This is a genomic window from Acinetobacter sp. 1566109, from assembly GCF_000582255.1.
Lineage (GTDB): Bacteria > Pseudomonadota > Gammaproteobacteria > Pseudomonadales > Moraxellaceae > Acinetobacter > Acinetobacter nosocomialis.
Window position 1 is genome coordinate 1 of sequence record NZ_JEYB01000005.1, and the last position, 111,640, is coordinate 111,640.

Annotated in this window: 92 protein-coding genes, 1 tRNA gene and 2 pseudogenes; 41 read left to right on the forward strand and 54 right to left on the reverse strand. The window is 38.1% G+C overall.

From position 1 onward, the window contains the following. The 7 genes from J582_RS07975 to efp all read right to left on the reverse strand — a co-directional run. Positions 1 to 159: TetR/AcrR family transcriptional regulator (locus J582_RS07975; RefSeq protein ID WP_032047704.1), on the reverse strand; the 159-nt coding region annotated here is incomplete at its 3' end. An 833-nt stretch (positions 160 to 992) separates the two neighbouring features. Beyond that, complete coding sequence (locus tag J582_RS07980) at positions 993 to 1,277, reverse strand: hypothetical protein (protein WP_031981801.1); 285 nt, start codon at positions 1,275 to 1,277, stop codon at positions 993 to 995. A 334-nt stretch (positions 1,278 to 1,611) separates the two neighbouring features. Beyond that, positions 1,612 to 3,492 carry a potassium transporter Kup gene (locus tag J582_RS07985; protein WP_050674828.1) on the reverse strand — a complete coding sequence of 627 codons (1,881 nt, stop codon included), beginning with the start codon at positions 3,490 to 3,492 and terminating at the stop codon, positions 1,612 to 1,614. Positions 3,493 to 3,789: 297 nt separating this feature from the next. Then, positions 3,790 to 3,866, reverse strand: a tRNA-Val gene (locus J582_RS07990). 168 nt (positions 3,867 to 4,034) lie between these two features. Continuing rightward, complete coding sequence (locus J582_RS07995; protein ID WP_002052430.1) at positions 4,035 to 4,337, reverse strand: YbdD/YjiX family protein; 303 nt, start codon at positions 4,335 to 4,337, stop codon at positions 4,035 to 4,037. A gap of 2 nt (positions 4,338 to 4,339) precedes the next feature. After that, entirely contained in the window at positions 4,340 to 6,436 is a 2,097-nt protein-coding gene (locus J582_RS08000; protein ID WP_032047705.1) for a carbon starvation CstA family protein, read from the reverse strand. 164 nt (positions 6,437 to 6,600) lie between these two features. Then, a complete protein-coding gene (gene efp, locus J582_RS08005) occupies positions 6,601 to 7,170 on the reverse strand; it encodes an elongation factor P (RefSeq protein ID WP_002052936.1) in 570 nt (189 codons plus the stop codon). A 73-nt stretch (positions 7,171 to 7,243) separates the two neighbouring features. Here efp and epmB point away from each other — a divergent pair, with 73 nt between their 5' ends. Genes epmB through J582_RS08020 form a run of 3 tightly spaced genes read left to right on the forward strand, consistent with a single transcriptional unit; the run spans position 7,244 to position 12,126 of the window. Further along, on the forward strand, positions 7,244 to 8,260 hold the full coding sequence (epmB, locus tag J582_RS08010) for an EF-P beta-lysylation protein EpmB (RefSeq protein WP_002052728.1): 1,017 nt from the start codon (positions 7,244 to 7,246) through the stop codon (positions 8,258 to 8,260). Positions 8,261 to 8,275: 15 nt separating this feature from the next. Then, positions 8,276 to 10,021, forward strand: a complete 1,746-nt coding sequence (locus J582_RS08015; protein ID WP_004707685.1) for a hypothetical protein — start codon at positions 8,276 to 8,278, stop codon at positions 10,019 to 10,021. After that, entirely contained in the window at positions 10,018 to 12,126 is a 2,109-nt protein-coding gene (locus J582_RS08020; RefSeq protein WP_081404839.1) for an EAL domain-containing protein, read from the forward strand. Before J582_RS08015 ends, J582_RS08020 begins: the two co-directional genes overlap by 4 nt. 62 nt (positions 12,127 to 12,188) lie before the next feature. Here the strand turns inward: J582_RS08020 and rpmE are convergent, their stop codons facing one another. The 4 genes from rpmE to J582_RS08040 all read right to left on the reverse strand — a co-directional run bounded on the left by rpmE (position 12,189) and on the right by J582_RS08040 (position 16,305). After that, the gene (rpmE, locus tag J582_RS08025; RefSeq protein ID WP_001200845.1) at positions 12,189 to 12,413 is read right to left on the reverse strand and encodes a 50S ribosomal protein L31; all 225 of its coding nucleotides are present in this window, start codon (positions 12,411 to 12,413) and stop codon (positions 12,189 to 12,191) included. Between the two features lie 193 nt (positions 12,414 to 12,606). Next, entirely contained in the window at positions 12,607 to 13,578 is a 972-nt protein-coding gene (locus J582_RS08030) for a bile acid:sodium symporter family protein (protein WP_086223797.1), read from the reverse strand. Positions 13,579 to 13,711: 133 nt separating this feature from the next. Continuing rightward, the gene (gloA, locus tag J582_RS08035; RefSeq protein WP_002052709.1) at positions 13,712 to 14,113 is read right to left on the reverse strand and encodes a lactoylglutathione lyase; all 402 of its coding nucleotides are present in this window, start codon (positions 14,111 to 14,113) and stop codon (positions 13,712 to 13,714) included. Between the two features lie 2 nt (positions 14,114 to 14,115). Then, positions 14,116 to 16,305: an AmpG family muropeptide MFS transporter gene (locus J582_RS08040; protein WP_081404833.1), complete on the reverse strand. Its 2,190-nt coding sequence runs from the start codon at positions 16,303 to 16,305 to the stop codon at positions 14,116 to 14,118. A 166-nt stretch (positions 16,306 to 16,471) separates the two neighbouring features. On the opposite strand from J582_RS08040, the gene J582_RS08045 reads away from it, so the two are divergent. After that, a complete protein-coding gene (locus J582_RS08045; RefSeq protein WP_031995408.1) occupies positions 16,472 to 19,090 on the forward strand; it encodes a Lon protease family protein in 2,619 nt (872 codons plus the stop codon). Positions 19,091 to 19,145: 55 nt separating this feature from the next. Here the strand turns inward: J582_RS08045 and J582_RS08050 are convergent, their stop codons facing one another. The 3 genes from J582_RS08050 to surE all read right to left on the reverse strand — a co-directional run bounded on the left by J582_RS08050 (position 19,146) and on the right by surE (position 21,898). Beyond that, entirely contained in the window at positions 19,146 to 20,075 is a 930-nt protein-coding gene (locus tag J582_RS08050) for a LysR family transcriptional regulator (protein ID WP_031981793.1), read from the reverse strand. Between the two features lie 101 nt (positions 20,076 to 20,176). After that, positions 20,177 to 21,016, reverse strand: coding sequence for a peptidoglycan DD-metalloendopeptidase family protein (locus J582_RS08055; protein WP_016804676.1), 840 nt, complete (start codon positions 21,014 to 21,016; stop codon positions 20,177 to 20,179). A 111-nt stretch (positions 21,017 to 21,127) separates the two neighbouring features. Beyond that, on the reverse strand, positions 21,128 to 21,898 hold the full coding sequence (surE, locus tag J582_RS08060; RefSeq protein WP_002052561.1) for a 5'/3'-nucleotidase SurE: 771 nt from the start codon (positions 21,896 to 21,898) through the stop codon (positions 21,128 to 21,130). 102 nt (positions 21,899 to 22,000) lie between these two features. On the opposite strand from surE, the gene J582_RS08065 reads away from it, so the two are divergent. The 8 genes from J582_RS08065 to purB all read left to right on the forward strand — a co-directional run bounded on the left by J582_RS08065 (position 22,001) and on the right by purB (position 28,789). After that, positions 22,001 to 22,372: an MCR_0457 family protein gene (locus tag J582_RS08065; RefSeq protein WP_004886002.1), complete on the forward strand. Its 372-nt coding sequence runs from the start codon at positions 22,001 to 22,003 to the stop codon at positions 22,370 to 22,372. A gap of 147 nt (positions 22,373 to 22,519) precedes the next feature. After that, positions 22,520 to 22,942: an MCR_0457 family protein gene (locus tag J582_RS08070; RefSeq protein WP_002052886.1), complete on the forward strand. Its 423-nt coding sequence runs from the start codon at positions 22,520 to 22,522 to the stop codon at positions 22,940 to 22,942. Positions 22,943 to 23,068: 126 nt separating this feature from the next. Next, on the forward strand, positions 23,069 to 24,217 hold the full coding sequence (gene dacC / locus J582_RS08075; protein WP_031981791.1) for a D-alanyl-D-alanine carboxypeptidase PBP5/6: 1,149 nt from the start codon (positions 23,069 to 23,071) through the stop codon (positions 24,215 to 24,217). An 89-nt stretch (positions 24,218 to 24,306) separates the two neighbouring features. Continuing rightward, positions 24,307 to 24,852, forward strand: a complete 546-nt coding sequence (locus J582_RS08080) for a gamma carbonic anhydrase family protein (RefSeq protein ID WP_004707665.1) — start codon at positions 24,307 to 24,309, stop codon at positions 24,850 to 24,852. 119 nt (positions 24,853 to 24,971) lie between these two features. Continuing rightward, positions 24,972 to 25,460, forward strand: coding sequence for an NUDIX hydrolase (locus tag J582_RS08085; RefSeq protein WP_031981790.1), 489 nt, complete (start codon positions 24,972 to 24,974; stop codon positions 25,458 to 25,460). Between the two features lie 4 nt (positions 25,461 to 25,464). Beyond that, positions 25,465 to 26,598: a tRNA 2-thiouridine(34) synthase MnmA gene (gene mnmA / locus J582_RS08090; protein WP_031981789.1), complete on the forward strand. Its 1,134-nt coding sequence runs from the start codon at positions 25,465 to 25,467 to the stop codon at positions 26,596 to 26,598. 13 nt (positions 26,599 to 26,611) lie between these two features. Further along, on the forward strand, positions 26,612 to 27,346 hold the full coding sequence (gene hflD / locus J582_RS08095) for a high frequency lysogenization protein HflD (protein WP_031981787.1): 735 nt from the start codon (positions 26,612 to 26,614) through the stop codon (positions 27,344 to 27,346). A 54-nt stretch (positions 27,347 to 27,400) separates the two neighbouring features. After that, on the forward strand, positions 27,401 to 28,789 hold the full coding sequence (gene purB / locus J582_RS08100; RefSeq protein ID WP_002052704.1) for an adenylosuccinate lyase: 1,389 nt from the start codon (positions 27,401 to 27,403) through the stop codon (positions 28,787 to 28,789). Between the two features lie 278 nt (positions 28,790 to 29,067). Here purB and sohB read toward each other — a convergent pair whose 3' ends face one another. The 7 genes from sohB to J582_RS08135 all read right to left on the reverse strand — a co-directional run bounded on the left by sohB (position 29,068) and on the right by J582_RS08135 (position 38,695). Beyond that, positions 29,068 to 30,030: a protease SohB gene (gene sohB, locus J582_RS08105; protein ID WP_031981781.1), complete on the reverse strand. Its 963-nt coding sequence runs from the start codon at positions 30,028 to 30,030 to the stop codon at positions 29,068 to 29,070. Between the two features lie 147 nt (positions 30,031 to 30,177). After that, complete coding sequence (gene pstB / locus J582_RS08110; RefSeq protein ID WP_002052705.1) at positions 30,178 to 31,080, reverse strand: phosphate ABC transporter ATP-binding protein PstB; 903 nt, start codon at positions 31,078 to 31,080, stop codon at positions 30,178 to 30,180. Between the two features lie 13 nt (positions 31,081 to 31,093). After that, positions 31,094 to 32,491, reverse strand: coding sequence for a phosphate ABC transporter permease PstA (gene pstA / locus J582_RS08115; protein WP_032047707.1), 1,398 nt, complete (start codon positions 32,489 to 32,491; stop codon positions 31,094 to 31,096). Further along, positions 32,488 to 33,867, reverse strand: coding sequence for a phosphate ABC transporter permease subunit PstC (gene pstC / locus J582_RS08120; RefSeq protein WP_004707651.1), 1,380 nt, complete (start codon positions 33,865 to 33,867; stop codon positions 32,488 to 32,490). The genes pstA and pstC overlap by 4 nt, the downstream gene beginning before the upstream one ends. A gap of 100 nt (positions 33,868 to 33,967) precedes the next feature. Then, entirely contained in the window at positions 33,968 to 34,999 is a 1,032-nt protein-coding gene (locus tag J582_RS08125; RefSeq protein ID WP_004707648.1) for a substrate-binding domain-containing protein, read from the reverse strand. Between the two features lie 455 nt (positions 35,000 to 35,454). After that, positions 35,455 to 36,834, reverse strand: a complete 1,380-nt coding sequence (locus J582_RS08130) for an amino acid permease (RefSeq protein WP_002052892.1) — start codon at positions 36,832 to 36,834, stop codon at positions 35,455 to 35,457. A gap of 139 nt (positions 36,835 to 36,973) precedes the next feature. Further along, a complete protein-coding gene (locus tag J582_RS08135; RefSeq protein WP_031981779.1) occupies positions 36,974 to 38,695 on the reverse strand; it encodes an alpha-keto acid decarboxylase family protein in 1,722 nt (573 codons plus the stop codon). Between the two features lie 134 nt (positions 38,696 to 38,829). Here J582_RS08135 and J582_RS08140 point away from each other — a divergent pair, with 134 nt between their 5' ends. After that, entirely contained in the window at positions 38,830 to 39,315 is a 486-nt protein-coding gene (locus J582_RS08140) for an Lrp/AsnC family transcriptional regulator (RefSeq protein WP_004885973.1), read from the forward strand. Positions 39,316 to 39,386: 71 nt separating this feature from the next. Here J582_RS08140 and J582_RS08145 read toward each other — a convergent pair whose 3' ends face one another. The 3 genes from J582_RS08145 to J582_RS08155 all read right to left on the reverse strand — a co-directional run bounded on the left by J582_RS08145 (position 39,387) and on the right by J582_RS08155 (position 44,011). Beyond that, on the reverse strand, positions 39,387 to 40,817 hold the full coding sequence (locus J582_RS08145; protein ID WP_032047708.1) for an aldehyde dehydrogenase family protein: 1,431 nt from the start codon (positions 40,815 to 40,817) through the stop codon (positions 39,387 to 39,389). Positions 40,818 to 41,102: 285 nt separating this feature from the next. Beyond that, positions 41,103 to 42,635 carry a pyridoxal phosphate-dependent decarboxylase family protein gene (locus tag J582_RS08150; RefSeq protein WP_004707641.1) on the reverse strand — a complete coding sequence of 511 codons (1,533 nt, stop codon included), beginning with the start codon at positions 42,633 to 42,635 and terminating at the stop codon, positions 41,103 to 41,105. Between the two features lie 2 nt (positions 42,636 to 42,637). After that, positions 42,638 to 44,011: a diaminobutyrate--2-oxoglutarate transaminase gene (locus J582_RS08155; RefSeq protein ID WP_031981775.1), complete on the reverse strand. Its 1,374-nt coding sequence runs from the start codon at positions 44,009 to 44,011 to the stop codon at positions 42,638 to 42,640. Between the two features lie 467 nt (positions 44,012 to 44,478). Between J582_RS08155 and J582_RS08160 the strand changes: the two genes are divergently transcribed. Beyond that, positions 44,479 to 45,183, forward strand: coding sequence for an SIMPL domain-containing protein (locus J582_RS08160; RefSeq protein ID WP_002052708.1), 705 nt, complete (start codon positions 44,479 to 44,481; stop codon positions 45,181 to 45,183). Positions 45,184 to 45,237: 54 nt separating this feature from the next. On the opposite strand, the pseudogene J582_RS0104435 reads toward J582_RS08160, so the two are convergent. Then, positions 45,238 to 45,870: pseudogene (locus tag J582_RS0104435) on the reverse strand (TetR/AcrR family transcriptional regulator). A 119-nt stretch (positions 45,871 to 45,989) separates the two neighbouring features. Here J582_RS0104435 and J582_RS08165 point away from each other — a divergent pair. Then, the gene (locus J582_RS08165; RefSeq protein WP_031981772.1) at positions 45,990 to 46,454 is read left to right on the forward strand and encodes a hotdog fold domain-containing protein; all 465 of its coding nucleotides are present in this window, start codon (positions 45,990 to 45,992) and stop codon (positions 46,452 to 46,454) included. A 32-nt stretch (positions 46,455 to 46,486) separates the two neighbouring features. On the opposite strand, the gene J582_RS08170 is transcribed toward J582_RS08165, so the two are convergent. Continuing rightward, positions 46,487 to 47,581, reverse strand: coding sequence for a fatty acid desaturase family protein (locus J582_RS08170; RefSeq protein WP_002052591.1), 1,095 nt, complete (start codon positions 47,579 to 47,581; stop codon positions 46,487 to 46,489). 12 nt (positions 47,582 to 47,593) lie between these two features. Then, positions 47,594 to 48,664, reverse strand: coding sequence for a ferredoxin reductase (locus J582_RS08175; RefSeq protein WP_031981771.1), 1,071 nt, complete (start codon positions 48,662 to 48,664; stop codon positions 47,594 to 47,596). A gap of 140 nt (positions 48,665 to 48,804) precedes the next feature. Between J582_RS08175 and fabR the strand changes: the two genes are divergently transcribed. Then, positions 48,805 to 49,500: an HTH-type transcriptional repressor FabR gene (gene fabR, locus J582_RS08180; RefSeq protein ID WP_004707630.1), complete on the forward strand. Its 696-nt coding sequence runs from the start codon at positions 48,805 to 48,807 to the stop codon at positions 49,498 to 49,500. Positions 49,501 to 49,668: 168 nt separating this feature from the next. Beyond that, positions 49,669 to 50,685: an AI-2E family transporter gene (locus J582_RS08185; protein ID WP_002052593.1), complete on the forward strand. Its 1,017-nt coding sequence runs from the start codon at positions 49,669 to 49,671 to the stop codon at positions 50,683 to 50,685. 55 nt (positions 50,686 to 50,740) lie between these two features. Here J582_RS08185 and rapA read toward each other — a convergent pair whose 3' ends face one another. The 6 genes from rapA to J582_RS08215 all read right to left on the reverse strand — a co-directional run bounded on the left by rapA (position 50,741) and on the right by J582_RS08215 (position 57,710). Next, a complete protein-coding gene (gene rapA / locus J582_RS08190; protein ID WP_031981770.1) occupies positions 50,741 to 53,578 on the reverse strand; it encodes an RNA polymerase-associated protein RapA in 2,838 nt (945 codons plus the stop codon). Between the two features lie 144 nt (positions 53,579 to 53,722). Further along, positions 53,723 to 54,361 (reverse strand): RluA family pseudouridine synthase, encoded by a 639-nt coding sequence (locus tag J582_RS08195; RefSeq protein WP_031981768.1) that lies wholly within the window; start codon positions 54,359 to 54,361, stop codon positions 53,723 to 53,725. Between the two features lie 132 nt (positions 54,362 to 54,493). Beyond that, the gene (locus J582_RS08200) at positions 54,494 to 55,198 is read right to left on the reverse strand and encodes an isochorismatase (protein WP_032047710.1); all 705 of its coding nucleotides are present in this window, start codon (positions 55,196 to 55,198) and stop codon (positions 54,494 to 54,496) included. 62 nt (positions 55,199 to 55,260) lie between these two features. After that, on the reverse strand, positions 55,261 to 56,559 hold the full coding sequence (gene hemL, locus J582_RS08205) for a glutamate-1-semialdehyde 2,1-aminomutase (protein WP_002052888.1): 1,299 nt from the start codon (positions 56,557 to 56,559) through the stop codon (positions 55,261 to 55,263). 41 nt (positions 56,560 to 56,600) lie between these two features. Beyond that, a complete protein-coding gene (thiE, locus tag J582_RS08210; protein WP_031981765.1) occupies positions 56,601 to 57,212 on the reverse strand; it encodes a thiamine phosphate synthase in 612 nt (203 codons plus the stop codon). 114 nt (positions 57,213 to 57,326) lie between these two features. Further along, positions 57,327 to 57,710, reverse strand: coding sequence for a DUF962 domain-containing protein (locus J582_RS08215; RefSeq protein ID WP_022575306.1), 384 nt, complete (start codon positions 57,708 to 57,710; stop codon positions 57,327 to 57,329). 165 nt (positions 57,711 to 57,875) lie between these two features. Here J582_RS08215 and J582_RS08220 point away from each other — a divergent pair, with 165 nt between their 5' ends. Beyond that, positions 57,876 to 59,339, forward strand: coding sequence for a CYTH and CHAD domain-containing protein (locus tag J582_RS08220; protein ID WP_031981763.1), 1,464 nt, complete (start codon positions 57,876 to 57,878; stop codon positions 59,337 to 59,339). 35 nt (positions 59,340 to 59,374) lie between these two features. On the opposite strand, the gene J582_RS08225 is transcribed toward J582_RS08220, so the two are convergent. Beyond that, complete coding sequence (locus tag J582_RS08225; RefSeq protein WP_004885938.1) at positions 59,375 to 60,007, reverse strand: hypothetical protein; 633 nt, start codon at positions 60,005 to 60,007, stop codon at positions 59,375 to 59,377. Between the two features lie 103 nt (positions 60,008 to 60,110). On the opposite strand from J582_RS08225, the gene J582_RS08230 reads away from it, so the two are divergent. Then, a complete protein-coding gene (locus J582_RS08230) occupies positions 60,111 to 60,500 on the forward strand; it encodes a DUF3144 domain-containing protein (protein WP_002052603.1) in 390 nt (129 codons plus the stop codon). A gap of 59 nt (positions 60,501 to 60,559) precedes the next feature. On the opposite strand, the gene J582_RS08235 is transcribed toward J582_RS08230, so the two are convergent. The 4 genes from J582_RS08235 to J582_RS08250 all read right to left on the reverse strand — a co-directional run bounded on the left by J582_RS08235 (position 60,560) and on the right by J582_RS08250 (position 66,884). Continuing rightward, the gene (locus J582_RS08235; protein WP_031981761.1) at positions 60,560 to 63,322 is read right to left on the reverse strand and encodes a M16 family metallopeptidase; all 2,763 of its coding nucleotides are present in this window, start codon (positions 63,320 to 63,322) and stop codon (positions 60,560 to 60,562) included. A 122-nt stretch (positions 63,323 to 63,444) separates the two neighbouring features. Further along, positions 63,445 to 64,260 (reverse strand): PhzF family phenazine biosynthesis protein, encoded by an 816-nt coding sequence (locus J582_RS08240; protein WP_032047711.1) that lies wholly within the window; start codon positions 64,258 to 64,260, stop codon positions 63,445 to 63,447. A 150-nt stretch (positions 64,261 to 64,410) separates the two neighbouring features. Continuing rightward, positions 64,411 to 65,805 (reverse strand): L-cystine transporter, encoded by a 1,395-nt coding sequence (locus tag J582_RS08245; protein ID WP_002052703.1) that lies wholly within the window; start codon positions 65,803 to 65,805, stop codon positions 64,411 to 64,413. 197 nt (positions 65,806 to 66,002) lie between these two features. Beyond that, a complete protein-coding gene (locus J582_RS08250; protein ID WP_032047713.1) occupies positions 66,003 to 66,884 on the reverse strand; it encodes a LysR family transcriptional regulator in 882 nt (293 codons plus the stop codon). 96 nt (positions 66,885 to 66,980) lie between these two features. Between J582_RS08250 and J582_RS08255 the strand changes: the two genes are divergently transcribed. From J582_RS08255 to J582_RS25830, 4 genes are all read left to right on the forward strand, one after another. After that, positions 66,981 to 68,159: a YbfB/YjiJ family MFS transporter gene (locus J582_RS08255; RefSeq protein WP_031225122.1), complete on the forward strand. Its 1,179-nt coding sequence runs from the start codon at positions 66,981 to 66,983 to the stop codon at positions 68,157 to 68,159. Further along, entirely contained in the window at positions 68,156 to 68,281 is a 126-nt protein-coding gene (locus tag J582_RS25825) for a hypothetical protein (protein WP_004885924.1), read from the forward strand. Before J582_RS08255 ends, J582_RS25825 begins: the two co-directional genes overlap by 4 nt. A gap of 168 nt (positions 68,282 to 68,449) precedes the next feature. Further along, the gene (locus J582_RS08260) at positions 68,450 to 68,860 is read left to right on the forward strand and encodes a hypothetical protein (protein WP_005123164.1); all 411 of its coding nucleotides are present in this window, start codon (positions 68,450 to 68,452) and stop codon (positions 68,858 to 68,860) included. After that, positions 68,861 to 69,352, forward strand: coding sequence for a hypothetical protein (locus J582_RS25830; RefSeq protein ID WP_079270480.1), 492 nt, complete (start codon positions 68,861 to 68,863; stop codon positions 69,350 to 69,352). A gap of 79 nt (positions 69,353 to 69,431) precedes the next feature. Here the strand turns inward: J582_RS25830 and icd are convergent, their stop codons facing one another. After that, the gene (gene icd / locus J582_RS08265; RefSeq protein ID WP_031981754.1) at positions 69,432 to 70,688 is read right to left on the reverse strand and encodes an NADP-dependent isocitrate dehydrogenase; all 1,257 of its coding nucleotides are present in this window, start codon (positions 70,686 to 70,688) and stop codon (positions 69,432 to 69,434) included. Positions 70,689 to 70,888: 200 nt separating this feature from the next. Between icd and J582_RS08270 the strand changes: the two genes are divergently transcribed. Further along, positions 70,889 to 71,677 carry an rRNA large subunit pseudouridine synthase E gene (locus J582_RS08270; protein WP_004707608.1) on the forward strand — a complete coding sequence of 263 codons (789 nt, stop codon included), beginning with the start codon at positions 70,889 to 70,891 and terminating at the stop codon, positions 71,675 to 71,677. Between the two features lie 118 nt (positions 71,678 to 71,795). Here the strand turns inward: J582_RS08270 and J582_RS08275 are convergent, their stop codons facing one another. Together J582_RS08275 and J582_RS08280 are read right to left on the reverse strand one after the other, a co-directional pair. Continuing rightward, positions 71,796 to 74,033 carry an NADP-dependent isocitrate dehydrogenase gene (locus tag J582_RS08275; RefSeq protein WP_031981752.1) on the reverse strand — a complete coding sequence of 746 codons (2,238 nt, stop codon included), beginning with the start codon at positions 74,031 to 74,033 and terminating at the stop codon, positions 71,796 to 71,798. 401 nt (positions 74,034 to 74,434) lie between these two features. After that, on the reverse strand, positions 74,435 to 76,138 hold the full coding sequence (locus J582_RS08280; RefSeq protein ID WP_031981750.1) for a M61 family metallopeptidase: 1,704 nt from the start codon (positions 76,136 to 76,138) through the stop codon (positions 74,435 to 74,437). A 171-nt stretch (positions 76,139 to 76,309) separates the two neighbouring features. Between J582_RS08280 and J582_RS08285 the strand changes: the two genes are divergently transcribed. From J582_RS08285 to J582_RS08325, 9 genes are all read left to right on the forward strand, one after another. Further along, the gene (locus J582_RS08285; protein ID WP_031981749.1) at positions 76,310 to 77,629 is read left to right on the forward strand and encodes a D-alanyl-D-alanine carboxypeptidase PBP6B; all 1,320 of its coding nucleotides are present in this window, start codon (positions 76,310 to 76,312) and stop codon (positions 77,627 to 77,629) included. Between the two features lie 98 nt (positions 77,630 to 77,727). Then, complete coding sequence (locus J582_RS08290) at positions 77,728 to 79,014, forward strand: NAD(P)/FAD-dependent oxidoreductase (protein ID WP_002052684.1); 1,287 nt, start codon at positions 77,728 to 77,730, stop codon at positions 79,012 to 79,014. A 135-nt stretch (positions 79,015 to 79,149) separates the two neighbouring features. Then, entirely contained in the window at positions 79,150 to 79,632 is a 483-nt protein-coding gene (gene slyD / locus J582_RS08295; RefSeq protein ID WP_031981748.1) for a peptidylprolyl isomerase, read from the forward strand. 102 nt (positions 79,633 to 79,734) lie between these two features. Continuing rightward, positions 79,735 to 81,177 (forward strand): deoxyribodipyrimidine photo-lyase, encoded by a 1,443-nt coding sequence (gene phrB / locus J582_RS08300; protein ID WP_031981746.1) that lies wholly within the window; start codon positions 79,735 to 79,737, stop codon positions 81,175 to 81,177. 194 nt (positions 81,178 to 81,371) lie between these two features. Further along, complete coding sequence (locus J582_RS08305; RefSeq protein WP_002052464.1) at positions 81,372 to 82,112, forward strand: hypothetical protein; 741 nt, start codon at positions 81,372 to 81,374, stop codon at positions 82,110 to 82,112. Further along, positions 82,112 to 83,008: a hypothetical protein gene (locus J582_RS08310; RefSeq protein WP_031981744.1), complete on the forward strand. Its 897-nt coding sequence runs from the start codon at positions 82,112 to 82,114 to the stop codon at positions 83,006 to 83,008. Before J582_RS08305 ends, J582_RS08310 begins: the two co-directional genes overlap by 1 nt. Beyond that, positions 82,995 to 84,245 carry a glycosyltransferase family 2 protein gene (locus J582_RS08315; protein WP_000035254.1) on the forward strand — a complete coding sequence of 417 codons (1,251 nt, stop codon included), beginning with the start codon at positions 82,995 to 82,997 and terminating at the stop codon, positions 84,243 to 84,245. The genes J582_RS08310 and J582_RS08315 overlap by 14 nt, the downstream gene beginning before the upstream one ends. Then, positions 84,246 to 86,090, forward strand: a complete 1,845-nt coding sequence (locus J582_RS08320) for a hypothetical protein (protein ID WP_032047714.1) — start codon at positions 84,246 to 84,248, stop codon at positions 86,088 to 86,090. Next, positions 86,068 to 86,976, forward strand: a complete 909-nt coding sequence (locus J582_RS08325; RefSeq protein WP_031953051.1) for a hypothetical protein — start codon at positions 86,068 to 86,070, stop codon at positions 86,974 to 86,976. The genes J582_RS08320 and J582_RS08325 overlap by 23 nt, the downstream gene beginning before the upstream one ends. A 3-nt stretch (positions 86,977 to 86,979) precedes the next feature. Here J582_RS08325 and wecB read toward each other — a convergent pair whose 3' ends face one another. Further along, positions 86,980 to 88,116 carry a non-hydrolyzing UDP-N-acetylglucosamine 2-epimerase gene (wecB, locus tag J582_RS08330; protein WP_032047715.1) on the reverse strand — a complete coding sequence of 379 codons (1,137 nt, stop codon included), beginning with the start codon at positions 88,114 to 88,116 and terminating at the stop codon, positions 86,980 to 86,982. Between the two features lie 2 nt (positions 88,117 to 88,118). Then, positions 88,119 to 89,339, reverse strand: coding sequence for a tetratricopeptide repeat protein (locus tag J582_RS08335; RefSeq protein ID WP_200003943.1), 1,221 nt, complete (start codon positions 89,337 to 89,339; stop codon positions 88,119 to 88,121). Between the two features lie 251 nt (positions 89,340 to 89,590). Between J582_RS08335 and J582_RS08340 the strand changes: the two genes are divergently transcribed. Next, complete coding sequence (locus J582_RS08340; protein WP_002052483.1) at positions 89,591 to 90,292, forward strand: VIT1/CCC1 transporter family protein; 702 nt, start codon at positions 89,591 to 89,593, stop codon at positions 90,290 to 90,292. A gap of 111 nt (positions 90,293 to 90,403) precedes the next feature. Further along, positions 90,404 to 91,450: an NAD(P)H-dependent flavin oxidoreductase gene (locus J582_RS08345; protein WP_017398140.1), complete on the forward strand. Its 1,047-nt coding sequence runs from the start codon at positions 90,404 to 90,406 to the stop codon at positions 91,448 to 91,450. A gap of 43 nt (positions 91,451 to 91,493) precedes the next feature. On the opposite strand, the gene dusB is transcribed toward J582_RS08345, so the two are convergent. Then, the gene (dusB, locus tag J582_RS08350; protein ID WP_031983466.1) at positions 91,494 to 92,519 is read right to left on the reverse strand and encodes a tRNA dihydrouridine synthase DusB; all 1,026 of its coding nucleotides are present in this window, start codon (positions 92,517 to 92,519) and stop codon (positions 91,494 to 91,496) included. 82 nt (positions 92,520 to 92,601) lie between these two features. Here dusB and J582_RS08355 point away from each other — a divergent pair, with 82 nt between their 5' ends. Next, a complete protein-coding gene (locus J582_RS08355; protein ID WP_002052526.1) occupies positions 92,602 to 93,810 on the forward strand; it encodes a DUF1615 domain-containing protein in 1,209 nt (402 codons plus the stop codon). Beyond that, positions 93,777 to 94,433, forward strand: a complete 657-nt coding sequence (locus J582_RS0104445; protein ID WP_004885875.1) for an HAD-IB family hydrolase — start codon at positions 93,777 to 93,779, stop codon at positions 94,431 to 94,433. Before J582_RS08355 ends, J582_RS0104445 begins: the two co-directional genes overlap by 34 nt. A gap of 26 nt (positions 94,434 to 94,459) precedes the next feature. Here J582_RS0104445 and proB read toward each other — a convergent pair whose 3' ends face one another. The 8 genes and pseudogenes from proB to uvrB all read right to left on the reverse strand — a co-directional run bounded on the left by proB (position 94,460) and on the right by uvrB (position 103,995). Next, the gene (gene proB / locus J582_RS08360; RefSeq protein WP_002052602.1) at positions 94,460 to 95,593 is read right to left on the reverse strand and encodes a glutamate 5-kinase; all 1,134 of its coding nucleotides are present in this window, start codon (positions 95,591 to 95,593) and stop codon (positions 94,460 to 94,462) included. 15 nt (positions 95,594 to 95,608) lie between these two features. Beyond that, entirely contained in the window at positions 95,609 to 96,829 is a 1,221-nt protein-coding gene (gene cgtA / locus J582_RS08365; RefSeq protein ID WP_002052725.1) for an Obg family GTPase CgtA, read from the reverse strand. A gap of 164 nt (positions 96,830 to 96,993) precedes the next feature. Next, entirely contained in the window at positions 96,994 to 97,668 is a 675-nt protein-coding gene (locus J582_RS08370; protein ID WP_002052875.1) for a hypothetical protein, read from the reverse strand. Between the two features lie 11 nt (positions 97,669 to 97,679). Then, positions 97,680 to 98,414, reverse strand: coding sequence for a hypothetical protein (locus tag J582_RS08375; RefSeq protein ID WP_004885863.1), 735 nt, complete (start codon positions 98,412 to 98,414; stop codon positions 97,680 to 97,682). Positions 98,415 to 98,562: 148 nt separating this feature from the next. Continuing rightward, positions 98,563 to 100,020 (reverse strand): glyceraldehyde-3-phosphate dehydrogenase, encoded by a 1,458-nt coding sequence (locus tag J582_RS08380; RefSeq protein WP_002052743.1) that lies wholly within the window; start codon positions 100,018 to 100,020, stop codon positions 98,563 to 98,565. Positions 100,021 to 100,236: 216 nt separating this feature from the next. Beyond that, positions 100,237 to 101,183, reverse strand: a pseudogene (rarD, locus tag J582_RS0104450) (EamA family transporter RarD). Between the two features lie 108 nt (positions 101,184 to 101,291). Then, complete coding sequence (locus tag J582_RS08385; protein ID WP_031983465.1) at positions 101,292 to 101,879, reverse strand: lipocalin family protein; 588 nt, start codon at positions 101,877 to 101,879, stop codon at positions 101,292 to 101,294. Between the two features lie 94 nt (positions 101,880 to 101,973). After that, a complete protein-coding gene (gene uvrB, locus J582_RS08390; RefSeq protein WP_004707569.1) occupies positions 101,974 to 103,995 on the reverse strand; it encodes an excinuclease ABC subunit UvrB in 2,022 nt (673 codons plus the stop codon). 179 nt (positions 103,996 to 104,174) lie between these two features. On the opposite strand from uvrB, the gene J582_RS08395 reads away from it, so the two are divergent. Both J582_RS08395 and J582_RS08400 read left to right on the forward strand, forming a co-directional pair. Beyond that, positions 104,175 to 104,966, forward strand: a complete 792-nt coding sequence (locus J582_RS08395) for a hypothetical protein (protein WP_002052788.1) — start codon at positions 104,175 to 104,177, stop codon at positions 104,964 to 104,966. Positions 104,967 to 105,110: 144 nt separating this feature from the next. Next, the gene (locus tag J582_RS08400) at positions 105,111 to 106,547 is read left to right on the forward strand and encodes a diguanylate cyclase domain-containing protein (protein WP_031983461.1); all 1,437 of its coding nucleotides are present in this window, start codon (positions 105,111 to 105,113) and stop codon (positions 106,545 to 106,547) included. Positions 106,548 to 106,576: 29 nt separating this feature from the next. Here J582_RS08400 and J582_RS08405 read toward each other — a convergent pair whose 3' ends face one another. Further along, positions 106,577 to 106,756 carry a hypothetical protein gene (locus J582_RS08405; RefSeq protein ID WP_000139632.1) on the reverse strand — a complete coding sequence of 60 codons (180 nt, stop codon included), beginning with the start codon at positions 106,754 to 106,756 and terminating at the stop codon, positions 106,577 to 106,579. 208 nt (positions 106,757 to 106,964) lie between these two features. Between J582_RS08405 and J582_RS08410 the strand changes: the two genes are divergently transcribed. Further along, positions 106,965 to 108,200: a pyridoxal phosphate-dependent aminotransferase gene (locus J582_RS08410; RefSeq protein ID WP_019457670.1), complete on the forward strand. Its 1,236-nt coding sequence runs from the start codon at positions 106,965 to 106,967 to the stop codon at positions 108,198 to 108,200. A gap of 218 nt (positions 108,201 to 108,418) precedes the next feature. After that, complete coding sequence (locus J582_RS08415) at positions 108,419 to 110,380, forward strand: hypothetical protein (protein ID WP_032047718.1); 1,962 nt, start codon at positions 108,419 to 108,421, stop codon at positions 110,378 to 110,380. 51 nt (positions 110,381 to 110,431) lie between these two features. Here the strand turns inward: J582_RS08415 and J582_RS08420 are convergent. Continuing rightward, positions 110,432 to 111,640: Hsp70 family protein (locus J582_RS08420; protein WP_050674829.1), on the reverse strand; the 1,209-nt coding region annotated here is incomplete at its 5' end.

A 111,640-nucleotide genomic window follows, 5' to 3' on the forward strand; every position in this document is an offset into this window, starting at 1 on the left:
TTCTTTAGAGTGAAAATAATTATAAAACGTCATTTTATTCACTTCGGTTTCTTTCACAATTTTGTCGACACCGACCATGTGAAATCCACCGTGATGGAACAGATTTATTCCTTTTTTTACAACTTCTAAAGCACGTGTTGGGAGAATAAAATTTGACATAGTTTTACCGTTATAAAAATAAATTTTTTTTGTATATAAAAGAGATATAAAAAGCCTGTGCCCTTTTTGGGAGAAAAAAAGGCACAGCAAAGCCTATAAAGACTGTGCTTGGCACATCTCAAGTTTTATTGGTGATGCAAGTTTTTTGAGCCGTAATGACTGAAAGCCTGAAAACCTTAAAGGTGATCAAGCTGCTTTAAATTTTTAAGTGGTGTCGTTATAGCTTTTGGCAACGGCTGCCAAGAAATAATGGATGTGCAAAGCCAACTCCTTTTTATTGGGAGTTCTGCCAGACATTTATAGAATTATGGTGGCAGAACGGAAGAAGGTTGACAGACTAGTAATAACTCAAACTAGCACACCCGAAGGTGTCCCTCTCCCGTCCTACCGCTACGGGAGGGAACGAGTGGTCCACCACACACAAAACTATTCCTCAGAAGGAAAAGCTCTGATGCGGGAGTTATTATTCAGCCTGTCAAAGCCGGCTGGCAATGTGGCCAGCAGGCAAAGAATAGTGCCCAACCCTGTTACAGTCAAGCACACAAAATGACATTTGTTTTAAATTAGATCATTAAAAAGTAAGAATAAATAATGGATAAGTGATTGTTTAAGTGGGGTTTATAAAATTATAGCTTCAAGGGTATAACCTTCTAAAAATTAGGAAAATTTACAGGCGCGTCTGACACTCAGCACGAGACAAACCTTGGATATATGACCCAATATTTACTAATAAATTTAAGGTCAACGTCCACGCTTAGTTGCCATAAGTTTTCTTCAGATAAAAAAACCGCCTATAAAGGCGGCATTTCATAAACACTTAAATTTTAAAATATCTATAGATCTTTTTCGATGCTATAAAATCCATAAAATGGTAATCCAGTTTTATTTTGCTTTAATTCACAAGACCAAACACCTTGCGTTCTTTTCATACCATTAAATCTTCCAGCAACTTTTGTGTCATTCATTAATTCAACAACAGGAGTTCGGCCAGCTTTCAACTTTACATCTGCTAAACAGGCTTCCATTGATGCAAAACCTCCTTCAAAAACATCATGAGGCTTATCTTTAGAACATCCCAAAAGAGTTAAAAACAAACTTACAACTAGAATTTTTTTCATTTCTTCACCATTTGTTATAAAGCTCACACAATCTAACAAAGCAGATAAAAAATGTCACACAAAAAAGCATACTTAGAGGGCTTGTTATTTTTATGCTGCTTCATTGCTTCTTCAAAAGTAGTTACTACCTCATCTTTAACCTAACTACTTACTCATAGTAAGTAGTTATTATTTAAATAAAAAATAGAATAATATAAAAGAAGATGAGCAACTTGAAATAGAGTAAATTTCTCAAAAAGTTCTCGAATCATGAAAATAAAAAGCTTAAACCTTCTAAATTTAAGCCTTTAAAAAGCCTCTTATTTTCGCATACATAAAATCAATCAAGGCATCCCTAAATCTCTACTTGGCTCCCCATTTCCACCACTCGGTTAGCTGGTATCTGGAAGAAATCACTAGCAGGACTCGTATTAAGTTGCATTGAAATGAACAGTTTTTCACGCCATGAAACAATACCATCACCTACGTTATGGATTACACGTTCACGTGATACAAAAAAGCTTGTGTCCATAATGTTATATGGTTGATTCAACTTAGTTAAAGCTTGTTCTAATGCTTGAGGTACATTTGGCTGCTCTTTAAATCCATAATAAGCAGTGACTCGTAAAAAGTGCTTATCTAATACTTCGACATCAATACGTTCTGATTCATCTACATATGGAATGTCACGAGTATTTATGGTGATCAAAATATTACGTTCATGAAGTATTTTGTTATGTTTTAAATTATGTAATAAAGCATGAGGAACAACTTTTGGACTACTTGTCATAAATACAGCCGTTCCACTCACCATATAAGCACTAGACTCCAAGCTCTTAATAAATAAATCTAATGGCATAGTGTCACTTTGCAACTTGTTCAGTAGTAATTCACGTCCACGGCGCCATGTTGTCATAATTATAAAAGTGATCGCACCCATCATTAATGGGAACCAGCCGCCATCTACAATTTTTAGTGAAGTTGAAGCAATAAAGAGGAGATCTGGTATTATCAAAGGTATCGCAATTAACAACATGACCCACGAAGGCCATTTCCATAAGTGATACATGATGAAAGCAACTAAAATCGTATCGCAAAACATAGTCAAAGTTACTGCAATACCATAAGCTGAAGCTAGATTAGCGCTAGATTGAAACATAAGCACTAAACTAATAATCATTCCAAGCAACATCCAGTTCAATGCTGGTATATAAATCTGACCAATTTCAGATTCAGAGGTATGGTCAATCGCAAAACGTGGTAAATAACCTAATTGCATAGCTTGACGTGCCATAGAAAACACACCTGAAATAACTGCCTGAGAGGCAATTACTGTCGCAGCAGTTGCTAAAGCAATCATAGGATATAGTGCTATTTTAGGTACCATCATGAAAAAAGTATTATCGATGGCCTGCGGGTTTTGCAGAATCAACGCACCTTGTCCTGCATAGTTTAATACCAAGCATGGTAACGCAACAAAAAACCAAGCCAATTGAATTGGCTTACGACCAAAATGGCCCATGTCCGCATATAATGCCTCTCCACCTGTAATCGTCAATACAACTGCTCCCATAACTACAAATGCAGTCACAGGGTTATTTTCAATGAAAGGAAAAGCCCAATACGGATTAAGCATATTCAAGATAAAAGGGTTCTTGATAATGTGAGATAGGCCAATAAAACCTATTGAGAAAAACCACAGTAGCATGATAGGTCCAAAAAAACGGCCTACGGATCCAGTTCCCTTTTTCTGGATCATAAATAATCCAATTAGAATCACAATCGTAATTGGTATCACATACGGTGTAAAAATAGGGGTTGCTACCGACAATCCCTCTACTGCTGACAATACTGAAATAGCGGGGGTAATAATGCCATCACCAAAAAACAATGAAGCACCAAATAAACCAATTGTAATTAACCCAAAGCGCACTTTAGGCCCAATTTGCTTATTGTGCATGTTAAGAGCTAATAATGCTAAGATGCCCCCCTCTCCATGATTATCAGCACGCATAATTAACATACTAAATTTCAAGGACACCACGATCATCAGTGCCCAAAAAATCAATGATAAAATGCCTAGAACATTCGCTTCATTTATAGGAACATTATGTGATGTATGAAAACATTGGGTAAAAGCGTAAAGTGGACTAGTACCAATATCCCCAAAAACCACACCTAAAGCACCCAATGTCATTGCTGACATTTTTTGACGTCCAATCTCATGTGAACTCATCCATATCTCCTTGATATGAAATTATTATTCTTATATAGAAGTACTAATACCTATAATCCACTATCATTGATCAAAATATAAAAATCAATAGCATTAATAATTAATAAGATATTACTCCCTATAATAAGGAGACTATAAACACAAAATTAGTCTACTCTCATAGTATTTGAATTCTAAACTTGACTAATTTTCGTACTTATCCACATTAAGGCGTGAATTAATTCCCCGAAAATACCCCGAAAATAAAAAACCGCCATTTAAGGCGGTTTTTTAAATTGCTGATTTAACAGCGAATCTTGGTAGGTATATCCAGACTCGAACTGGAGACCTCTACGATGTCAACGTAGCGCTCTAACCAACTGAGCTATACACCTAGAATGGAAAGCATCATATTCATTTTTCAAAAGCAAAACAAGAGATTTGCCATTGAAAAAAATACAAATGAGCAGACTTTGAGCAAACTCTTTTTCATTTCCCAAAAAGTAAAACGGTACATGGTTCAACCACATACCGTCTTTGGTTAGCCAAATATCAAGCTCAACTTAACATGGGCATTTCTTCAAAGTACCACCTGCCGATGGATAACGCACATCAACACAATGTCGATAGAAAGTCTTTGCATCCATAGGTGTTAAATCTGGATGATGGGCTTTCATATGCTCCAAATATGTTTGATAGTCCGGCACACCAACCATCAGTCGGAAGCTTTGCTGTAAACGTTGCCACAAGGTTGCTATACGCGACCAGTTCTTTGGAGAAAGTAATAGCTCTTTTTGCGAGAGCACTGTCATTTTGATGATTTTCGCAATAATGACAGTTCCATTTTTTGCAAATTTAAAATTCATCTTTATTCTCCTCGAGTGGTAACCACTTCAGGATCGGCATATACCGCAGGCGCTTCATTTACAGTCGGTTTCGGACTCGCTAAAGCACGGCGAACAATACCAATTGAGGCAATAATCATGACAATCGAAACAATCATAAAGAAGCCACAAAGCGCAGCATTAATCTGATTCGACATCACAATGTTTTGCATCTCAGCAATAGTTTTGGCTGGTTTAATAATTTCACCACGAGCAATCGCGTTAGAGAACTTATGCGCTTGCGCCAAGAAACCAATTTTTGGGTTTTCGTGGAAAATCTTTTGCCAACCCGCAGTCATACAAGTCACGAACAAGAAAATAGTCGGAATAATCGTTACCCATACATATTTTTCTTTTTTCATTTTAAACAGAATGACTGTACCTAAAATGAGTGCCATAGAAGCCAGCATTTGGTTACCAACACCAAATAAAGGCCATAATGAGTTAACGCCACCTAATGGGTCAATCACACCTTGATAGACGAAGAAGCCCCATCCACCTACCGCAACAGCCGTACCGACTAAGTTACCGAAGAATGAACCTGATGCTTTAACCGCAGGAATAACAATACCTACCGTGTCTTGCACCATGAAACGACAAGCACGAGTACCAGCATCGACAGCAGTTAAAATAAACAATGCTTCAAACAAAATGGCAAAGTGATACCAAAATGCCATCATTTGGCGGCTATTAAAAATTTCAGAAATGATATGAGCCATACCAATAGCGAAGGTAGGTGCACCACCTGTACGTGAAAGAATCGAGCTTTCACCTACTTCTTGAGCCAACACGGTCAGCATTTCTGGGGTAACAACAAAACCTAAGTTACGTACAGCTTCTGCCGCAGTTTCTACAGTTGTACCGAGTACTGCCGCTGGCGCATTAATCGCAAAGTACACACCCGGGTCTAACACTGTCGCACAGATCATTGCCATGATCCCGACAAAAGACTCCATAAGCATACCGCCATAGCCAATCATGCGCATGTCAGCTTCGTTATCGACGAGTTTTGGTGTTGTACCACTAGAAACAAGCGCATGGAAACCAGAGATGGCACCACAAGCAATAGTAATAAATAGGAATGGGAATAAGCTACCTGAGAAAACTGGACCTGTACCATCAATGAAGTGGGTTACAGCCGGCATTTTCAATTCAGGTAATGCAATGATAATACCCACCGCCAAACCAAGAATCACCCCGATTTTGAGGAAGGTAGATAAATAATCACGCGGTGCTAATAACAACCAAACTGGCAATACCGATGCGATAAAACCATAAATGATGAGACACCAAGTGAGCTGTGTACCTGTTAAAGTGAAGAACTCACCCCAGTATGGGTCTGCTGCAACATGTCCACCATAGACAATTGCCAGCATCATTAAAACAAAGCCAATAATTGAAACTTCTGCAATACGTCCCGGACGGATAAAGCGCATATAAACGCCCATGAACAATGCAATTGGAATGGTTGCTGCAATACTAAAGACACCCCATGGACTATGTGCAAGTGCTTTAACAACCACTAACGCCAGTACGGCAAGGATAATAATCATTACCCCGAGTGCACCGAGCATCACCACAACACCAGCAAAAGAACCAAGTTCCTGCTTTGCCATTTCACCAAGTGATCGGCCATCACGACGTGTTGAGATAAATAAGACTAAAAAGTCTTGTACTGCACCCGCCAACACAACACCAACCAATAACCAGATCGTTCCTGGTAAAAAGCCCATTTGTGCAGCCAGAATTGGTCCAACTAACGGTCCTGCCCCAGCAATTGCAGCAAAGTGGTGACCGAAAAGCACATATTTATTGGTGGGTACATAATCCAGACCATCGGCTAAACGATGAGCTGGGGTTAAACGTCTTGGGTTTAATTCAAATACTTTAGTTGCAATAAATAGACTATAAAATCGATATGCGATGCTATATACACATGCTGCAGCCAGTACAAGCCAAACCGCGTTAACATGTTCACCACGACTGAGTGCCAGCATCCCAAAAGAAATTGCACCTATAATTGCCACTAGGCTCCAGACCAGCTTGGAGGGAAGCGTAGATTTCGCTTGCATTGTGTCCATTCTTAACCTCTCAATAAATAACTACAGCATTTTTATATTGTTATGTACTGTTTCTCTTAATCCCTGTGACTCTACTCCTCCTTTTTCTTTTTTCCTCTTATACTTTCGCATAAAAAAAGGGATGATTTACATCATCCCTTCGATAATAGTTTATTTTTTAACTATTATGCACGCTCTAAATACTCACCAGTACGAGTATCTACACGAACGCTTTCTTCTTGCTGAACAAATAACGGAACACGAACAACCGCACCTGTTTCAAGCTTAGCTGGTTTACCGCCACCGCCAGATGTATCACCACGTACGCCCGGATCAGTTTCAACGATTTTTAATACAACGAAGTTCGGTGGGTTTACAGTTAAAGGTACACCGTTGAACAACATAATTGTACATTTTTCATTTGAATCGTCTTTTAACCATTTAGCAGCATCGCCCATTGCAGTTTTGTCTGCAGCGATTTGCTCAAAAGTTACAGGATCCATGAAGTTCCACATTTCACCATCGTTGTATAAGTAATCCATTTCAACTTCAACGATGTCAGCCGCTTCTAAAGAGTCACCTGATTTGAAAGTTTTTTCTAATACTTTGCCAGTTTTAAGGTTACGTAATTTTACACGGTTGAACGCTTGACCTTTACCTGGTTTTACATATTCGTTTTCCATGATAGAACATGGGTTACCATCAAGCATAACCTTAAGGCCAGCTTTGAAATCATTTGTAGAATAATAGGCCATGAAAGGCACACTCCAAACTTAACAAGTCAACTATGCGATATAATGCGTTGTTGCATTATCTTAATCGTGTCAAATGATAAACTATTTATACCAAGAGCAAAACTGGCAATCACAACTCAGTGACCTTATTACTGATCCTTCTGAACTGCTAAGCCTACTCGAGTTATCCTCAGATCAGCTATTATCAGGTGCGATTCTGGCTTCTGAAAAGTTTAAATTGCGTGTTCCTCGTGCGTTCGTCGGAAAAATGAACGCTAAAAACCCGCTTGACCCGCTTTTACTACAAGTATTACCTCATCATTTAGAGCTTGAAGAGCATCCTGAGTTTGTAACCGACCCTTTAGGTGAAGAAGCAGCCAATCAGTTACCGGGTGTTTTACATAAATATAAATCTCGTTTTTTACTGACCTTAACAGGCGCATGTGCTGTGCATTGTCGTTACTGTTTCCGCCGTCACTTTCCCTATCAGGAAAATCTGCCAAAAAATGATGATTGGCTCAATATTAAAAATTATATCGAAGCTAATCCCGATATTAATGAAGTGATTTTAAGTGGAGGTGACCCCCTTACACTTTCTAATCGTAAGCTTGCACTTTGGCTAGAACGCTTATCATCTCTCAAACAAGTTAAGATTTTGCGAATTCATTCACGAGTTCCAATTGTCATTCCAAATCGAATCGACGAAGAGCTTATTTCTTTATTAAAAAACAGTAGGCTGCGTATTATTCTGGTGGTACACTCAAACCATGCTTCTGAACTCGATGACTTTACTTGTTCAAAGTTGATGGAGTTATCTTCGCACCACATTACTGTACTAAATCAGGCTGTATTGCTAAAAGGTGTCAATGATTCTGCTCAAACTTTAACTGATTTAAGTTATCGTCTATTTGAAGCTCGCGTTATGCCATATTACTTACACGTATTAGATAAAGTAAAAGGCGCACAACATTTTGATTTAATGCCATCTGAAATAGATGCGATATATCAAGACGTGTTAGCGAGCCTACCTGGATATCTGGTTCCTAAACTCGTCAGGGAAATTGCGGGCGAAAAGAATAAAACACCGCTTTTTGGGGCTACAACTTTTTGAGTTATATAATAAGTGATGATGAATAATGCACTTTCGGACATTTTTCACAATCAAACCTCACGTACCCGTGAACGGTTAAGCTTTTGTGAAGCCAACATTAAAGATCTTAATGAATGGGTCACTACCCTTTCTATTATGCAATTGGGTGATACTTCAAAAGCGCTATTTACCGCAATTTTGGAGTTAAATGAATTAAATTGCAGTGAAACGCTCCGCTTTGACTTAATTCAAACGCTTCACCCAACTATTAATAATGTTTTGGCAAGCTTAGAAAAAAACTTCTTTAACCAAGGGGTGATTAGTACCGACCGTAACGAGCATATTATTGAGTTGGCAATGCTGCTGCGTTGTTATTTTGCCAGCATTTATTTAAATATTGCACAGACCAGCCACGAGCAGCTACAAAGACAAAAGTTCTCTTTATTTTCTTTTAAACAAAAGAAAAACTTACAAACCGCGCGTATTTTGGCGACATTCCATGCATTGCAGCAACTCACCAACCTTTTATACCAACAGCATATGCTCTACAGCGAACCTGTAAAAGGTCAATGGTTAATTGCTCACCAGCTTTATGAAACAGCCGTTCAGTATAAATATCATTTAACCAATATTAATCATATTCAAGGTGTACAGCACCCTTTAGCAAATATTACACAGGCATATGCTCAGCTGATTTTATTAGATATTTTTAATACCAATCAGATTCGTCAATCAGAAATTCAAGCTTTGTTTCAATGTAGTTTTGACTGGGCACGCATGATTCAAATCTTGCCTAAAGACTCTGCTTTAACTAAATATGTAGTCGATCCGACTAAAGACCATCCGCCTGTATATAACAAAAAGCAAAGCTCAAATTTCAACCCAAGCATTTTCATTAGTACACAAGCCTTGCTTGAGCATGTGACTGCCACCATGCATAAAAATGCTCAATACATGTCTAAAAATGAAAAGATTTATTTGAGTCCAGCACTAAAATTCCACGTTCAAACCATTTTGGGTACCACAGCACAGCGCCGTCATGAACGTTATGAATACAATGCTGCATTGCAAATCTGTTTTGGCTTAAGTACTGCTCATTTTTATTTATCTAAAGCAAAAAACTTTGAAGAAACGCTACAGCTTAACAATAACTATAATCTACAAAGTGAATCGAAAGTCTTATCAAACTTAGAAAAAAAAGAGCAACAGACCAGCTCGTATCAGCGCTTGAGTCGTGAGAGCAAGACGATTTACCAAACTACAGTGCTTGATATTAGTGTTAATGGCTACCGTATTAAATGGTCTGGTGAAGCCCCTAAAAATTTAAGAACTGGCGAATATATTTTAGTCAAAGAAACGCTGCATGGTCAGTGGCGTGGCGGTGTGATTCGCTGGATTAAACAATCGACTGAAAAAAGTCTGGAGCTGGGTTTAGAAATTCTTTCACAAGCCATGTTCCCTTGTGCCGTACATATTCAGGCCGAGCGCCATACTCGTAATTACCACCCTGCACTATTACTACAAACTCAAAACCTAGAAGAAATACAAAACACGCTTATTTTACCGGGGTCTCAAATTTTTAGAGAGCAACAAACAATTCATTTACGATTGGGGACAGAAGAAATCAAAGTGTATCTACTCAAAGCACAACTCATTACTCAAAGTTTTATTCAATTTCAATTTGAACTTTTGAATGAGCAACAACAACATCTGCTTGATCAGTTCATGCTGAAAAAGAATAGTAACGCGAATAACCAAGATTTATGGGAAGCATTAAAGTGAGAAACTCTTTACTATCTAAAAAGTTAAAACGTACTGAAATACGTTTACTCATTATTGATGATAACCAGTTACGTTATAACCAAATTTTAACTTTATTATCGGGGAATGATTATCAAGTTAATGCCTTATTACTTGATGATTTAAAAAGTTTTGAAAAGCAGTTAAATACATCGTGGGATGTCATTATTTTTGGTCGTGCGTATGATTTGAAAATTGAACAAACTCTCTCCCTTGTTCAAGCCTCAGAACAGCCACAGCTTCCAATTTTACTTTTACAACCAGATGACTACCAATCATCGCAATATCAAAACTATATTCAAAAAGGTATTTATGATGTAGTTCCATTAGAACCTTTGGACTATTTCTATATTACGCTTGTTCGAGCGCTGTCATATAGCCGCCTTTTACAGAAAGAACAGCGCCTTTTGGCTGAGCTTGATACCATTCATACACATACGCAAACACTGGTCGATAGCAGCCATAAAGCGGTCGCTATTTTTCAAGAAGGTATACATATTAAGGCAAATACCGAATATTTGAATCTTTTTGGTTTCCAGCAAGAAGAAGATATTATTGGTTTGCCGATTTTAGATGTCTTACAACCTAACGATTTAAATATTTTTAAACAACGTTTTAAGAAAATTTCTTTAGGCCAGTTTGATCAAGCACGTTTCGAAATTCAAAGTCAGCATCAAGCTATTTCTGGTAATAATGCTTTAAAACTGGAATTTATTCCGAGCCAAGAAGAAGATGCTGTACAACTGACCATCGACTATCAAGTTGATTTAAAAACACCAGCAAATACAGCGCTAACCGAGAAAACGGCTGGATTAAGTGCAGCTTGGCCACAGATTAATCGTCATTTATCGACCCACCCTGCCCAAGCAAATGCTCTGGTTCTATTTAGACTTGCACAGTGTCCAGAACGACTTTTTCAACAAGGTTGGCAAACTTTAGGACTTTATTTCAATCAGCTACATGGTTTTTTAAAAGACCATGCTCAGATGCCGATTTTCCAAGTCGACTTGGGCAGTTATGTCGGGATTTTACAAGCTGAAAATAGTACGGTTTTAAATTCTCAGTTGACGAGTTTACAAACTTTGCAGAAAGAACACTTGTTAAAAGTGAATGAGCAAAACTTTTCGGTACAGTTAAAACTTGGCTATGCTCCGCTTAACCAACCATTAACTGAAACTACATTTAGCTCATTACTTAATGAAGCTGAAAAGCAGAACCTACCTCAAGTTACTCCTCAGCTTGAAATAACACCTATTGTAGAAAAACCAGTTTCGCCGAGCATTGAAGCTATTCCTCTTGATTTAACGATTGAGCACTTTGAGATGACTTCACAGTCTTCTTTGCTACAGCAGTTGAAACAAAAATTAGCTAAAGGTGAGATACATCTTAAGTATCAGCAAATTTACGATAAACATGATGAAGAAACTCATAACTATGAAGTGACGAGTGGCTTTATTGCAGATGAACAATGGCATGATTTAAATGACTTAGCTGAATTAAAAGAAGATGCTGAACTATCAATTCAACTAGATCGCTGGATATTAGTAGAAGCCTGTAAACAGCTTCATAATTTCATTGCTCAGTATCCTAAAGCAAGGCTCATTATTAACCTTAATATTGATATTTTGCTGAAAGATAAAACCTTCCCTGAGCTGATTTCCAAACTGCTTACTATCATTGGTAGTAAACTTGAATGTCCTTTGATTTTGCAATTTTCGGAACAAGCTCTTCAGCACTACCTTCCAACAGTTCAACCGCTGATTGGTCGTTTACGTCAACATGGTGCAGAAGTTTCAATCCGAGACTTTGCTTCTTCTATGTATAGCGATTCAATTTTACAGCAGCTTGATATCCAGCTTGTAAAACTGCAGTCTAGCAAAACTGATCTATTAAGCTCAGACCAAGGACTCAATAGCTTGCAAGAAAAAATATTGAACTATTTGACTGTAAAACCAATTGGAATTTTATTAGCTAACTTAAATGACATGAATCTGTTTGCTAATGCATGGAATGTGGAAGCACGTTTCTTACAAGGTGATTATTTTCAGAAAAAGCTTGATCGCTTAACAGATGTGCAAGACCAATAATGGTCTTGTACGCTAAAAACAAAAAACGGGCATAAGCCCGTTTTTTGTTTCGTTTTGAAGTATTAACGCTTGATAGAGCGAGACATACCAGCAAAACGTTGTTTGAATTTGTCGATACGACCACCAGTGTCTACATTCTTTTGTTTACCAGTGTAGAAAGGGTGGCAAGCTGAACATACGTCAAGGTAAATAGTTTCTTTACCTAAAGCAGAACGAGTTTCGATTACGTTACCGCATGAGCAAGTTGCAACTAATTTTTCATATTTTGGGTGAATATCGGCGCGCATCGTCGATTACTCCTAATTGAAGAAAGGCTTAAGCTGTCATCGCAATTGATCACTCTCAATTAAATTGAGGAAAGCTTTTACAAGCAGATCAACACCACAACAGACCATTCTTTTGGCCCACCGAAACCTCTAGGGTTAGAGCTAAGCACAACAAGTGGACAGTATTATACGCCATATAATTTTTTTTTGCGAATTAATCTTGGGATTTAGCCCAGTAATTTGCGATTACTCCACACACCATTAACTGTATTTGGTGAAATATCATAATTGGCAATACAATCATTCCTAAAGGCTGACCAATAAATAAGATTTGTGCCATTGGTACACCACTTGCCAAGGTCTTTTTTGAACCGCAAAAGAAAACAGTAATCTGATCGGCACGACTAAAACCAAAAGCACGCGGTAAATACAGGGCAAGCAACATAATAATAGTCAGTAATACAGAGCAAGCCAGCGCCAAAAGAAGTAAAGTTTTCCAGTTTACTTGATGCCAAAGTCCAGCAACCACCGCCCCACTAAATGCACCATACACCACCATCAAAATTGAGCCTTGATCGAACGCTTTTACAATACTTGGTACTTTTGCCATATATGGAAAAATATAAGGACGAAGCAATTGCCCTAAAACAAATGGTACCAATAACAACAGCGTAATTTCTACAATAGATGATGTTGGATCAAAGCCATGCTGACTTTGTCCTAAAATAAAGAAACTCACTAAAACTGGTGTAATGAACATGCCAACCAAGTTTGAAAAAGATGCACTACATACCGCCCCTGCTACATTTCCTTTTGCCACTGAAGTAAATGCAATAGAGGACTGAACAGTAGAGGGCAAGAAGCACATAAACAAAAAGCCCCAATAGAGCTGCTGTCCTAATAAGGGCAAAAGAATAGGTTTAGCCAATAAACCAAGGGCAGGAAAAATAAAGAACGTAATTGCAAATACCAGCAAGTGCATTTTCCAATGCAAAATACCTTCAATGACTGCCTCACGAGATAACTTAGCACCGTGCAGGAAAAATAAAATTGCAATCGCGACTGTAGTTAGTGTATTGAAATACTGCGCAGCTTGACCACTGACTGGAAAAAATGTTGCTAGTAACACCATACCAACTAACAAAATTGTAAATCGATCAAGTGCCAAGAACTTCAGCATGTTCACATCCTATGATTATTTTAGACAAATAAAAACCCAGTTGATAAATTGACCATTTGGTCAAGCCTTCATCATACTGGGCTATAAAAATAAAGCTAGGCTTTTAAGACCTAAATCTTAAAGCGCCTGAGTCAATTACTTAATTATTTCTAGCGTTTGCATCTTGCTGAATGAGTTCGATTTTGTAGCCATCTGGATCTTCAACAAAAGCAATCACCGTTACACCACCCTTCATTGGGCCTGCTTCACGCACAACTTTACCACCACGTGCTTTAATTTCTTCACATGCTTTGTAAGCGTCTTCGACACCAATTGCGATGTGACCATAGGCATTGCCTAAATCATAACTTGAGGTATCCCAGTTATGCGTAAGTTCAAGCACGGTATTATTTTCTTCATCGCCATAACCAACAAATGCTAGTGTAAAACGACCTTCTTCATAATCACGTTTACGAAGTAACTTCATCCCTAATACTTCGGTATAGAACTTTAAAGATTGTTCTAAATTGCCTACTCGCAACATTGTATGAAGCATTCGCATGTTTATTCACCTGCCTTTTCTGTTTCATGTGTTTGATGATCTTTGAGTAGTTTTCCAACCCAAACCACTAAAATTAAGATTGGAATCCCGATCAATGTGGTCATCAAAAAGAAGTTTGGATACCCAATATTACTCACTATGGTACCTGAATATCCACCTAAAAGTTTTGGTGTAAGGGTCATGAGTGAACTAAAGATCGCATATTGAACAGCGGTAAATGACACACTGGTTAGGCTCGAAAGGAATGCAATAAATGCTGCACCCGCGAGGCCCGAAGCCATATTATCCACAACAATTGCAAAGTAGAGCCACAGCGAACTATAAGGCTTAATGACTTTACCGCTAATCTCGACCTCTTTACCTGACTGAGTATCAATATATGGTAAAGGGTCAATATTTACATCTAATTCAGCTTTGGGTAGAGAATTTGAAGCAACATTATAATGATGGGAAACTGATAATACTTTTTGGTTTCCTTCGACAACTGACGCAGTAATTTGTTTGCTTGGTGATGACAGTAATTTCTGCATATCAATTGCAGCGTTAAATACACCTTTTTGATCTGTCATTTTTGCATCAAAATTCTGTCCATCCAGATTCAACACAATCTTTTGGTTAGGCGATAAAGCTTTACCAAAATACTGACCACGAACAACCACACTGCCTTCAGAAGATTTAGCAGTGATTTGGTCACTTCCCATTAAAGGTAAAATCTGTAGGGGTACATGTTCAGCATGCGTTGTTACTAAAGGTTGAACTCGGACTATGGTCTCTGCTTGTTGACCTTGCAAAGCATAGCCAGCTTTTACATCAACTTGTTTTGTTCCATCAAAATTGGAACTCGGGACTTTAATCTTCCAATAACCGACTTCATCCGGCTGAGCTTTATAATGTTTGTCTCCCACTTGAACATCTACCATATCAAGGGGTTTGCCAGATTTCACTAAACCAATGAAAATGAGGTTAGTAGAGCTTGCCAATACAGCACCAACAAACATCAGTTTCATGATGTTCATACGCTGTGCTAATAAGCCTCCTAAGAAGCCTCCAACCAAGCTAAAGATCACACCATAAACTTTTACAGCTTCAGCAATTTGTTCTTTGCTAAAGTTTAGATCTTGATAAAAGACATTTGAGATCACACCGGCAATGATGTCTGAAATACGGAAGAAACCAATCAAAAATAGAAGCACTAACGCGAGTTTGACACCATAACGTTTAAAGAAATCCAGAATTGGAGCAATCCAAGTTTCTTTTGCCATTTGCTGGTTGACCACCCCCATCTTAACTAGCACATAACCAACTAAAATGGCAGAACCTGTTGCTGTTAAGAATCTTAAAGCCTCTAAACCAAATAAAGCTGCACTATCTTGAATATTGCCAGCTTTGGAAATTGCCTCGGTAATTTGACCTGAGTAAATATAAGTTATGACAAACGAAATGACCGCTATAAAGAAGACTAAAACCAGACGGTAATAATCAGTAGTTTTATAGTTTTTATATACGCGATTAACCTTAGGTTCACGGACAAGCAAGGTTGTAACAATACCGACCAACATGACTACTGCCATGGTTAAATAGGTCGTTTTCCACGCCTCGTAAATATAGTTGCCTTTAGCTGTTCCTAAATGTGCTGCTAAAAATAATGCACCAGCCCCAGCTACAATCATACCAATACGGTAGCCAGCATTATAAGTCGACGCCAACACCGTCTGCATTTCAGTTTCAGCTAATTCGATACGATAAGCATCAATTACGATATCTTGCGTTGCTGCCGAGAAGCCAAGTAATACTGCACCGGCTGCCATTTGAACCAAATAGCTATGGCCTAAAGCTGGGTCGGCAAAAGCCATGGTGCAAATCGCAAGCACAATTAAACACTGAGCAATAAGCAGCCAAGCACGTCTTCGACCTAAAGCCTTGGTCAAGACCGGTACTGGCAATTCATCAATGAGAGGTGCCCAAACAAACTTAAAGGAATATCCCAAAGCTGCCCAACTGAAAAAAGTGACTGCGCTTTTATCAATGCCCGCTTCACCTAGCCATAAAGAAAGACTAGAGAAAATTAGTAAAATAGGTATTCCGGCAGAAAAACCCAGAAATAGCATAATTAATGCACGACGGTCTAAAAATGCTTTAAACGCCGAGACCCAACCAGAGGTTTGTGTGGTCATTCGTTTTTTATTTTCCATAAATTATAAATGCGTCTATTCAATCGCTTCTTACAATTGCTTTCAAGATTCTTTCTGCAATCAAGTTTTGTTTTGGTGATAAAAGCAGCAAGTTTGCTTGATATTTTATGCTAAACCTGTATACCTTTAATCTTCAACCTTCGTTTTCTTTTGCTGGATATCAACAGTGACACAAAAACTTGATCAAGTGACAACTTCAACTTTATCACTCGCTAAAACAAACACCACAAACGTCACAATAAATGCATTTCCTTCAGCTTTTGAGCAACCTGATATAAAAATGACTTTGGATAAAACAGCCTTAAAACCCGAGCAACTTACACATATTCCAGATTTTGAAAATATTCCAGCCTCAACAAAACGTATAAAACCGCTTAATAACTTTTTAGGACAAGATCGTGCCAAAGCTTCTGTAGAAGCCGGCATTTCTTTACCCTACTCTGGTTATAACATTTTTGCAGTAGGAACGGCAGGTTTGGGTAAACGCACCATGATTAAGCGTTTACTCCAACAACATGCGAAAACAATGCCTACTCCAGATGATTGGGTATATGTTTATAACTTTAAGCAAGCGCGTCAGCCAATTGCGCTACGCTTCCCTGCTGGGCAAGGAACCAAGTTTCAACATACTCTTCATCAAACTTGGCAAATTATTTTAAAACAGCTTGAACGCCGCTTTAGTGCCGAGACTTATCATAACCGTATTGAGCGAATTCGTCAGGAAACTGGAGATGAGCAGCAAGAAGCGCTTGTTGAGTTAACAAAAGAAGGCGAAGAGCTCGATTTAAAATTAATTTCTCGAAATGAGAAGCATGGTTTTGTGCCTGTCCAAGTAAAAAATGATCAGGTTCAAGAACTGACCCAAGCAGAAATTGATGCTTTAAATAGTAAACAGCGTGCTGAAATCGCGGCGAATATTCGCTATATGGATAAAAAGCTTGAGCGTCTTGGTTTGCATTTAGGCGATTTAGAAGACGATGCACGAGACAAAGTCTCTGTTTTAAATCGAGACATCGCGACTCAAGTGGTCATGCCACGAATAGATTTAATTTTAAATAAGTATGGTCAAGTTAAAGGGCTTGAAGATTATTTAAAACAATATGCACAAGATGTAATTGACAATGTTGAGCTCATTTTAGAGCAAGAAGAAGATGACTTTGCTCCTGCTATGTTCAATCGTGTACCAGCACGTTATCAAGCAAATGTAATTGTTTCAAATAAACCAAACAGCGGTGCACCGGTTATTTTTGAAGATTTCCCAACTCACTACAACTTGCTTGGTCATGTAGAACAGCTTACGCACAACGGTACAATTACCACAGATTTCACACTCATTCGCCCAGGTGCTCTACATCAAGCGAATGGTGGTTTTTTAATGCTTGAAGCCGAGCAATTACTCGAACAGCCTTATGCATGGCAGGGTTTAAAGCGTGCTTTAAAATCAGGCCAGCTCAAGCTTTCTTCTCTTGAACACATGTTGACGTTAACAGGCTCTATCTCGATAGAACCTGCTGCAGTTCCACTTGATATTAAAGTGGTTCTTATGGCAGAACCTGAGATTTATTATGAAATCTTAGAAGTAGAACCAGAGCTTGGTAGTGTATTTAAAATTCGTGCAGATTTTACCGATACATTACAACGTAATGACGAAAATGAACAAGCTTACATGCAGCTAATTGCTGACTATGTACAAGCAGATAAACTACTTCCATTTGATCGTAGTGCTTTAGCAGCTTTACTTACCGACTCAAGCCGTCAGGCGGAAGACCAAAGTTCACTATCATTACATGCTTCAACTTTGGGTGATCTCATTCGCGAAGCACATCATCATGCATTTAAAGCCAATGAAAAGATTGTAACTGACCAACACATTAATCTTGCATTACAACATAGACAATATCGCTTAGGCTATTTAAGAGAACTTTACTGGCAGGATCTATCGCGTGGAACTCAGTTAATCGAAACTTCGGGCCACCGTTTAGGTCAAATCAATGCCCTCTCCGTTATTCACTATGCAGATGTTGAGTTTGGTTTACCTTCACGTTTGACTGCCTCAGTTTATCAAGGTGGCGGTGATATTCTTGATATTGAACGTAGTGTAGAACTTGGTGGTTCACTCCATGCCAAAGGCGTGTTGCTCATGTCTAGCTTCTTGAAAGCTCACTTCGGCCGTGAACAGATTTTACACTTCTCTGCTGCGCTTGCATTTGAACAAAGCTATGGGCAAGTCGACGGTGACAGTGCAACGGTTGCCGAGCTTTCTGCACTAATTTCTGCAATTAGCCAAATACCAATTGATCAATCATGGGCAATTACCGGTTCTATGAATCAGTTAGGCCAAGTTCAACCAATTGGTGGTGTAAATGCAAAAATTGAAGGCTTCTATGATGCTTGTAAATTACAAGGTTTAACTGGCAAACAGGGTGTCATTATCCCACGTCAAAACATGCAACATTTGATGTTACGCCAAGATGTAATTGATGCAGTAAAAGTTGGTCAGTTCCATATTCATGCGATTGATACGATTGACCAAGCACTTGAAATTTTAATGGCTCCTCCCGTCGGGACACTCGATAAAAAAGGCAAGTACAGTAAGCACTCTATTTATGCGGCTGTAATGGAACAACTTGAATATTGGCAAGCCATTGAAGATGGTGCAGAAATTGAAGAGGAACCAAAGAAGAAAAAGAAAAACAAGAAAAAAATCAAAAAGCATGAAGAGCTCACAGCTGATGATCTTCCACAAGAGACTCAAGAAGAAGTTGCGACTCTGAAGCAGAAATAGCACTAAGTAAAAAAGGGCTTGTAATCACAAGCCCTTTTTTATGAATAAGGTAAAATTAGCGAACAATTTGCATGGCCCTTCCGCCAGCCAATTGACTAAAATACTGTTTAAGCGCTTCAACACAACGCTGAATCTTCATTGGCTGTTGATCGTGTTTGGCGATCTCTGCATATAAAGTGAAAGCCGGGAGTTTCCAATCTGGAAGAATTTCAATTAAAGAACCAGCCTTCAACTCTTTTTGAGCATCTAAATATAAAATTCTAGCAATACCATGTCCTTGCTGACATAAGGCTTTAGCAACTTGCAAATTATTACTTTGCAAACGGCTTACCATCTCAATATTTAATTTTTCACCTGTTTTAGCATGCTGGAAGTTAAAAGTGCGTGATTCGTTCATTGCATTGATAGAAAGCAACTCATGGTTGTTTAAATCGTTGGGATGCAAAATCGGGCTTGATTGATTGAGATAGCTGGGAGAGGCTACCAAAATCTGATCGACAAAAGCCATAGGAACTACAGAACTACTCTCTTCTACTGGCTTAGAGCTCATACGTACTGCAATATCAATTCGCTCTTCAATTAAGTCGATATAACGATGCCCCACTTCAAAATGAACAGATAAACCGCGATGGGCAGACATCCAATGAGATAAAGCAGGAATAATGTGCTGAACTGCTAAGTCTGGGGTTGTTGCAATACGCAAATCACCAATCAAGTCATCTCGCAATTCATTGATTCTGATTTTGCCTCTTTCTGCTGCTGCCAACATTTCTTGGCAACTTGAGAAAAAAGCCTGTCCAGCCTCTGTCAAACTAAGTTTTCGAGTAGAACGGTGTAATAAAATTACATCCATTTCATTTTCAAGAGAACGTATTTGCTGACTGACAGCACTTGTTGTAATGCCTAATTCACGTGCCGCACCACTAAATGAACTTTTTTCAACCACACAAGCAAAAACACCCATCGCACGAAGCTGATCTAACATAGGTTTCCTCAAATCTAATTCTAAATTTATAAAAAATGCTTATTGTTGTAATGAAAGCAACCAATTACATTATACGAGGAAACCTATATTTATTGCATTAGCTAATTTGGTAAAAGATTTGCCGGATTGATTGGTTTACCGTCAAGGCGAATTTGGAACTCAAGCATGACACGAGAAGCCCCTGAAGATCCCATTTCAGCAATCTTTTGGCCTGCGGTTACATTGTCTCCACTCTTCACCATCATCTTGCTATTGTGGGCATACGCACTGATATAGCCATCAATATGTTTGATTAAAACGAGATTACCGTATTCTTTTAAACCATCGGCTGCGTATACAACTTGACCGTCAGCTGCCGCATAAATAGGATCACCTTGGTTACCACCGTAACGAATTCCTTTGACATTATTCGCCAAATTAAATCCTTGGATAACCGGACCATTATTTGGTTTCACCCAACGCAAGCTTGAACTTGGAATTGAAGCCCCTACGCTAGTATTGGTTGTTGGTGCAACTGTTCTTGGCGGCGGTGTAGTAACCGTTGTTGTTGGCGGAGTTGTGGTTGTCGGTAATGCAATTGTTTGGCGCTTAATTGGCTCTTGTTGCGCCATGACTTGTGTCGACACGGTTTTTGGTGAAGAAGATTTTTTCAATCGTAATGATTGATTAACATAAATACGATATGGCGGAGCAATATCATTCATCTCTGCAATACTGAGATAGTCCAAACCATAACGCATTGCAATGCCACTTAAAGTATCACCTGAACGAACGGTGTAATAGTTAGGAGCCATTGAATAGCGAGAACTATTATTAATTTGTGGTTTAGAAGCACATCCTGCCATTGCAACAGTAAAACCTACAGCTACAGACAACATCATAATTTTCATTATATTGTCTCTTTGAATATGCGATCTGCTTTGTTGCCCAGTTAAATGCATCGATCTCCCTCACTAAATGCTACAAATCATTTCGGCTAAGAGTACCAAAAAAGTAAGAGGAAACATGTTCCTCTTTTTCTATATTCACAAAGTTATAACATTCGGGCCAAATTATTGACCCAAGCTTGCCTGCAAATCCTCTAAAACCGCATAGTTTGTTGCATCCATCTGAATTGGGGTCACACTCACAAAACCGTTTGCAACCGCAAAAAAGTCAGATTGAATCTGGCTAGCAATACGCTGCGGGTCCGTAACTGCTTCACCTGCCAGACCAATCCAGTAGACCTGTCTTCCTCTTGGGTCGACATGACTTGTGATGGGTTTAGACTGAGCACGGCGTCCTTGATAGGTAATTTGTGTACCTTTCAACTGAGGTACATCCGGAATATTAATATTAAAAATATGTCGAGGTGGTAGCGCAGGTAAACCTTTGGCAATAAAGTCATGTACCCATTTGGCTGCTTGCGCATAATCATCTTTATGGTTGTATGAACGCACATCAGAACCCGCTAAAGAAACCGCAATTGCAGGCTGTTTCATTAAGCGTCCTTCAAATGCAGCGCCGACTGTTCCCGAATACAGAACATCATCACCTAAGTTTGCACCACTGTTGATTCCACTAACCACCAAGTCAAATTCGAAATCAAACAATCCATTCATAGATAAATAGACGCAATCGGCTGGCGTTCCATTTACAGCCCATACATCTTCAGCAATTTGAATAGGACGTAAAGGGCGATCTAACGTTAACGCGCTCGAAAATCCACTTCTTTCACTTTCTGGAGCAACTACTACAACACGGCCTAATGGTTTTAACGCTTCAGCTAAAGCCTGTATACCTGGTGCAAATACACCGTCATCATTCGCAATTAGAATATTCACAAAAAATCTTTCTCGACAAATAAACCCGAAGGTTTTCTCAATTGAATTATTTGTTGAATTATATATATTTATGCCTCCATAGCATTATAAAATTGTGAAAAAATGAAAACTTTCGCTCCTTTTTTTCAAGTATTGGGGATCAGTATCACATTGTGTACGCAAACGGTTTTTGCTGATGAGGGTATCTCGACACAAGAAGCTGATAGCTTAATTAAAGATGACATTGCATCTACTCAAGTTTTACAAGAAATTTGCCCTAGTTTTGTTGGCGCAAATAAAAATCTTGAAACGAATACTAAAAAGATTATTGCAATGTACCTTGGTGGTTATTCCAATAAGTCAATTACCTTTTCTGCCCTACAAAATGATGCAGAATACAAGACACTTTTAAGTGAAGCTCGCCAAGCGGCAAAAGAAATGGATCACCATGAGCAACACGAACTTTGTCAGGAAGTGGTAAATTACAAAGATTAAGCTTATTTGACTCAATACGCTTTTCTTTGAAGGGTTTTCTGTTTATGTAAAGCAGAAAACCTACATAACAATACATTTTTTCCATTTTTTTAGCGTTTAAATTGTTTAAGCTATCGGCATATTTCAAATTTTTGTTTCAGGTTATCCATGTTTATGAAAAAAAGCTTAGTTCAATCACTTTCTGTTGTTTTACTCATGACAATGGCAACAGTGGGTTATGCTGCTGACAAGAAAAAAACAGCTGAAAAGAAAACTGAAAATGAAAATGTTGTTGAAGTTACGCCGACCAAAGGGACTACACCCGAAGAATTAGCAGCAATTCAAGTACTTTCTGAAATTTGTCCAAGTTTAATTGGCAAAAAAGATGCTGAATTTGCCCAAGGTTATGAGCGCCTTGTGAAAGATTATTTACCAAATGAAGCAGACCCAGTTGCAGCTTTAGAAAAACGTAGCAAAGACAAAAGTTTCAAGAAAGTCTTAAAAGAAGCACGTAATGATGCAAAAGCTGCTGGTAACGAGCAAAACAAGTTAGTTTGTCAAGACGTAAAAGCTTATCAATCGCAAAACTAAATTAGTTAAAAACTCTCTAGTTACAATACTGTTTGAAAAAGCCGACTTCCCCCATAGAAGTCGGCTTTGCTTTGTCCTAAAATGCTAGGCTCTTCTGCTTCACACAAGATATTGGAATTACCTAGAATGACTCGAAAAAGCGCTATTGCTGCACTCCTCCTCTCACCAAGTTTTTCTTATGCAGCAACTGTCTTATCAGCTCCGCCAGAATTAAATAATAAGTCTTATGTATTAATGGATTACGAGACAGGACAGATTCTCGCTTCTAAAAATGAAAATGAAAAGCTTGCGCCTGCTTCTATGACTAAAATGATGACAAGCTACATCATTGAACAAAAACTATTAAAAGGTGAGCTTACCGAGAATGAAAAGGTTCGTATGAACGAATCTGCTTGGTGTAAAGGAAGCAGCGCTGAATCATGTATGTATGTACCATTAAATGGCACTGCAACAGTTTTAGAAATGCTTCGAGGTATTATCATTCAGTCTGGTAATGATGCGTCAAAAGCAATGGCTGAACATATTGCAGGAAATGAAGGTACTTTTGCTCACCTCATGAACCAGGAAGCAAAACGTATTGGTATGACAAATACCCAGTTTATGAACTCTACGGGCTTACCTGCAGAAGGTCATTATTCAACTGCAAAAGATATGGCTGTTCTAGCTCAACATATTATTAAAGACAGCTCAAGATACTATCCAATTTACTCTGAGAAAGAATTTACATTTAACGGTATCAAGCAAGGTAACCGTAATGCGTTACTTTATACCGACCCAAGTGTTGACGGTTTAAAAACAGGCCATACAGATGAAGCTGGTTACTGCTTAACAACTTCAAGTAAACGTGGCCCAATGCGCTTAATCTCAGTTATTTTTGGTACTGACAGCGTTAATGAACGTGCTAACCAAACACGCGCGTTGTTGTCTTGGGGCTTTGCGAACTTTGAAACTGCAAATGTTCAACCTGCAAACCAAGTTCTTGCAAAAGCTAAAGTATGGTTCGGTAAAGAAAATGAAGTTCAAATTGGTTTAGCAGAGAACTTCAATGTCACTATGCCTAAAGGCAAAGCAGGTGGTATAAAAACTCAATTGGTTGTTCAACCAAATTTAAATGCCCCTCTTCAAAAAGGCCAAGTGGTGGGTAAACTTGTTGCAAGTTTAGATGGCAAGGTCATTGCTGAAAAACCTCTTGTTGCATTAAAACCAGTTGAAGAAGCAGGCTTCTTTGCACGCATGATCGACCATATCAAACAATTCTTTAGTAACTTATTCTAATTTTAGAATAGTTCAATTAAGCACTCATGCTATTAGCTTGAGTGCTTTTTTATTTTATACTTCTATTAAATTTTATTTTGATGCTTCTCATGACAAAAAACATCCGTCCTTATTTAGATCATCATCCACAAATTGATCCAAGTTGTTACATTGATGAAATGTCCGTGGTTGTCGGTGATGTTAAATTGGCCGAAAATGTTTCGGTATGGCCTTTTGCAGTCATTCGCGGAGATGTAAATAGTATTCAAATTGGTAAAAATAGTAATGTACAAGACCATTGTATGTTACATGTCAGCCATAAAAATGATGCCAAGCCTAATGGTTCACCTCTTATTATTGGTGAAGATGTGACGGTGGGTCATCATGTGACTTTACATGGCTGTACAATTGGCAACCGCGTACTAGTCGGGATCAATACCGTCATTTTAGATGATGTCGTTATTGAAGATGATGTAATGATTGGTGCGGGAAGTTTAGTTCCACCTCGTAAAGTCTTAAAAAGTGGTTATCTCTACGTTGGAAGTCCAGTACAGCAAGTACGTCCTCTAACTGAAAAAGAATTGGCATTTTTACCTTACTCAGCAAGACATTATGTAAAAGTGCAAAATAACCATAAAGATAACCAAACCAATTAGTACATACTCAATTTTTCAAACGATAGAGCTTTTATAGTTCTCTATCGTTTGTAAGATCACCGTAGCCAAAAACCCCTAAATTTCGTATCATACGACTTTTAAATTCATGGTGCTTTTTTATGGCCGCATGGACTCCTCATGTCACTGTCGCTACAGTCGTAGAAAAAGATGGACGTTATCTTTTTGTCGAAGAACATAGCGAAGGTTTTGTACACACTGTGTTTAATCAACCTGCTGGTCATGTGGAATGTGGTGAAACGCTAATAGAAGCGGCTATTCGTGAAACACTTGAAGAAACGGGTCATCATGTTGATATAGATGCCTTACTTGGTATTTATACATATACCCCACCTATGTTTCCGGACCGTACTTACTATCGCTTCTGCTTTTTAGCACATGTCACTCATGTCGAAAGCGACCCAAAACTTGATACAGGTATTGTTTCTGCTGTCTGGATGACTCTAGATGAGCTTCAAGAATCTGCCCGCGCTCGTAGTCCTCTGGTCATTAAAGCGATTGAAGATGCCATAAAAGGTCTCCATTATCCTTTAGCTCTTATTTATGAGCACCCTTTCTCTCCCTCATTAACTTCTCATTTGGATGCCTAGTCCTATGCAACAACGTGTCATCGTCGGTATGTCTGGTGGCGTAGATTCATCTGTTTCTGCGGCACTCTTACTTCAACAGGGTTATCAAGTTGAAGGTCTCTTCATGAAAAACTGGGAGGAAGATGACGGCACGGAATACTGTACAGCAATGGAAGATTTAGCCGATGCTCAAGCAGTAGCAGATAAAATCGGTATTAAACTTCACACTGCAAACTTTGCGATGGAATATTGGGATCGTGTATTCGAACACTTCTTGGCTGAATATGCAGCTGGTCGTACCCCAAACCCAGACATCTTATGTAATAAAGAAATTAAGTTCCGCGCATTTTTAGACCATGCCATGACTTTAGGTGCTGACTTTATTGCAACAGGTCACTATGCTCGTCGTGCTGAAACTGCATATAACTCTAAAGGTGAAGCATATGCACCTTTATTACGTGGTTTAGATAATAATAAAGATCAAACTTATTTCTTGCATGCAGTGCATGGCCGTGAAATTAATAAAACGCTCTTCCCTGTTGGCGAAATTGAAAAACCGGAAGTTCGTAGAATTGCCGAAGAGCTGGACTTAGCAACTGCGAAGAAAAAAGATTCAACTGGTATATGTTTTATCGGTGAACGCCGTTTTAATGACTTCCTTAAACAATATTTACCCGCTCAACCAGGTAAAATTGTGCTGGATAATGGTAAAGAAGTTGGTGAACATCACGGTCTGATGTACTATACGCTCGGTCAGCGTGGTGGTATTGGTCTGGGCGGTATGAAAGGTGCAGCTGAAGGTGCATGGTTTGTACTTCATAAAGACGTTGCCAATAACCGTTTAGTTGTAGGCCAAGGACATGAACACCCACTGATGCAAAGTACACAGCTTTGGAGTGAGTCCATTGACTGGGTAGCAGGTGAACAACATATTCCAGCTGAAGGATTACGTTGTACCGCTAAAACACGCTACCGCCAGCCTGATCAGGCTTGCACAGTGTTTATTGATGAAAATAGTGAACACGGTATTCGTGTTGAGTTTGATGAACCTCAACGCGCAGTTACACCGGGTCAAAGTGTTGTATTTTATTCAGATGAAGTTTGCCTAGGCGGGGGTGTGATTCACCATACAAATGCCCCTACACCAAATTTTATTTAAGGGAATGAGTGGCATGGTGGAGTTACCCTTTCAACAATCACAAGCCTTGAATGTTCGCCAAAACCGTGCCCTTGCTTTAGCTGGGGTATTCCAAGCGACCCAGCTTACACATATGACTGCTATGACAGGTCAGCAAAGTATTGGTGAAAGTGGTAACTTCTATTTTGAGTTATTAATAAAGGCGAGTTTAAATATTCGCCCGACAACAAATAATAATAACGTTCAGACTTTAGATTTTTTTAATCAACTGGCTGATATTTCGTTAGGTCTTAAAACACTCGAAAATTGTATTACCCAGCCTTTTACCAATGCGCCTAAGTCTCGTTTACCTAAAATGCGTAGTGCAAAGCTTCCTATGTCTTACGCAATGTCACTTTTGCAATTAGAAAAGAAGGTCTATAGCAATCCTGAATATGTGGCGATTATTGAAAAAGCGCAGCAGAAGATTTTAAAACAGCTTTCTTTTTTCGATAATAACTATTTACACCCCAGCATTTTAGCCAATTTGGCACAAACCTATGTTGATACTGCCGGGCAAATTAATCCACGCATTCTTGTTCGTGGTAATGCTGAGGCATTTAAAGATACCAACCATACCAACCGTATTCGTGCTTGTCTGTTTACAGGGCTACAAATGGCTCATTTATGGCGACAACTCGGCGGTAGTTCATGGAATATGATTTTTAGCAAACGTAAATTGCTACAGGATATTCAAGCACTTGCTCGCTTACAGTACCAAGTTATCTAAGTCTGTAACGAGATTATTTTTGTTTTATGTTTATTCCAGCATTAAGGAATCGTTATGAACGCTTTAACCGCACTATCACCATTAGATGGACGTTATGCCAGCAAATGTGATGCGCTACGCCCTTTTCTTTCTGAGTTTGGTTTAATTCATGCTCGTGTCACTGTAGAAGTGCGTTGGTTACAAGCGCTTTCTAATCGTCCAGAAATTATTGAAGTTGCTCCTTTCTCAGCTGAAACAAATGCAGCTCTAGATGCAATCGTGAGCAACTTCTCTGAAGAAGATGCGAATCGCATTAAAGAAATTGAACGTACAACTAACCATGACGTAAAAGCAGTTGAATATTTCTTGAAAGAGAAAATTGCTGGTATTGCTGAATTACAAAATGCGGGTGAGTTCATTCACTTCGCTTGTACATCAGAAGACATCAATAACTTGTCTCATGCGCTTATGCTTAAAAACGGTCGTGAAGTTTTAGTATCAAGCATGAAGCAAATTTTAAATGCAATTTCTGCTTTAGCAACGACTCATGCTGAACAACCGATGTTGTCTCGTACACATGGTCAAACTGCTAGCCCAACAACTTTGGGTAAAGAAATGGCGAACGTTGCATATCGTTTAGCTCGCCAAATCAAGCAATTTGAAAATGTTGAGTTACTCGGCAAAATCAATGGTGCAGTAGGTAACTACAATGCTCACCTTTCTGCTTACCCAGATGTTGATTGGCCAGCGCACTCACAAGCTTTTGTTGAATCTTTAGGTTTAACATTTAACCCATACACAACTCAAATTGAGCCACATGACTACATGGCTGAATTATTTGATGCGTTACGTCGTTACAATACAATTTTGATCGACTTTAACCGTGACGTATGGGGTTATATCTCTTTAGGTTACTTCAAACAAAAACTTAAAGAAGGTGAAGTTGGTTCTTCAACTATGCCGCACAAAGTTAACCCGATTGACTTTGAAAACTCTGAAGGTAACTTAGGCATTGCAAATGCTGTGTTGGCTCACTTAGGCGAAAAATTACCAATTTCTCGCTGGCAGCGTGACTTAACTGACTCAACTGTACTTCGTAACATGGGTGTTGGTTTTGCTCAAAGCTTAATTGCTTTTGATGCTTGCTTAAAAGGTATTGGCAAACTTGAATTGAATGCAAACCGCTTGAATGAAGATCTTGACCAAGCTCAAGAAGTTCTTGCAGAGCCAATTCAAACAGTTATGCGTCGTTATAACGTTGAAAAACCATATGAGAAGTTAAAAGCTTTAACTCGTGGCCAAGCAATGACTCGCGACATGATGGTTGATTTCGTAAATGGTAATGAACTTGCTCAAGTACCAAGCGAAGAGCGTGCTCGTTTAGCTGAGCTTACACCTGCAACTTATACAGGTAATGCAGCTGAACAAGCAAAACAAATTAACGATTTAATTAGCAAAATCTAATTAAAAAAGTTGATAAAAGCGAAGCTTAGGCTTCGCTTTTTTATTACACTCTCTCCTGTAAAATAAGCACCAACAAACGCAACCATAATAATGATGTGCAAGATTCTTATAAGAATATCAATATGAGATAAAGTTTTTGACATCACAAGACTCAAAAATTTAAAAATAACCACAACTTTGGCAATTGAAACTTAAACAAATATTAATCAAATTGGTTTAATGGCTCCCATAAAAAAAGAGCACCTATAAAGGTACTCTTTCGTTAAAAAATATTTTAATTAAAATTTCGTATCGCGCATTTGCACCAAAGTTGAATTCGCTTTTGCCAATGTATCTGCAACTTTATTCATTACCGCTGGAATCAAACTATCCGCCATTTGGGCCGCTTGTAGACCTAACTTTTCACCCAAAGTTGCCTTTTTACGTGTATTAATCACATAGACATCATGCTGAGGTAACAACGCTAATAGATACTCATCAGAAGTTTCTAGTTTATCTACAAGGTTTAAATCAAGTGCATCTTGTCCATACCAATGCTCACCTGTAGCAACTTTGTCTACATTAAGCTGTGGACGATACTTCTCTACAAAGTGCTTAAACAAGATATGTGTTTGTTGTAGCTCTTCTTCAAACTTCGCCTTACCTTCAGGTGTATTTTCACCGAACATAGTCACAGTACGCTTATATTGCCCTGCTGTGTAAAGTTCGAAGTCAACGTTATGCTCTTTTAAAAGACGATTGAAATTTGGAACCTGAGCAACGACACCAATCGAACCAACAACAGCAAATGGTGCAGAAATAATTTCATTTGCAATACAAGCCATCATATAACCACCACTTGCAGCGACTTTGTCGACAGAGATCGTTAAATGAAAACCTGCATCACGCAAACGAACTAACTGAGCTGCTGCCAGTCCATAACCATGAACCATACCACCCGGACTTTCAAGACGTACCACTACGCGGTCACGTCCAGCTTTAGCTGTAGCTAAAATAAGTGTGATTTCTTCACGAAGGTTTTCAACCGCAGATGCTTGAATGTCACCTTTAAAATCTAAAACAAAAATCTTCTGATTGTTCTTACGGCGGATTTTAGCTTCTTTTGCAAGTTGTTGAGCCAATTGTAAAAGCTCTAAACGGCTTGCTGTCGTTTGTGCAATTTTTTTTCTCTGTTCATTTACACGTGCATTTAAATGACTAACACGTATTTCCGCAGGGAGTTTAGGCAAATGGAATAACATAAAATTCTATGCTCATAAGTTTGTCTTTATAGCCTTAAGATGTGGTTCTTTTGAATAAAATTCAATAGCGATTTTGCAAAATAGATTCATTTTCATTTATTAAATAAAAAAAAGAGCACAAGGCTCTTTTTCTTTTACAGCTAGAAATTAACCGAAACGGCCAGTAATGTACGCTTCTGTCAATTGATGGTCAGGTTGCGTAAATACTTTTTCTGTAGAGTTTACTTCGATCAAATCACCTAAATGGAAGTAAGCTGTACGGTCTGAAACACGTGCTGCTTGTTGCATTGAGTGCGTTACAATCACAATCGTATATTGATCAGAAAGTTCTGAAATAAGCTCTTCCACTTTTGCTGTTGCAATTGGGTCAAGTGCAGAACATGGTTCATCCATCAAAATGACTTCAGGACTTACCGCAATCGTACGTGCAATACATAAACGTTGTTGCTGACCACCAGATAAGCCTGTACCCGGCTGATTCAAACGGTCTTTCACTTCTTCCCATAAGCCCGCTTTACGCAAGCTATTTTCAACAATTTCTTCTAGGTCATATTTGTCACGTGCTAAACCATGTAGCTTTGGTCCATATGCAACGTTATCAAAAATAGACTTAGGAAACGGGTTTGGCTTTTGGAATACCATACCCACCTGAGCACGTAGCAATACAACGTCCAGATTCGGATCATAGATATTTTTGTCATCTAAAGTGATCTTACCTGTTACACGACAACCATCAATTGTGTCATTCATACGGTTTAAGGTACGTAGGAAAGTCGATTTACCACAACCTGATGGTCCGATAAATGCAATCACTTCATTTTGATAGATATCTAAATCAATGCCTTTAATCGCTTCGAAGTCACCATAATAAACATGGGCATCTTGTGCACTGATCTTGATTTCGGTTGAGTTTGGCTTTTTTGAAGTATGTGGCTCAAAATGCGAAACATACGAAGTGCCATGATGCAGTTGTGTATCTGTAAGTGGAGATTGTTCAGTATTCACTAACTTATCCTTTTCTAAGGAATTCGTAATATCGATAGTATTCATTATTTATCCTCTATTACCAACGCACTTCGAACTTTTTACGTAACCAAATTGCAAGGCTGTTTAAACCAATCATTAATGCAAGGAGTACGATAATCGCAGCAGCTGTACGGCCTTCGAAGAAGTTACGCAACTCATTACCTTGCCATAAGTAAACTTGAACAGGTAAAGCAGTTGCTTGATCAAATGGAGTTGATGGAATACTTGCAACGAATGCACTCATTCCGATTAAAAGTAACGGTGCAGTTTCACCAAGCGCATGTGCCACACCAATAATTGAACCTGTCATGATGCCCGGCATAGCCAAAGGTAAAACATGGTGGAAAACAGTTTGTACTTTAGATGCCCCTAAACCAAGAGCAGCTTGTCGAATTGATGGAGGTACAGCTTTTAAAGAAGCACGTGTTGTAATAATGACTGTCGGTAATGTCATTAAACTTAATACCAAACCACCGACAAATGGAGCTGATAATGGTAAATGCATCCAACCAATGAAAATTGCAGCACCAAGTAAACCGAATACAATTGAAGGAACAGCAGCAAGGTTATTAATGTTGACCTCAATGATGTCGGTAATAAAATTCTTTGGAGCAAACTCTTCAAGATAGATAGCGCTGGCAACACCAATTGGGATCGAGATAATGATCACAATCAACATCATGAACAATGAACCCATGAATGCACCTGCAAGACCACTAATTGCTGGTGAGCTACGAGAATCCGGATTCTTAAATAAGTTAGTATTAAATGTATTTTCAAGAATACCTTTTGCTTTCAAATCATCTGCGAGCTTACGGATTTCCGGATCGAGCTGCTGCTGGTCATCTGGTAATGAACGGTCAATGTTACCTTTTAACCAGACATCTACGTTAGCATCACCCAAGAAAGTAAGATTCTCTTTTTTACCAATAAGTGATGGGTCAGCAAATACCATGTCACGTAAACGATAAGCTTCCGAGCTTGCGTAAAGGCTACGTAAAGAATCACGTTGTGACTCAAGTGAAGGGTCTTTAGCAACTATTCCATTTACGATGAGGCTGTCCCAATCCACCATACCCATTTTTGTTTGCCAATCGACATAACGTTCTTGGTAATGAGCAGGTGTTTCACCTTGTGCACGTACTGGCAATGGACCGGCATCAATCACTTTAGGATCGAAGTAAACTGGTACATTTATACTGGTTTGCCAAAAAGCAGGTAAACCTTTTGCCAAAATACTACCAAACAGTAGCGCTACGAATGCAAGGCCAATAACCACTGCTGATAAACCAGCAATACGGAAAGCTTTTTCTTTACGGTGACGTTTAGCCAATGACTTTTCAATGACTTTTTTACGGCGATCACGTGCCTGAGCAGCAGCTTGTGGATCAAATACGTTCTGATCCATAGGAGACGATGTATTTGATGTACTCATTCGTATTGCTCACGGTATTTACGCACAATGTACAGTGCAACAATGTTTAATCCCAAGGTGATTACAAAGAGTGTTAAACCCAATGCAAATGCCACCAAGGCCTGTGGGCTTGCAAAATCGGTATCGCCAGTTAACTGTTTTACGATGGTTACGGTAACTGTCGAAACAGCTTCAAACGGATTTGCATGTAGAAGTGGACTGTTCCCCGCTGCCAAAACCACAATCATGGTTTCCCCCACGGCACGCGATACAGCCAATAAAAATGCCCCTGTAATGCCCGGTAAAGCTGCTGGTAAAACCACTTGGCGAATTGTTTCTGATTTAGTTGCGCCAAGTCCAAGTGAACCATCACGAAGTGCACGAGGTACTTGAGTAATAATGTCATCAGATAAAGATGAAACGAACGGGATAATCATGATTCCCATTACGAAACCAGCAGTCAAAGCACTGGTTGCATTAATTTCAATACCGACATGAGCACCAACAGCTTTAAAAAATGGACCAATAATCATCATGGCAAAAACACCATACACAATTGTTGGAATACCCGCTAAAACTTCAATCGTTGGTTTTGCCCATGAGCGCAACCATGGTGACGCATATTCAGCTAAATAAATGGCAATCATTAAGCCAACCGGTACTGCAACCAATAAGGCAATACCACTGACCATGAGCGTACCCCATAGCAATGGTAATAACCCATAGCTACCTTCGGCATTGCCTGAAGTGCTAAAGCCGGGGTTCCACTCTGTACCAAAGAAAAAGTCGATTGGACTTACAAAATGGAAAAAGTGCATTGCTTCGCCAAACATCGACATTACAATGCCGATTGTGGTCAAAATTGCCACGCCAGAACACAAGATCAAACCAACATTAATCGCACGTTCCACTTGGTTACGTGCACGATATTCTTGGCTAATTTTTTTCTTTGCCCAGACTAGACCTAATAATGCAGCACAAACAACAACAGCAAATTTGGCAAAAGAGCCAATGGTTTGAAATTTTGCATATTGCTGAGCAGCAGCCAACTCATAAGCAGCTGGATGATCACTTACCCCAAAACCAGAAGCAATCGCTTGAACTCGATCAACAAGTACACTTCTTGCTGCTTCATCAAGAGAAGCTGACACAGAAGCTGGAATATTATTAAAGATAATATGATTTAAAATATTTGGTTCAACCAAGTTCCAAATTATCAAAATTAAAAAAGCAGGGATACCGCACCAAAGTCCAACCAGTGCGCCATAATAACCAGGACGAGAATGTAATGTCGCTGAGTTGCTTCCCTTACCTGCTAGGTTACGGCTTTTTCTCAGCCCAAGTTGATATGCAATTGCCACAAGGGCTAACAACACACCGATAAGTAGCAGATTCATGTATTCTCCACTGTTTTCTCAATTGTCATAATTTGGGAAAAACGTGTTAGACAAAAAGGCTGATGATCACTTGGGATCACCAGCCCCTATTCAAAACAAATTATTTAACAGTTTTACCTGCTTTAAAGTCAGCTAGGACTTTAGCGCGCTCTGCATCAGACATCGCGATTAAGCCATCACGCTCAGCTTTAGAACCTTTACCAGTCGCTTTTTTGCTTAGGAAGTATTCTACATACTGTGGTAAACCTTTAACTGATTTTAAGTGTTCGCCTTTCACATAGAAGAATAATGGGCGAGATACAGGATATGTACCATTTAACACAGTTTTCTCAGAAGGAAGTACGTTGTTTACTGATGCTACACGTAACTTGTCACGGTTCATGTCATAGAAACTTAAACCAAACACGCCTACTGCACTTGGAGAAGTTTTTAAGCGAGCTAAAGTTTCTGTATAGTCACCAGCAATTTCAATTACACGACCATCTTTACGGAAAGTCGAACATGCTTTCTTCTGAGCATCTTTATCTAAGTTTTTGAAGTATTCGTATGATTCACAACCAGCATCAACCATTTTCTCTTGGAAAACTTCACGCGTACCGTGGTTAGACGCAGGAATTACAAGTGTAATAGGTTCATTAGGAAGTGATTTGTCGATTTGATTCCAGTTTGTATATGGGTTTGGAACCAATTTACCTTTTGAAGGCAACTGTGCAGCTAAAGCAGCAAACACATGGTAAGGTTTTAATTTATAAGCTGCTTTATGTGAGCTAGACGCGAATACAATACCGTCATAACCAATTTTGATTTCTTGAATTTGTTTTACACCAGCTTTGTTACAAGCTTCAATTTCAGTGCTTTTAATTTTACGAGAAGCGTTTGCAACGTCGATCGTGTTGTCACCAACGCCTTGACAGAACTGTTTTAAACCAGCAGAAGAACCACCAGAACCTACAACAGGAGTTTTAAATTGAGGGAATGTATTACCAAACTCTTCAGCTACAACACTGGCAAACGGTAATACAGTTGAAGAACCAGCAATTTGAATCGTATCACGAGCTGCATTTGCAGTCGTTGTTACAGCGGCCCCAGTTACTGCTAACGCAATTGCGATTTGACGTGGATTTAAGCGCATTCTGTTCTCTCTCATTAATGCAATAGGTTGTACGTCACTTTTTGTTTAGTGCTTGTACGCTCTTCGATAGCTGCATTGTGAATAGAAAATATGACAAATAAGTTACAGTATTATGACGCTTTAATGATTTTTATAATGTTCATTGTCACATTTTTAATTTTATTTTATATCAAGCATTTAAACTTATTTTATAAGGCTTAGAGAACCTAATTTTTATATTAAATATGACAATCATCCCAATTACCAAATTTACAATTATTCTTAAATTATAAAAACTTAAAGAATTTAATAAATTGTTATTACAAATTTAATTTTTGACACATTTCTCAAATTTTTAGATGACATATTTGTTTTTAAAAAATTATTTCGTTCAAAGATGAAAATATTATGACAAAAAGATAAACGGTTACATGCTTTTTGTCAGATAACCGCAATATCACCGTAAATTAAGCTTATCAGTTTGATTGTACTTCTGGCATTGGGACCATTTTTTTACGGTACTTCAAGAAATACATAATGGCTAAAACAGCAAGCCAGATCGGCCCCAAAATCACAGCCAGTCTCATATCTGGCGTCATCGCCATAATAATAAGAATGAAACATACAAAGCTAATGGTTAAATAGTTACTCCATGGGCTCATGATGCTTTGAAACTTAGTTTGACGACGTTGTAATTTCATTGCTTTAGTAAATTTCAAATGCGTGACAGAAATCATGAGCCAGTTAATGACAAGCGCTGCAACAACCAACATCATAAAGAGCTGAAAAGCTTGGCCAGGAATTAAATAGTTCACCACCACACAGACTGCTGTGATTGATGCAGACACCACTGCTGCCGGAACTGGAATACCACGGCTATTTACTTTTTTCAAAATTGCTGGCGCATTACCCTGCTCTGCTAAACCATGCAACATACGGCTATTACAATAAATACAACTGTTATAAACCGAAATAGCAGCAATCAAGACCACAAAGTTCAGAACATTGGCAACGCCATTACTATTGAGTGACTGGAAAATTAAGACAAATGGACTACCGCCTTCTGCCACCATATTCCAAGGATAAAGACATAAAAGAATACCAATTGCACCGATATAAAAAATCAAGATGCGGTACACAATCTGGTTCACTGCTTTTGGAATTGTTGTTTCAGGTTTTTTGGTTTCTGCAGCTGCAATACCAATAAGCTCTAAACCACCAAATGCAAACATAATCACAGCCAAAGCCATAATAAAGCCATGAATACCATGCGGAAAGAAACCACCGTGTTGCCATAAATTTGCAACACCTGCTTGCGGACCTGCTGAGCCTGAAAGTAAAAGATAAGCACCGAAGCCAATCATACTTAAAATCGCAACAATTTTAATGCAGGAAAATAAGAACTCGGATTCCCCAAAAAAGCGGACATTTACCAAGTTAATGCCGTTAATTAAAATAAAGAAAAATAATGCAGTCATCCATGTTGGAATTTCAGGCCACCAGAACTGTATAAACGTGCCAATTGCACTCAGTTCGGCCATACTTACCAGTACATACAACACCCAGTAGTTCCAACCAGACATAAAGCCAGCCATTTTGCCCCAGTATTTGTTCGCAAAATAACTAAAAGAACCACTTACCGGTTCTTCAACAACCATTTCACCTAAATGACGCATAATTAAAAAGGCAATCACTCCTGCAATTGCATATCCTAATAAAATTGAAGGACCAGCCAATTTAATTGTTTGAGAAAGACCTAAAAATAACCCAGTTCCGATCGCCCCTCCGAGTGCGATGAGTTGAATATGCCGATTGGATAAGCCTTGTTTTAACTCGTGCTTATTATTTGCATCCATAACATTATCTCCAATGTTGGTGTCACTTCCTGTACACCTTTATTCAGCACCACATCCGAAGATCAGAAACCGACCTTCGGACATAAATTGCTTTAATATGAGTCCATTTAATTTTGAGAAGACGTGTCCTATCTTCTATTTAAAACGAGCTTGCATCCTTACATTTAATAGGTTGGGAACGCTCCTTTAAAATTTCGTAGCCACGATCGCCGTAATCAAAACGTGCAATCACAGAAGCAAATTTTTTCAAACTCACCGGGGCATCCATTGCTGGTAGTTTTAATTCAATAAAAGTTAACTGGTCATTTTGCTGAACGTTGTCTAGAACACTCTTTAACTGCCCTGCGGTTTCAACCACATAAGTTGTATGGCCTTTCTTACCGTTAAATACCGCTGGAATTTCAGTGTATTTCCAGTTTTGCACGTCGTTATAGGCAGCGTTTTCACCCATAATTAAGCGCTCAATGGTATAGCCGCCATTGTTCAGCAAGAAAATAATTGGTTTTAAACCATGACGGATAATTGTAGAAAGCTCTTGTACCGTAAGCTGGAACGAACCGTCACCAATAAATAGAATTTGACGGCGTTCAGGGGCAGCCAACAAACTACCAAGCAAAGCCGGTAAGGTGTAACCAATAGACCCCCAAAGCGGCTGTGCAATATATTTAGCTGTAGCAGGCAGCTTTATACCTGACAAAGCAGAGTTTGATGTCCCGACTTCACCAATAATCACATCATCTTCTTTTAAGAAACCCGAAATGTAATTCCAAAGCACATCTTGGCTAAGCTTCTGTTGTGCTGGAGCTTCAACTACTTTCTGAGGTTGTTTTTCAAGAAGGGGGACTGACGATTTACGTGGCGCAACTTTTTTATTTAGCTCAACAAGTAATTGTCCAATTTCAATACCCGGAAAATCCTGCCCAAAAATATTTAAGCCATAAGATTTAATTTCGATGTAGTTCTTGGTCTCAATTTGATGAGTAAATACAGCTGAGCCTACATCGGTAAAGCGCGCGCCAATACCAATTAAACAGTCAGATTGTTCAATGATATTTTTCACATGCGGTTGGCTTGCCCCACCAACATAAGTACCAATGTAGCGTGGTGAGCCTTCATCCATAATATTTTTTGCAGTATTCATGCCTGCAAATGGAATTGAGCATTTTTGAGACAAATCATTTAAAAGTGAAGTTACACCAAACACTGAAGCTTCATTATCAACTAAAAGCGCTGGACTTTGAGCATTCTCAATAATGTCACAAAGTTTGCTTACCACACTTTGCAATAATTCAGGTTCAACTGCTGGATAGCTTAGGTCGAGTGGACGCTCAGACACTTCAATTTTAACGTGGGTAATATCACCAGGTAGTTGGATGTGTACAGGACGGCGTTCAAGGAAACACTGACGTAAAACACGATCAATTTCAGAAGCTGCATTTGCAGGAGTTAAACGAGTTTGGGCAACTGTGAACTCTTTCATACAGTTCATAATATTGTCATAGTTACCATCGACAAGCGTGTGGTGAATTAAAGTGCCCTTTTGAACTGCATGTAAAGGTGGAATACCTGAGATATGAATAAGAGGTACATTTTCTGCATAGGCACCTGCAATACCATTAATGGCACTTAAGTCACCTACACCATAAGTCGTAGCCAAGGCAGAAAAACCGTTAATTCGTGCATATCCGTCTGCTGCATAGGCAGCATTTAATTCATTACAATTTCCAATAAATTCGAGTTGTGGGTCTGCTTCAACTTGTTCTAGATATGAGAGGTTAAAATCACCAGGTACACCAAAAAGATGTTGGATACCCATTTGTTTTAGACGAAGATTTAAAAATTCACCAATTTCTATGAACATTGCTCTATATCCTTTGAGACCAATTTTTATTCCATAGAAAAATAATATTTCATCTATCTTTTAGATTTCGTGCATAATAAAAACGCATTTTAATAAAAATACATGATTTGTGTATCATAAAAGGATTTTATGCAATGGATAAGTTCGACTGGCAAATCATTCAGGCACTACAAAAGAATGGACGACTCACCAATCAGGAAATTGGAGATTTAATCGGTTTATCTGCTTCTCAATGTTCAAGACGACGTCAATTGCTTGAGCAAAAAGGCGTGATTCTTGGCTACACGGCACGCATCCAGCAACAGGCGTTAGGGCTTGAAGTTACAGCAATGATTCACATTAATTTAAGGACACACGAAGCCAAATCACAACAAGCTTTTCAAGAGCTGATTGAAGCTGAAGATAACATTCAGGATGCTTTTTCAATTAGTGGCGATGCAGATTTTATTTTAAAAGTTGTTGCTGAAAACTTAGAACAGCTTTCTCAATTTGTGACTGAAAGATTGCTTTCTTATAATTTTATAGGTCACATAAAATCTTACATTGTTCTGAAAAAAATTAAAGAACAGAATCATTTTTTAATTAAACCTAAAAGCCTGAGCTATCATCACTCCCAATAAATAAGCGAAGTCTTTCTACCATATCGGTGAAAATAAAAAGGCGGATACTAGATCCGCCTTAAAATTAATATTTAGACTTTACTGATGTGAACCGTTTGTCCAATCGTATTTTCAAGCAAACCTTCTAAACCAAACTCAGCGCCTAAGCCAGACATTTTCCAGCCACCAAAAGGTGCATGAGGTAGCACTTCTGCATGGGTATTAATCCAAACCGTTCCGCATTGAAGCTGCGTAGCATAGGTCTGTGCGGCTTTAAGATCAGAAGACCAAATTGAACCGCCTAAGCCAAACTCACTGTCATTGGCACGGGCAATAGCATCGTTGATATCGGCATATTTTAAAATAGGCAACACTGGGCCAAACTGCTCTTCTTGTACCACGCGGCAAGAGTCAGAAACTTCAGTCAAAATAGTTGGCGCAATAAAATAGCCTTGCTCTGGTAGCTGTTGTTGTCCAGAAAGTGCTTTTGCACCTTGTTCAATCGCTTCAGCAATAAGAGCTTTCACCTTGTTATATTGCATTTTGTTTTGTACTGGACCAAATGTTGTAGAAGATGCCATACCATCACCCACCACTTGAGCGTTGGCAATATCAGCTAACTTTTGAGATAAAGCCTCATATTGGCTTTCATGTACATATAAACGCTTCAATGCCGCACATGTTTGACCAGCGTTTAAGAACGCCATATTAAAAATCTTAGCTGCAATTTCATCGATATTTGCATCTGGCAATACAATACCAGCATCATTACCGCCGAGCTCTAAAGTTAAGTGTTTTAGCTGCTGAGCTCCCCCAGCCATAATGTGCTGACCAGTTCGAGTTGAGCCAGTAAAGACAACTTTTTGCACATCTGGATGAGAAGATAATGCTTCGCCAATCTCACCAGCTCCAACCACAATTGAGATTACACCAGCCGGAACTTCTTGCTGAATGATTTCACATAAACGTAAAGTCGATAGTGGTGTGTATTCAGAAGGTTTGCTAATCACAACATTACCCGCACGCAATGCAGGCATGATGTGCCAAACTGCAATCATGAGTGGCCAGTTCCATGGCGTAATTGAAGCCACTACACCCAATGGTTGGCGATGGCGCTCAATACGCTTAGTTTCACTGTCTTCAATTACTTCTACCGGTAAATCCATAGAAGCCGCATAACGCGTCCAGCCAATTGCACCCTGCACTTCCATTTGTGCAAGTGCCAGTGGTTTACCTTGTTCAAGAACAACCAGCTCTGCGAGCATTTCAGCGTGCTTTTCAATGCCATCTGCAATTTTATTTAGGATTGATTTACGTTCATCATGCGAGGTTTGTTGCCAAGCTTTAGATGCCTGTTTAGCTGCACTCACTGCTTGGTTCACCTGCGCAACTGATGCTTTTGCACAACGTGCAGCAGTTAAGCCAGTAGCAGGGTTAAGAATTTCTAGTTCACCTTGTTCACCTGAACAACGTTGACCGCCAATAATGAGTTTAAATTCATTGAGCATATTCGCTTGTTGCATTTCTTCTTCCTTGTCTTAATTGTAATTACAGCCACTTACTTTTTTCAGTTAAAGCGGGATTATTTAAAGTAAGTGCGATATTGATATATCAATACAACCCAAAATATCTGGAACCTACCAATACAATAAGAAATTTGCTCCCCATAAATCATGCATAATTATTTTTGTTTTTTGAAAATATGCATATTTTGTGCATATTAGTCTTTTCCGATGCACACTTTTAATAAAAATAATATGTAATAAAAAAGCCCGGCAATAAACCGAGCTTTTTTAGTATCAACTCAATTAGTCGATTGGTGGTACGTAATTACCAGAAGCAATCGCATCTTTAATGCGGTCAGCTTCAGCCAATACTTGAGCTAAAAGGTTTTTAACATTTTCAAATGTTACAACAGGGCTTAATGTAGTCATTTTCAATGACTGTACATTACCAACTTTTGTTACACCGATATTTGCTTCACCACGTGCAAACAATTCGTCTGCTACGTTTTGATTTAAGCTATCGATAAACTCAACTGGATAACCTTCTGGTACAACACGGAACAATACCGAAGCAAATTGTGGTTCAACTAAAAGCTCTAAACCGTCAGTTGCCTTGATGTAATCTGCAACTTCACGAGTCAGTTTTACACCATGGTCAATCATTGAACCATATAGGTCTTCACCAAGTGATTCAATTGTCATCCACAATTTTAATGCATCAAAACGACGAGTCGTTTGTAATGACTTAGACACAAGGTTAGGTACACCATGTTCTTCGTCATAAGCAGAGTTCAAGTACTCAGCTTCGTAGTGCATGAAACGATAGTTCGCTTCGTCTTTTAACAAGAACGCACCACAGCTAATGCTTTGGAAATAATGCTTATGGAAGTCGAGGGTGATCGAGTCAGACAACTCAATACCATCAAGCATTGCACGATAGTCATTTGACAAGATCAGTGCACCGCCCCATGCAGCATCGATGTGCATCCATGAACCATATTTCGTTGTGATTTCACGAATTTTCTTCAATGGATCAATTGCACCAGCATCGGTTGTACCTGCTGTCGCAACAACACAAGCAACAACTTTACCTTCGGCTTGAAGATGCGCCATCGTTTTTTCGAGAGCATCAACATCCATCTGAGCATTTTCATTCACAGGTACAGTTACAACTGACTGGAAGCCCATGCCCATCATTGCCATGTTCTTTTGCACAGAGAAATGCGCATTTTCAGAACAAATGACTTTGACGTTTTTCATTGCTTCAGCTGGAATACCATCACGCTGTACAGACCATGGATTACCATTTTCGTCTTTCCAGTTTTTCGCAATGCACCAGTCACGAGCAAGCAACACACCCATCAAGTTAGATTGAGTACCGCCAGAAGTGAAAACACCTGCCTGACCAGAACCATAACCTACTTTTTGACGCAACCAATCAATCAGCTGAACTTCCATTAATGAACCTGCCGGGCTTTGATCCCATGAGTCCATAGACTGGTTAGTTGCATTGATTAACACTTCCGCGATCTGGCTCATCACCATAGTTGGGCAGTGTAAATGCGCTAATGAATGTGGATGGTGTACTTTCAAGCTTTTATTTAAGAAAAGCTCAATCATACGTTGAAGAGATTGTTGTACACCCATACCTTCTTTTGAAGGTTGGAAAGAAATTGCTGAACGCAATTCTTTAATGCTACCGCCTGTGTACATTTTTTCATTTTGCAACCATGCTGAAACGGCTTTTACCGCTTCGCCCATTGCTGACTCATAGTCAGCAATGGATTGTGCATCATTGCAGAGTAACGCTTTACGATGTTCTGCAAAATCCACCATATTTAAGCGCCTCGTACTGCAACCAATGCTTCTGCAACTGCTTTCTTGAAGCGGGCAATTACTTCAACACACTCTTCTTGAGTAATGATGAGTGGGCAAAGTAAACGAATTACTGTACCGTTACGACCGCCTTTTTCAAGCAATAACTTGTTGTTAAAGCAAGCAGTCTGGATCGCAGCTGCTAACTGAGAATCAGCAGGATGAGAACCGATACGGTCAGCAGGTTTACGCTCGTCAACGATTTCAACGCCGATCATTAAACCGCGGCCACGTACGTTACCGATACATGGGAATTCAGTAGCTAATTTTTTCAATTCAGCTTGTAAGAAGTCACCACGCTCTTGCACATTTTGAGCAAGATTTTGTTCGCTAATCGTTTTTAATACGACAAGACCAGTACCCATAGCAAGTTGGTTACCACGGAAAGTACCCGTATGACCAGCAGGCTGCCAAGCATCAAATTTACGTTTAATACCTAATACTGCAAGTGGTAAACCACCACCTACTGCTTTAGACATTACAACAACATCAGGTTCAATACCTGCATGTTCAAATGCAAACATTTTGCCTGAACGTGCAAAGCCAGCTTGAACTTCGTCTAAAATTAAAACGATGTTGTGCTTTTCAGTTACTTCACGGATTTTTTGCAACCATTTTACTGGAGCTGTAACAACACCGCCTTCACCCTGAATTGCTTCAAGAATAACAGCAGCCGGCTTAGTTACACCGCTTTCAACATCTTCAATAAAGTTTTCAAAATAGTAAGTTAAAGCATCAACACCAGCTTCACCACCTAAACCAAGTGGGCAGCGATATTCATGCGGATATGGCATGAATTGTACGCCTGGCATTAAACCATTAACTGCATTTTTCGCACTTAAGTTACCAGTCATTGCTAGTGAACCATGGGTCATACCATGATAACCACCAGAGAAACTGATTACTGAACTACGACCAGTGTAAGTCTTAGCAAGTTTAATTGCTGCTTCAGTCGCATCTGCACCAGCAGGACCACAGAACTGTAAGCAATACTCTTCTTTACCACCTGGTAAATATGCTAACAACGCTTCAGTAAACGCATCTTTTAAAGGTGTGGTTAAGTCTAAAGTATGCAATGGCAAACCACTTGCCAATGTGTCTTGAATACTTTGAATCACCGCAGGATGATTATGACCTAAAGCCAATGTACCTGCCCCAGCTAAACAATCAAGGTACTGTGTACCTTCAACATCAGTAACCCAGCAACCTTGTGCTTTCGCTATCGCTAACGGTAATTTACGTGGATAGCTACGAACATTCGATTCCATTTGACTTTGGCGAGTCAAATAATATTCGTTAGTAGCATTAGTGGCAGGGTTGACAGAAGTAACGCTCATATCGGATTACCATCTCTGATAAGGGTAGAAAGAAATAAGTCTGGTGACTTTTGGTCCTTTGACTCGGTGCTTTATAGAACTAGCGAAGACACATATTTTATATCTTGTAACTAGGAGCGCGATGATACCTAATTTTGCAAGAAAAAAAACGTCTTTTGTGTACTTTACTCATCTAATCTTATTGAAAAAATGTATTATCCCAATAGTTATGATGAATTATCATCATACTATGTGACAACCTAAAGAAAATATTCTTTTTTTATATTAGTTTGATTTTTTAATTTACATTGAAATACTTTATTTTTAAGTTTTTATTTTTTAAAGCTTTTGTCTGCACCAAAAATTAAAAAACTTGATTTAAATATTACAAATACCCCACAAAATCTGCAAAAGTTATGCATAACTTATGTTTAACATTTCTTAATGAAAAAAAATTAAATTTATATTAATTTTTAAAGGATAAATTTATGCGTACTTTAGCAATATCTACTCTTCTACTTGGTACGGTACTCAGCCCTATGGTTTTTGCCCAAGATGATAATGCACTTCACTACAATATTGTAAATGTTCAAGCAGAAGCTTCTCGTCAGGTATCTAACGATGAAATGCATGCAACTTTATATATTGAAAAAAGTAACAAGCAGCCTGCTGAACTTTCAAATCAAATTAACCAGTTAATGAATCAAGCACTGGCGACTTCACGCAAATATCCACAGGTAAAAGTGGAAACCGGTGCTCAAAGCACTTATCCAATTTATGACAATGACAGTAACAAATTAAAAGAATGGCGTGGCCGTGCAGAAATCCGTTTAGAAAGTAAAGATTTTAAAGCAGCAAGCCAATTAATTAATGAGTTACAACAAAGCTTTCAAACTCAATCCATTAATTTTAGTGTTTCAGATGAGCAACGTAAAAAAGTTGAAAATGAGTTAATGGTTGAAGCATCTAAAAGCTTCCAGCAACGTGCTCAAATGTTGACTCAAGCTTGGAATAAGAGCCAATACACGTTAGTTAATCTAAACCTAAACACGAATAACTATTTTCCTCAGCCTGTAATGCGTGCAAGTATGGCTAAATTTGCGCTGGCCGAAGCTGCAGCGCCAGCTCAAGATATGGCTGCTGGTGAGTCTAAAATTACCGTAAATGCAAATGGTTCAATCCAGTTTAAATAATTATTTTTCAAACTAAAAAACCGCATTCTTAATGCGGTTTTTTTATACTCCACATTATCGTTCTAAACATAATTCTTGCAATGAACTCCATGCTGCTTTGGCTAACAAGTCTTTATAGATTTTAGGGTCAGACTTTACTCGTTGTGATAACCACGCACGACAATAACTTTCTGTAGAACCAATGACCAGTGACAGCAAAAGTTCATGTGGAATCATATGGAATGCTTTAAATTCTTCAAAATCTGCAATCAAACTGAATATCTTTTTGTTTCTACTTTTATTTTTTTGAGCAAGTTGTTGCTGTTCTTCCCCTTGCATAATATTGAAATGAGCAGTAATTAAGAATTTTGCAAATTCGGGTTGTTCACTTACCCAGTCTACATAACTATGAATTAAACCAAATACTACCTCTTGTAATGTTTTGGCCCGTTTTAAATATTCATCTCTTAGTGCTGTCTGGTCATCTAAAGCTGAAAAAAATAAAGCCGCGACGACTCCCTCTTTATTTTTAAAATGGTGATAAACCGCTCCAACACTCGTTTCTGATTTAGCACGAATCATTTCAATGCTGGTCGCTTCAATGCCATGCTCTAAAAAGCAATCTAAAGCATCTTACAATATTTGTCGTTTTAACGCAGCCCTTCTTCCGGGATACAAACGTTCTAATAAATTTTGAGCAGACACCATTTTGTATTCTCTGACCAGTCATCGGAGATATTTTGAATGACTTGACGTATATTTGTAAACAGAACTATATTCTTTAACAGAATAATATTCTGTATTTTCAAATTAAAGGAAAATTAATTATGGCAACAACATTAGAACTCTGGAATAAAATCACTGCTTTCCCTAAAGGAAAGTGGACTTTCTCTCGTATGCTGTGCCTAAAAGCACCCTATTTCGGCAGTATTTCTCCTCTTTTTATTGAGCTAAAGCCAAATTATTGTGAAATTTCCATCAAAAAGAAGCGTTCTGTGCTTAACCATATTGGAACAGTACATGCAATTGCCATGTGTAATATGGCAGAGCTCGCAGGTGGAACAATGACAGAAGTTACTGTCCCTTCTACTCATCGCTGGATTCCAAAAGGCATGACTGTTGAATATTTAAAAAAGGCAGAAACGGATCTTATTGCTGTAGCCGCGCCTGTACATGCGAATTATGACTGGGAAAAGGCTGGAGAATATTTAGTTAATGTAGATGTTTACGACACTCACAAAGACAAGGTATTCCATGCCACTATTACGATGTGGATTTCTAAAAAGAAATAAAAAAAGCCCTGAACTCTCAGGGCTTTTTCATATTATTTTTTAAATGGGAAAGCATATTTTGCAATACGCCCGACCACTTGACCGAACTGTTTAACAAAGCTGGCATTGTTATAGTTCAAACCATATTTTTTACAAACTGCTTCAACTTTTGGAGCCATTTGACGATAACGACGAGCAGGAATATCTGGGAATAAGTGATGTTCGATTTGATGACTTAAGTGACCAGACAAAATATGAAATGCCTCAGAACCTGTTAAGTTAGAAGAACCACGAATTTGGCGCATATACCAGTGTCCACGGCTTTCTTCCTGTAAAACAGATTTTGGAAATACTTCTGCATCTTTTGTGAAGTGACCACAGAAAATAATACTGAATGTCCAGATATTACGAAGACCATTAGCGACTAAGTTACCCGTAAATACTGGTAAAGCTGCTGGCCCTGCAATGAGAGGGAAGAAAACATAGTCTTTAAAAAGTTGCTTACCAATTTTTTTATTCACTGGTTTTAACTCTTCTAAAAATTGTGCCTTGGTCTTACGTTTATAAAGCACACGCCCAATTTCAAGATTCTGAATTGCTACGCCCCACTGGAACAATAAGCAAAATGGAATACTATAAATCGGTTGCAGTAAAAACCCTGGTTTCCAACGTTGCTCAGGGAATAAACGGAGTAAGCCATAACCAATATCATCATCAATACCTTTAATATTGGTATAAGTATGATGTTTATAGTTATGAGTTTGGCGCCAGTTATCAGATGTACCTACCGTGTCCCACTCATAAGTTTGGCCATTAAATTTTGGATCATTCATCCAGTCATATTGACCATGCATAACATTATGACCAAGTTCCATGTTCTCCATAATTTTAGAGAAACCTAATAGACCTGTACCCAAAATCCATGCTGGTGGGAACCAACCTGCAAATAAGCATGCTCGTCCTAAAAGACTGCTATAGCGAACGGCAGCATAAACACGACGGATATATTTTGCATCTTTTTCACCCAAATCATCCAATACTTCTTGTTTGATCTGGTCAAGCTCTTTTGCAAATGCTTCAAGTTCTGCTGGAGTCAAATCGCGATTTTTAGGATTTTTAAAATATTCGACTTTCACTGGCATATTCATAAGAGGTCTCTCTTAAAGATCAATAACTAGATCGGATTGTGCTGAGTTCACACAAATTTTAAGTAACTGGCTTGGTTCTGTATTTTGACTACCGTTTAGTAGGTTACGTGTAGAACCTTGCGTTTTACTACAAACACATTTATTACAAATTCCCATACGGCAACCGTGTGTTGGCTTAACACCTTCATGCTCAAGGCTCACCAAAATCGATTGTCCCTTAGGAATTGCAATCACTTTATTAGACTGAGTTAATGTGACATTCACATAACCGACATCATCTGCAGAACTTGCATTGCTTAAACTAAACGCTTCAGTAAGCACGGCTGCTGCTTTTTCAAAAAGCTCTTCGACAGTTGAAACAAAGCCAGATGGACCACATGCGTAGACCGTGCTGTTTTCAATATCATCAACCAAAGCAAGATGTTCGGCATTTAAGCGCTCATCATTTGGTGTTTCTTGTGTGTAAAACACCTGATAGCTGAAATTTGGGTTTTGTTCAGCCACTTGCTCGAAATACTCTGTAAAAGCAGCATCAGAACGCTGTTTTACCCAATATAAAAGCTGAACCTGCACTTTTTCTAATTGCTGGCTTTGCTTAATTGCTGTGATTAAGCTCAACATTGGTGTAATACCACTACCAGCAGCTAACATAATTAATTTTGGTGTCTGGATATTTTGTTGCATATCACCATAAGGTTGACCAAGCTCAAAAATATCACCAATCTTACTTTCAGCAATGAACCAATTACTAACAACACCATCAGCAACTTTTTTAACGGTTAAACGTAAGTGCTCTGCATCGATTTGTGTCAAGCTATAAGTACGTTCATAACGGCGGCCCGCAATTTCAACAATCAGTGGATGATGCTGACCTGCTGCTCCCATTTTGACCAAACGGTTGCATTTTAAAGTAAGGCTCACAGTGTCATGAGCTACGAATTCTTTTTTTACAATTTGAACTAGTCCGTGCTGTACAGACCATAAGGGATTTATTTTTTGTAGCCAGAAACTCGCCATATCTTTATCAAATACGGCTTGTGTTAATGAATTGAATAGAGAATTTCTCTTTTCGATTGCTTGCATAACTGAGGGCTCTGTCGCTCTTTTTTAATTATTATACACATGTATATATATTTGTATATACACCCGTACTTTTAATTACAATTTCACAAGTTCCCTGTCTAACGCTATAATCCAGAGAGTTTAAGAATATATTGAAAAGCATGACCCAAACCTCACTTTCTCAGAGCCAAAATGACACAAGCTCTTCACAAGATGTCATTGAAATAAAAACAGTAACGCGTTCTGTTGGAAGAAAAGCGACGATTACTAAAGAGGAACTTTTTCAGGCTGCACTTAACCTGATTGGTCCACAAAAAAGTATCGCCTCATTAAGCTTACGTGAAGTTGCGAGAGAAGCTGGTATTGCACCAAATAGCTTTTATCGCCACTTTAAAGATATTGATGAATTAGCCATTTCACTCATTGACCGCGCTGGTATCGTTTTACGTAAGATTATTCGTCAAGCTCGTCTACGGGCATCTTTTCAAGACAGCATTATTCGTAGTTCGGTAGAAATTTTTCTTCAACAGCTTGATGCAGATGAAGGTAATTTAAGTTTGTTGTTACGCGAAGGCTTTACAGGTTCAGCTTCTTATAAAGCTGCTGTAGACCGCCAGCTCAACTTCTTCCAACAAGAACTACAAGAAGATTTAATCCGTCTAGAGCGATTAAACAACAACCATCTATACCATCCAGAACTCGTTGCAAAAGCAATTACGCAACTTGTATTTCATATGGGTGCTAAGGTGATTGATCTTCCGGTTCATCAACGTGCAGAAGTCGCAGAACAAACCATGATTATGATAAGAATGATTTTAGAAGGTGCCCGTCATCTAGACGAAGCAAAAATACGATAAATTCAACATAAAATGGTTTGTGATTTTACAAGCCATTTTTTATACAGATATACCAGTTTCTTGATAAAAATATAATTCGTAGATTGAAGCAACCAACATGCAAGAGTATAAGTAATTATTATTCTAGCAATACATACCCATATTTCCCCACGATATTTAGGGATTCACATGCAAAGTTTGAGTAATCGTCAAAGCCTGATTGCAAGTTATATTCTGATGGGCATTTTTTTGCTTTCGGTTATCCCCTTGCATCTCTTAGCAAGCTTTTTTGCTGGCTTTCTCATTTATGAAATTATTATTAGTTTAAGCTCTATTGTTGAACGTTATATTGATGGTCAAAGAGCCCGCATTTTTATTAGTATTTTACTCAGTATTATCACGGTTTCACTCATCGCCTTTTTCATTACAAGTTTAATTAGCTTTGTGGTTTATGACTTAAAAGGTGTAGGTATCCATAATATCAACAATAAAGTCGATCAAACGCTATTACACTTACAAACCGAAATTGGCAAATATCTTCCAGGTTATATTCCAGACAGCGTTACAGAACTAAAAGATGAAATTTTTGCGTTTATGAAAGATAACGTGACGACATTAAAAAATGCCAGTTCCGATATCTTACATAACTTCGTAACGATGATTATGGGCCTTATTATTGGTATTTTGGTGGCTATTCATGGCTTTCACCGTCGAACACCACAGCCTATATTTAAGTCTTTACTCATTCAACGTATTCAAAAGTTATCAATTTCTTTTAGAAACGTCGTTTTTGCTCAAATTAAAATTTCAGCAATTAATACGCTGCTCTTTATATTATTTGCATTTGTAATATTGCCGATTTGGGGTGTTCATCTGCCTTTCGCTAAAACATTAACCATTCTTACTTTCTTGTTTGGCTTAATTCCGATTTTAGGCAACTTAATTTCAAATACGCTCACATTTATTGCTGCGCTTACGGTTTCACTCGGTCTAGCAGGCGTTGCTCTGCTCTATCTCGTATTAGTACATAAGTTAGAATATTTTATTAATGCGAAAATTATTGGACATAAAATTAATGCCAATGCATGGGAAATTTTATTGGCAATGTTAATTTTTGAGTCAATTTTTGGTTTAGGTGGCCTGATTGCAGCTCCAATCTTTTATGCCTATTTAAAACTAGAATTAAAAGATGCCAGAATGATTTAGTTAAATTTTACTCAATAAAAAAGCGCCGTTACGGCGCTTTTTTATGATTTCCTACTTATGGTTTAACCACCACAAGTACTTGAATCGCTTCCGGAGTTACAGTTAAGCCATCGAGTAAACTCAAGCCTTCTTTTTGCAACTTCTGTAAGCGCTCAATTTCGTCTTGACGAATACTTGGGTTGAACTGTTTTAAATAAGTTAAGCGGTCAATCTCGTATTGCCATTTGCTACCATAATGCTCTTTTGCCTGCTGTTGTAACTGTGGCAAGCCTACTTTAGCAATATCAAGCGCTTGTCTATAACGCTCTTCAATTACTTCACGGCGAGCTTTAACCACTTGGCGGCAGCTATTGCCATCTAAATGGTGCAAATATGGTTTTAAAATGGTTGGATCGATCTTTTCAGACAAGTCCTGACCATTTTCACTTAACAACACGCGAATGAGCTGTTTCGGTAAGCTTGATGGCAAGTTCAAAGATTTTGGTGCAACTACATCAACTTTAAACCAAACTTCAAGTAATACAGAACCTTGCTTTAATGCATTTGACTTAAGAACAGCAACATTAGTACTACCGAAGGATTGTGTACGGATCATTTCCATTACACTTTCAATGAACGGATGCTCTAAGGTCAGGTATTGAGCGTCTTCACGCATTTGTGCTTGATCACGATAGAACGTCGCAGTCATGCCCTCTTCGTCTAGTGCCAAACCTTGTACTTGCATCTGGTCTGTTGGACGAATAATAACAGTACCGTTACTTTGCTCATCAAAATCGATATTGGTTGAAGACATAAAACGCTTCACAAACATAGGTAATGTTGTGTTGTCATCGTAGTCTTCTAAGGCTTGAACAATTTCTTGTGCAACGATAGGACGACATGAGTTGTATTCAAGCAAGCGATCTCGACCAGCTTGTAACTCTGTTTCTAAAGCTTGACGTTGAACATTGACTTCTTCGAGTAAGTCTTCGAATGTTTGGCCTTGATCTGAAAGCAAGCAGTCTTTTAATTCAACAATAAAGTTTTCTTGCAGCGTTTGAGCTGTCGGAGAAATATTGCTAAAAATATTTAATGCTTCATTGTACCAACGGAACATACGCTCTTGAGCGGTGCCCATTAAGTAAGGTACATGAATTTGAATACGGTTTTCTTGACCAATACGGTCTAAACGACCAATACGTTGTTCTAAAACATCTGGGTTTGCAGGCAAATCAAATAAAATGAGATCACTCGCAAACTGGAAGTTACGACCTTCTGAACCAATTTCAGAACACAGTAAAATTTGAGCACCATAGCTTTCTTCTGCAAAGTAAGCAGCTGCTTGGTCACGCTCAAGTAAACTCATGCCTTCATGGAACATTGCAGTACGAATACCTGCATGCAAACGAAGTGCGCTTTCTAAAGATTCAACTACAGGACCACTACGTGCAATTAAAAGAACTTTTTTATGTTTAAGTTCTTTACGTAGAATTTCCATTAACCATGGCACACGTGGGTCATTTTGCATCCATGATCCATCAATTTGTGCTTCTTCTGGCCACATTTGCTCACGTAGTTTACCGTCTTTTGACCAATCTTCTGGCGCTGGCAAAGGTGCTGGTTGGCAATCACGACCTGGGAAACCTTGAATCGCTTCACGCGTATTACGGAATAAAATACGACCTGTACCATGACGGTCTAACAACTCATGAATCGCTCTGAAACGTTGTTCAGGCTGATCTTCAATTGAATGACCCAATAAACCCTCTAAAGCAGTTAAATGCTCTTGAGTTAAAGGTTCATCTGACATCAATACTTCTGCAACTTGAGCAGTTTGCTGATATTGCGCTTCTTCATCCAAGAAACGCTCTAAACTGCTAAAGCGCTGCGGATCTAACAAACGTAAGCGTGCAAAGTGACTTTCTACACCAAGCTGTTCAGGTGTTGCTGTAAGAAGTAATACACCAGCCGTATTTTCGGCAAGCTCTTCAACTAAGTCGTAACGATCATTACCGCCTTCTTCTTCGCTCCACATTAAATGATGCGCTTCATCGACAACGAGTAAATCGAAACCAGCTTCTAGTGCTTGCTCACGTAAATCGTCATGGTCCACCATCAAGTCGACGCTGGCAATAATGCATTGCTCAGTTAAGAACGGGTTAAGCTCTGGATCATGTTCTTTAATAGACGCAGTACGGGTTAAATCGAACAGAGAAAATTGCAAGTTGAAACGGCGACGCATTTCAATCATCCACTGATATTGCAGCGAATCAGGGACTAAGATGAGGATACGTTCTGAACGACCAGTTTTAAGCTGTTGATGGATAATCAAACCAGCTTCAATTGTTTTACCTAAACCTACTTCATCGGCAAGTAAAACACGTGGTGCAAAACGTTTACCGACTTCATGTGCAATATAGAGTTGATGTGGGATTAAACCAACGCGTGCACCAACCAAGCCGCGTAATGGACTGGTTTGCATTTGCGCTTGCATTAGCATGGCTTCAATGCGTAAGTCATACCACTCTTTATAATCGATCTGGCTTGCTAGCAAACGATCTAAGGGTTTTGATAATTGAATTTGTGCACCGATACGAGTTTCATTGAGCGCTTTACGTTCTTGTTCGCCATTTTCTAAGGTACGAACTACGTTGTAACGCAAAACGCCATGGCGGTCTTCAACCGACTCAACAATCCACTTTTGGCCTTCTTGATCTTGAACTTCATCGTTTGTGTTAAAGATGATACGAGATAATGGTGCGTTATTACGTGCATAGACACGCGTTTCATCACTCTTGGGGAATAAAATGCTGACAGATCTTTCATCTACATCAATAAGAACGCCTAAACCGAGCTCAGTCTCTGTATCTGATAGCCAACGTTGACCAATAGCATACTGCTGCAATTTTTCCACCTTTTTCTCAAGTTCGCACTACATATTGTACGATGCAAATTAGCTTATTTTTGCATCTTTTTATGTAGTCTTTAAAGCAAAATTTTGCAGCAGAAACCAATTAAATTATTTCGCTACAAAAATTACTCATTGAAAGTTTTTACATTAAAACGGTACAGGACAGTTAAACGTTAATGATTCCCCTGTGACAGGATGATTAAAGCTTAACTGTTTGGCATGCAAGCACAGACGAGGAACAAGTAATTGTTCCGGTGTTGCATACAATGTATCACCTACAATCGGATGTCCCAGATATTGCATGTGTACACGGAGTTGATGAGAACGTCCGGTAATCGGTGTTAATTTGACACGCGTAACCGGTTGTCCCTGAATCTGGAAATGTTCGATCGCCTGCCAATGTGTTAAAGCAGGTTTATTATGAGAAGCGTCGACAATATGTAAAGGTGGTCGACTCGGGTCATAGACGACAGGGATATCAACAGTCCCTTCGCCATGTAGATGGCCTGCGACTAACGCTTCATATATTTTCGAAGTTTGACGGTCTTGAAATTGGCGTGCAATCGCACTTTGTCCACGCTTAGATAACCCAAAAACCAAAATACCCGAGGTATCACGGTCAAGGCGGTGAATGAGCAAAGTTCGTGGTTCAATTGTCACCAGTCTTGTCAAAACGCTGTCATGTAAATCACCTTTCCCTGGCACACTCAAAATGTCCGAAGGTTTATGAATCACCATAAAATCATCATCACGATAGATCAGATGTTCACTTAGAAAATCACTCAAAGTTGTATTCCCAAGGTAAGATGAAAAACAAGCGGGCAATAATAAAAAGCTTACGTCCGAATTACAATGCCGTTCGGGTAAATTAACAACAGAATTTGCAAATATTATGATTCAGTTTATGGCTAAAGCCGATTAGTGCTTCAATAACTGCATAATATGTTGCAACGTAGGTGTTTGCATCAGCTCTTCAGCACTTAGACTCGCACCGTTCGCACGCCATAATTCCACCAGATAATTAACTCCAGCAGTGTCTAGACCATAGTTTCTTAAATCTATTTCGGGATGAATTTCCATTGGATGCCGCCCAACCTGTTCAGCAACTGCCAATAAAATTCCCTTATCGGACAACACCTGTGACGACGGTGCACTTAAAGACCATAAGCGCATTAAAGTCTGTGTGTTTATATGTTGAATGGAGTCAAAACTGATTTTTTCAATCCATTGTATATGCTGCTCTAAACTACTCGCCAAAATCGCATCATTTACAACGGCTACATAATCTGTAATCGATAAAACAAGCTGCATGACTTGCTTAAATAGCGGTGTTAAATTTCCCGCCATTATCACTTGTGCCTGAGGGTTTGATGACAACTGTTGCCCAAGCTGTAACATGGCCTGTTGAAGTTGAGATGACTGAATCATCATAACTGGAATTTCGAGTGCCTGTGCTCTTTTGCTTAGCATTTCTAAATGATCGGCTAATGGTTGGTTCATCCATTCAGGGGTATTTTCAAGTTCATTTAACCCAACCATGAGCAAAATGCTATGCGTAGATTCAATAGGCCAATTTGAAGTACTTGCGGCTAACTGGATTTTTCGAGGTAAGGGATAAAACATTGTTCTCTACAAATATAAAAATAGCTCAAATTAAAAGGCCCGTTTAAAACGGGCCTTTTTGCTTACTTCATTTCAGCGAAGGTTTCTTTTGCAGCCTGAATCGTATATTCGATATCTTCATCTGAATGAGCAGATGAAATAAAGCCTGCTTCAAATGCTGACGGCGCCAAGTTTACACCGCGCTTTAACATGCCATGGAAGAACTTTTTGAAAGCTTCAATATCACATGCCAACATTGAGTCAAAGCTTGTAATATCTTCTTGGTCGGTAAAGTAAAGGCCAAACATTGCGCCCGCTTGCTGAGTTTTAAATGGAATACCTGCTTCATCTGCTGCTGCTTGTAAGCCTGCAAGTAACTTTTCAAGTTGAGCCGATAATTTGCTGTAAAAATCCGGTTGACGTAAATGTTTGAACATTTCAATACCTGCGCGCATAGCAAGTGGGTTACCAGATAAAGTTCCCGCTTGGTATACACCACCTAAAGGTGCGATGCATTCCATGATTTCTCGCTTACCACCAAATGCACCTACAGGTAAGCCCGCGCCAATAATTTTACCCAAAGTCGTTAAGTCAGGTTTAACGTTGTAAACTGACTGAGCACCGCCTAATGCAACACGGAAACCAGTCATTACTTCATCAATAATGAATACAGATTTATATTCATCACACACATCACGAATCGCTTGTAAGAAACCATCAATTGGTTTCACCATATTCATGTTACCTGCGACAGGTTCAATAATGACACCCGCAATTTCATGACCAAATTTTGCAAAGCATTCTTTTAATGCTGCAATATCGTTATATGGCAGCGTTAAAGTGTGTTTAGCGAAGTCAGCTGGTACACCTTTCGATGTTGGTTCACCCTCACCTTTAGTTAATAAACCAGAACCTGCTTTTACCAATAAAGAGTCAGAGTGCCCATGGTAACAACCTTCAAACTTCACGATCTTGTCACGGCCAGTATAACCACGTGCTAAACGAATAGCAGTCATAGTTGCTTCTGTACCAGAGTTGGTCATACGTACCAATTCAATAGATGGCATGATTTCACAAATGATATCTGCCAAGGTAGTTTCGTGTACGGTTGGTGCACCAAAACTTAAACCATCTTCTGCTGCTGTTTGTACAGCTTTAATAATATCTGGATGAGCATGACCCAAAATCATTGGTCCCCAAGAGCCAACATAATCTACATAGCGCTTGCCATCTACATCCCATAAATACGCACCTTTGGCTTTCTCGATGAAAACCGGTGTTCCTCCAACGCCATTAAAGGCACGTACCGGAGAGTTCACACCACCTGGAATGTGTTTGCTGGCTTGTTTAAATAACTGTTCTTGCTTTGGAGATAAACTCATGGAAATGCTCGTCTTAAATATCTAAAAATAATTTTGAAAGCTTAAGAAAATAATTGTGCCCATGCTTGTACACGGGCAGGAATTTCAGCAGTTGATCGACCTAATATATCACTAATGACTGCACAGAGGTCAGCTCCGGCCTCAATCACGGGTTTTGAGTTTTCAACTGTTAAACCACCAATTGCACAAATAGGTAAATCATACTGAGCTGCTGCTTGCCTAATCACTTCTATACCTACATTACCTGCTTCCGGTTTAGTCGCAGTTGCATACACAGCGCCAAAGGCAACATAAGTTGCGCCATCGGCAATTGCTTTTTGGGCAAGTTCTAATGAGTTTAGGCAAGTACGACCAATAATGACACCTTCTGGTAACTGTGATTTTGCATCGGTAATTTCACCGTCACTTTGTCCTAAATGCACACCTAAACCAAACTTTGCAGCCAGTTTTAGATCATCATTAATGACAAAAGGAACCTGATATTTTTCACATAAACCTTTAATCTGTTCAACTTCAGCAGGCTGATCGGCTTTGTCTACTTTTTTACGGCGGTACTGTAAAATTGCGATTTGATGGGTTGCGAGTGCAGCGTCTAGTTTTTCTAATAATAATTCGATTGGGTCATCATTGGTAATGAGATATAAACCGCGCATACTCTACTCTCGCTTTTGAAAACTTCGCTAGTATAACGGATTTATAAGTCATCATAAGTACCGATTGATATAGGCTTACCAGTACCAATCGGTATATTTAAAAAAATAAATAAATTAACTTGGAATTTTATCATGCTTGCGATCAATCAAACTTAATCGACCCATTGCAACATCCGAAAGCATTCGCCAATCAGAAATAAAGCTATAAAGTGGCTGTTTAAAGCTGGCAGGCTTATTTTTTTCAAACACAAAATGTCCAACCCATGCATTTGCATAACCCGCTACCAAACCATAGAGCACATATTTAGCTTGTTTCTTACGAATCGCTTTTGAAAAAAAGTATAGACCAATGCTACTTCCCACCACATGTAAGCGTCTGCTCATAATGTTACGGTGTTCGGTTAAGTAAAAACGATAAAATTCCTGATAGTTTTTAATCGGTAACTCAAACTCTGGCTGAGTTTCATGGCTAAAGTTTACTGGTGCATTCACGATCATCTTCCTGATTTTTATTTGATCAAAACATCACCTGATTGTACACCTAAATAAAAGTGTAGCGTCATATGTTTGATTGTAACTTTCTCTATCAAAAACATTATTTTTAGCGCTAAGCTATTATACTTATTCAAGATAGTTTAAATACCTGATTCAGGGAGATCCATTATGGTTGAAGTTGAGCTTAAGTTTCAGTTACCTGAATCGAAGAAAAAAACTGTTCAGCAGTATTTAAAAAAGCATAAAGCGCAGCATATTCATTTACAGGCCAAGTATTACGATACACCAAATCGCCTACTCGCAAAAAATGGCATGGCTCTACGTTTACGTAAAGAAAATGATTTATGGGTACAAACCTTTAAGGCTGCCGGCCAAAGTCATTTACATCGTGTTGAAGAAGAAGTTTTTTTAGGAAAATGCGAACAAGAACCTGAAATAAACCTTGAGTTATATAAAGACAATAAAGCCGTCACAGATTTGATTACTCAAGCTTTAGGCTCTGAAGTCGAAAAGCTAAGCTTACAGTTTGAGACTGATGTACAACGTACTTATCATGTTTTTGAAGCAGATGACACAGCAATTGAAGTCTGTCTGGATGACGGCGTCGTAAAAACAGCAACAGCACAAAGCAAAATTTGCGAAGTTGAGTTCGAACTTAAACAAGGTGCAGTTAAAACACTTATTCAATTTGCTCAGCAATGGATTAATCGTTATGAACTTTGGCTCGATGTTAGAAGTAAAGCCGAGCGAGGTAATTTACTTGCATTGGGGCAAGCTGCTTCACCGGCTGTTCACGCAAAAAATCTGAACTTAGATAAAGACGTTTCAGCAGAACAGGCGCTCAAAAAAATTGTAGAAAACTGTTTGGGACAGTTCTTGCCGAATATGGCTGCAATTGCTGATGGTGTTGCAGACGCTGAACACATTCATCAAGCACGCGTGAGCTTACGCCGTTTACGCAGCGCACTTCACCATTTTGCAACATGGTCAGACGAGTTAAATCCTGTGTGGGAAGAACAAATTGCCGAGCTTTTCCGCAAGCTTGGAGACACGCGAGACGAAGATGCCATTCGTACTGAAATTTTACCGATGATTGTGCAGCATGGTTCACCTGAACTTTTGCTACCTATTTCTGAGCAGCCATTAAAAGACCTAACCACACTGTTTAAATCTGCAGAAACCGTTAAGCTCGTGCTCGCATTACTGGCATTTGCTTATTCAGAAGAAGATAACCAAAACGCTAAAGGAAAATTGAAAAAACAGATAGAAAAAAGCTTAGACAAGTTACATCACCAAGTCATAAGTCATGCCGAGCATTTCACAGAACTTGAAGTCACTGAACAGCACAAAATACGTAAAAAAGCGAAGCAATTACGTTACTGTATCGAATTTATATCAAGCTTATATCCACGTAAAAATGTTCAGCAGTTTTTAAAAAAATTACAGCCTGTGCAAAATACTTTAGGACTTTATAACGACTTGTTTATTGCCGAAGATCTATTTAATAAAGCAACTGAACATGACCCACATTTTTGGTTTGCATTAGGATGGGTTAAAGCCAAACAGCCTTATTTACAAAATCAGTCTGCCGAAGCTTTGCAAAAATTTAAACAGGCAAAAATATTTTGGTAAGAATTTTAAAGTCGCGACAAATATGCCGCGACTTTTTATCTATATTTACCAAATACTTTCCATACACCATTATCTGCTAATGGGTCGCTATAGCTATCACTACGCTGTTTTCTTGGCTTATCACGAGCGTCAACAAGTTTAAAGTGTGGCTCTACCCCCAACACAATACCATTGGTATAAAACCGTGAACGCGTATATTCAGTTTGACCATGCTGGAATACATAAGTTCTTAAATCGATAAATTCGCGGTGTGCAACTAATGCTGCCGTGTCGTCGCTTTGCAACCATTCTTGCATGGTAAAAATCTGGTCTGTGTCAAACTGTCCACATTTTTCAATAAGACTGGCCACACCACGGAAAGTTTTAGATTCTTTTGCGCGTGTTTTATTAATACGAATTCGGTCTACATGGAAAAAGAATAAAGGTAAATTTAAATGACTCGGTAAATGAATCGCATCTGGTAATTCATCTTCCATAAAAGGCTGAAAAAGCTCTTGTGCCCTTTCTATTAAATCTTTCCATTGTTGATAATAGGCTAAGACTTCTTCTTGCAAACCATAATAAATTGGTAGCCCTTCGACATGCTCCAAATACTGGGGCGGAAAAACATGCTGACGTAATAAAGCAATGTCTGTTTTTAGACTTTGAACGGCAATTGCATCTTGCATATTATAACTCCCAATACTTAGGCTATTTACAGACTAAGGCAAAGGTTTTGTTTCCGCAAGGCTTTGCCTATAATAAGCAGCTCTATTTTTGCGGGAATAAGTCATGTCTCAAAAGATTAATGCAACAGATATTACTGAAGAAGAAGCGTTAAATGCTGTTTTCTTTGAGCGTGCGGATGAATTCATTAAACAAGCGAATGATTTTTGTCGCCCGCCTAAAGGCCAAAAACCTGATCCAGCTGAGCTTCGCGGACAAGTGAGTGCTGCGATGTTATTTGCAACTGCCCGTTTTAATACATGGGTCGCTGCCAATAATTTTAAAGATGGCAATGAAATGCGTGATGCAAAAGAGCAAGTGATGTCTTATCTGCTTCAACAATTTCAAATGATGCTTGAAGATAACTTTGATGAGTACTGTGAACAGTTCGAAAACTATTTACGTTTCCGTAAGAATGAAGATTTTCATACTCATAAGCATGACCATGATCATTAATAAATTTTAAATACCCAAATAAAAAGCCACTTCATGTGGCTTTTTATTTGGCAAGTCATTTATTGCTTTTGCGCTTGGCCATATTGGTCAGCCATCACTTCAACGAGATTGGAAAGTTTAATATATTTTTTAATGACTGCATTCACATCAGCAACAGTTAGCTTTGTTAAATCTTGATCATGCTTAACACGATCCAGTAATGTTTTACCTGACTCAAGCTCAATATTTAACATACCGTGAATATTACGCTCATCCTCTAATGCAGTAACACGTTTTTTCATGAGATCTGCTTTAGCTGCTGCAAGCTCTTGCTCGGTAATACCATTGGTTAATAAGTCATTTAATACCTTATGAACTGAAGCAGAAACTTGTGCCGAACGCCCCGCCGTATAGTTTGCACTAATACTTAATGCACCCACATTGGTGTCCTGATCAAGTTGCAGTCCTGTTCCAAAACCATAAACTAATGCATTTTTTTCACGAAGCTCTTGAGCCAAACGCGAAGAAATTTGAGAATCACCTAAAATATAATTCATTAAAATTAAGGCAGATGCATCCGGATGATTTTTTCCAACCGGTATCGCAAGTACGCTTTGATAACTACCAAACTCACGTTGTTCAGATAAAGCATGTACTTGCTGAGCAGGAAAATCGACGTGTTGAATTAAGATTTTTTCATATGGTTGTTTACTGTTCCAACTACCAAACTCCTGATTTAATAGTTTTTTCATTTTTTTGGCATCAAATGCGCCAGTAATTGCAATTTGGGCATGGTTCATTGCAAAGAAATGCTGATATAACTCTTTGACTTGTTCTTGGGTCACATCCTTTAATTGTTTTTTGGCTAACTCAGGTTCAAAGTGGTAGCGTAAATCACCTGGCTGATATTCTTCAACTAAACGTGACAACGTTAAACCTGCAACTACATCAGGTTCTGTATAAGGTCGATCAAGACTAGATAAGCTTTGAGATTTAATTAAATCGAATTGAGATTGTTCAAATTTAGGGTTTTTCATAACCTCTAGAACAAACTTGAAGAATTCATCAAACTTTTCAGTTTTAGATTGAATATTAATGGTCATGCCATTGCCGTCAGCACTCGCATAAGCCGCGCCACCAGCATCAATCGATTTATCGGCAATATCTTGCAAGCTATATTTATCAGAACCACGAAGTAATAAATACGAAGTTAAATCAACTACCGTGCCTTTATTAAATAAAGATTTTTCTGTACCAAAATCCATAGTAATGGTGGCATAGGTACGATCATCACGGGTTTCCACAGGGAACAAAGCATACTTCATTCCATTTTTAAGTTTTCCACGAATAATCTTTTTCTCATTACTCTCAGCATATTGCTTAGAAGTTTTTAAAAACTCGTTAACTTCTTCTTGATAAACTTTCGGGTCTTTTAAAGGTTCTGGTTTAGCATCTGTCTGATCTAAAGTTTTAGGTTTATCTTTTGGGTCGAGTTGTAATGCTTTCTTTTGATCTTCAGGTGTTGGCAAAATATCGCCATCAATACGATGCCCAGCAATAAGGAACTGTTTTAAGGTTTGATTTACGTCATTGAGCTTCACTTTCTCAACTGCATCTAAATCTTTAAAATATTGATCCCACTGCCCACCAGCTACGCTGTAATCACTTAAACGAGAACCCAAAGCAACGGCGTCTTTATTGACTAACTCGCTTTGTGTTTTCATTAAACTTTTTACACGTTTTAGCTCAGTCTCTGTAAAAGGTTTACCTTTTTCAATTCCAGAGAGCAAAGCGCTTTCTACTTTGTTGGGGTCGTTTTTAGGTGAGTAGACCGCCCCTAAAAATACAACATTAAAATCTTGGTCTAACCAAGTTGATGCCTGAACGTCTGTGCTAATGCCTGTTTCAACCATATTCTGGTACAAATGACCACTTGGCTGCATGGTATATAACATTGGTGCTAAAGCCAGTGTCGGCTGAATTTTGATGTTTTTTCCATTCATATAAATATGGAATTTGGCTAAATCACTGCCTTTTTTCACCACAAATTCACGATTCTTTATTTTTGTAGAATCTAACACAGGCACCTGAACACGCTTAGGCACAGCTCGCGCAGGAATTGGACTAAAATATTGGTCTATCGTTTTTAAAACATCAGTTTTATCAAACTTACCTGAAATCACCATGACCGCATTATTAGGTGCGTACCAACTACGGTAGAACTGGTTCAATTCCGGCATTTTAATTGACTTAAGCTCTGGCAAATCACCAATCGGTAATCGTCCTAAATACTGGTTTCCATAAGCCGATTTCCACATTTGATCCATTAAAACAGCAAAAGGCTGATCCATACGGACTTCACGTTCACGCTTTACGATTTCAATTTCAGAAGGAACAAATTTTTCTTGTAAAACCAATTTGTCCATACGCTCAGATTCAAGATACAGTACTTGATCAAGTGCAGTTTTTTCTGGACGGACAATATTCGTGTATTTAGTTGAATAGTAATCCGTGCTCGCGTTCGTCATTAATGTATATTGATCTAAACGGCGTTGGAATTCTTCACCTTTTACATTTTGCGTGCCTTTAAAGGCCAAATGCTCAAGTAAATGTGCTAAGCCACCTTTACCTTGCGGATCATTTAAAGAACCTGTCAAATAGATGGTATTAATAAAGATTTTATTTTCTTTGTCATTCGGGGCAAGTACGACCCGAAAACCATTATCTAATTTATATTCCTCAATATTTTGCTTACTTTTTACTAATGTTGTTTGTGCAAAAGACGCAGCACTTAAACCAAGAATACATAGGGAGAGAGTCAGTTGTTTAAACTGCATAAACATATAAATACCAATTAATTTGAATAATAAAAAATCAATAGTTGTGGGACTATAGTAGGAAATTTAAGCTGACATTAATAGTAAAGATTTGAAAAAAAAGCCGTTTATTTAAACGGCCTTATATTTTAAGGAAAAATTTCTGCTTGCATATAAAGTTTGCCATAGCCTGAAATTTCAATACGCTCCTGATTTAAGACATTACAATACAAAACGCCTCCACGGTTAGAAGCCTGATAAGCAGTAATATTATTTTTAGCGAGTTTCTCTGCCCATAGCGGTGCTATTGCGGTAAGAATTGAACCTGTAACAGGATCTTCTTCTATACCTGCGACAGGAGCAAAGTAACGCGATACGCAATCATAGTCTTGATCTGCTCTTGACGTTATTGCTACATCAAGACCACTGGTGGTAATCGCAGTCCGCTTACCTAAGGCTTTAAGCAAATTCATGTCAGGCTTCTCATCTAACACATCTTGAACTGATTCATATTCAACAATGTAGGCTTGAACATTTTGATAAACCACTTTAAACGGTTTTGTTAATGCTTGACGTAAAACAGCCGGATAATCTTCAACTTGATGAGCCTTACGAATTGGAAAATTCATTCTGATTTTGCCGTCTTCATCTCGATGAACGACAAATAGGCCTAAGTTTCGTACATGAAAATTAAGAGTCTTTTTCTCGGTATAATCTTTAAATAATACGAACGCACTGGCAAGAGTCGCATGTCCACAAAAATCGACTTCAACTGTTGGAGTAAACCAACGGATTTCATAATTTTCAGAGTCTATAATTTTTACAAAAGCAGTTTCGGATAAGTTATTTTCAAGCGCTATCTTTTGCATTAAATCTGCATCTAGCCACTCTTTTTCAACTACTACAGCAGCAGGGTTTCCACGAAATAATTCTTTGGTAAAAGCATCGACTTGATACATTTTCATGTTAGTGCTCTCTTTCTTAATAGACTCATTTTTAAAAATTATTTAAAAGAAAAACAGATACAGTTTTTTTAAAATTAACATCACAGTAGCAATTTACGTATATAAAAAAACGGCTCATCCAGACTGGATGAGCCATTTTAATATTAACTTTTAATGATGTTGAGTTAATTCAATTTCATCTTCGCTATTCATTATAGCTTTGTCGGTCTGCCCCATAAATTGGCTTGTAACTACACCAGCAGTCATCGAACCATTTACGTTTAACGCAGTACGACCCATATCAATTAACGGTTCAATTGAAATAAGAAGTGCAACTAAAGTTACAGGTAAGCCCATCGCAGGAAGTACGATCAATGCTGCGAAAGTTGCACCACCACCAACACCAGCGACGCCAATTGAACTTAAAGTGACAATACCCACTAACGAAGCAATCCACATTGGGTCTAGGGTGTTAATACCCATAGTTGGCGCAACCATGACTGCGAGCATGGCTGGATATAAACCCGCACAACCATTTTGTCCAATAGTGGCACCAAAAGAAGCAGAGAAACTTGCAATAGACTCAGGCACGCCTAAACGACGAGTTTGCGCTTCAATGCTAAGTGGAATACTTGCTGCACTTGAACGACTCGTAAACGCGAATGTAAGAACTGGAGCAACTTTCTTGAAGAACTTAAGGGGAGAAACACCAGTCAGAGTCAAAATAATGGCATGTACGACAAACATAATCGCCAAGCCTAAATAAGACGCGACCAAGAAACCGCCTAGGTTCAAGATATCCGCAACATTTGAACTTGCCACAACTTTTGTCATGAGAGCAAAAACACCATACGGTGTAAGCGTCATTACTAAACGAACAAGCTTCATGACCCATGACTGTAAAGTCTGAATAGCCGTCAGAATACGTTGACCTTTTTCTGCATCATCTTTCATCAAGTTGAGTGCTGCTATCCCTAAAAATACAGCAAAGATAACCACGCTAATAATTGAAGTCGGATTTGCACCCGTTAACTCAGCAAAAGGGTTACTCGGAATAAAAGAAAGTATAAATTGCGGTACGCTTAAGTCTGTTACTTTACCCACATAGTCAGTCTGAATCGCGGTAAGTCGAGCTGTTTCTGCAGCCCCTTGTACCAAACCTTTGGCAGTTAAACCAAATAAGTTCGTCACAAATACCCCAACCAGCGCAGCGATGAGTGTCGTAAATAACAAAGTTCCGATGGTATAGAAGCTGATTTTTCCTAAAGAAGAAGCTTGGTGCAGCTTCGCTACCGCACCTAAAATCGAAACAAAGACCAAAGGCATCACGACCATTTGTAAAAGTTTTACATAGCCGTTACCAACAATATTAAACCAGCTAATAGATTCAGCAAGAATCGGATGGCCACCGCCATAAATCAAATGTAGTCCTAAGCCAAACACCACACCTAGAACTAAGCCGGCAAGAACTTTTTTAGACAAGCTCCAGTCCGTTTTACGTGTTTGGGCGAGTAAAAATATTAACCCGACAAAAACCACAATATTGATGATTAAGGGTATATTCATTCCCAAACTCCAACTTATTGCTTGTGTCATCTTTTAAGGGGGCATATTTGACCATAGCCGGCCTATATAAACTACCCTTTTCAACAATTTTCTAGCATGCAGATCATTACTGATCTGAATGAGAATATAAAATGACTTTTAAATACATATATATCACTTTTAAAACATAAGATAAGTAGGATATTTATGTATAAAAATTAAGCGCATTTCTGTATAAAGTTTTGCTCAATAAAACAAATAAATTGCTTTAAATTACTGCCCCATGTTTCAGGAGGCTGAGCAACCAAATAAGTAGTGAAATGTGCAGATTCAGTGTTAATTTCAAAACAACTTAATGAGACTTTATCGGCTACTTTGCTCAGATATGACTTGGGCAACAAAGCAAAACCGACTCCTAATTCTACACAGCTCACAATGCCATCGAGACTACCCATTTCCATAATTTGTGAAGGTGGGACACTATGATCATTTAAAAACAGCTCAATTGCATGCCGATAAGAACAACCTTGTCGAAACGCAATAAAACGAGTCTTTGCGAGGGTGGTAATGTCGGGAAAGTGAGTTTGTTGTTTTGGGCAAACTAAAACCAGTTGTTCTTGCCACACTGGAAAACTATATAACTCTGGAATTACATATTTAGAAGCAACAAACGCACAATCGACTTCTCCTTGTTGCACAGCATTTAACAAATATCGGGTTGAGTGAGTTTGAAGCTCAATTGGTAAATTCGGATATTGCTGCATACATTGATTAAGCAATTGAGGAAGTCGTATTGCTGCTGTCGTTTCCATACTGCCCAAACGAATGGTTTCATTCGGGTCAATATCACCTTCTTGAAAAATTTTTTTCGCTTTATTATGCAGTGCGATCATTTGGACAGCATAACTATGTAGCTGCTGTCCTGCATTAGTTAATGTAACGGGGTTATGGCGATTTAATAAAACCACGCCTAACTCTTCTTCAAGCTTCTTCACATGACTTGTGATGTTCGATTGAACCGTACACATTTTTTGTGCAGCTAGTGAAAAACTTCCACTCTCTGCAACCGCTAAAAAAAACTCTAAAGACTTAAGCAACATACCACTATCTCAAAACAAGATAATTAATATCATATTAAATCATTTCTAATGATAAATAAACTCGCTTTTAATAATAAAAAAATTGAGAGACTTCCTATGTCTACGTTCTATCGAATGAGCCTGCTTGTCTTTTTAGCGACTTGTCTAGGAATTGGTATTTTTAGATTTTCATATACTGCGCTCATGCCTATTATGATTGTGCAATATGGATGGACTCACGACTTTGCAAGCTATTTAGGAAGTGCAAATTTATTGGGCTATCTGGTTGGCGCACTATTGGCACTGTTTAGCATTAAAGAAAAATCTATTCCCGCTTTGATCACAAGTTCAGCTGTCTTAGGCAGTTTAAGCCTGCTCTGCTGTTCGTTTATACACATGCCTATGGCTTGGTTTGTTCTCTGGCGTACTATTTCAGGTGTCGCGGGTGGCCTACTCATGATTTTAGCACCTAGCTTTGCTATGAAAAATATTGCAATTAGCCAAAGACTTAAAGTTAATTTTTTAGGGTTTAGTGGTATTGGCGCAGGCGTGTTATCTGCTACTCTCATTATTCCTGCTCTCAAAAACATGTCTGTTCAATATGTATGGAGCATTTTTGCAATACTCTCTATTATTGGCAGTTTCGTTCTTTTCCGCTTATTAAAATATCAGTCTACTCAGGCCGTACAAGTCACAACGCAAGCTCCTCAAAACTTCAAACACTCACGTTTGGGGCTTGTCATTATTATTGCTTATATGTGCAGTGCTTTTGCTTATATTCCCCACTCTTTGTTCTGGATGGACTACTTATCGGGAACCCTACACTTTCCCTTGCAACAACGAAATTTATTTTGGGTTCTTTATGGGATAGGAAGCTGTATTGGCGCCTTTGTAGCTTATTGTTTAAGCCGCTTTACTGGTTATTTACAAGCCATTAAATGGCTATACGGTGTCTACTGCTTGGCAGTTGCTTTACCATTCTTTTCCCATGCTACTGCTTTACTCGCCTTATCGTCCTTTCTTACAGGTCTACTTACACCAGCCACTGTATTTATTAGCTCTTATAGTCTGCTACAGATTTATGAACAGCGTTATCAAAAAATCTGGAGCCTTGCCACCATTGGGTTTGCCAGCACTCAGCTATTAGGTGGCGTTGTTATTAGTACTTTACACCACTTGCATTGGTCTTATGCCCATCTGTTTTTAATGGGAGGCATTGTTTTGTTATTTGCATTGAGCCTTTTAATTCGTACCCATTCTTCCATACAAAATTCTCTCGGAGAAACCAAACTATGAAAACTTTGTACTTTCCTCTCTTTTTAATTGTCTTTGTACTTATTATTCAGGCTTTAGACCAAAGCTATCAAAAGAAAATCGGGCTACCTAAAACTGCTAAACATCCCGAATTTATGCAATAAAAATTAATGAGTAGATCAGTAGAGCTAACTGCCTAACACCTATGTCTATACGCCTACTCAGTAAGCTCAACTGACAAAAAATGTCATATTATGTCAATGTAGAGTGTTATTTTCTGATCTATATTCGATAAAAATTTATAATTTTTAATACTTAAAATAGAGTAAGACATGAGCAATAACAATTATATTGATGAGCTTTTAAAGCTCTTGGCGATGTTTGCTTTTATCTGTGTTTCATTACTGGCATTTAAATGCCGGACCATTTTTGCACTGGATATCACAACATCCTATGAGGTCTCTGTAAAGATCATTATCTATATTGGCACAGCAGCTATTCTTGGCTTTTTAACACGCGATCATATTGAGTTTACAACACAATTTTTAATTGCTGTTCCATTCGCGTACTTTTGGCTAGAACCAATTCTTGATTATAAAGCCCTCCAAACCATCCCAGATGTTCCGTTTTATCTCTCGGGTCATGGTCAAAGTTTAGGTCTACTAATAGTCATTATATTCTGTTTTGCCTTATGGGTATTTAAAGAGACTAGTTCAAACTCGCGTGAGTCGCAAAATGTCTAAATCAGATTTTTTGAGGCATTTTATAAAGTTAAAAATAGTCAATGTACTATACTTTTTTATAATATATATTTTATTCAAATTAATTTATACCAATTAAAAACTTTAAAAATGTACAATGTATCAAACCCAGCAAATGCGGTTGTTGTCGGCATTATTACAATAATTGCTACAGTTAGCCTTCTTATATGGAAGTTTAATTTTTATATTGGCATAGATATATATACCAGTGGTGAAGTGCTTTTCAAAACGCTGCTATATGCGGCTACGATAGGGCTATTTAGTTACTATTTCCGGTATAGCATTAAAATTAGTAATACAGTGATTTTATCATTACCTCTTTTTTTCTTTTGTATCAGGCCTGTTTTGAACTATAAAATGACGCATAGCATTGGTAATGTACCTCTGTATGCTACTCATCACGGACAAGGTTTAATATTGCTAAGTTTTACAGTATTGGCTTGTTTATTATGGGTATACACTGCCCACTCTTAGCTTTAATTTTTAATAGCATAAAAATGTATAAATACTTATATACAAAAAAACCCTCGTTCGAGGGCCTTTTTATTTAAGTTTAATCTTCCATATGTTGAATTATGGCATCACCAAATTCAGAGCAACGCAATAAGGTTGCGCCCGGCATTAAACGCTCAAAATCGTAAGTCACCGTTTTAGCGGCAATCGCTCCTGAAATACCCTTAATAATTAAGTCAGCCGCTTCCGTCCATCCCATATCACGAAGCATCATTTCAGCAGATAGAATAATTGAGCCCGGGTTTACTTTATCTTGCCCAGCATATTTAGGTGCTGTTCCATGTGTTGCTTCATAAACTGCAATAGCGCCACCAATATTTGCACCGGGAGCAATTCCAATCCCTCCTACTTCTGCTGCTAATGCATCGGAAATATAGTCACCATTTAAATTAAGAGTTGCAATCACTGAGTAGTCCGCAGGACGCATCAAAATTTGCTGTAAGAAAGCATCTGCAATTACATCTTTAATAATAATGTCTTTACCATTTTTAGGGTTCTTAATTTTAACCCAAGGACCACCATCTATGAGTTCACCACCAAAACGATCTAGCGCTAACTCGTATCCCCATTCTTTAAATGCACCTTCGGTATATTTCATAATATTGCCCTTGTGAACAAGAGTCACCGATGGTTTGTCATTATCTATGGCAAACTGGATGGCCTTACGAACTAAACGTTGCGATCCTTCTTTAGAAACGGGTTTAATACCAATACCACATCCTTCAGGAAAACGAATTTTTGTGACGCCCATTTCTTCTTGAAGGAATTTAATTACCTTCTTCGCTTCTTCAGAGTCTGCTTTCCATTCAATACCTGCATAAATATCTTCCGAGTTCTCACGAAAAATCACCATGTCGGTCAGTTCAGGGTGCTGAACAGGTGATGGAACACCTTTAAACCAGCGTACAGGGCGTACACACACGTACAAGTCTAATTCTTGACGTAATGCTACATTGAGTGAGCGAATACCACCACCAACTGGAGTGGTTAAAGGGCCTTTAATTGAAACAACAAACTCACGCAGGGCTTCAAAAGTTTCTTCTGGCATATAGGTGCCATAAATTTTATTGGCCTTTTCGCCGCAATACACTTCCATCCATTCGATAGAGCGTTTGCCACCGTAAGCTTTTAAAATAGCTGCATCGACGACGGTTTTCATTGTCGGTGTAATATCTACACCAATACCATCACCCTCAATAAAAGGAATAATTGGATGATTCGGTACATTCAGTGACAGGTCTGCTTTTACTGTAATTTTATCACCGTCGGCAGGAACAACGATCTTCTGATAACCCATTGTGTAGATTCTCCCTTTTATAATATTTAACTAACCAAAAAAAAATAATTATCGATAAACAATACTTTCAACTTTTATTCACGCATAATAGCTTAATCGAATTTAATCCTTTTTGAGATTTATGTGGGAAATAAGCAAATTTCACACTTAAATATTGCTCAATGTTTTTACCTCTTATTTGAAAGAAGAAGTCATTTTTTATGAAAATCGTCATTCTCAATAAACCTTATGACGTGCTCTCCCAGTTTCGTAAAGACGAAGCGCATATGACGGTGTCTGACTTTATAGATGACCCGACTTTACGCATAGCAGGCCGTCTTGATATGGACTCTGAGGGTTTAGTTTTTTTAACCGATCATGGTGGTTTGAATCAGTTCATTACTAACCCTGCGAATAAAAAATACAAAACGTATTTAGTTCAAGTTGATGGCGATGTTACCGAAGAAGCGCTTGAGCAACTTCGTAAAGGTGTAGAGCTTAATGATGGTATGACTTTACCAGCTAAAGCAATTAAGGTAAGTGAACCTGAATGGTTATGGGACCGTGACCCTCCTGTACGTTACCGTGCCAGTATTCCAACATCTTGGATTGAAATCTCTATTTGTGAAGGTCGTAACCGCCAAGTTCGTCGCATGACCTCTGCGGTAGGTTTCCCGACTTTACGTCTCATTCGTACTAAAATCGGTTCAATTGATTTAGTCCAATTAGGATTACAGCCGGGCGAGACCAAAGAAATCGAACCTCTACTCTACCCAGACTTTAAAGATGTTCCAGCCGAGCAACCTTATCGTTCACGCTCGTATGTGAAAAAACCTGGGGGTACAGGTGGCAAACCAATGGTTCGTAAGAATAAAGATGGTTCTGTTAAAAAGTCTGGTACAAAGCGTATCTGGCAAATGGATGAAAGTGAAAAGCCACGTCGTAAAACTAACGGTACAACTCGTCCAAATACTAAAGCACCTCGTGGTCGTAGCCGTAATGGTCGATAAAAACATTTAATTTTTAAAAGCTCACATAAGTGGGCTTTTTTAATAGCTATTATTTATAAAAATAAAAAAGCCGGCGCATATGCACCGGCTTTTCAGCTATTTACTAACGAATTAGTTATTAAGCTTGAACAGTTGAAAGCGCTGCATTAAATGTAGCACTTGGACGCATTACAGCGCTTACTTTCGCAGGATCAACTGCATAGTAACCACCAATGTCAGCTGCTTTACCTTGTACTTGAGCAAGCTCAGCAACGATCTTCTGTTCGTTTTCAGCTAATGCTTTTGCAAGTGGAACAAATTTAGCTTTCAACTCAGCATCTTCGTCTTGAGCCGCAAGTGCTTCTGCCCAGTAAAGTGATAAGTAGAAATGGCTACCACGGTTATCAAGCTCACCTGTACGGCGTGATGGAGACTTGTCATTGTCGAGTAATTTACCAGTCGCTTCATCAAGTGTTTTCGCAAGTAACTTCGCACGAGCATTATTTTCTTTAATACCCATTTCTTCTAAAGAAACTGCAAGCGCAAGGAACTCACCAAGCGAATCCCAACGTAAGTGGTTTTCTTCAACAAGTTGTTGTACGTGTTTAGGTGCTGAACCACCTGCACCAGTCTCGTACATACCACCACCCGCCATAAGCGGAACGATAGACAACATTTTCGCAGAAGTACCAAGTTCCATAATTGGGAACAAGTCAGTTAAGTAGTCACGTAAAATGTTACCAGTTACAGAAATTGTATCGAGACCACGAACTACACGCTCAAGTGTGTAACGCATTGCACGTACTTGAGACATGATCTGGATATCAAGACCAGTCGTATCGTGATCTTTTAAGTACTTCTGTACTTTCTTGATCAATTCATTTTCGTGTGGACGATATGGGTCAAGCCAGAAGATCGCAGGCATGCCTGAGTTACGTGCACGAGTCACTGCAAGTTTTACCCAGTCACGAATCGGAGCGTCTTTCACCTGACACATACGCCAGATATCACCTTCTTCAACATTTTGAGTCAATAACACTTCACCAGTGTCAAGATCGGTAATGTTTGCGATACCTGCTTCAGGAATTTCAAAAGTCTTATCGTGAGAACCGTATTCTTCAGCTTTTTGAGCCATCAAACCAACGTTTGGCACTGTACCCATAGTCTTCGGATCGAAGTTACCATGCCATTTACAGAAATTGATCATTTCTTGGTAAATACGGGCAAATGTTGATTCTGGCATTACTGCTTTAGCATCGTATTGCTTACCATCAGCACCCCACATTTTACCACCAGCACGGATCATTGCAGGCATAGAAGCATCTACGATAATGTCGTTAGGCGAATGGAAGTTAGTAATACCTTTTGCTGAGTCAACCATCGCAAGTGCAGGACGGTGTTCTTGGCAAGCATGTAAGTCTTCAATGATTTCTTCACGTAATGATGTTGGAAGAGTTTCGATTTTTTCGTATAACCCAGCCATACCGTTATTTACGTTAATGCCTAATTCATCAAACAACTTACCGTGTTTTTCGAAAGCTTCTTTATAGTAAATTTTCACACAGTGACCGAAAACAATCGGGTGTGAAACTTTCATCATTGTCGCTTTAACGTGTAAAGAGAATAAAATTCCTGCTTCTTTACAATCATCAAGTTCTTTTTCATAGAAATCACAAAGTGCTTTCTTGCTCATGAACATTGAGTCAATGATTTCGCCTTCTTGAAGCGCAACTTTTGGCTTAAGAACAATGCTCTTACCACTGTTTGTGATAAGTTCCATTTTTACGTTGCGTGGGCGGTCAAGCGTCATTGACTTTTCACCGTGGTAGAAGTCACCTTCTTCCATGTGTGAAACGTGAGTTTGTGACCATTGTTTCCACTCGCTCATTGAATGAGGGTGTTTCTTAGCGTAATTTTTAACGGCAGCAGGAGCACGACGGTCTGAGTTACCTTCACGAAGGACAGGGTTTACTGCTGAACCTAGGCATTTGCCATAACGAGCTTTGATTGTTTTTTCTTCTTCAGTCGCTGGGTTTTCCGGATAGTCAGGAATTGGATAACCTTTAGATTGAAGTTCTTTAATACATGCTGTCAATTGCGCAACAGAGGCACTAATATTTGGGAGTTTGATAATGTTAGTATCTGGATCTTGTGTAAGACGACCTAGCTCAGCAAGGTTGTCGGATACCTTTTGCTCTTCACTTAGGTAGTCAGCGAATTCTGCGAGCACACGTGCAGCTACAGAGATGTCACTTTTAACAATCTCGATACCTGCTGGCTTAGTAAAGGTCTCAATGATCGGCAGTAGCGAATAAGTCGCCAATAATGGCGCCTCGTCAGTCAGTGTGTAAATGATAGTTGACTTTTCACCAGCCATATATAGCCCCTTCCGTTGAATTGAGTTTTGAGGACCGAGCTTTTGGCCCAGTACCTACGAACCGATATGCTTAAATAAAACCCTGAGAGTATCGGCTCTCATTGGCTTTCAGTCAACGAAATATCCAGTGATAACGACATTTCGCAGCGAAATAATACATAATTTAAATCTATTAATGATAATCTTATACCTAACTTATGGTAATACATGCACGATTACCAACTTTTTAGATATAGGACATTGTTAAATTACATGAGATATCTTTCAGAGTTCTGACAAATATTATACTTTTCATTCAAAATAAACTCAAAGATAACACCTATTTCAATTTTTATAATCTACTAAAAAGTAAAAAACCGATGTACGAAACATCAGTTTTTTATAAATTAATTCACTGTTATTTAGGCTTTTAACCATTTATCAGCTTTGCTTTGATCTTCAACAAAAAGTTCAACTTCAGTTAAGTTGATACTGTCTCCTGTAACCTCAAATGATAACAACTCATCACGGCGGAAAGCCAAGACTGGGTAACTGCCCTTTTGTTTAGCATATTTTTCAATAAGTTTTGTGGTCGCTTTTAATCCATCAATTGCAATAATGACATCATTGGCAGAAATACCAGCTTTTGCACCAGCTCCTTCACGGTGAGCATTTTGTACTAATACGCCCTCTGGCTTATCAGTTAACTTTAAGCCATAAGCCAAGGTCTTATCATTTTTAAGCGTATAGCTTAAGCCAAACTCAGGGAATAACTGATCAAGCGGCAATTCTTCAGTGGTATTAATCAAATGATTAATCTGCTCAACCCAACTATCGCCAGTTAACTCTTCACATAAATCAAAAACAGTACGCTCATTGACCTGAATACCATTTTGCGTGTTTTCATACAAACGACGCATTAAGGCATCTAGACTGGAACCACGTAAACGTAAGCCTAAATCTAGACATAAGGCAACTAATGCGCCTTTGTTGTAATAGCTCGTACCGGCATTATTCGTATTTTCATCTGGACGATAAAACTTAATCCATGCATCAAAACTTGATTCAGCTACTGTTTGAACAAAGCGCCCCGGATTTTGTAAATAACGATCAAGCTGTGACTTCAACAAATCTAGATAAGACTTCTGAGAGATCACACCGCTACGTAATAAAATGAGATCATCATAATATGAAGTAAACCCTTCAAAGATCCACAGTAGCGAGGTATAACCTTCTTGATGCAAATTGTAGTTCGCAAAGTTTTCTGGACGGATAAACTTTACTAACCAAGAATGAAAATACTCGTGGCTACATAAACCTAAGAAACGTTGATAATCTTTCGAAGGTTCAGTTGGTTCATTCGATTTTGGTAAATCATCACGTGGTGTAATCAAACTTGTGCTGTTGCAATGCTCTAAGCCACCATAACTATTCCCTGTAGCCATCGTCATAAAGGTATAGTTTTTAAATGGGGCTGAACCAAACATTTCAATTTCGGCTGCACAAATTTTTTCAATGTCTGTTTTTAAACGTTCTACATTGGCACTGTGCTGTCCAGAAATTGCAAACTCATGTTCAATTCCATGAGCTTCGAAGCTAAAACGTGTTTGCTCCGCAAGTTCAAATGGGCTATCTATGAGTTGATCATAATGATCAGCTTTTAAGGTAAAACGTCCCTTAACTAAGCTTTTTGAAGCTAAACCAGTTGCTAATTGAAAGTGTTTTAATTCATCAGGCAAAAAGATTTCTAATTCACAAGCAGATTGCTCTTGTCCATCTAAACCTAAGCATACACAGGCTGGGTTAATATATAGACGTGTTTGATCTACATAAGCACCACGTACTGATAAATCGTATGCATAGACATCGTATTCAACAGTAATTAACTCATGATCGGTGTTAAATAAACGCCAGCGATTTTTTTCAGTTTTTTTAATATTGAGCATGCGTCCAGCTTCATCGTAAGCTTTTACAGCTTCAATATGCTTAGAAAATTCACGAATTAAATAACTGCCTGGAATCCACGTTGGTAACCATAGTTCCTGATTTGGATTCGCTAAAAAACGAATTGTTACGTGAACAAGGTGCTGTTTGTAATCATCGAACTCTATTTGATAATGCAACATAAATTCTTCAATTTAAAATAAGAACGGTTTCACATTAGATTATCACTTTTTTGTATCGACTTGCGTAGATGTATTTTTTGGCAACAATTCAGACTAGCCTTCTACAAAAAAAAGGCATAGCATGCTGGGCATCTGTGTTCCGTATTTGCCAGTAAACGTCAAGGTCACCTAGTGAAATTCTTCCTATCTCTTTTTACGCTGTTTAGTATTTTCTGTACTACTCTTACCAATGCTGCTCTACTTAATATTGCTCCTGAAAGTGTTGAAGCCGCTGCATGGACAATTGTAGACACTCAATCTGGACAAATCATTGCTGAGCATAATAGTCATGTACAACGTGCACCAGCATCTCTAACCAAAATGATGGTTGCCTACATTGCATTAAAAGAGATTAAGGCTGGAAAATTAAAGCTAGATCAAGTCATTACTGCAACCCCTGTCGTAGGTGTGGTTCAGTGGGACGAATCACAAATGTACCTCAAAGCGGGTGAACAAATTTCAGTTGATCAGCTTTTGGCTGGTTTAATTGTGATGTCAGCAAATGATGCAGCTGTGACTTTGGCAGAAAAAATTTCTGGTGATGTGCCTCATTTCGTACAACGTATGAATCAAGAAGCTCAAGCATTAGGTATGAAAGACACGCATTTTAGTAACCCTGCCGGGATTACAATGCCAGATCATTACACTACAGCTCATGATTTAAGCTTATTAAGTCAGGCAGTAATTCACCAAACACCTGAATATTTACATTATTCAAAAATGCCAAGCTTTAGCTACAATCAACGTTTTCACCATGCGACCAACCTTGCTTTGAAATATGATCCATCTGTAGATGGTTTAAAAACTGGCTATACCAAAGCAGCGGGTTATAACTTGGCTCTCACAGCTTCGCGCCCTTCGTTTTCACCAAACTTACCACAAAGACGTTTACTGGTTATTGTTTTAGGTACACCAAGTGCCGTGAAACGCGCTGAAATTGCCGATAAGTTAATGAATCTTGCGTATGCGTATACACGTGATGAAGTGGTTATTCCAGAGCAAAAACTAATTGCTGAGCTACCTGTGATTAAATCAACTTTAAAAATGTTTAAAGTAGAAACTAAGCAGCCGACCATTGTCACGACTTCTTTATATGCAGAGCCAGCTGCAATCGATTTAAATACGTTTGATTATGCTACACAGCGTATTCAAGTTCTTGATAGTAACAAGAAGCCTAAAACTATTGCTCCACTTGAAACCACTCAAACACGTGTAAACATTGAGTTAAATGAGCAAAAGTTAACTGCACCGTTAATGAAGGCGATGAACTTGGCAACTGTTTCAATTTATCAAAATAATCAGCTGATTCGCAGCTTACAAATTGAAAATGAAGTGCATATTGAAGAAGCGAATATTTTCCAAAGAATCGTGATGTGGTTCTCAAATTTGTTCTCTATTTTTTCATCGAGTAACCAAAGTGCCGCAAAACTTTATCCGGTAGATTCGCACTAAAAACATCAAATTGTGCACAGAGGCACAATAAATTTTATAAATAAAAGATGGCATAATTTAGCCATCTTTTTTTATAGAAAAATAATTAGGTGATAAAAATGGCCGAAAGTTTACATCATATTGTTATTGTCGGTGGTGGTGCGGGTGGTTTAGAACTTGCCACACAACTCGGTGAAACTTTTGGGAAAAGTGGTAAAGCTAAAATTACATTAGTCGACCAAAATTTGACTCATATCTGGAAACCTCTACTTCATGAAATTGCTGCGGGTTCCTTAAACCCTCACGAAGAACAAACCAATTATTTTGCCCATGCAGAAAAACATCATTACGAGTTTGTATTAGGAACACTTGTTGCGATACACAAAGATCAAAAAATAATAGATGTCGTACCACCTCAAGTATCCAAAGAACAAAACACGCATGTTCAACAACTGAATTATGACACGCTTATTTTAGCGCTTGGTTCAGTGTCAAATGACTTTAACACACCTGGGGTACGCGAAAACTGTCATTTCCTCGATAGCCGAAAACAAGCAGATATTTTCCAGCAAGATCTTTTGCATTTATATATCGAAGCACAAAATCAACCAGATCAACGTACATTAAATATTGGAATCATTGGTGCGGGTGCAACTGGTGTTGAACTTGCAGCAGAACTGATTGAAACAACCAAAAACTTTTATCGCTATGGTTTGAAAAAGATCCATCCTAAACAGGTCAAAATCACACTGATTGAAGCATCAGAACGAATTCTGCCTGCTTTAAGTGAAAAAACGGCTGAGCATAGTGCAAAACAGCTCCAAAAAATGGGCATCGAAATTTTAACTCAACACCGCGTTGAAAAAGTTGATAAACACTGCATTTATTTCAGCAACGGTAATCAACTTACAAGTGATATTACGGTATGGGCAGCTGGCGTAAAAGCGCCAAAAGTTCTTGAAAGTTTTACTGATTTCGAACGTGACAATATTAATCGTTTAATGGTCTACGCAACTCTGCAAACTTACTCCGATCCAAATGTATTTGCTTTCGGTGATTGTGCACACTGTCAACTCGACGCAAGAAATCCCCCACTCGGACCACGTGCTCAAGTTGCCAGTCAACAAGCAAGCTTTTTAGTCGATGCAATGGCTGCTCGGCTGAATGGCCGCTCACAGCCAATGTTTACATTTAACGACAAAGGTTCGCTTGTGTCTTTAAGTCGTAATAAAGCCGTTGGAGAATTGCTGGGGGATGTCAGTGTACAAGGATATATTGCTAAAACGATGTACGTATCTTTATATCGTTTACATCAAGCAACAATTCATGGATACACTCAAGCTGGACTACTCACAGTGAAAGATTTACTTACAAGACGAGTACGTCCAAAAATTAAGCTGTATTGAGTTGAATTTTTTAAGTTCATCCCTATATAGATAAAAACGCATTAGAAAAAGTGTTAAAGATTGAGATTTTGTAGTCTACAAAATTTATTTTTCACTTTATGATGTACGCTTTAATTGATTGAATGGATCAAAAACATGACTGCAATTGCAAATAACCACGTGGTTTCATTCCACTATAAATTAACAAACGCTGAGGGTGAAACACTTGATCAATCTCAAGGTGAACCACTTGCCTATTTGCATGGCGCAGGCAATATCATTCCAGGTTTAGAAAATGCATTAACTGGTAAAACTGTTGGTGATAAATTCACTGTAAACGTACCAGCTGCTGAAGGTTATGGCGAATACAACCCAGACCTAGTACAAGAAGTTCCAGCTCAAATGTTCCAAGGTGTTGATAACATTCAACCTGGTATGCAATTCCAAGCTCAAACAGATGACGGCGTTCAAATCGTTACTGTTAAAGCGGTTGAAGGCGACAACGTTGTAGTTGATGCTAACTTCCCACTTGCTGGCCAAGAATTAACTTTTGAAGTTGAAATCGTAGAAATCCGTGAAGCTTCTCAAGAAGAGTTAGATCACGGTCACGTACATGGTGCAGGTGGTCACCACCACTAATTCATCTTTCACAAGATGATAAAAAGCAAAGCTTCGGCTTTGCTTTTTTTATGCGTTTATTTTATATAATATTCAGTAAGTTAATTTATTATTGGACTATGCATGTCAAATGCTTATCAATTGATTTGGTTCCGACAAGATTTACGAATACATGATCATGCAGCTTTATGGCATGCCTGTCAGCAAGGGCCTTCAATTGGATTAGTCATCTTATCGCCAGAGCAATGGAAACAACACGACGATGCTCCAATAAAAATTAGTTTTTATTTACGGCAGCTCAAAGAGCTTCAAAAAGAATTAGCATCACTTCATATTCCACTTGTTATCCAAGTCATTCCTTATTGGGAAGATACTGCTAAGTTTATTTCTGATTTCAGCAAGAAATATAATATTGAAAATGTCTATGCCAATATTGAAATGGGTGCAAATGAATTAAAAAGAGATAAAACAGTACAAGATTCTTTAAATAAGGAAAGCAAAGAGCTTTTTTTATTTCATGATCGTACAATTTTCCCTTTACGTTCCATTCGCAATCAATCACAACAACCCTATCAGGTTTTTAGTGCATTCAAAAAAGCATGTTATGCAAAACTAAATACCAGCGGTTTACCTCAATGCTTCCCTTTACCACATAAGCAAAATGAAATTTCATTAGAGTTTTTAGATGAAAAAAGTGTGGACTTGGCAGAAATTGAAAAACTATTTTGTTCATCTATTTCTAAAGAACAGCAAGATTTATGGCCTGTTGGCGAGTCATATGCATTAGAACAACTAGACCAATTTGTCGAAGATTCTGTATCCCATTATAAAGTTGAGCGAGATTTTCCTCATGTGCATGGCACAAGCAAACTTTCTCCTTATTTAAATATTGGAATCTTATCTGTAAGGCAGTGTTTACAAGCACTCTTTCGTAATCAACACGGCAACTTTCACTTAGACAATGAAGGTCAACAAACATGGCTAGATGAACTTATTTGGCGAGAGTTCTACCAGCACATCTTATTTGATTTTCCGTATGTTTCTAAGCATCTTCCATTTAAGAAAGGTACTCAGAAAATTAAATGGAACCATAATCCAGAGCAGCTAAAAGCTTGGCAAACTGGACAAACTGGTATTCCTATTGTGGATGCCGGGATGCGTCAACTTTTACAAACAGGTTGGATGCATAATCGAGTACGTATGATTACAGCCATGTTTTTATGCAAAAACTTATTGATTGACTGGCGTATTGGTGAACAGTGGTTTATGCAACATTTAATTGATGGAGATTTGGCAGCAAATAATGGGGGATGGCAATGGTGTGCCTCAACAGGAACAGATGCTGTGCCTTATTTTAGAATTTTTAACCCGATTTCCCAATCACAAAAGTTTGATCCTAATGGGGACTATATTCGTAAATGGGTGAAAGAACTGGCTCATCTGGACAATAAATCCATTCATGACCCCTACTCAAGCAAAATCAATTTGAGTTTAAATTATCCAAAACCAATTGTAGATTTAAAAGAAACACGATTAAAAGCAATTGAAACTTTCAAGCATATTTAGATAAGAATTACGTCTTATCTGTTTATTTTTGATTAAAAAATAAAGACGGGATTTGACTATAAAGGGACTTTCATCTACAAATAAACATAGCAGATACTTAAAAAGGACAGAAACAACAACAACTTCGCAAATGGACACCTTTCATTATAAAAGTATAAAAAAATTAACATTACAAAAAAGGTAGCATAGCTCGCATGCAACAAAAGAACCCAGGTAGAACACTCGTCTTATGGATTATCGCAGCACATCTATTTATGGGAATGGTTGCATATGAGTGGTTGCCTGTTAGTTTTAGAGGAAGCTGGATCTTTATTCTTCTTCTTTTAATTTCGGGTGCTTTTTTAGAAGTTGGCTTGTCTTTAATTGTTGGTTTACTCGCATTTATTGGAGTTGCTGTATATTTTCTACTCGACTTAGGTGCACAAACTCATATTGAGCGGCAGCTTCTCTTACTGTTTATTATTCCTCTTATTCCGCTGTTTTTAAGTGCTGTACGCCACAATATTGAAATTAATGTTCAAAAATATCGAGATATTCAAAGCTATGATCGAAATTATCGCCGCGATATTTTCCCGATCAGCGCTTTGAAATATTTCCAGCGTAGCTTTTTTAAGCTTCTTGATCACCATAATGTACAAGACTATGAAGTCTTTTCAATCAAGATTCTTAATCGTAGTCTCATTAAAGAAATGCTAGGTGATGATGTCTGGAAAACTACTCAAAACGAAATGATCAAAATTTTGAGTCAACATCAGCCCAATGAAATTGTTTTTCAGTTTGCAGATGATGATCTCGAAAATATATACAGTATTATGATTCGTCAGCAAAAAACTGAACAAGAACCTGAATTTATTAAAAAATTAAGAGAAATTATGACGTTGCGTCTTGAGGTGGAATATAAAATTATTCCAATTCCACCTGAGGAGATGAATTAATGTCTAATCTTCTTAACATTTGTGGAATTGTGATTGCATCTAGCCAATATCCAGATGCCACTCTACAGCAGTTCTATCGGCAATATTATCATTGTGAAATTAAAGCAGAACAAATAAAAACTGAAGTACAAAGTTCTAACGATCTTTCCATGTTTTTTCCTTATCAAGATACATGGTGGCCTGTCTTCACCCTTGATCAGATTAGTTCCGAAAGCTTTCAAAAGTTTGTTCACAACGGAATTCGCCCCGGCATTATCTTGCCAGACGAAGTATTCGGTTTCCCCCACTATTTTTTATTAAAAGAAGCCGTGAGCCAAGGTGCTATCCCCATCGTGCTTTTTAAAACTGAACAACCTCAGTATTTTGCCGCAAAGGCTACTTTTTCAACTGCTATTGGTTTAAGGCCAATGGCTGCTTTCGTAAGTACAGGATGGGATGAAAATTTAATTTCACAGCCAGCTGGAAGTTATATTGTCCAGTTAAATTCTTCAGCCGTCCCTTTACCATCTAGAGAAATCCGACAAGGTCAGCATTTATTTTATTCGGCCAAAGACTTTAATGGCCATGTATCAGGTTATGAAATTATTATTAATCCTCCTGCCGACTTACCCCTATCTAATATTCGTTATCCTCAACTCGGTATTTCGTGGAAATTTAATAATATTGATTATGCCAGTACTTCTGAACATGTGAATACGAGTCTTATAGGTTATATATTTATTGGTTTAAGTGTTGTTGTAGTTCCTCTTGATCTGATTTTAACAACAACTTATCCAGATCTTCTTGGTACATTTGGTAGCTATATTTCATGGATCTCCTTAGTAGTGGGATTAATTCTATTATTAGTACTCATCTCTTCTATTATTAGGAGGGTCCGTAAAAATGGCTCCAATTGATATCCTGTTTTTATTTGGCTTTTTAGGTATTTGGATTCCACAAGCATTTTGGGCATGGTTAAGTTATCAAGCGTGGAAGTATTCTAAAACAGCTGAAAAAGAGCTACAAAACTTACCAATACCAGAAAGATGGCCCATCTTAAGTGTTTTGATCCCTGCTTATAATGAAGGCGTGGTGATTGAAGACACTTTGCATGCCATTGCTCAACAGGATTATCCAGCAGAGTCTTATGAAGTCTTACTGATCAATGATGGCTCCAAAGATAACACCCTTGAAATCGCAGAAAACCTCGCAAAAATTTATCCATGCATAAAAATTGTTAACGTTCCCAAGGGAATGGGCGGTAAAGGTAAATCCCGAACCCTCAATAATGGCCTTCCCCATGCCAAAGGTGAGCTAATTGTTGTCTATGATGCCGATAGTACTCCTGAACCCGATTGCGTTCGTTTACTTGCTCAAACTTTATTGGCAGACAAAAAGTTAGTTGCTGTAAATGGCAAAGTAAGAACCCGTAACTGGCAAGATAGTATTTTGACTCGTTTTATTGCGATTGAATTCATCTTTTTCCAATGGATCTTCCAAGGTGGGCGTTGGCAACGTTTTGAGTTATCAACATTAATGGGAACCAACTACGTCATTTGGCGCGATGCACTAGAGACTTTAGGCGGTTTTGATGAAAAATCGTTAGTTGATGATACAGAAATGAGTTTCCGAATTTTTATTGGACAAAAACGAATTAAATGGGTTCCCTATGCTATTGGTTGGCAACAAGATCCCCCATCGTTAAGTGTATTTGTTAAACAGCGCTCGCGTTGGACACAAGGTAACTTTTATGTGACACGTAAATATTTACCTGTAGCACTTAGAACACCTTTCCCAATCGGGATTGAAATTCTGAATAACATTATGTGCTATATCCTTTTCGTACCAGCTCTATTCTGGAGTCATATTACTTTAACGCTTGGGTTACTTGATATCGCAGGTATTTCCGTTCCGGGACCATTTACACTTTTGTGGGGTCTTTCATTTTGTCTCTATGTGGCACAAATGTGGTTTACACTTTCCTTAGAAAAAGTTAAACCGGAACTCTATTTTTATTCTGTCTTATCTTACGTCAGTTACTCACAAATCTTCTTATTTATTGTCTTTAAAGCCGCATTTGACATGCTAAAAAATAAAATACAGGGCAACTCCCTTCAATGGTACAAAACAGAACGTAGCAAGGAGAAAAAATAAATGAAAAAGACTTTCGATCTTTACCAGACAGCTCAAGTGCTCCTTGCCAGCACCAGTTTTTTACTTGCCATATCTGCTCATGCATATACATGGAAACTTGATGATATAAGTACCTCGACCAAATATAAGGTCGAGCCTCATTTTTTCTATGTTGGAAAAGGAGCTGAATGGCAGAATATTCAGTTCTCTAGTGACTATTCAACTGAAAATGACACAACATTACTGGTGAAATATGATGATAAACTGATCTATAACACGACCTTAAATGGTGATGGCCAGTTTAAATTCAATATTCCTGCCAGTCCAAGTGGCTTTCATCGTTTAGATTTTATTATTCAACAATATGCTAAACCAACGACTCTCAACCAGACAAAAGAGACTTTCTGTACCGAAGATATCGACCATTTAACCTATTTGAGTAATTCTCAACTCGACTTTACTCCTGTTCGAAATATATACCGTTTAAAAGATTTACCAGATGCTCTATTTAACCCCCAAGCTAGACGTCCTACCCCATTTGTTGGAATTTTAAAATATAACCGTAAGGAAATTACCGAAGCATCCATGCTAGCTCGTTTGGCAAGTTCTTGGAGCTCAGTAACTCCTATTGAATGGGTTGATTCAGGTCAAACGAACCTGAATCCTGAAACAAACTTTATTATTGAAGTGATCAAATCCACGGCTCCACTTAAAAATGGAGCGTTTGTACAAATTTCAAAACCTGCAGATGGGGTACCTACTCTCTCTATCACTTACCATACCGCCCAAGAGCTTACTGCTGCGATTAATGGTCTAATTAATCCGGTATACGTACAGCAGCTTAATACAGGTAGTGCTATTTTTCCCACTACAATTTCACCACCAGCATGGGCTCAATTTAGAAAAATTGATACGCTTGCAGATTTAGGTATTGATGACTTCAGACTCAACCATGCTGAAAAGAACCTATTCCTTGATTTTCCGGCAGTATGGCAGCCTACTGATATTTTACAGGGACAAATTGCACTTCGTATTCAAAGTGGTTTATTACAAGGCTCTAGTATTACAGCATGGCTTGATGGTGGCCTTGCCGGTAGTATGAAAACAGCAGATCTTGCTTCTGACCCAGTAAACCGACAGTTCAACATCTTTGCTAAGGAAATTTCAAATACAACAAACTTTAGCTTAAAACTGGAAAACTCAGTTATTGCAAATTCTCAATGTTTACCAAATGCTCATGGTTCACTTTGGGTAGATACCGCCAAATCAACGGTAAAACTTCCACATAAACTCAAAAATGGTGTGGCAGCGCTTTCAATGACATTAGCAACCAAACCAACAATTGCAATTGATGACCAATCAGGGGCATTAAATATTGCCATCATTTTGGGACAAGTCGCTAAAAATATGCTGCTTACACAGGCACCAATGCCTCTCAATCTGGTACGTTTCTCACCAAACGCCCCTCAAGCGGTCAATGTGAGAGTAAATAAAGAGATTTATCAGCAACAAATCTTAATGCATCAAAATATTATTTATGCGCCTGCGGCAGCCAACGGTTTTATTGTGAGTTATAACAATAACCGCTTTGATGTGATTACCGATTCTGAAACTGGTGCACTCACCTTTATGCATTTATGGGGAAAAATACAGCATAAAATTCCAAATAATGTGACCAAAATGCTGGTTTCAGAAAACGGCAATATTTATGTTCTCCAAAAATTAATTGTAGGTAATCAAAAAGCGCCATTAGTTCAGCAGTCTTCATTCTTTTTATTAGTTGTGATTATCTCTGCAATTATGATAATAGTGATCTTCTTGTGGTATTGGTTACGACGAAATAATGAGAAAACAGATACCAATTAAAATAACTGCTTTTATTATTTTAATTATATGTAGCGTAGTGGCTTATGCGGGGTTGTTCAAAAATCATGGACAACCTCCCATTATTGAAGGTATTTTCTGGCAACCTGACAATAATACTACTCCCCCTAAAGGAAATTGGCATTACTTAGGTGTGAACACCTTTGTTCCTCAATGGTCAGTCGTTGAATCTAAATCGTGGTGGAAAAACTCCAATCTTCCTCAATGGGAAAATGCCATTGATATACAGAAAATTAAACAACAACCGTGGGCTAAAAATCTTATTTTAGGTTTAGCAGGTGAATATAATGAACATGAAGCACGTGCAAATGTCGTTGCTTTAGGAGAAAAATCTGCACAAATTATTCAAGAACAAAATGATGCATCGTTAAAAGGATACTACTTTCCAGTAGAAGCCGATCCCACATGGCTAAGAGTAAGTACATTAGGTCATGTTTTAGAAAAGCTACCCTCACCTGTTTGGGTTAGTGTTTATAGCGGTGAAACTGAACCCGAAAATTATGATCTCTGGGTTAAAAGTTGGTTACCACAACAAGCGGGCATCTTTTTTCAAGACGGCGTAGGTGTGGGAGTAAGAACTCCCGAACAAGCTAGACGTATTCTAGACCAACTTGAACAAACACTTGGAAAAGATAAAACGGTGATTGTGCTAGAAGCCTTTCGCACCAAGAAAAATGGACAATTCCGGGCAGCCTATCCTTGGGAAATTATTTCTCAAATTAAAGCCTATGAAGGTAAAACTATTTACATTTTTGATGGTCCCCACTATATGGGACGCTGGTCAGTTTATATTGTCGGTTTATGGTATCGGCTCGTTTACGGCAGTACATCTACTGCCATAAACGAATCAGAACTTCAGAATAAATGATCTCTATTCATAAGTTTTAGCAATTTCATCTAATATTCGCTGAGCAGCACGTCCATCGCCAAACGGATTTTCAACATTTGCCATTTTTTGATAATGCTCTGAATCTGTTAAAAGTTTCTCAGCTTCTTCAATAATTTTTTGCTGATTTGTTCCAACGAGTACTCCTGCCCCCACCTCAACCACTTCTGGACGTTCAGTCGTGTCTCGTAAAATTAACACTGGCTTATTAAATGATGGGCTTTCCTCTTGTAAACCACCAGAGTCCGTTAAAATAAAGGTCGAACGGTCTATAACAGCTAATAAACTTGGATAATCTAGAGGTTTCACAAGATGAATTTGAGCATGATTTCTAAACTTATCATGTACGACATCATGTACAGCTGGATTTAAATGCACAGGCCAAATAAAATGCAAATCTGGATGCTGTTTTGCTAAATATTCAACCGCATTACAAATATTTTGAATTCCCTCACCAAAATTTTCACGGCGATGAGCTGTAATAAGTACAACTTTATCATCTAGTTTTAATTCGATTCCGTAGGGATCAAGCTGATTTTTCAAACCAGATTTTTCAGCGATTATTTTTCTTCCTAAATACACAGCATCTACTACAGTGTTACCTGTCACCGTAATTAAAGCTGGCTGAATTTGCTCATTTAACAAATTTTGTTTTGACTGCTCTGTAGGGGCAAAATGCCATTTGGTAATACGGGAGACTAACTGACGGTTACCTTCTTCAGGAAATGGGTGGTCTAAGTCATATGAACGTAAACCCGCTTCAACATGGGCAACAGGTATCTTCATTGAAAATGCAACTAACCCAGCAGCTAATACAGTGGTAGTATCGCCCTGAATAACAATCGCATCTCTTTTTTGACCATCGGTGTAGACATGTTCAAGTTGCGTCAAGCCATGAATTAAGAGCTGATTGAGGCTTTGCCCAGCATTCATAATCTTAAGTCGGTGATCAATTTCAACTCCAAAGAAATCGATAGCATCTCGTACTAATTCATCATGTTGCCCCGTGAAAATCACTTCTACCTGAAATCGTGAATCTTGTTTTGCTAATAAAATTACCGGAGCTAGCTTTATAAGCTCTGGACGAGTACCGAATACAATCGAAATAAAAATTTTTTTCATTATTAGAAGTCCTTATAAAAAACAAGTTCTACACGAGTGTTGTTGTAATGATCTTTTGTATTAACAGGTACGTCTTTAAAATAGTTGCCATATAAACGTTCAACACGAAGTTTTATTGGTTGATAATTAAAAGGTTGCCATGAAATACCCGGGCCATATTCAAATAAATTATTGTAATATTCATCTTTACTATCTGCTAAACCATGCAATTTTACATAAGCCTGTACAGTCCCACTCTCACCCTTATAAAGATTTAACCCTGTACGTAAGCGCAAATCCCCAATAACGTTATAATCTTCTCTCGAATAAGTCGCGACATTGCCATAAAGATCGGTAAAGTAATTATCTAAACAAAGTGTATGATTACAGTTCAATGGTGAATACCATTCTTGATAACCTGTCACCCCCCCAACTACACTTTCACGAAATTTTTTTCGATTTCGATCAATCAAGTCATAACTTCCACCAACTTCGACATAAGCTCGAACCGGTATTGAAATCCATGGTTGATAATTTGCGCCTACCCCAAGAGTGACTGCGTTCTCATCAATAATTTCAGGTCGTACCCCACCTTGAGATTTAGTATCACGGTTTAAATTAAGAAAACCATAGACTTGAGCTCGTCCATTATCAATATTTTTCCCGTATCTTACTTTTAAAGGAAAAATAACATCGTCATAACGTGACTCATAAGAAGGTGCAAAATAAATATCGCCAAAATATGGCTTAATTTCTCCTCCACTTAAATTTTTAACTGCCTGAGTTGCCTTTGCTGCAATTACTGGATCTGAAGACGAAGTTAATTCTTTAAATAGAACTAATGCATCACGATCTTTTTTTTGCTGATTCAGCAAATATGCTTCTTGTAATTTTAAAGTATCATCTTGAGGAGCTAAAGCTCTTGCTTGTCTTAAACTCTGTAAAGCCTCATCTCTTTTTTCGAGCCGAATTTGTAAGTAAGTAAGGCTTTTCCAAACTTTAATATCTTTAGGGGTCAGCTTACTCAGCTCAACTAATATTTTTTCTGCTTCTTGGGGTTGAGCCTGTTCTATTTTATAAAATCTGTCCCATTTATCATAAATGAGATTGCCAGGTTTATATTCAGAGTTGACTTGGTCTTGTGCATAAACAGAGCTCATACTCACTACCGTTAAAGAAGAGATCACTGCTCCCATAAGTAATATTGAATGCGTTATAGAATTTATTGTTTTGCTATTTTTCATTTTCACCTCTACAGTAGGTTAGAGTTATTAGGGGCAGTTTTTTTGGAATGATCAATAAATATAATAATTAAAAATAATGATTTACACCGTTAAGTTAGGTTAAAAATGTTTTATATAAATAATTTAATCTCCGTTTTTTATTATTGATCTATTCTGTCTTATCCCTAAATCTCCTATAATAATGACATATTTTTTGATCAATAATTTGTAAATTTTCATAGCATTTATAAAACTTTTATAAGGAAAAACACATGGCTTTTCCACATCATACAGAACACCATGCAATTCACCGTTCAGGCTGGTTAAGAGCTTCAGTCTTAGGGGCTAATGATGGAATTATTTCTGTCACTAGCTTAATTATGGGCATGGCAGCAAGTGGAGCCAACTCACACACTCTATTAATTACATGTATTGCTGGCCTTATTTCTGGTGCTACCTCAATGGCTGCTGGAGAATATATTTCCGTAAAATCTCAAGAAGATATTGAAAAAGCAGATTTAGCGATTGAAGCAAAAGAACTCTCAAAGCACCCTCAAAAAGAGTTAGATGAGCTAACTCAAATTTATATTTCTAGAGGGCTATCTAAAGAATTGGCTCAAGAGGTTGCTTTACAGTTAACAACTCATGATGCATTGGGTGCACATGCTCGTGATGAAATCGGCATTCATGAAAATACCGCAGCTAATCCTGTACAAGCTGCCTTATCATCTGCCGCATCATTTTCTTTTGGTGCTTTTTTCCCCATGCTCGCTATATTACTAAGCCCTAATCATTTGATTATGCCTGTGGTTTTGGCTACTGGTATTCTTTCGTTAGCGATTTTAGGTGCACTTTCTAGTTATTTTGCAGGTACATCTAAAATTAAAGGGAGTTTGCGTATTACGTTATGGGGAATTTTAGCAATGGCTTTTTCAAGCTGGATTGGTTCTTTATTTAATGTCACCCCTTTATAAAAAAGTTTTTTAAATACTCCTCTAGAATATTTAAAAATTAAATAGCCAATATTATTTGCTCTTCATTCTATTTTCACGTTATGGTGAAGTGAAAGAAGTGAGGTGAATAAAATGAGCCTATTACAACAACTTGCAATTAAACATCCAATTTTTCTGGCTCCCATGGCAGGGGTTTCTACACCAGAACTAGCGGCCGAGGTTTCAAATCAAGGAGGCCTTGGATCATTAGGCTTGGGAGCAAATACCCCACAAAGTGCACGTGAACAAATTTTAAAAACTCAAGCACTCACCGAAAACTCATTTCAGGTTAATTTTTTCTGTCATCAGTCTACAGAACTTAATCTAGAAAAAGCAAAACAATGGATTGAATATCTACGTCCTCATTTTGAAAAATTCGGTGCTCAGCCACCTCAAGATTTGCACTGCATCTATCCAAGTTTTTTAGATAATGATGACTTTTTAAATGTTGTTTTAGAAACTAAGCCCAAAGCGGTAAGCTTTCATTTTGGTATTCCCCATCCGCATCAAATTAAAGCTTTAAAAGAGGCTGGTATTTTGACTATGGTTTCGGCTACCAATTTAATTGAAGCGCAAGCGATTGAAGCAGCAGGTATTGATATTATTATTGCTCAAGGTATTGAAGCAGGTGGCCATCGCGGAATTTTCAATCAAACTTTTGATGCTGCGATTAAAACCAGTGACTTAGTACAATTGATTGTGCAGCATTGCAAACTCCCGGTTGTCGCCGCAGGCGGGATCATGACTGGCTTACAAGCCAAACATATGTTGAGCTTGGGAGCAACCGCAGTCCAGTTAGGTACAGCGTTTGTTCAATGCCAGACCTCAAATGCTTCTGCTGAATATCGCAAAGCATTATTTAATGAACCCGTAACACAAATTAGCGCTAGCCTTTCTGGGCGCCCCGCTCGCGGTTTATTCAACCATTGGCACAACCAAATTGATTCACCTACTCGACCTGCCCAACCAGAGTATCCATACGCTTACGATTTGGCGAAGCAACTTAATGCTCTTGCGAGTAAACACCATGATTATGGTTTTGGTGCATTTTGGGCAGGAAGTAATGTTGCACAGATACGCGAATTAGGGGCATCAGATCTGGTCAATCAACTCGTTGTTGAAATGCTAGATAATGAATAGATGAAGATTTTAAGCAACCAGCCTGTGTACTGGTTGCTTTATTTTAGTGAGTAGCTAATAAATTAACCCGTTCAACCTGAACATCGCTCATCAAATTACCTTCTGCAAGCAATTGATTAAAATAACTCTCGACTACTAATGCCTGTTCAGCAGTGGTTTCAACTTTATACATATTTTGTCGGAACTCGTTACTTGAGCGTAAACCTTTGGTGTACCAAGCAATATGCTTACGAGCAATACGACATCCAGAATATTCACCATAAAATTGATATAACTCAGACAGATGCCCTAAAAGTACATCTTTGACTTCTTCAATATTTGGAGCAGCCAAATGTTCACCAGTTTTTAAATAATGGGCAATTTCACGGAAAATCCATGGACGACCTTGTGCAGCCCGCCCAATCATGATTGCATCGGCGCCAGTATAGTCCAGTACATATTTTGCTTTTTCAGGACTATCAATATCACCGTTGGCAATTACTGGAATATTGATTAATTCTTTAACATGTTTGATTAATTCATAACGCGCTGTATTTAAATACATGTCTTCACGTGTGCGGCCATGCAATGCTAACGCAGCAATCCCCGCCTCTTCTGCACGTTTCGCCACCCTTAAAATATTTTCTTGGCCATTTAAAAATCCTAAACGGGTTTTTAAAGTCACAGGAACGTCAACTGCTGTAACAACTGCATCCAGTATTCGAGCAACCAAGTCTTCATCTTGTAATAATGCTGAACCTGCTAATTTATTGCATACCTTTTTTGCAGGGCATCCCATATTGATATCAACAATTTGTGCCCCATTTGCAACTTGATAGCGAGCAGCCTCAGCCAACTGTTCTGGGTCAGAACCCGCGATTTGCGCAGAGATAGGAGCTAACTCTCCGTCAAAATTAGCACGATAAAGACTTTTTTTAGTCATCCGCAAAGTTTTATCAGCAGTCATCATTTCACTGACCGCATGACCCGCACCAAAATACTTGCACAACGTTCTAAATGGACGGTCAGTTACACCGGCCATAGGAGCAACAATTAAATTATTTGACAGTTGATAGGGACCAATATACATATATATTCATACAATTGATGATCAACATAGTATACTTCATCCGCTTGATCAGCTCATCTTTTTTGCAGGTGCTTTCCTCGCCATGAACAAACCGTTGTCTTCCCGTTTTTTATTAAAATCATTCGGTGTAGTCACCGTATGCATGAGTTTAGCTGCTTGTGGAGATAAAGCCTGGTGGTCAAAAAATGATGAGCCCGATTTAGAAAGTCAGCAAATTAAAAAGTTAATTCCAGCACGTGTGCATGATCGGGAGTCATGGGCTAAAGATATTGACGATATTATGCAGGACTTAAAAATTCCTAAAACCAAACAAAATGTTTGTAGTATTGTCGCGATTGTAGATCAGGAATCTAACTTTGTTGCTAACCCTGTAGTACCAGGCCTAGGCAAAAAAGCAGTTGACGAAGTCAGTACCCGTTTAAATGAAAAGTTTGAAGACAAACTTGGCCAGAAAGTGGGGGGTACTGTCGCAGGTTATTTTGAAGAAGTATTGAAAACCCAACCCTCTCCTGACAACAACTATATGAGTCAGATGCGTAAAGTCAAAACTGAAAAAGATCTCGACTTACTTTATCGTCAAATTTTTGATTTTATGACTCAACATTATCATGTCAGTGCGTTAACTGGTGCAGCTAAACTGGTTGGGCAAGATATTGGTGAAAAAATGAATCCAATCACCACATTGGGTTCAATGCAAGTTCATATTAATTATGCTAAAGCGCATAAACGTTCTAGCATGAATATTGCAGACCTTAGAAATGATCTTTATACGCAATATGGCGGTCTATATTATGGCATTCATCGCTTGATGGTATACCCAGCAGACTATGATAAGGCCATTTATCGTTTTGCCGATTATAACTCAGGTATGTATTCTAGCCGTAATGCTGCTTTTCAAAGCATGCTCGATGCCCTTACTGATAATGAGCTCACCTTAGATGGTGATTTACTACTTTACGATAAAGCTGGTAGTCCACTCGCAGTTCAGAGTCAGTCAGAAAAAGAGTTAATGAAACTATTTACTGCAAATAATGTCTTAATTACACCAAGACAACTTCGCGATGATCTTAAATTAGAAAAAGAGAAAAAGTTTGAGAATACACAAACTTATATTGCCTTAACTAAACTCTATAAGGCAAAAACAGGCAAAGAACCTATCTATGCTATTATGCCTCAAGTGGTAATTTCTGGGCCTAAATTAAGTCGTGACTATAATACTAACTGGTATGCAACCCGCGTAAACGGACGATATGAATCATGTATGCAACGAGCGAAACGAATAAGACAATAAAAAATCTCGCCCTGTTTGATTTTGATGGGACCTTGTGTAGTAAAGACAGTTTTACAGGGTTCATCTTTTATGCGTTATCTAAGCGCCACATAGTTAAGCAAGGCTTGAAAATCCTGCCATGGATTCAAGCCTATTATCTTAATTTTTATCCCGCCCATGCGATGCGTGCCAAGCTATTTCGAAGCATGTTTCGCAATACCCCAGCAATTGAGCTGCAAAGATTAGGCGAAGAATATGCACAAGAACTCGTCTCAACTCTTTCACCTGAAATTTTTGCACAATTACAACAACATCAGTTACTTGGTGATCAGGTAGTACTAGTTTCGGCTTCAATCGATATCTATCTTGCTCCACTTTGCAAATTACTCGATATCGAATTAATTTGTACTGAAACTCAAGTAAAAAATGGCATGATGACGGGTTATTACTCAACGCCAGATTGTAGTAGTGAACAAAAGAAGTTAAGAATACATGAACAATATTCTTTGCAGGATTATTATCAAGTTTATGCTTATGGAAATAGCTCAGAAGATCTAGATATGCTGAGCCTTGCTACCCATCCTTTTATGGTCGGTGAAGATCGAATCTTGCCATCGTTAACACCACAAAAAAAGCTCGCATAAAGCGAGCTTTTTTTGTAGATCACTAGTTAATAAATCGCCATGTGATCGCGATGGATCATTTCAAGCGAACGAGCTTCTCCAAGTACTTGATAAACCTTGTCTGAAGAGAGGCCCTTAATAATTTCAGCTGAACGAGAACTAAAGTTTACTCGTCCAACCGCAATACGTTTGCCTTGCTTATCAACGCATTCAACCACATCACCACGATCAAAATGTCCTTCAACAGTTTTTACCCCAACAGGTAATAAACTGCGATGTTTAGATTTAATCGCATCAACCGCGCCATCATCTATGACCAGACGACCTGCTGTTTGTAAATGTGCAGCAAGCCACTGTTGATGTGCTGTCATACGGTCTTTATCAGTCGTGAACAATGTACCAAGCATTTCACCAGCCATGACTCGTGACAATACATTATCACTTTCACCACTAGCGATCAGTGTTGGACAGCCCGACTTAGCCGCTAAACGGGCAGCACGGACTTTAGTGACCATGCCTCCTCGCCCAAGTACACCACCGCCACCAGCCATTTCAAATAAAACATCATCCATGGCACGAACAGTTGATAACAGCTTTGCATCAGGGTTGTGACGTGGATCTGAGTCAAACATGCCTTGCTGATCTGTTAAAATGATCAGTAAATCAGCATGTACTTGACCAGCAACCATTGCCGCTAAGGTATCGTTATCACCAAAACGAATCTCGTCAGTAGAGACTGTATCGTTTTCATTAATAACCGGAATAACACGCCAGTCAATCAAGTTCTGCAACGCATCGCATGAGTTCAAATAACGACGGCGATCTGCCAAATCGTCATGTGTTAATAACACTTGAGCTGTTCGAATACTATGATTTTCAAGCACGCTAGACCATGTATGAATTAGGCCCATCTGCCCAATTGCGGCACATGCTTGTAAACTGGGTAGATCGGTGGGTCGACTCGCAAGCTTCATACGAACCATACCTTCTGCTACAGCTCCTGAAGACACTAAAATAATTTCGTGCCCAGCATTGTGTAAATCTGCAATCTGTTTCGCCCAATGCGAAATAGCATCCAGATCTAGCCCCTGCCCATTTGCTGTGAGTAAAGATGATCCGATTTTAACAACGATTCGTTTACACTCACTGAGCTTACGTTGCCCATCGACCACTTCTATCATGTTTTCCTCGGTTTTTTAGTCACGAACGTAGATGCTTTCTACATCATTGTCGTCTTCATCATCGTCAAAATCATCATCATCGTCCATCATGCTTTCAAGACGTTGTGCTCGACGCATTGCACGATATGCTTCTTTTGCCGCAATGGTTTGTTCACGTGTTTCAACTTCTAGTTGTTCACGGAAAGCTCTTACTTCTGCTGCGTACTCAGGATCTTCAACTTCGCGTTCACGTTGCTGTTCAATCTGATCCATCAGGTAGTACACAACTTCCTTTGTACCTTCACTTAATAAGCCCGATGTTTTAAAGACAGGTCCAGTCCACTCTAATTCATCTAGAATGTGCTGACACCACTCTTCACGGCTTTCCTCAGCAATTTGATCCAGTTTATTGAGCACTAAAACAACTGGTAGTTTCGCCAAAGTAGGTGAGAACTTAACCAACTCATTCATAATTGCTTTTGCATTATGAGCTGGATCTGAACCATCAATTGGTTGTACATCAATAATATGTAAAAGAATACGAGTACGCGCCAAATGTTTAAGGAAACGAATTCCTAGACCTGCACCTTCTGCCGCACCTTCAATAAGGCCCGGAATATCAGCCATTACAAATGAACGATGACGGTCAGCATCTACAACACCCAAGTTTGGAACCATGGTTGTAAATGGATAGTCTGCCACTTTTGGCTTTGCAGCACTTACAGCACGAATGAAAGTAGATTTACCAGCATTTGGCATACCTAATAAGCCAACATCTGCCAATACTTTCAACTCAAGACGAATTTCACGAAATTCACCTTTAGTACCCGTAGTACATTTACGTGGAGCACGGTTAGTTGATGATTTAAAGTGCGTATTTCCCAAACCACCTTCACCACCACCTGCAACCAGAATTCTTTGGCCGTCTTCAACCAAGTCGCCAATAATATCGCCAGAATCTGTATCAACAATTGTTGTACCAACAGGTACTTTTAAAACCACATCTTCACCACCGCGTCCGGTACAGTTAGCACCTGCACCGTTTTTACCACGTTCAGCGCGGAATTTACGGGTGTAACGGTAATCGACTAAGGTACTTGTATCATCATCGGCTTGAATATAGATACTTCCACCACGTCCGCCATCACCACCATCTGGGCCACCAAATGGTACAAATTTTTCACGGCGAAAACTGGCTACGCCATTGCCACCGTCGCCAGCCTCTACGGTAATGACTGCTTCATCAACAAAGCGCATTTGCCAATCCTCTAAAAACTCTAAAACCGCCTATTCTGCCATATTTTCATAAAATTCTCGAATAGAAAATCGAGAGAATTCTACTTTCCTAGGTCTTATTTTATTACTTTTTATATTGATAAAAACTTATAGCAGAACATAACCTCTCTTTATGTATTTATTCCTTAAGGATGTACATTACGCAGAGGTAAATCCATCTTCATATCTAAATTAGCTTTAGTGTGTTGCACAGAGTTATACATAATGGCATTAAAGCTTGAGATATTGCCCATTTCCATTGCATCATTAATTTTTAAGCTTGGATTAAATTGGTGTTTAATCGGTAAATTTACCGATTCATCGAACTCGAAATAAACTGGACCATTAAAAGCAATCTTAACAGGAATGGTATAGCTACGTTTTAACTGAAATGGAATATCCAGATTAATGGGTATATTTAGTTTTAGTGGAAACCTAGGTAACAACTTATTTTGGTATATTAAATCGGTTGTTGTTTCCAAAGGCATCACCTGATCAACTTTCAGCGTTGTTGCATAATCAACGCTTACTGTAATTGGAGTCTCAACTTCAAACGCTAAATCAGCCAAATATCTCCCCTTTAAAGGCACCGAAATCTGACGATTAATATCAATTGATGTATCTAGTTTACCTATGGACTGGACCTGTAAATTATTACCAACATGTATTTTAGTTTCTAATGATTCTGGTAATCGAATATCTGATTCGTGCGCAGAAACCACCACCGAAGCTTGTATATTTAAATAGAGCCAAAATAAAATTGCCGTGAGTACCATAATCAGAAAGAAACTGATGAGCATACTTTTTATTGAACCCAGCATAAGTCACCTTCCTACTTATTCTGGTTCTGTGCAGGTAAAGATGTAGCGTTATCATCTTTAACACGATTAAGGCTCATGCTTGATAGAGGTATTTTTAACTCGCCATGCTCAATTTTAACTGGCAAAGTATTTTTGACATCTACTGAAGCATTTAAAGCAGTTTTTACAGGTACATTTAAACTACCCTGAATTGGAATATTTGTTTTTAATTGGGCATTTAGTGGAATATGAAGATCTTCTTTTAAAACCGTTTTAACTGGAGCATCAAACTTCAAATGAACTTTTTGATCGAGCGGTACTTGAATATCAATAGGTACATCAAGCTTTAAGGGAATATTCCCTTTTAATGGTAAAGTAATATCCTTACCCAATACTCTGACTTGAACTTTGGTGTCTATCGGTAGGCTTTGATCAACTTTTAATGTTTCTTTTACAGGAATAACTGTGCTGATTGGCACCATATTATCGAAATAGACACGAGGAGTTAACGTCTGTGTTAAAGGTATCGTTAACTTTTCATTAATAGGAATATTCGCATTTACTCGGCCTTTTACATCGACATTTAAAGCATCTTTTACTTTGACCTGTACCTGTAATGGTTCTTGTAAATCAATCGCTACAGCTTGGTTTTTCAGCGGAATATAAATATTAAAATGCTTGAAAACCCAAATGGCGATGAGCACACCACATATATTCGCGATGATGATGAAAAAGAAGACTATCAATAATCTTTTAAACTGCTGCAATTCCAATCCCTTACTATTTCTTTTTGTTCCTTAAATCCTATTCTCATTGATTTCCAAAAAATAATCAGCATATATTTTGTACGGTTGTAAAAAACCCAGTCTAAACTGGGTCTTTTTGTCACATACTTTTATCTAACGTTAAATCAAATTAAGCATTAGTTTCTGCAGGGATTTTTGTATAGCTTACGCCACACATTTGTTCAGCAATACGTAATACTTGGCAGCTATAACCTACTTCGTTATCGTACCAAACATATGCAGTTAAACGGTTACCTGAAGTAATTGTTGCTTGAGCATCATATACACCAGCAGTACGAGAACCGATAAAGTCACTCGATACAACTTCTGTAGAATTGGTATAACCGATTTGACCTTGAAGTTTAGAGTTAATCGAAATTTGACGAATGTATTCGTTCACTTCTTCGCGATCAACTTCTTTATCAAGTGTTAAGTTTAAGATTGCAAGAGATACGTTTGGTGTAGGAACACGTACAGAGTTACCAGTTAACTTACCTTTTAATGCAGGTAATGCTTTAGCAACAGCTTTAGCAGCACCAGTTTCAGTAATAACCATGTTCAATGTAGCAGCACGACCACGACGATCAGCTTTGTGATAGTTATCAATTAAGTTCTGGTCATTTGTAAATGAGTGAACTGTCTCAACGTGACCATTAAGAACTTTATATTTGTCATCCAATACTTTAAGAATTGGAGTGATCGCATTTGTTGTACAACTTGCAGCAGAGATGATTTTGTCTTCATCTAAGATGTCAGAGTTGTTTACACCAAATACAACGTTTTTCATTTCGCCTTTACTTGGTGCAGTTAATACAACACGTGCAACACCTGGGCATTTCAAATGTTGGCTTAAGCCTTCAGCATCACGCCATTTACCAGTGTTGTCGATTAAAAGCGCGTTTTCAATACCGTATTGAGTATAGTCTACTTCACTTGGGCTAGATGCATAGATCACTTTGATGAAGTTACCGTTAGCAATGATTGCTTCGTTTTCTTCATCAACAGAAATTGTACCAGCGAAAGTACCGTGAATAGAGTCACGACGAAGTAAAGAAGCACGTTTTGCCAAGTCACCGTCAGAAGACTTACGAACAACAATCGCTTTAAGGCTTAAACCACGACCTAAACCTGATTGGCTAATGATTAAACGAGCTAAGATACGACCAATACGACCAAAACCGTAAAGAACTACATCTTTAGGTTGTTCAGAAGTTGCGCTACCTTTAATTGACTCAACCGCTTGAGCAACAAAAGCGTCAACATCACCGCCTTTTTCTTTATATTCAACTGCAAGTTTACCGATATCAACTTCTGCAGAACCAATGTTTTCAACTTTTGCTAAAGCTTCTAAAATTGGGAAAGTATTTACTACAGAAAGCTCAACATCTACAACACGTGTACGACGGTGAGTTTTCAAAATTTGAATAACAGAACGGTTAATTAAAGAGCGACCGTAAACAGATACGACAATATTTTTTTCACGGTATAATTGACCGATTAATGCAATCATACGTTCCGCGATTTCTTCACGGTTTTTCCAACGGCCTTGGTGTTCAGCGTGCAGGGCGATGATAGTGTCTTTGCTCACAGATACGTCCTCTAATTAATTATATCTAGGCGTGATTTTTAAAACCCCGTAATTGTAATGGAATTATTAGCAAGAATGAATCAAAAGCTGACGTTAGTGACTAGATTTTCCCAAAATTCATCATAAATTCATAAAATACCTATAATTATTTTTTATTATCTTATTGTTTAAAGCAGCTAAATTTTTGCTTTTTCTTACTTTTTAGATTCTGTTGCTCTAATCATGAGCATCATTTTTTAATCTTTTTTGATATTTTTCGAGATTTAATTGCAAATTTTTGGCTTTTTTCTGCTGCTGATAAAGATGGAATGCACCTTCTAGCACAAGTACAAATACAGCACACCAAATTGGAATATAAGTAAACCATTCTTCTTGACCAATGCTTTCCCCTAGCACTAAAGATGCTAAAGCAAGTAATACTGGTTCAAGATATCCAAGTAAGCCAAATACAACTAAAGGTAAAAAACGACTTGCTAATATGTAACATCCCAAGCCTATAGCACTAAGTACTCCTAATCCTGCAATTACTAAGGCAAGAGTTGGTTGATCGAAAAATTTACTATATGGCAATAATCCTGTATGTGTTAGATAAATCGCCACAGGCATGATGATCAAAAGGTCCCACCAAACCCACCTAAATTATCTGTTTTAATTTTCTTGCGTAACAAGAAATAAGCTGAGTAACCAATGGCCACCAAAGCAGTTTCCCAAGCAATACTTCCTAAACGAAAAATCTCATGGCCGACACCAACTATTGCCAGAATAATAGCGACCCACTGAAATTTTGATATTTTTTCCCCATATAGCACACTACCAGCCAAAACCAGCACAAGCGGTAGAAGGAAATATCCCAAAGATACTTGTAAACCACGTCCATGCATGGGTCCCCATAAAAAAAGCCATAGCTGTACCGATGTTAAAATCGAGGTTGTTATGAGTAACAAAAGTAAAGAAGGTTTTGCCAAAATACGTTGATAGATATTTTTAATATGACTTAAGTCACCACTCCACCACATAAATAGAGTTAAAAATGGCAAAGTAGCAATAATACGCCACCCAAATGTTTGTTCGCTATCAAGTTGACCAAGTAGTTGAGTATAGAAATAAAGAACACCGAAAGTTAATGATGCCATGACAGAGAAAATCACGCCTTTTAACATCACTAACCTCTTTACACTTTAAGAAAAATAAAGCGATACAATACTTGATTTATCAACTATAAAAAAGAAAAAACCATGCGAAAACATGGTTTTTTATTAAGCAGAATTTATTTATTCTTTGTGCTCAGTATGAATAACATCACGAATATCAAATCCTAATGTTTTGGCATAATTTAGATATTCATCAATCAATTCTTTTTTGGGATGTGGTGTTCTAGATAATACCCAAAGATACTTACGTGAAGGCTCCCCTACTAAAACAGTTTGATAGTCTTCATCCAGCTTTAAAATCCAGTAATCTCCACGAATAACCGGAATCCATCTCACAGCTTCAGGTAAAAAACTTACTTTTAATTTTGTGTTATAGGGTGGATTGACTACAAAAGCTTCGCCAATAGATTGCTGTAATTGCTTCTGATTATCGTAGCAGCGATTATCTACAACCATATTTCCATTTTCATTTAAAGTGTAAGTTGCAGATACGTTGTAAGCACATTTTTTTTGGAAAAAAGCCGGTTTACGTGCGACTTCATACCACACACCTAAATAACGGTCTAATTCAACTTTATCGACAGTTGGTAAAGGCTTCTGCTGGGCATAGGCATATGTTCCAACGGCTAAACCAGTTAGAACAATCCCGCCCAATGCAATTTTTGCCAAGCGCCAACTGGCTTGCGGAACATTATTTCGAAATGCCATTGTTGCCCTCAACTATTAGTTGTGAATACAAAAATAACTTAAACATCTACAGTAGCTTGTTTTTTAAACAAATCATGTAGTGTTATGTATCCATTTATTGCAACATTTGCGCTTTTAAACGAACGATTTCATCACGAATACGAGCCGCTTGCTCAAATTGTAGATCTTTAGACGCCTTTAACATTTCTTTTTCAAGCTTAGTAATATGCTTACTGAACAATTTAGGATCAGAAAGAATATGACGGTCATCAGCACTTAGTGCTTGTGCCTGCTCCAATATTTTCTCATCAATTTGATCATCTGAAAGCACCTCACCCGTATCAATTTCTTTCACAGCCTGACGGACTGCACTACGTGGTGTAATACCATGCAGCTCGTTAAACTCGATTTGTTTAGCTCTACGGCGTTCTGTCTCATCAATTGCTTTTTGCATAGAGTCGGTAATTCTATCTGCATATAAAATTGCTTTACCTTTCACATTTCGCGCAGCACGCCCAATGGTCTGAATAAGTGAACGTTCTGAACGTAAGAAGCCCTCTTTATCTGCATCTAAAATAGCAACTAAAGAAACCTCCGGCATATCTAAGCCTTCACGAAGTAAGTTAATACCGACCAAAACATCAAATACGCCTGTACGTAACTCATGAATAATTTTGACACGTTCAACCGTATCAATATCCGAGTGCAAATAAGCGACCTTAACACCATATTCTTTTAAATAAGATGTTAAATCTTCCGCCATACGTTTTGTTAAAGTCGTCACCAATACACGTTCATTTAAGTTCTTACGAATATTAATTTCAGAAAGAACATCATCGACTTGAGTAAGTACTGGGCGAACTTCAATTTCAGGATCAATCAAACCTGTAGGACGAACGACCTGCTCAACCACTTGTTCTGACTTCTCCAACTCGTATTTGGCTGGCGTTGCACTCACAAAAATAGTGGTCGGAACAATACGTTCCCACTCTTCAAATTTCATTGGACGGTTATCAAGCGCACTTGGTAAACGGAAACCATAATTCACCAAGTTTTCTTTACGTGAACGGTCACCTTTATACATTGCGCCAATTTGAGGAACCGTTACATGTGACTCATCAATAATAAGTAAAGCATCATCTGGTACATAATCAAATAAGGTCGGTGGTGCTTCACCTGCTGGACGGCCTGATAAATGACGAGAGTAGTTTTCAATACCATTGGTATAACCTAACTGCTGCATCATTTCCAAATCATAACGAGTACGCTGTTCGATACGCTGAGCCTCAAGCAACTTGTCATGTTCACGGAAGAACTTAAGCTGGTCTTGAAGTTCATCCTTAATGGTATCAATAGCACGCGTTAAGTTGTCTTTTGGCGTTACATAATGGCTTTTCGGATAAATCGTAACACGTGGTACTTTGCGCACCATCTTACCGGTGAGTGGATCAAACCAACGAATTGAATCTACTTCATCATCAAAAAGTTCAATACGAATTGCGTGTTGGTCAGATTCTGCCGGGAAAATATCAATAATTTCGCCACGAATTCGATAAGTACCACGTAAAAATTCAAGCTCATTACGGGTATATTGCATTTCAACCAAACGGCGAATAATTTCGTCTCGACTCACACGGTCACCCTGAACCACATGCAATAACATTTGCATATAGGCATTTGGGTCACCCAAACCATAAATAGCAGAAACAGAAGCTACAATAATTGCATCACGACGCTCTAGCAAGGCACGTGTTGCAGATAAACGCATCTGGTCAATATGGTCATTAATTGCTGCATCTTTTTCAATAAACGTATCTGAAGACGGAACATAAGCCTCGGGTTGATAGTAGTCGTAATAACTTACGAAGTATTCAACTGCATTATTTGGGAAGAAGGCTTTAAATTCACCATAAAGCTGGGCTGCTAATGTCTTATTGTGCGCCATCACAATAGTTGGTCGCTGTGTTTGGGCAATCACGTTTGCCATGGTATAGGTCTTACCGGAACCAGTCACACCCAAAAGTAACTGATTACGAAAACCTTTTTCGACGCCATTTACCAGCTTTTCAATTGCCTGTGGCTGATCACCCGCTGGCTGGTAATGAGTGACCAAATCGAAAGGTTGATTTTCGTTCACAGTTCTCTCTCTTTATAAAAAATTTGAATTTATCGTCTAGCAATTTAATGGGGATTTTTTCTCTAATTTAAAGTCTGTAGCCAGATTAATATACAGCGAAAATATTAAGCATCTTGACACTTGACCAATGCTTTAAACGGTTGCAACATGAACTTATCCATTAGATAAAAAGCATAACCATGACCTATCAATATCATGATGAAAGTATTGTAACTGAACTCCCTGAAGATACAGTGTTTGTCTTCGGTAGTAATATGGCTGGGCAACATGGTAGTGGAGCCGCACGTGTTGCCAGTCAGCATTTTGGGGCTGTAGAAGGTGTGGGACGTGGTTGGGCTGGACAAAGCTTTGCAATTCCAACCTTAAATGAACACATCCAACAAATGCCTCTCTCCCAAATCGAGCATTATGTTGAAGACTTTAAAATTTATGCAAAAAATCATCCTAAAATGAAATACTTTGTCACTGCTTTAGGATGTGGGATCGCGGGTTATAAAGTTTCTGAAATTGCCCCGCTTTTTAAAGGTATATATCACAACGTGATTTTTCCTGAATCCTTTAAACCTTATGTTGAAGATAATGCTGTTTCACAGTTTCCGACACTCACTCAAAAAATGGTTCAAAGTTTTATTAACGATGAGGTTATTTTTTACTTTAATCATGGCAGTGAATCTTTTGAAGATGCTTTAGATAAAACTGATTTATCAGATGCTGAAAAAGCAATAGCGCTGATTGTTTTAAATGAAGAGTTGTACCCTCGTGACCGCTATGGCAGAGGCCGAGAGCACGAATTGAGTGATATTTTAGGGAAGCTCAATGGCAAGATTTTCAATATTCATGGTAACTCAGAAGGCGCAATGATTTTTGTCAGTGTCATTGTGGCACTGATGGAACTTTATGATTTTGATGAACAAGACTTCATTAAATTATGGCGCGGCGAGAAAAATATCGATCACCCGATTAACCGTTAATTTATTTTGATATTTTATGAGTAAAGCAGATAAATTCTGCTTTCTCATTATTTTAATTATTCTAAAGATTTAAATTGATTATTTTCCCCAAATCCTAACTTTTCTCATTATACTTTAAGACAAACTGAATACTTAAAGAAACAAATGGAAACTTTAGATTCTTCAATTTTTGACCTAACCCCAATTCCAATGTGGATTGAGGACTTCAGTGAAGTTAAACAGCTATTTGATCTATGGAGAAATCAAGGGGTCGAAAACCTTTATGAATTTCTAAGTCAAAATGAAAATTTGATTGTCGAATGCGCCCATAAAATTAAAATTATTAAGGTCAACCAAAAAGTATTAGAACTCTTTGAAGCAAAAAACCAAGAAGAATTATGCGCCAATTTAAATCTTATTTTTAAAAAAGAGATGTTTGAAGCTCATGTTCATGAACTCGAAGCGTTATGGAATGGCAAAACTCATTTCTCAAGTACCACGATAAATTACACGCTCTCTGGTAAACGTATTGATGTACAACTACGGGGAGCAATTTTACCGGGTTCTGAAACTACATTTGACCGTATTTTAATTACCACCGAAGACATTACGCCTTATCAAAATGCACTTCGTCAGGAAGAGAAAAATCGACGCCTAGCAGAATCAATGTTTATCTACTCCCCCACTTCTCTTTGGGTTGAAGATTTTAGCCGTATTAAAAATAGAATTGATCAGCTTAGGCTATTAGGTATTGAAGACTTTAGGACTTTTTTAGATGTACATCCTGAATTTGTGCGTCAATGTATCGAAGATATTTTAATTTTAGATGTTAACCAGTCGACTCTTGATTTATTTAAAGCACCTGACAAAACCGCTCTTTTAAAAAATACGCATAAAATTTTTGCTGAAGAGATGGTGGAAACTTTTAGAGAACAACTAATTGAACTCTGGCAAGGAAATATTCACCATAAGCGTGAAGCCGTTAACTATGCATTAGATGGCCAAATCAGAAATGTTTTACTGCAATTTACCGTATTCCCCAGTTATGAAGATACTTGGGGTTTGGTACAGGTTGCTCTTACAGATATTACCGCACGAAAGAAAGCTGAAAATTATTTAGAATATTTAGGTCAGCATGATGTACTGACTAAACTTTATAACCGTGCTTTCTTTACAGAAGAGCTTAATCGTTTAAACCGCAGTATTATTCGTCCTGTTTCTTCAATTTTTTTAGACATGAATGGTTTAAAAGAAACGAATGATCAACTTGGCCACGATATTGGTGACGGTTTATTACGTCGTGTGGGGAATATTTTAAACCAAGCTATTACGAATACTGCTTATACTGCCTCCCGAATTGGTGGAGACGAGTTCGTAATTTTGATGCCTGGTGCAGATGAGGCAAATGTATTGATTATGCTTCAAACTATTCAGGAGCTTTTTAATATCGATAATCAATATTACTCAAGCCATCCTATTAGTATTGCAATTGGACACGCAACGACAAAAGAAAATGAACAAGTGGAAGAGATGTTAAAACGCGCAGATCATCACATGTATCAAAAGAAAAAAATTTATTATCAAGAAGTACTACAACAATAAAAAAACAGGCATATTGCCTGTTTTTTTAATTAACGCTTACCCATAGAACGACGAGTACCACGAGGTGGCATCCAAGTTCTATCTGCATATTGCTCTGGCTTCGGACGCACTTGGTTGTGTACAGCATCGCCAGCTTGGTTGCTTTCATTAGGCATTGGGAATGGCAATTTCACCAAAGCCTTTTTCTGTTTTGGCTGTTGCTCAGTCATAATTCAGTCTCGATATTTCGATTGCGATTTATTATAAAGGATTTTTCTAATTTCTTTCGAAAAAAGCTTCAATTGAATAAAACCGCAACAAGAACGTTTCTAAATTAAACTTTTTTACATCTAAAAATACCCACATCCGCAAATTACTTAATTTTTGCGATAAGATAGTATGCTTTTTATTTTTTAATCCCATAAGAGGAATATTGCCGTGGACGTACGTCTTTCTGATCGTGTCAATGCCATCAAACCGTCCCCTACACTTGCTGTAACTAATAAAGCAGCTGAGCTTAAAGCTGCTGGCAAGAATGTGATTGGTTTAGGTGCTGGCGAGCCAGATTTTGATACCCCTCAACACATCAAAGATGCTGCAATTGAAGCGATTAATAATGGTTTCACAAAATATACGGCTGTAGATGGTACTCCTGGGTTAAAAAAAGCAATTATTGCTAAATTGAAGCGTGATAATAATCTTGATTATCAAGCAAACCAGATTTTGGTTTCATGTGGTGGTAAGCAAAGCTTCTTTAACTTGGCACTTGCATTATTAAACAAAGGTGATGAAGTGATCATCCCTGCGCCATTCTGGGTAAGCTATCCAGATATGGTGATTATTGCTGAAGGTACGCCAGTTATTGTGAAATGTGGTGAAGACCAACGTTTCAAAATTACACCTGAACAACTTGAAGCAGCAATTACTCCTAACACTCGCTTAGTAGTATTAAACAGTCCATCTAACCCAACAGGTATGATTTATAGCAAAGCTGAATTAGAAGCTTTAGCTGAGGTTTTACGTCGTCATCCACAAGTATTTGTTGCTTCTGATGACATGTATGAACCAATCCGTTGGGAAGATGAGTTCTACAACATTGCAACTGTTGCTCCAGATTTATATGACCGCACAATTGTTTTAAATGGTGTATCTAAAGCATATGCGATGACTGGTTGGCGTATTGGCTATGCAGCCGGCCCAGCAAAAATCATTGGTGCAATGAAAAAAATCCAGTCTCAATCAACTTCTAACCCAACTTCAATTTCACAAGTTGCTGCTGAAGCTGCATTAAATGGTCCACAAGATGTTTTAGAACCAATGATTGAAGCGTTTAAACGTCGTCATGACTTAGTGGTTAATGGCTTAAACGACATCAAAGGGATCTCTTGTTTACCTGCTGATGGTGCATTCTATGCATATGCAAACATTCGCCCTCTTATTCGTGCAAAAGGCTTAAAGTCTTGCACAGAATTCTCTGAATGGTTACTAGAAGAAACTGGCGTAGCAGTTGTTCCTGGTGATGCATTTGGTTTAGGCGGGTTCATGCGTATTTCATATGCAACAGCTGATGAAGTACTTGTTGATGCATTAGCACGTATCAAAAAAGCTGCTGAATCAATCGAAGGTGTTGATGCTGCAATTGCATCTATCGAAGCTGAAAAAGCTGCTAAATAATTTGTAAAATAAAAAAGGAAGTTTCTATCTGAAACTTCCTTTTTATCATATTGATTTATACGACCTTTAAAATAGTTATTATAAAATAAGAAGCTAATATTTTTAGCTAGCTTGCTGATTTCAACCTTTCTCTTTTTATAGTAAAATAATAAATTAAGATAAAATGTATCATTCATTAAATAAATCTTCCGTTATTAAAAGCACTTTGAGTAAAAGAAATGACCGCTTGGCAAAGATTAGGAATAGAACCAACAGATAACCAGAGAGAAATAAAAAAGGCTTATGCCAAACAACTAAAATTAATCGATCAAGATACCCAGCCAGAAGAATTTATTCGTCTCAGAGAGGCGTTAGAAATCGCACAATTCGAAGCAGAACATTTAACATATGAAAATGAGGATTCGGATAATTCATTTTCTATATTTGAAGAAAATGCTTCATTTAATCAGCAAAATTCAAATCCAGATGACTTAAATGATCAAACACTTGAAAATAAACTTAAGAGATTAAAACATCATATTTTTATTCAAGATATTAACTTCAATATACGTGATGAATTAATTCATTTTAATAATGAAATTGAAGCATATGAAGATAAAAGTATTAGTAGCCATTTCAGAAATCAAATTTTAGATCTATTAAAAGAAAATGATCTTGATGATTTTTATTATATCTTTACAGAAAAAGATGCCGAAAATGTTGATACAAACTATCAGAAGATAATTGAAAAAGAAAAAATCGAATATTCCGTTTCCAATAACGAATGTATTCAACCAGATGCACTTAGTATTCCAGCAATTCTTGAGGAAGTTAGCAATGCACTATGGAATAAAGATATTAGTGATATAACATTCAATAAATTCAATTATTTACTTAGTCAACAATATGATATTCCTCTCAGTCAACAAATAGAAATTAAAGATCAACTCCAAGCCCCTTTAGCAGAAATTGAAATTTATGATTTACAGCCTGAATATTTTCGGTTTCTAGAATTGTGGCATGAAACTTATCCTGATGATATTCATCAATATAATCCATCTTATTACTCAAGCTTACTACAGGAAAAATTAAATAGCTTTTTATCTCAATACAAACTCCTAAAAAAATTACCTAATGAGCATTTTGCACTATTAAATGAACTGTCTGGTGAAAAAAAATTTCATCCATTGAAAATGCTCAAGTTAAGAAAAAGTTTAAATAAAATTTCAAAAAACTATAGCACAGTTGAAATTATTGATAAATTTCAGCTTTCTAACACCCAAACTAACTCTAATTACTTATTTCTAAAAAGTTTAAGCAGTTTTTGGAAATTTACTATTATAAATATACTATTTATAACTATAACCTTTCTCTTTTTTAATTCCCTTATAGCTCCAGATAATCAAATTATAGTAAATTTATTAATTACGGTCTGCATTAGCCTCTTATATATATTTATACTACAACCTATATTAAATACTAAAATTTTAGGTCACCCTGATTATGAAAGAACATTGGGCTATTATCTTAAATATTGGTGTTTAAGTGGATTTATTCTCTGTAGTTTGACCCCTTGGCTTCCAGATTTACCCCATCAACTTCTAAGTTATGGATGGTTTATATCTACAATTATACTACTGAGTGCATTGCTGCTAGATGCAACACCATATATGAATAGATTAGAGCAAAGTGCATTTATTAATGTCGATAAATGGATAATCAATATCGGCTTAATCTCTCTTAGTATTTTTCTTATTTCTGTCTTTCTTATTATTGGTGAACCTGATCATATCTGGTTCATAATTTATAGTCTGATCCCGATCTGTTTCTTATTTTACCCAGAATCTTTCCGCCCTCTCTTCTATATTTTTGGATACAATAAAGAAGATACCAACTTAACAGATAAACAAATAATGTATAGAAGTATTGGTATTATCTTCTTTAGGCTATTTTGGATTTTTGGCTTTAGCTATTTATTTATAAAATATTCCTCACAACCTTTTATGTATGCTGCAGGCTTGATTTTAGGAAGTATATTAACAACCGGATTTAGTGCCAAGAATCTCTCTTCTACACTTAAATATTTAACCTACATCGCCTTATGTATAGCAACGTTATACACCATACTCATCCCTTTGATATTAATTTATTATTTATATCAAAGCTATCAAGCAAAAAAAATCATTTTATCTAGCTGCTAAAAATATCCCCTTGTATGTATCTAACAAAGAATTCATACAAGGGGATATAAATTAATACTCTTCAAACAAACTTAAATCTTCAATTTCATTAAGAAAAGCTTCGAAATGTTGTTGTGCCTCACGTATTTGTCTTGGTTCCTGCAAATTTAAAATATAATTAAATTTTTGTGTTCGCTCCCCAATCTGTAAACGTAAATCTCCTGTATATTCACTAAATAAACGCTCTGCTCGTAATAATAAGCTCTTATTCATTAAAGTATCACGAGGATGTATTTTCAATTCCTGCAACTGTTGACGCGCTTGCTCTATTTGTTCCGCACTCATCACATTTTGATGATTAACAATCACTTTTTGAAGCTTTTCCCCCGTGCTTGGAACGTCTATATCAACCTCTAAAATACCATTTGGATTGTAAGAGAATCGTACCTCAATAGATAAATAGTCATTATTTGGAGGTAAAGGCACATTGAGCTCACCTAAAAAAATGTTTTCCTTACACAGACGATGTTCGCCTTGGTAAATCTTAACAATAATTTCTCTCTGTCCTTTATTCATCGCAGTATATGTATTCACCTTACTGGCTGGAATTACAATATTGCGCTCTAAGATAGGTGAAAACTGTCCATCATTTCCCACCGCTATCCCCAAACTAAATGGACAAACATCTGTTAAAACAATCTCTTTTAATGATACGTCTTTCGCTTTTAAACCTGCTTGTACACATGCACCTCGTACAATTGCTTCATCAGGTTGGACACTTGTCGAGGGAAAACGGCCAAATAATTTTGTTACCAATTTGCGAACTACCGGAATACGTGTTGCACCACCTACCATAATAATTTGGTCAACCTGTTGAGGCAGAACCCTAGCATCTCTTAAGGCACGCTCTAATGGACGGCGCAATCTAAGCAGTAATGGCTCAGCCAATACTGCGAATTCTTCTTGGGTAATTTCTAAAGTTGCTTCCTTATCTTTCCATTTAAATATTAACTCTGTTTTTGCTTCTTTACTTAAAACATGGAGACTATGTTGTGCTCTAGCTCTTAATGCTGTTTCAATATCAAATGGAATAGTATTTTCAGTATAGCCAAAAATAGTTGCATACTGTTTCCAGTATTGCTTCATTAGCAACTGGACAAAGTCATCTCCACCTAAATAATTATCTCCTGCACTAGCTCTCACTTCAGTAATGCCATCAAACAACTCAACAATTGAGACATCAAAGGTTCCCCCACCTAAATCAAAAATTAGGAAACAACT

What these genes read in the sequence shown, in the direction of transcription:
- J582_RS07980 (WP_031981801.1), bottom strand. Translation starts at nt 1,277, where the DNA reads ATGAAAAAAATTCTAGTTGTAAGTTTGTTTTTAACTCTTTTGGGATGT.
- J582_RS07985 (WP_050674828.1), bottom strand. Translation starts at nt 3,492, where the DNA reads ATGAGTTCACATGAGATTGGACGTCAAAAAATGTCAGCAATGACATTG.
- J582_RS07995 (WP_002052430.1), bottom strand. Translation starts at nt 4,337, where the DNA reads ATGAATTTTAAATTTGCAAAAAATGGAACTGTCATTATTGCGAAAATC.
- J582_RS08000 (WP_032047705.1), bottom strand. Translation starts at nt 6,436, where the DNA reads ATGGACACAATGCAAGCGAAATCTACGCTTCCCTCCAAGCTGGTCTGG.
- efp (WP_002052936.1), bottom strand. Translation starts at nt 7,170, where the DNA reads ATGGCCTATTATTCTACAAATGATTTCAAAGCTGGCCTTAAGGTTATG.
- epmB (WP_002052728.1), top strand. Translation starts at nt 7,244, where the DNA reads ATGATAAACTATTTATACCAAGAGCAAAACTGGCAATCACAACTCAGT.
- J582_RS08015 (WP_004707685.1), top strand. Translation starts at nt 8,276, where the DNA reads ATGATGAATAATGCACTTTCGGACATTTTTCACAATCAAACCTCACGT.
- rpmE (WP_001200845.1), bottom strand. Translation starts at nt 12,413, where the DNA reads ATGCGCGCCGATATTCACCCAAAATATGAAAAATTAGTTGCAACTTGC.
- gloA (WP_002052709.1), bottom strand. Translation starts at nt 14,113, where the DNA reads ATGCGAATGCTTCATACAATGTTGCGAGTAGGCAATTTAGAACAATCT.
- J582_RS08040 (WP_081404833.1), bottom strand. Translation starts at nt 16,305, where the DNA reads ATGGAAAATAAAAAACGAATGACCACACAAACCTCTGGTTGGGTCTCG.
- J582_RS08050 (WP_031981793.1), bottom strand. Translation starts at nt 20,075, where the DNA reads ATGTTAGATCAGCTTCGTGCGATGGGTGTTTTTGCTTGTGTGGTTGAA.
- J582_RS08055 (WP_016804676.1), bottom strand. Translation starts at nt 21,016, where the DNA reads ATGCATTTAACTGGGCAACAAAGCAGATCGCATATTCAAAGAGACAAT.
- J582_RS08065 (WP_004886002.1), top strand. Translation starts at nt 22,001, where the DNA reads ATGAAAACTTTCGCTCCTTTTTTTCAAGTATTGGGGATCAGTATCACA.
- J582_RS08070 (WP_002052886.1), top strand. Translation starts at nt 22,520, where the DNA reads ATGTTTATGAAAAAAAGCTTAGTTCAATCACTTTCTGTTGTTTTACTC.
- dacC (WP_031981791.1), top strand. Translation starts at nt 23,069, where the DNA reads ATGACTCGAAAAAGCGCTATTGCTGCACTCCTCCTCTCACCAAGTTTT.
- J582_RS08080 (WP_004707665.1), top strand. Translation starts at nt 24,307, where the DNA reads ATGACAAAAAACATCCGTCCTTATTTAGATCATCATCCACAAATTGAT.
- J582_RS08085 (WP_031981790.1), top strand. Translation starts at nt 24,972, where the DNA reads ATGGCCGCATGGACTCCTCATGTCACTGTCGCTACAGTCGTAGAAAAA.
- mnmA (WP_031981789.1), top strand. Translation starts at nt 25,465, where the DNA reads ATGCAACAACGTGTCATCGTCGGTATGTCTGGTGGCGTAGATTCATCT.
- hflD (WP_031981787.1), top strand. Translation starts at nt 26,612, where the DNA reads ATGGTGGAGTTACCCTTTCAACAATCACAAGCCTTGAATGTTCGCCAA.
- purB (WP_002052704.1), top strand. Translation starts at nt 27,401, where the DNA reads ATGAACGCTTTAACCGCACTATCACCATTAGATGGACGTTATGCCAGC.
- sohB (WP_031981781.1), bottom strand. Translation starts at nt 30,030, where the DNA reads ATGTTATTCCATTTGCCTAAACTCCCTGCGGAAATACGTGTTAGTCAT.
- pstB (WP_002052705.1), bottom strand. Translation starts at nt 31,080, where the DNA reads ATGAATACTATCGATATTACGAATTCCTTAGAAAAGGATAAGTTAGTG.
- pstA (WP_032047707.1), bottom strand. Translation starts at nt 32,491, where the DNA reads ATGAGTACATCAAATACATCGTCTCCTATGGATCAGAACGTATTTGAT.
- pstC (WP_004707651.1), bottom strand. Translation starts at nt 33,867, where the DNA reads ATGAATCTGCTACTTATCGGTGTGTTGTTAGCCCTTGTGGCAATTGCA.
- J582_RS08125 (WP_004707648.1), bottom strand. Translation starts at nt 34,999, where the DNA reads ATGCGCTTAAATCCACGTCAAATCGCAATTGCGTTAGCAGTAACTGGG.
- J582_RS08130 (WP_002052892.1), bottom strand. Translation starts at nt 36,834, where the DNA reads ATGGATGCAAATAATAAGCACGAGTTAAAACAAGGCTTATCCAATCGG.
- J582_RS08135 (WP_031981779.1), bottom strand. Translation starts at nt 38,695, where the DNA reads ATGTTCATAGAAATTGGTGAATTTTTAAATCTTCGTCTAAAACAAATG.
- J582_RS08140 (WP_004885973.1), top strand. Translation starts at nt 38,830, where the DNA reads ATGGATAAGTTCGACTGGCAAATCATTCAGGCACTACAAAAGAATGGA.
- J582_RS08145 (WP_032047708.1), bottom strand. Translation starts at nt 40,817, where the DNA reads ATGCAACAAGCGAATATGCTCAATGAATTTAAACTCATTATTGGCGGT.
- J582_RS08150 (WP_004707641.1), bottom strand. Translation starts at nt 42,635, where the DNA reads ATGGTGGATTTTGCAGAACATCGTAAAGCGTTACTCTGCAATGATGCA.
- J582_RS08155 (WP_031981775.1), bottom strand. Translation starts at nt 44,011, where the DNA reads ATGAGCGTTACTTCTGTCAACCCTGCCACTAATGCTACTAACGAATAT.
- J582_RS08160 (WP_002052708.1), top strand. Translation starts at nt 44,479, where the DNA reads ATGCGTACTTTAGCAATATCTACTCTTCTACTTGGTACGGTACTCAGC.
- J582_RS08165 (WP_031981772.1), top strand. Translation starts at nt 45,990, where the DNA reads ATGGCAACAACATTAGAACTCTGGAATAAAATCACTGCTTTCCCTAAA.
- J582_RS08170 (WP_002052591.1), bottom strand. Translation starts at nt 47,581, where the DNA reads ATGAATATGCCAGTGAAAGTCGAATATTTTAAAAATCCTAAAAATCGC.
- J582_RS08175 (WP_031981771.1), bottom strand. Translation starts at nt 48,664, where the DNA reads ATGCAAGCAATCGAAAAGAGAAATTCTCTATTCAATTCATTAACACAA.
- fabR (WP_004707630.1), top strand. Translation starts at nt 48,805, where the DNA reads ATGACCCAAACCTCACTTTCTCAGAGCCAAAATGACACAAGCTCTTCA.
- J582_RS08185 (WP_002052593.1), top strand. Translation starts at nt 49,669, where the DNA reads ATGCAAAGTTTGAGTAATCGTCAAAGCCTGATTGCAAGTTATATTCTG.
- J582_RS08200 (WP_032047710.1), bottom strand. Translation starts at nt 55,198, where the DNA reads ATGTTTTATCCCTTACCTCGAAAAATCCAGTTAGCCGCAAGTACTTCA.
- hemL (WP_002052888.1), bottom strand. Translation starts at nt 56,559, where the DNA reads ATGAGTTTATCTCCAAAGCAAGAACAGTTATTTAAACAAGCCAGCAAA.
- thiE (WP_031981765.1), bottom strand. Translation starts at nt 57,212, where the DNA reads ATGCGCGGTTTATATCTCATTACCAATGATGACCCAATCGAATTATTA.
- J582_RS08215 (WP_022575306.1), bottom strand. Translation starts at nt 57,710, where the DNA reads ATGATCGTGAATGCACCAGTAAACTTTAGCCATGAAACTCAGCCAGAG.
- J582_RS08220 (WP_031981763.1), top strand. Translation starts at nt 57,876, where the DNA reads ATGGTTGAAGTTGAGCTTAAGTTTCAGTTACCTGAATCGAAGAAAAAA.
- J582_RS08225 (WP_004885938.1), bottom strand. Translation starts at nt 60,007, where the DNA reads ATGCAAGATGCAATTGCCGTTCAAAGTCTAAAAACAGACATTGCTTTA.
- J582_RS08230 (WP_002052603.1), top strand. Translation starts at nt 60,111, where the DNA reads ATGTCTCAAAAGATTAATGCAACAGATATTACTGAAGAAGAAGCGTTA.
- J582_RS08235 (WP_031981761.1), bottom strand. Translation starts at nt 63,322, where the DNA reads ATGTTTATGCAGTTTAAACAACTGACTCTCTCCCTATGTATTCTTGGT.
- J582_RS08240 (WP_032047711.1), bottom strand. Translation starts at nt 64,260, where the DNA reads ATGAAAATGTATCAAGTCGATGCTTTTACCAAAGAATTATTTCGTGGA.
- J582_RS08245 (WP_002052703.1), bottom strand. Translation starts at nt 65,805, where the DNA reads ATGAATATACCCTTAATCATCAATATTGTGGTTTTTGTCGGGTTAATA.
- J582_RS08250 (WP_032047713.1), bottom strand. Translation starts at nt 66,884, where the DNA reads ATGTTGCTTAAGTCTTTAGAGTTTTTTTTAGCGGTTGCAGAGAGTGGA.
- J582_RS08255 (WP_031225122.1), top strand. Translation starts at nt 66,981, where the DNA reads ATGTCTACGTTCTATCGAATGAGCCTGCTTGTCTTTTTAGCGACTTGT.
- J582_RS25825 (WP_004885924.1), top strand. Translation starts at nt 68,156, where the DNA reads ATGAAAACTTTGTACTTTCCTCTCTTTTTAATTGTCTTTGTACTTATT.
- J582_RS08260 (WP_005123164.1), top strand. Translation starts at nt 68,450, where the DNA reads ATGAGCAATAACAATTATATTGATGAGCTTTTAAAGCTCTTGGCGATG.
- icd (WP_031981754.1), bottom strand. Translation starts at nt 70,688, where the DNA reads ATGGGTTATCAGAAGATCGTTGTTCCTGCCGACGGTGATAAAATTACA.
- J582_RS08270 (WP_004707608.1), top strand. Translation starts at nt 70,889, where the DNA reads ATGAAAATCGTCATTCTCAATAAACCTTATGACGTGCTCTCCCAGTTT.
- J582_RS08275 (WP_031981752.1), bottom strand. Translation starts at nt 74,033, where the DNA reads ATGGCTGGTGAAAAGTCAACTATCATTTACACACTGACTGACGAGGCG.
- J582_RS08280 (WP_031981750.1), bottom strand. Translation starts at nt 76,138, where the DNA reads ATGTTGCATTATCAAATAGAGTTCGATGATTACAAACAGCACCTTGTT.
- J582_RS08290 (WP_002052684.1), top strand. Translation starts at nt 77,728, where the DNA reads ATGGCCGAAAGTTTACATCATATTGTTATTGTCGGTGGTGGTGCGGGT.
- slyD (WP_031981748.1), top strand. Translation starts at nt 79,150, where the DNA reads ATGACTGCAATTGCAAATAACCACGTGGTTTCATTCCACTATAAATTA.
- phrB (WP_031981746.1), top strand. Translation starts at nt 79,735, where the DNA reads ATGTCAAATGCTTATCAATTGATTTGGTTCCGACAAGATTTACGAATA.
- J582_RS08305 (WP_002052464.1), top strand. Translation starts at nt 81,372, where the DNA reads ATGCAACAAAAGAACCCAGGTAGAACACTCGTCTTATGGATTATCGCA.
- J582_RS08310 (WP_031981744.1), top strand. Translation starts at nt 82,112, where the DNA reads ATGTCTAATCTTCTTAACATTTGTGGAATTGTGATTGCATCTAGCCAA.
- J582_RS08315 (WP_000035254.1), top strand. Translation starts at nt 82,995, where the DNA reads ATGGCTCCAATTGATATCCTGTTTTTATTTGGCTTTTTAGGTATTTGG.
- J582_RS08320 (WP_032047714.1), top strand. Translation starts at nt 84,246, where the DNA reads ATGAAAAAGACTTTCGATCTTTACCAGACAGCTCAAGTGCTCCTTGCC.
- J582_RS08325 (WP_031953051.1), top strand. Translation starts at nt 86,068, where the DNA reads ATGAGAAAACAGATACCAATTAAAATAACTGCTTTTATTATTTTAATT.
- wecB (WP_032047715.1), bottom strand. Translation starts at nt 88,116, where the DNA reads ATGAAAAAAATTTTTATTTCGATTGTATTCGGTACTCGTCCAGAGCTT.
- J582_RS08335 (WP_200003943.1), bottom strand. Translation starts at nt 89,339, where the DNA reads ATGAAAAATAGCAAAACAATAAATTCTATAACGCATTCAATATTACTT.
- J582_RS08340 (WP_002052483.1), top strand. Translation starts at nt 89,591, where the DNA reads ATGGCTTTTCCACATCATACAGAACACCATGCAATTCACCGTTCAGGC.
- J582_RS08345 (WP_017398140.1), top strand. Translation starts at nt 90,404, where the DNA reads ATGAGCCTATTACAACAACTTGCAATTAAACATCCAATTTTTCTGGCT.
- dusB (WP_031983466.1), bottom strand. Translation starts at nt 92,519, where the DNA reads ATGTATATTGGTCCCTATCAACTGTCAAATAATTTAATTGTTGCTCCT.
- J582_RS08355 (WP_002052526.1), top strand. Translation starts at nt 92,602, where the DNA reads ATGAACAAACCGTTGTCTTCCCGTTTTTTATTAAAATCATTCGGTGTA.
- J582_RS0104445 (WP_004885875.1), top strand. Translation starts at nt 93,777, where the DNA reads ATGTATGCAACGAGCGAAACGAATAAGACAATAAAAAATCTCGCCCTG.
- proB (WP_002052602.1), bottom strand. Translation starts at nt 95,593, where the DNA reads ATGATAGAAGTGGTCGATGGGCAACGTAAGCTCAGTGAGTGTAAACGA.
- cgtA (WP_002052725.1), bottom strand. Translation starts at nt 96,829, where the DNA reads ATGCGCTTTGTTGATGAAGCAGTCATTACCGTAGAGGCTGGCGACGGT.
- J582_RS08370 (WP_002052875.1), bottom strand. Translation starts at nt 97,668, where the DNA reads ATGCTGGGTTCAATAAAAAGTATGCTCATCAGTTTCTTTCTGATTATG.
- J582_RS08385 (WP_031983465.1), bottom strand. Translation starts at nt 101,879, where the DNA reads ATGGCATTTCGAAATAATGTTCCGCAAGCCAGTTGGCGCTTGGCAAAA.
- J582_RS08395 (WP_002052788.1), top strand. Translation starts at nt 104,175, where the DNA reads ATGACCTATCAATATCATGATGAAAGTATTGTAACTGAACTCCCTGAA.
- J582_RS08400 (WP_031983461.1), top strand. Translation starts at nt 105,111, where the DNA reads ATGGAAACTTTAGATTCTTCAATTTTTGACCTAACCCCAATTCCAATG.
- J582_RS08405 (WP_000139632.1), bottom strand. Translation starts at nt 106,756, where the DNA reads ATGACTGAGCAACAGCCAAAACAGAAAAAGGCTTTGGTGAAATTGCCA.
- J582_RS08415 (WP_032047718.1), top strand. Translation starts at nt 108,419, where the DNA reads ATGACCGCTTGGCAAAGATTAGGAATAGAACCAACAGATAACCAGAGA.